The organism is Geodermatophilus sp. SYSU D00705, from assembly GCF_054050135.1.
This window is the reverse complement of record NZ_JBJGYT010000005.1, coordinates 111,831-212,825: the sequence shown is the minus strand read 5'-3', so window position 1 is coordinate 212,825 and position 100,995 is coordinate 111,831. Positions and strand designations below refer to the sequence as shown.

At 75.0% G+C, this 100,995-nt stretch carries 96 protein-coding genes, 4 tRNA genes and 1 pseudogene; 44 read left to right on the top strand and 57 right to left on the bottom strand.

Annotation, left to right across the window (positions count from 1 at the left end):
* Nucleotides 1-144 precede the first annotated feature (144 nt).
* From ACI78Q_RS06545 to murD, 10 genes are all read right to left on the bottom strand, one after another.
* A complete protein-coding gene (locus ACI78Q_RS06545; protein WP_456922511.1) occupies nt 145-912 on the bottom strand; it encodes a hypothetical protein in 768 nt (255 codons plus the stop codon).
* The gene (locus ACI78Q_RS06540) at nt 909-1,427 is read right to left on the bottom strand and encodes a helix-turn-helix domain-containing protein (protein ID WP_456922510.1); all 519 of its coding nucleotides are present in this window, start codon (nt 1,425-1,427) and stop codon (nt 909-911) included. The genes ACI78Q_RS06545 and ACI78Q_RS06540 overlap by 4 nt, the downstream gene beginning before the upstream one ends.
* Nucleotides 1,428-1,515: 88 nt before the next feature.
* Nucleotides 1,516-2,514, bottom strand: coding sequence for an asparaginase (locus ACI78Q_RS06535; RefSeq protein WP_456922509.1), 999 nt, complete (start codon nt 2,512-2,514; stop codon nt 1,516-1,518).
* Between the two features lie 68 nt (nt 2,515-2,582).
* A complete protein-coding gene (locus ACI78Q_RS06530) occupies nt 2,583-3,143 on the bottom strand; it encodes an RsiG family protein (protein ID WP_456922508.1) in 561 nt (186 codons plus the stop codon).
* Entirely contained in the window at nt 3,140-4,000 is an 861-nt protein-coding gene (locus ACI78Q_RS06525; protein ID WP_456922507.1) for a 3-keto-5-aminohexanoate cleavage protein, read from the bottom strand. Before ACI78Q_RS06525 ends, ACI78Q_RS06530 begins: the two co-directional genes overlap by 4 nt.
* Nucleotides 3,997-5,100, bottom strand: a complete 1,104-nt coding sequence (gene ygfZ, locus ACI78Q_RS06520) for a CAF17-like 4Fe-4S cluster assembly/insertion protein YgfZ (protein ID WP_456922506.1) — start codon at nt 5,098-5,100, stop codon at nt 3,997-3,999. The genes ACI78Q_RS06525 and ygfZ overlap by 4 nt, the downstream gene beginning before the upstream one ends.
* Nucleotides 5,097-5,564 carry a Fur family transcriptional regulator gene (locus ACI78Q_RS06515; RefSeq protein WP_456922505.1) on the bottom strand — a complete coding sequence of 156 codons (468 nt, stop codon included), beginning with the start codon at nt 5,562-5,564 and terminating at the stop codon, nt 5,097-5,099. The genes ygfZ and ACI78Q_RS06515 overlap by 4 nt, the downstream gene beginning before the upstream one ends.
* A 10-nt stretch (nt 5,565-5,574) precedes the next feature.
* Entirely contained in the window at nt 5,575-6,462 is an 888-nt protein-coding gene (locus ACI78Q_RS06510; RefSeq protein WP_456922504.1) for a glutamate cyclase domain-containing protein, read from the bottom strand.
* 29 nt (nt 6,463-6,491) lie between these two features.
* The gene (locus ACI78Q_RS06505) at nt 6,492-7,814 is read right to left on the bottom strand and encodes a hypothetical protein (RefSeq protein ID WP_456922503.1); all 1,323 of its coding nucleotides are present in this window, start codon (nt 7,812-7,814) and stop codon (nt 6,492-6,494) included.
* On the bottom strand, nt 7,807-9,141 hold the full coding sequence (gene murD / locus ACI78Q_RS06500) for a UDP-N-acetylmuramoyl-L-alanine--D-glutamate ligase (RefSeq protein WP_456922502.1): 1,335 nt from the start codon (nt 9,139-9,141) through the stop codon (nt 7,807-7,809). The genes ACI78Q_RS06505 and murD overlap by 8 nt, the downstream gene beginning before the upstream one ends.
* A 164-nt stretch (nt 9,142-9,305) precedes the next feature.
* Here murD and nhaA point away from each other — a divergent pair, with 164 nt between their 5' ends.
* Both nhaA and ACI78Q_RS06490 read left to right on the top strand, forming a co-directional pair.
* Entirely contained in the window at nt 9,306-10,685 is a 1,380-nt protein-coding gene (gene nhaA / locus ACI78Q_RS06495; RefSeq protein ID WP_456922501.1) for a Na+/H+ antiporter NhaA, read from the top strand.
* A 318-nt stretch (nt 10,686-11,003) separates the two neighbouring features.
* On the top strand, nt 11,004-11,735 hold the full coding sequence (locus ACI78Q_RS06490; protein ID WP_456922500.1) for a hypothetical protein: 732 nt from the start codon (nt 11,004-11,006) through the stop codon (nt 11,733-11,735).
* A gap of 9 nt (nt 11,736-11,744) precedes the next feature.
* Here the strand turns inward: ACI78Q_RS06490 and ACI78Q_RS06485 are convergent, their stop codons facing one another.
* The 3 genes from ACI78Q_RS06485 to ACI78Q_RS06475 form a co-directional block, all read right to left on the bottom strand.
* On the bottom strand, nt 11,745-13,478 hold the full coding sequence (locus ACI78Q_RS06485) for a DUF885 domain-containing protein (protein ID WP_456922499.1): 1,734 nt from the start codon (nt 13,476-13,478) through the stop codon (nt 11,745-11,747).
* On the bottom strand, nt 13,475-14,008 hold the full coding sequence (locus ACI78Q_RS06480) for an FABP family protein (RefSeq protein ID WP_456922498.1): 534 nt from the start codon (nt 14,006-14,008) through the stop codon (nt 13,475-13,477). Before ACI78Q_RS06480 ends, ACI78Q_RS06485 begins: the two co-directional genes overlap by 4 nt.
* 197 nt (nt 14,009-14,205) lie before the next feature.
* The gene (locus ACI78Q_RS06475; protein WP_456922497.1) at nt 14,206-15,135 is read right to left on the bottom strand and encodes an NAD-dependent epimerase/dehydratase family protein; all 930 of its coding nucleotides are present in this window, start codon (nt 15,133-15,135) and stop codon (nt 14,206-14,208) included.
* Nucleotides 15,136-15,262: 127 nt separating this feature from the next.
* Between ACI78Q_RS06475 and ACI78Q_RS06470 the strand changes: the two genes are divergently transcribed.
* Complete coding sequence (locus ACI78Q_RS06470; RefSeq protein WP_456922496.1) at nt 15,263-15,946, top strand: TetR/AcrR family transcriptional regulator; 684 nt, start codon at nt 15,263-15,265, stop codon at nt 15,944-15,946.
* Between the two features lie 122 nt (nt 15,947-16,068).
* Here the strand turns inward: ACI78Q_RS06470 and ACI78Q_RS06465 are convergent, their stop codons facing one another.
* The 7 genes and pseudogenes from ACI78Q_RS06465 to ACI78Q_RS06435 all read right to left on the bottom strand — a co-directional run.
* The gene (locus tag ACI78Q_RS06465; protein ID WP_456922495.1) at nt 16,069-16,362 is read right to left on the bottom strand and encodes a DUF1416 domain-containing protein; all 294 of its coding nucleotides are present in this window, start codon (nt 16,360-16,362) and stop codon (nt 16,069-16,071) included.
* A gap of 6 nt (nt 16,363-16,368) precedes the next feature.
* Nucleotides 16,369-17,196 (bottom strand): sulfurtransferase, encoded by an 828-nt coding sequence (locus tag ACI78Q_RS06460; RefSeq protein WP_456922494.1) that lies wholly within the window; start codon nt 17,194-17,196, stop codon nt 16,369-16,371.
* Between the two features lie 38 nt (nt 17,197-17,234).
* On the bottom strand, nt 17,235-17,681 hold the full coding sequence (locus tag ACI78Q_RS06455) for a DUF4395 domain-containing protein (RefSeq protein ID WP_456922493.1): 447 nt from the start codon (nt 17,679-17,681) through the stop codon (nt 17,235-17,237).
* A 150-nt stretch (nt 17,682-17,831) separates the two neighbouring features.
* Complete coding sequence (locus tag ACI78Q_RS06450) at nt 17,832-18,272, bottom strand: thioredoxin family protein (RefSeq protein ID WP_456922492.1); 441 nt, start codon at nt 18,270-18,272, stop codon at nt 17,832-17,834.
* A 65-nt stretch (nt 18,273-18,337) separates the two neighbouring features.
* Nucleotides 18,338-19,027, bottom strand: coding sequence for an LmeA family phospholipid-binding protein (locus tag ACI78Q_RS06445; protein WP_456922491.1), 690 nt, complete (start codon nt 19,025-19,027; stop codon nt 18,338-18,340).
* A 10-nt stretch (nt 19,028-19,037) separates the two neighbouring features.
* Nucleotides 19,038-19,859 (bottom strand): hypothetical protein, encoded by an 822-nt coding sequence (locus ACI78Q_RS06440; protein WP_456922490.1) that lies wholly within the window; start codon nt 19,857-19,859, stop codon nt 19,038-19,040.
* Nucleotides 19,856-20,083, bottom strand: a pseudogene (locus ACI78Q_RS06435) (alpha/beta hydrolase); the annotation flags it as partial. The gene ACI78Q_RS06440 and the pseudogene ACI78Q_RS06435, both read right to left, overlap by 4 nt.
* Before the next feature lie 252 nt (nt 20,084-20,335).
* Here ACI78Q_RS06435 and ACI78Q_RS06430 point away from each other — a divergent pair.
* From ACI78Q_RS06430 to ACI78Q_RS06395, 8 genes are all read left to right on the top strand, one after another.
* Nucleotides 20,336-21,067: a winged helix-turn-helix transcriptional regulator gene (locus ACI78Q_RS06430; protein ID WP_456922489.1), complete on the top strand. Its 732-nt coding sequence runs from the start codon at nt 20,336-20,338 to the stop codon at nt 21,065-21,067.
* Between the two features lie 7 nt (nt 21,068-21,074).
* On the top strand, nt 21,075-22,016 hold the full coding sequence (gene mshD / locus ACI78Q_RS06425) for a mycothiol synthase (RefSeq protein WP_456922513.1): 942 nt from the start codon (nt 21,075-21,077) through the stop codon (nt 22,014-22,016).
* Nucleotides 22,017-22,226: 210 nt separating this feature from the next.
* Nucleotides 22,227-23,339 carry a phosphate ABC transporter substrate-binding protein PstS gene (gene pstS, locus ACI78Q_RS06420; protein WP_456922488.1) on the top strand — a complete coding sequence of 371 codons (1,113 nt, stop codon included), beginning with the start codon at nt 22,227-22,229 and terminating at the stop codon, nt 23,337-23,339.
* 111 nt (nt 23,340-23,450) lie between these two features.
* A complete protein-coding gene (pstC, locus tag ACI78Q_RS06415; RefSeq protein ID WP_456922487.1) occupies nt 23,451-24,401 on the top strand; it encodes a phosphate ABC transporter permease subunit PstC in 951 nt (316 codons plus the stop codon).
* Nucleotides 24,401-25,480 (top strand): phosphate ABC transporter permease PstA, encoded by a 1,080-nt coding sequence (gene pstA, locus ACI78Q_RS06410; protein WP_456922486.1) that lies wholly within the window; start codon nt 24,401-24,403, stop codon nt 25,478-25,480. Before pstC ends, pstA begins: the two co-directional genes overlap by 1 nt.
* 25 nt (nt 25,481-25,505) lie before the next feature.
* The gene (gene pstB / locus ACI78Q_RS06405) at nt 25,506-26,285 is read left to right on the top strand and encodes a phosphate ABC transporter ATP-binding protein PstB (protein WP_456922485.1); all 780 of its coding nucleotides are present in this window, start codon (nt 25,506-25,508) and stop codon (nt 26,283-26,285) included.
* 138 nt (nt 26,286-26,423) lie between these two features.
* On the top strand, nt 26,424-26,873 hold the full coding sequence (locus ACI78Q_RS06400) for a helix-turn-helix transcriptional regulator (protein ID WP_456922484.1): 450 nt from the start codon (nt 26,424-26,426) through the stop codon (nt 26,871-26,873).
* Between the two features lie 5 nt (nt 26,874-26,878).
* A complete protein-coding gene (locus ACI78Q_RS06395) occupies nt 26,879-27,289 on the top strand; it encodes a VOC family protein (protein ID WP_456922483.1) in 411 nt (136 codons plus the stop codon).
* A 10-nt stretch (nt 27,290-27,299) separates the two neighbouring features.
* Here the strand turns inward: ACI78Q_RS06395 and ACI78Q_RS06390 are convergent, their stop codons facing one another.
* Nucleotides 27,300-29,330, bottom strand: a complete 2,031-nt coding sequence (locus ACI78Q_RS06390) for an LCP family protein (RefSeq protein WP_456922482.1) — start codon at nt 29,328-29,330, stop codon at nt 27,300-27,302.
* A gap of 279 nt (nt 29,331-29,609) precedes the next feature.
* Here ACI78Q_RS06390 and ACI78Q_RS06385 point away from each other — a divergent pair, with 279 nt between their 5' ends.
* Entirely contained in the window at nt 29,610-30,605 is a 996-nt protein-coding gene (locus tag ACI78Q_RS06385; RefSeq protein WP_456922481.1) for a hypothetical protein, read from the top strand.
* A gap of 10 nt (nt 30,606-30,615) precedes the next feature.
* Here ACI78Q_RS06385 and ACI78Q_RS06380 read toward each other — a convergent pair whose 3' ends face one another.
* Nucleotides 30,616-31,047, bottom strand: coding sequence for a DUF2795 domain-containing protein (locus ACI78Q_RS06380; RefSeq protein ID WP_456922480.1), 432 nt, complete (start codon nt 31,045-31,047; stop codon nt 30,616-30,618).
* Nucleotides 31,048-31,072: 25 nt separating this feature from the next.
* On the bottom strand, nt 31,073-31,282 hold the full coding sequence (locus ACI78Q_RS06375) for a DUF2945 domain-containing protein (RefSeq protein WP_456922479.1): 210 nt from the start codon (nt 31,280-31,282) through the stop codon (nt 31,073-31,075).
* Between the two features lie 280 nt (nt 31,283-31,562).
* Between ACI78Q_RS06375 and ACI78Q_RS06370 the strand changes: the two genes are divergently transcribed.
* The 7 genes from ACI78Q_RS06370 (at nt 31,563) to ACI78Q_RS06340 (ending at nt 38,685) form a co-directional block, all read left to right on the top strand.
* On the top strand, nt 31,563-32,339 hold the full coding sequence (locus ACI78Q_RS06370) for a siderophore-interacting protein (RefSeq protein ID WP_456922478.1): 777 nt from the start codon (nt 31,563-31,565) through the stop codon (nt 32,337-32,339).
* Nucleotides 32,340-32,437: 98 nt separating this feature from the next.
* On the top strand, nt 32,438-33,160 hold the full coding sequence (locus tag ACI78Q_RS06365) for a response regulator transcription factor (protein WP_456922477.1): 723 nt from the start codon (nt 32,438-32,440) through the stop codon (nt 33,158-33,160).
* Nucleotides 33,161-33,239: 79 nt separating this feature from the next.
* Nucleotides 33,240-34,841 carry a sensor histidine kinase gene (locus tag ACI78Q_RS06360; protein ID WP_456922476.1) on the top strand — a complete coding sequence of 534 codons (1,602 nt, stop codon included), beginning with the start codon at nt 33,240-33,242 and terminating at the stop codon, nt 34,839-34,841.
* A gap of 29 nt (nt 34,842-34,870) precedes the next feature.
* Nucleotides 34,871-35,584, top strand: a complete 714-nt coding sequence (locus ACI78Q_RS06355) for a PaaI family thioesterase (RefSeq protein WP_456922475.1) — start codon at nt 34,871-34,873, stop codon at nt 35,582-35,584.
* Entirely contained in the window at nt 35,581-36,315 is a 735-nt protein-coding gene (locus tag ACI78Q_RS06350; protein WP_456922474.1) for an inositol monophosphatase family protein, read from the top strand. Before ACI78Q_RS06355 ends, ACI78Q_RS06350 begins: the two co-directional genes overlap by 4 nt.
* 118 nt (nt 36,316-36,433) lie before the next feature.
* Nucleotides 36,434-37,342: a sulfate adenylyltransferase subunit CysD gene (gene cysD, locus ACI78Q_RS06345; protein WP_456922473.1), complete on the top strand. Its 909-nt coding sequence runs from the start codon at nt 36,434-36,436 to the stop codon at nt 37,340-37,342.
* Entirely contained in the window at nt 37,342-38,685 is a 1,344-nt protein-coding gene (locus ACI78Q_RS06340; protein ID WP_456922472.1) for a sulfate adenylyltransferase subunit 1, read from the top strand. The genes cysD and ACI78Q_RS06340 overlap by 1 nt, the downstream gene beginning before the upstream one ends.
* A gap of 112 nt (nt 38,686-38,797) precedes the next feature.
* Here the strand turns inward: ACI78Q_RS06340 and ACI78Q_RS06335 are convergent, their stop codons facing one another.
* The 5 genes from ACI78Q_RS06335 to ACI78Q_RS06315 form a co-directional block, all read right to left on the bottom strand.
* Complete coding sequence (locus ACI78Q_RS06335; RefSeq protein WP_456922471.1) at nt 38,798-39,628, bottom strand: FAD binding domain-containing protein; 831 nt, start codon at nt 39,626-39,628, stop codon at nt 38,798-38,800.
* Entirely contained in the window at nt 39,625-40,128 is a 504-nt protein-coding gene (locus tag ACI78Q_RS06330) for a (2Fe-2S)-binding protein (protein WP_456922470.1), read from the bottom strand. Before ACI78Q_RS06330 ends, ACI78Q_RS06335 begins: the two co-directional genes overlap by 4 nt.
* Nucleotides 40,128-42,410 (bottom strand): xanthine dehydrogenase family protein molybdopterin-binding subunit, encoded by a 2,283-nt coding sequence (locus tag ACI78Q_RS06325; protein WP_456922469.1) that lies wholly within the window; start codon nt 42,408-42,410, stop codon nt 40,128-40,130. The genes ACI78Q_RS06330 and ACI78Q_RS06325 overlap by 1 nt, the downstream gene beginning before the upstream one ends.
* 404 nt (nt 42,411-42,814) lie before the next feature.
* Nucleotides 42,815-44,119 carry a cytochrome P450 gene (locus tag ACI78Q_RS06320; protein WP_456922468.1) on the bottom strand — a complete coding sequence of 435 codons (1,305 nt, stop codon included), beginning with the start codon at nt 44,117-44,119 and terminating at the stop codon, nt 42,815-42,817.
* A 61-nt stretch (nt 44,120-44,180) separates the two neighbouring features.
* Nucleotides 44,181-44,345, bottom strand: coding sequence for a hypothetical protein (locus tag ACI78Q_RS06315; protein ID WP_456854016.1), 165 nt, complete (start codon nt 44,343-44,345; stop codon nt 44,181-44,183).
* A 178-nt stretch (nt 44,346-44,523) separates the two neighbouring features.
* Between ACI78Q_RS06315 and ACI78Q_RS06310 the strand changes: the two genes are divergently transcribed.
* Nucleotides 44,524-44,895, top strand: coding sequence for a hypothetical protein (locus ACI78Q_RS06310; RefSeq protein WP_456922467.1), 372 nt, complete (start codon nt 44,524-44,526; stop codon nt 44,893-44,895).
* Between the two features lie 122 nt (nt 44,896-45,017).
* On the opposite strand, the gene hrpA is transcribed toward ACI78Q_RS06310, so the two are convergent.
* Nucleotides 45,018-48,977: an ATP-dependent RNA helicase HrpA gene (gene hrpA, locus ACI78Q_RS06305; RefSeq protein WP_456922466.1), complete on the bottom strand. Its 3,960-nt coding sequence runs from the start codon at nt 48,975-48,977 to the stop codon at nt 45,018-45,020.
* A 226-nt stretch (nt 48,978-49,203) separates the two neighbouring features.
* Between hrpA and ACI78Q_RS06300 the strand changes: the two genes are divergently transcribed.
* Both ACI78Q_RS06300 and ACI78Q_RS06295 read left to right on the top strand, forming a co-directional pair.
* The gene (locus tag ACI78Q_RS06300; RefSeq protein ID WP_456922465.1) at nt 49,204-49,713 is read left to right on the top strand and encodes a MarR family winged helix-turn-helix transcriptional regulator; all 510 of its coding nucleotides are present in this window, start codon (nt 49,204-49,206) and stop codon (nt 49,711-49,713) included.
* Nucleotides 49,710-51,488, top strand: a complete 1,779-nt coding sequence (locus tag ACI78Q_RS06295) for an MDR family MFS transporter (protein WP_456922464.1) — start codon at nt 49,710-49,712, stop codon at nt 51,486-51,488. The genes ACI78Q_RS06300 and ACI78Q_RS06295 overlap by 4 nt, the downstream gene beginning before the upstream one ends.
* Nucleotides 51,489-51,579: 91 nt before the next feature.
* Here ACI78Q_RS06295 and ACI78Q_RS06290 read toward each other — a convergent pair whose 3' ends face one another.
* Nucleotides 51,580-53,700: a putative bifunctional diguanylate cyclase/phosphodiesterase gene (locus ACI78Q_RS06290; RefSeq protein WP_456922463.1), complete on the bottom strand. Its 2,121-nt coding sequence runs from the start codon at nt 53,698-53,700 to the stop codon at nt 51,580-51,582.
* A 154-nt stretch (nt 53,701-53,854) separates the two neighbouring features.
* Between ACI78Q_RS06290 and ACI78Q_RS06285 the strand changes: the two genes are divergently transcribed.
* On the top strand, nt 53,855-55,660 hold the full coding sequence (locus ACI78Q_RS06285) for an acyl-CoA dehydrogenase (RefSeq protein WP_456922462.1): 1,806 nt from the start codon (nt 53,855-53,857) through the stop codon (nt 55,658-55,660).
* 127 nt (nt 55,661-55,787) lie between these two features.
* Here the strand turns inward: ACI78Q_RS06285 and ACI78Q_RS06280 are convergent, their stop codons facing one another.
* Nucleotides 55,788-55,961 (bottom strand): hypothetical protein, encoded by a 174-nt coding sequence (locus ACI78Q_RS06280; protein WP_456922461.1) that lies wholly within the window; start codon nt 55,959-55,961, stop codon nt 55,788-55,790.
* Between the two features lie 275 nt (nt 55,962-56,236).
* Here ACI78Q_RS06280 and ACI78Q_RS06275 point away from each other — a divergent pair, with 275 nt between their 5' ends.
* Nucleotides 56,237-57,277: a YihY/virulence factor BrkB family protein gene (locus ACI78Q_RS06275; RefSeq protein ID WP_456922460.1), complete on the top strand. Its 1,041-nt coding sequence runs from the start codon at nt 56,237-56,239 to the stop codon at nt 57,275-57,277.
* Nucleotides 57,278-57,340: 63 nt separating this feature from the next.
* Here ACI78Q_RS06275 and ACI78Q_RS06270 read toward each other — a convergent pair whose 3' ends face one another.
* Together ACI78Q_RS06270 and ACI78Q_RS06265 are read right to left on the bottom strand one after the other, a co-directional pair.
* Nucleotides 57,341-58,048, bottom strand: coding sequence for a hemerythrin domain-containing protein (locus ACI78Q_RS06270; RefSeq protein ID WP_456922459.1), 708 nt, complete (start codon nt 58,046-58,048; stop codon nt 57,341-57,343).
* A gap of 73 nt (nt 58,049-58,121) precedes the next feature.
* A complete protein-coding gene (locus tag ACI78Q_RS06265; protein WP_456922458.1) occupies nt 58,122-59,027 on the bottom strand; it encodes an ABC transporter substrate-binding protein in 906 nt (301 codons plus the stop codon).
* Nucleotides 59,028-59,121: 94 nt separating this feature from the next.
* Between ACI78Q_RS06265 and ACI78Q_RS06260 the strand changes: the two genes are divergently transcribed.
* From ACI78Q_RS06260 to phaZ, 5 genes are all read left to right on the top strand, one after another.
* Nucleotides 59,122-60,816: a lipopolysaccharide kinase InaA family protein gene (locus ACI78Q_RS06260; protein WP_456922457.1), complete on the top strand. Its 1,695-nt coding sequence runs from the start codon at nt 59,122-59,124 to the stop codon at nt 60,814-60,816.
* Complete coding sequence (locus tag ACI78Q_RS06255) at nt 60,813-61,409, top strand: hypothetical protein (protein WP_456922456.1); 597 nt, start codon at nt 60,813-60,815, stop codon at nt 61,407-61,409. The genes ACI78Q_RS06260 and ACI78Q_RS06255 overlap by 4 nt, the downstream gene beginning before the upstream one ends.
* Nucleotides 61,406-62,467, top strand: coding sequence for a lysylphosphatidylglycerol synthase transmembrane domain-containing protein (locus tag ACI78Q_RS06250; RefSeq protein ID WP_456922455.1), 1,062 nt, complete (start codon nt 61,406-61,408; stop codon nt 62,465-62,467). The genes ACI78Q_RS06255 and ACI78Q_RS06250 overlap by 4 nt, the downstream gene beginning before the upstream one ends.
* Nucleotides 62,468-62,538: 71 nt before the next feature.
* Nucleotides 62,539-64,269 (top strand): PHA/PHB synthase family protein, encoded by a 1,731-nt coding sequence (locus ACI78Q_RS06245; protein WP_456922454.1) that lies wholly within the window; start codon nt 62,539-62,541, stop codon nt 64,267-64,269.
* Complete coding sequence (gene phaZ / locus ACI78Q_RS06240; protein ID WP_456922453.1) at nt 64,253-65,110, top strand: poly(3-hydroxyalkanoate) depolymerase; 858 nt, start codon at nt 64,253-64,255, stop codon at nt 65,108-65,110. The genes ACI78Q_RS06245 and phaZ overlap by 17 nt, the downstream gene beginning before the upstream one ends.
* A 58-nt stretch (nt 65,111-65,168) precedes the next feature.
* Here the strand turns inward: phaZ and ACI78Q_RS06235 are convergent, their stop codons facing one another.
* The 3 genes from ACI78Q_RS06235 to ACI78Q_RS06225 form a co-directional block, all read right to left on the bottom strand.
* On the bottom strand, nt 65,169-66,071 hold the full coding sequence (locus ACI78Q_RS06235) for a hypothetical protein (RefSeq protein WP_456922452.1): 903 nt from the start codon (nt 66,069-66,071) through the stop codon (nt 65,169-65,171).
* A 78-nt stretch (nt 66,072-66,149) separates the two neighbouring features.
* Complete coding sequence (locus tag ACI78Q_RS06230; RefSeq protein WP_456922451.1) at nt 66,150-66,389, bottom strand: hypothetical protein; 240 nt, start codon at nt 66,387-66,389, stop codon at nt 66,150-66,152.
* Between the two features lie 350 nt (nt 66,390-66,739).
* Nucleotides 66,740-68,305 (bottom strand): flagellin N-terminal helical domain-containing protein, encoded by a 1,566-nt coding sequence (locus ACI78Q_RS06225; protein WP_456922450.1) that lies wholly within the window; start codon nt 68,303-68,305, stop codon nt 66,740-66,742.
* Between the two features lie 143 nt (nt 68,306-68,448).
* On the opposite strand from ACI78Q_RS06225, the gene ACI78Q_RS06220 reads away from it, so the two are divergent.
* Nucleotides 68,449-69,084 (top strand): LysE family translocator, encoded by a 636-nt coding sequence (locus ACI78Q_RS06220; protein WP_456922449.1) that lies wholly within the window; start codon nt 68,449-68,451, stop codon nt 69,082-69,084.
* 81 nt (nt 69,085-69,165) lie between these two features.
* Nucleotides 69,166-69,879 (top strand): DUF4386 family protein, encoded by a 714-nt coding sequence (locus tag ACI78Q_RS06215; RefSeq protein ID WP_456922448.1) that lies wholly within the window; start codon nt 69,166-69,168, stop codon nt 69,877-69,879.
* A gap of 138 nt (nt 69,880-70,017) precedes the next feature.
* On the opposite strand, the gene ACI78Q_RS06210 is transcribed toward ACI78Q_RS06215, so the two are convergent.
* From ACI78Q_RS06210 to ACI78Q_RS06185, 6 genes are all read right to left on the bottom strand, one after another.
* Nucleotides 70,018-70,158 (bottom strand): hypothetical protein, encoded by a 141-nt coding sequence (locus ACI78Q_RS06210; RefSeq protein ID WP_456922447.1) that lies wholly within the window; start codon nt 70,156-70,158, stop codon nt 70,018-70,020.
* 228 nt (nt 70,159-70,386) lie between these two features.
* A tRNA-Lys gene (locus tag ACI78Q_RS06205) sits at nt 70,387-70,459 on the bottom strand.
* 134 nt (nt 70,460-70,593) lie between these two features.
* The gene (locus tag ACI78Q_RS06200; RefSeq protein ID WP_456922446.1) at nt 70,594-71,673 is read right to left on the bottom strand and encodes an anti-sigma factor RsbA family regulatory protein; all 1,080 of its coding nucleotides are present in this window, start codon (nt 71,671-71,673) and stop codon (nt 70,594-70,596) included.
* Entirely contained in the window at nt 71,670-72,491 is an 822-nt protein-coding gene (locus tag ACI78Q_RS06195) for an MEDS domain-containing protein (protein WP_456922445.1), read from the bottom strand. The genes ACI78Q_RS06200 and ACI78Q_RS06195 overlap by 4 nt, the downstream gene beginning before the upstream one ends.
* Before the next feature lie 572 nt (nt 72,492-73,063).
* Nucleotides 73,064-73,792, bottom strand: a complete 729-nt coding sequence (locus tag ACI78Q_RS06190) for a hypothetical protein (protein ID WP_456922444.1) — start codon at nt 73,790-73,792, stop codon at nt 73,064-73,066.
* Nucleotides 73,793-73,949: 157 nt separating this feature from the next.
* Nucleotides 73,950-74,825 (bottom strand): Rieske 2Fe-2S domain-containing protein, encoded by an 876-nt coding sequence (locus tag ACI78Q_RS06185; RefSeq protein ID WP_456922443.1) that lies wholly within the window; start codon nt 74,823-74,825, stop codon nt 73,950-73,952.
* A 221-nt stretch (nt 74,826-75,046) separates the two neighbouring features.
* Here ACI78Q_RS06185 and ACI78Q_RS06180 point away from each other — a divergent pair, with 221 nt between their 5' ends.
* Genes ACI78Q_RS06180 through ACI78Q_RS06170 form a run of 3 tightly spaced genes read left to right on the top strand, consistent with a single transcriptional unit; the run spans nt 75,047 to nt 77,401 of the window.
* The gene (locus ACI78Q_RS06180) at nt 75,047-75,526 is read left to right on the top strand and encodes a GtrA family protein (protein WP_456922442.1); all 480 of its coding nucleotides are present in this window, start codon (nt 75,047-75,049) and stop codon (nt 75,524-75,526) included.
* Between the two features lie 29 nt (nt 75,527-75,555).
* Complete coding sequence (locus ACI78Q_RS06175; protein ID WP_456922441.1) at nt 75,556-77,043, top strand: metallophosphoesterase; 1,488 nt, start codon at nt 75,556-75,558, stop codon at nt 77,041-77,043.
* 22 nt (nt 77,044-77,065) lie between these two features.
* Nucleotides 77,066-77,401 (top strand): hypothetical protein, encoded by a 336-nt coding sequence (locus tag ACI78Q_RS06170; protein ID WP_456922440.1) that lies wholly within the window; start codon nt 77,066-77,068, stop codon nt 77,399-77,401.
* Between the two features lie 64 nt (nt 77,402-77,465).
* On the opposite strand, the gene ACI78Q_RS06165 is transcribed toward ACI78Q_RS06170, so the two are convergent.
* Nucleotides 77,466-78,131: an AMIN-like domain-containing (lipo)protein gene (locus ACI78Q_RS06165; protein WP_456922439.1), complete on the bottom strand. Its 666-nt coding sequence runs from the start codon at nt 78,129-78,131 to the stop codon at nt 77,466-77,468.
* Between the two features lie 142 nt (nt 78,132-78,273).
* On the opposite strand from ACI78Q_RS06165, the gene ACI78Q_RS06160 reads away from it, so the two are divergent.
* From ACI78Q_RS06160 to ACI78Q_RS06145, 4 genes are all read left to right on the top strand, one after another.
* Nucleotides 78,274-78,346, top strand: a tRNA-Glu gene (locus tag ACI78Q_RS06160).
* 15 nt (nt 78,347-78,361) lie between these two features.
* Nucleotides 78,362-78,435 (top strand) — tRNA-Asp (locus ACI78Q_RS06155).
* 24 nt (nt 78,436-78,459) lie between these two features.
* A tRNA-Phe gene (locus tag ACI78Q_RS06150) sits at nt 78,460-78,533 on the top strand.
* A gap of 52 nt (nt 78,534-78,585) precedes the next feature.
* Nucleotides 78,586-79,074 carry an N-acetyltransferase family protein gene (locus ACI78Q_RS06145; protein WP_456922438.1) on the top strand — a complete coding sequence of 163 codons (489 nt, stop codon included), beginning with the start codon at nt 78,586-78,588 and terminating at the stop codon, nt 79,072-79,074.
* A 7-nt stretch (nt 79,075-79,081) separates the two neighbouring features.
* Here the strand turns inward: ACI78Q_RS06145 and ACI78Q_RS06140 are convergent, their stop codons facing one another.
* The 3 genes from ACI78Q_RS06140 to ACI78Q_RS06130 all read right to left on the bottom strand — a co-directional run bounded on the left by ACI78Q_RS06140 (nt 79,082) and on the right by ACI78Q_RS06130 (nt 82,742).
* Entirely contained in the window at nt 79,082-80,074 is a 993-nt protein-coding gene (locus ACI78Q_RS06140; RefSeq protein WP_456922437.1) for a glycosyltransferase, read from the bottom strand.
* 156 nt (nt 80,075-80,230) lie between these two features.
* On the bottom strand, nt 80,231-81,928 hold the full coding sequence (locus ACI78Q_RS06135; RefSeq protein WP_456922436.1) for an NAD(P)/FAD-dependent oxidoreductase: 1,698 nt from the start codon (nt 81,926-81,928) through the stop codon (nt 80,231-80,233).
* Entirely contained in the window at nt 81,921-82,742 is an 822-nt protein-coding gene (locus ACI78Q_RS06130; RefSeq protein ID WP_456922435.1) for a hypothetical protein, read from the bottom strand. Before ACI78Q_RS06130 ends, ACI78Q_RS06135 begins: the two co-directional genes overlap by 8 nt.
* Before the next feature lie 230 nt (nt 82,743-82,972).
* On the opposite strand from ACI78Q_RS06130, the gene ACI78Q_RS06125 reads away from it, so the two are divergent.
* Nucleotides 82,973-85,552 (top strand): ATP-binding protein, encoded by a 2,580-nt coding sequence (locus ACI78Q_RS06125; RefSeq protein WP_456922434.1) that lies wholly within the window; start codon nt 82,973-82,975, stop codon nt 85,550-85,552.
* Between the two features lie 7 nt (nt 85,553-85,559).
* On the opposite strand, the gene ACI78Q_RS06120 is transcribed toward ACI78Q_RS06125, so the two are convergent.
* A complete protein-coding gene (locus ACI78Q_RS06120) occupies nt 85,560-86,237 on the bottom strand; it encodes a phosphodiesterase (RefSeq protein WP_456922433.1) in 678 nt (225 codons plus the stop codon).
* A gap of 186 nt (nt 86,238-86,423) precedes the next feature.
* Between ACI78Q_RS06120 and ACI78Q_RS06115 the strand changes: the two genes are divergently transcribed.
* Entirely contained in the window at nt 86,424-86,630 is a 207-nt protein-coding gene (locus ACI78Q_RS06115; RefSeq protein ID WP_456922432.1) for a hypothetical protein, read from the top strand.
* Between the two features lie 155 nt (nt 86,631-86,785).
* Entirely contained in the window at nt 86,786-88,849 is a 2,064-nt protein-coding gene (locus ACI78Q_RS06110) for a transglycosylase domain-containing protein (protein ID WP_456922431.1), read from the top strand.
* A 3-nt stretch (nt 88,850-88,852) separates the two neighbouring features.
* On the opposite strand, the gene mftG is transcribed toward ACI78Q_RS06110, so the two are convergent.
* The 3 genes from mftG to ACI78Q_RS06095 are packed head-to-tail and all read right to left on the bottom strand — an operon-like array spanning nt 88,853 to nt 92,642.
* The gene (mftG, locus tag ACI78Q_RS06105; RefSeq protein ID WP_456922430.1) at nt 88,853-90,472 is read right to left on the bottom strand and encodes a mycofactocin dehydrogenase MftG; all 1,620 of its coding nucleotides are present in this window, start codon (nt 90,470-90,472) and stop codon (nt 88,853-88,855) included.
* On the bottom strand, nt 90,469-91,776 hold the full coding sequence (locus ACI78Q_RS06100) for a class I adenylate-forming enzyme family protein (RefSeq protein ID WP_456922429.1): 1,308 nt from the start codon (nt 91,774-91,776) through the stop codon (nt 90,469-90,471). The genes mftG and ACI78Q_RS06100 overlap by 4 nt, the downstream gene beginning before the upstream one ends.
* Nucleotides 91,773-92,642, bottom strand: coding sequence for an MBL fold metallo-hydrolase (locus ACI78Q_RS06095; RefSeq protein WP_456922428.1), 870 nt, complete (start codon nt 92,640-92,642; stop codon nt 91,773-91,775). Before ACI78Q_RS06095 ends, ACI78Q_RS06100 begins: the two co-directional genes overlap by 4 nt.
* Nucleotides 92,643-92,701: 59 nt before the next feature.
* Here ACI78Q_RS06095 and ACI78Q_RS06090 point away from each other — a divergent pair, with 59 nt between their 5' ends.
* Nucleotides 92,702-93,217 (top strand): hypothetical protein, encoded by a 516-nt coding sequence (locus ACI78Q_RS06090; protein WP_456922427.1) that lies wholly within the window; start codon nt 92,702-92,704, stop codon nt 93,215-93,217.
* 103 nt (nt 93,218-93,320) lie between these two features.
* Here ACI78Q_RS06090 and ACI78Q_RS06085 read toward each other — a convergent pair whose 3' ends face one another.
* From ACI78Q_RS06085 to ACI78Q_RS06070, 4 genes are all read right to left on the bottom strand, one after another.
* Nucleotides 93,321-94,682 (bottom strand): M23 family metallopeptidase, encoded by a 1,362-nt coding sequence (locus tag ACI78Q_RS06085; protein ID WP_456922426.1) that lies wholly within the window; start codon nt 94,680-94,682, stop codon nt 93,321-93,323.
* Between the two features lie 152 nt (nt 94,683-94,834).
* The gene (locus tag ACI78Q_RS06080) at nt 94,835-95,653 is read right to left on the bottom strand and encodes an ATP-binding cassette domain-containing protein (RefSeq protein ID WP_456922425.1); all 819 of its coding nucleotides are present in this window, start codon (nt 95,651-95,653) and stop codon (nt 94,835-94,837) included.
* Nucleotides 95,650-96,591 carry an ABC transporter permease gene (locus tag ACI78Q_RS06075; RefSeq protein WP_456922424.1) on the bottom strand — a complete coding sequence of 314 codons (942 nt, stop codon included), beginning with the start codon at nt 96,589-96,591 and terminating at the stop codon, nt 95,650-95,652. Before ACI78Q_RS06075 ends, ACI78Q_RS06080 begins: the two co-directional genes overlap by 4 nt.
* A 104-nt stretch (nt 96,592-96,695) precedes the next feature.
* Nucleotides 96,696-97,679, bottom strand: a complete 984-nt coding sequence (locus ACI78Q_RS06070) for a sugar ABC transporter substrate-binding protein (RefSeq protein WP_456922423.1) — start codon at nt 97,677-97,679, stop codon at nt 96,696-96,698.
* A 109-nt stretch (nt 97,680-97,788) separates the two neighbouring features.
* Between ACI78Q_RS06070 and ACI78Q_RS06065 the strand changes: the two genes are divergently transcribed.
* A complete protein-coding gene (locus ACI78Q_RS06065) occupies nt 97,789-98,889 on the top strand; it encodes a Glu/Leu/Phe/Val family dehydrogenase (protein WP_456922422.1) in 1,101 nt (366 codons plus the stop codon).
* 3 nt (nt 98,890-98,892) lie between these two features.
* Here ACI78Q_RS06065 and ACI78Q_RS06060 read toward each other — a convergent pair whose 3' ends face one another.
* From ACI78Q_RS06060 to ACI78Q_RS06050, 3 genes are all read right to left on the bottom strand, one after another.
* Entirely contained in the window at nt 98,893-99,129 is a 237-nt protein-coding gene (locus ACI78Q_RS06060) for a MerR family transcriptional regulator (protein WP_456922421.1), read from the bottom strand.
* Between the two features lie 61 nt (nt 99,130-99,190).
* Nucleotides 99,191-99,460 (bottom strand): hypothetical protein, encoded by a 270-nt coding sequence (locus ACI78Q_RS06055; protein WP_456922420.1) that lies wholly within the window; start codon nt 99,458-99,460, stop codon nt 99,191-99,193.
* A gap of 108 nt (nt 99,461-99,568) precedes the next feature.
* The gene (locus ACI78Q_RS06050; RefSeq protein WP_456922419.1) at nt 99,569-99,814 is read right to left on the bottom strand and encodes a hypothetical protein; all 246 of its coding nucleotides are present in this window, start codon (nt 99,812-99,814) and stop codon (nt 99,569-99,571) included.
* 148 nt (nt 99,815-99,962) lie between these two features.
* On the opposite strand from ACI78Q_RS06050, the gene ACI78Q_RS06045 reads away from it, so the two are divergent.
* Complete coding sequence (locus tag ACI78Q_RS06045; protein WP_456922418.1) at nt 99,963-100,754, top strand: hypothetical protein; 792 nt, start codon at nt 99,963-99,965, stop codon at nt 100,752-100,754.
* The last annotated feature ends 241 nt before the right edge of the window (nt 100,755-100,995 follow it).

Genomic DNA, 100,995 nt, shown 5'->3' with positions numbered 1-100,995 from the left:
CCGGGCCCCGACCCCGCCCCCCGCCCCCGCCCCCCCCCCCCCCCCCCCCCCCCCCCCCCCCCCCCCCCCCCCCCCCCCCCCCCCCCCCCCCCCCCCCCCCCCCCCCCCCCCCCCCCCCCCCCCCCTGGACGGTGGTGCGGTGTGTCAGGCGTCGCTCTTGGCCGGCACGGCGGTCGGGTCGGCCGGCTTGGCGGTGCGAGCGCGGGAGACCCGCGCGGAGGCCTTGGCCGGGGTGCTCTTGCGTGCGGCCGAGCTCTTCTTGGCCGGAGCCTTGGGGGCGTCGGCCTCGGCGATGGTGGCCTTGGCGCTGTCGGCGGCCTGCGCCGTCTTCTCCTCGGCGGCGTCGACGACCTTGGCGGTCTTCGCCGCGGCCTTCTGCGCCACGGAGGTGACCTCGTTGGAGGCCTCGGCGACGGTCTCGGCGGTCTCCTCGAGGACCTCCTCGAGGCGGTCCTCGACGGCGTCCACGGCCCGCTCGGCGCGGAAGACGACCTTGCGGAAGGCCGGCTGACGGCGCAGCTCCTCGACGACCTCGCCGCCGCGGACGGCGAGGGTCTCGAGGGTGGCGACGGTCTGGGTGCGGGCGGTGCTGACCAGGCCGGTCACCGTGGTCTTGACCGACTCCGGGCGGACGGCGGCGGCCACGTGCTGGGCCGAGGTGCGGGCGGACTGGGCGGCGCTGCGGGCGCGGCCGGCGGCCTCCTCGACGCGGGCGCGGGCCTCCTTGGCGGCCAGGTCGGCCTGGACTTGGGCCTCGCCGGGCAGGGCCTCGGCGCGCGAGCGCAGCGTGCCGACGACGGCGCGGGCGCGCTCGACGGCGAGGTCACCGGCCCCGACGGCGGCCAGCAGGACGGTCTTGTTCTGGACGGCGACGGTCTCGCCGACCTTCTTGAGGGTCTCGGCGGTGCTCATGCGGACTCCTTGGAGGAACTCGGGACGGGGGTGGGGCGCGGAGCTGTGGTCGGTGCAGCGGGTGCGGTCGCGGCGTGCTCGCGGACGTAGGTCTCGTAGAGCTCGAGCAGGACCGCCTTGTGCCGCTCGGAGAGCGACTCGTCGTTGCGGATCGCCGCCACGGTGTCGGGGTTGCCGGCCCGCCGGTCGAGGATCCCGGCCTGCTCGTAGAGCGTCTCGGCCGAGATCTGCAGGCCCTTGGCGATGGCCGCGAGGATCTCCGCCGACGGCTTGCGCAGGCCCCGCTCGACCTGGGACAGGTACGGGTTGCTCACCCCGGCGCTGCGGGCGAGCTCTCGCAGGGACACCCGCGCGGCGTTGCGCTGCTCCCGGATGTAGTCACCCACCTGCGAGCTGGTCGCCGAGACCTTGGACCGCTCGGCGGCCACCGTCTCCGCGACGCTGCCTGCGAGCTGGTCCACCTTCTCGCGGACGGTGGTCACCTGCTCGCGGACGAACTCGCCGGGCTTCTGCACGTCTCCGACGCTAACCGCGGGTGCTAGCTCCTGCAAGCGGTGGAGCTAGCACCCGGACGTGAGCCGCCTCACACCCCGGCGGTTCGGCTCAACCCTCCGAGACCGTGGCCGAGCGCACCTCACCGACCACGTCGTCCCCACCGGACACGGGCACCAGCGACCACGGGGCCAGCAGCTCCGCAGGGACGCCGAGCCGCCGCAGGCCCGCGCACAGGGCGGGGGTGCGGCCCCGCTCGCCGCCGTCGTCCAGCTTCAGCGCCACCGCTCCGCGCCCGGGCAGCGCGGCCACGTGCACGCCGTCCGCCCCGCCCTTGACCAGCAGGCCGTCGACGGCGCGCATGAGATCGGTGTCCTCCCGCCCGGTGCCCGCCACGAACCACGGGTGCGCCCGCATGGCGTCGGCCACGGCACGCTCGCGGCTGCCCGGCGACGCCTCGACCAGCGACGACACCCCCCGGGCCAGGCCGGTGAGGGGCAGCGCGTGCTGGGGCGCCCCGCACCCGTCGACCACGACCGCGGTCACCGGGGTCCCGGCGGCCGCGCCCAGCCGCGCCTCGATCGCCTGCTGCAGGGGGTGCTCGCGGTCGAGGTACCCCTCGGTCGGCCAGCCGGCCGCCACGCAGGCGGCGAGCATCGCCGCGTGCTTGCCGGAGCAGTTCATCGCCAGGCGTTCCGGCGCCCGCCCGCTCGCCAGCCATCCGGCGCGGGTGGGCTCGTGCTGCGGGAGCGCCGGCGGGCAGCCGAGGTCGTCGGGGCGCAGCCCGGCGGCGGCCAGCACCGCCGCGGCGAGCTCGCGGTGCGCGTCCTCCCCGGAGTGCGAGCCGGCGCCGATGGCGAGCTCCTCCTCCGACCTGGGCGCCCAGCCCGCGGCCAGCATCGCGGTGGCCTGCACCGGCTTGTTCGCCGAGCGCGGCAGGATCGGCCGGTCGACGTCCCCGGCCGCCCACAGCACCTCGCCGTCGGCGCCGACGACGACCGCCGCCCCGCGGTGCACCGACTCCAGGAACCCCGACCGCCACACCTCGACCAGCACCGGGTTCTCCGGCCAGACGGCCGGCGTCAGCGGCGCGGAGCCGGGCTGTGTCACGACCGGAGCGGCCCCCTCCCGGGTCCCGCATCCAGCGGAGCGAGAGGTGGGGAGGAGGGGGTCCTCCATCAGTGGCGGCCCTCGTCGGCCAGCAGCGCGGCGACGTCGGCCTCGCCGTTCTGGTAGCGCCGGCCGAGTTCCGCGGCCAGCCCGTCCATGACCTTCTGCACGCCACGGCGGCGCTCGGACAGCGAGCTCTCCGCGGCGGCCAGCGAGCGGGCGGCCTGCTCCAGGTCGCCGTCGCCGAGCTCCGGCACCGCCGACAGGTCGATGCCGCGGGTGAGGCCGTTGACCCAGGACTCGTACTCCTCCGGCGCGGCCGGCTGCACGGTCTGGTGCCGGCCCAGACCGTGCGCGGGGCCGCGGCCCTTCTCGGCGAGGATCTCCGGCAGCAGGTCGACCAGCGACCGGCCGTCGTGCTCGGCGCGGCGCTGCAGCTCCCGGCGCACGATGTCCAGCCGACCCTGCAGCAGCCGGCGGGTGTAGGAGAGGTTGACCTCCTCCTGCTCGGCCTGGCGGCGCAGCCTGCGGACGTCGGCCATCGGCCGCTGCACGGCGGCCTCCAGGAAGCCCGGGTCGAGCAGGGCGTCGACGGCGGCGCCGCCGGCGGGCGTGGGTTCGGGGGTCACGGGACAGCCTCCACGGTGGTGCGGGTGGGGGTGGGCGGGTCGATGGCGAGGAACGCGCGGGCGTCCCCCGTACTCATCGGCGGACGCTGGGCGATCCGGGCGAGCCCGGCCGCGCGCGCCACCAGCTGGGCGTTGTCGCGCACCGGCTCACCGGGCGCGTAGGTCAGGGTGTCCTCCATGCCGACCCGCAGGTGGCCCCCGGCCGAGAGCGCGGCCAGCATCACCGGCAGCGAGGTGCGGCCCACGCCGGTGGCGGCGAACGTCGCCCCCGGCGGCAGGTGCGGCAGGCAGGCCGCGAGCGCCTGCGTCGTCCCCGGCATCCCGCCGGGCACGCCCATGACCAGGTCGACGTGCACGTGCCCGCCGTGCGGCGGGCCGTACCGGTCCAGCAGCCGGGCCAGGGTGGCGAGGTGGCCGAGGTCGAAGACCTCGTACTCGGGCACGACGCCCTGCTGCTGCATGCGGGTGTGCAGCTCGACGATGAGGTCCCAGGGGTTGCTGAAGACGTCGCGGCCGAAGTTCACCGTGCCCAGCGACAGCGAGGCGGCGTCGGGCCCGGCGTCGAGGACGGCGAGGCGCGCGTCGAACGGGTCGGTCACCGCCCCGCCGGTGGACAGCTGCACCACCAGGTCGGTGGCCTCCCGGACGGCGGCGACCACCTCGCGGAGCCGGCCGAGGTCCAGCGTCGGCCGGGTCTCGGCGTCGCGGACGTGCAGGTGGACGACGGAGGCGCCGAGCGCCTGGCAGTCCCGCGCGGTGGCCACGACCTCCTCGACGGTCACCGGCAGCGCCGGGACGTCGGCCTTCGCCGACTCCGCCCCCGTCGGGGCGACCGTGATCAGCGTGCTCGGACTCACCGGCCGATCGTCGCAGACCGCACGGCTCGCACCCGGTCGCGGGCGGCGGCGCGAGTGTCGTCCAGCTCCGCCGGCGCGTCGTCGGGGTCGACGGCCGCCCGCGCGCCGCCCACGCTCAGCTCGGCGTCCGCCTTCACCGACTGCTTGACCAGCGCCAGGGCGACGACCCCGAGCTCGTGGTGCCGGACCACGGTGCCCACCCGGCCCACCTCGCGGGTGCCGCTCTGGACCGGCGTCCCCGGGGCGGGCAGCTCCTCGCTGAGCCCGTCGAGGTGCAGCAGCACCAGGCGCCGCGGCGGGCGGCCGAGGTTGTGCACCCGCGCCACGGTCTCCTGTCCGCGGTAGCAGCCCTTGTCCAGGTGGACGGCGCTGGTCAGCCAGCCCGTCTCGTTCGGGATCGTGCGGTGGTCGGTGTCGACACCGAACCGCGGGCGGCGCGCCTCGACCCGCAGCGCCTCGTAGGCGTCCAGCCCGGCGGGAGTCGCCCCGGCCGCGAGCAACGCGTCGGCCCGCGCGCCCAGCTCCGACCGCGGCACCAGCAGGTCGACGACGTCGGCGCCGTCCCCGACGGCGGGCATGCGGCGCACCCAGCCGCCGCCGTCGACGGGGAGGACGGCGTACGGGGCGGCCGGCACGGGCAGCCCGGCCGCGGCGAGCACCTCGGACCCCCGCGGGCCGACCAGCGACAGCAGCGCCCACTCGGCGGTGACCAGGGCCGGTTCCACGCGGAGCAGGAAGCGCATCCGGTCGAGGAAGGTGTGCAGCGCCGCACCCGACCCCGGCTCGACGTCGGCCCAGGTGGTGCCGGCGAGGTCGGCGAGGACGAGGTGGTGCTCGACGTGCCCGTTCGGCGAGAGCAGCAGCGCCTCGGCGCCGGTGCCGTCGGCCAGCCGGTCGAGGTGCTGGGTGGTGAGGCTGTGCAGCCAGGTCAGGCGGTCGGCGCCGGGCACGGCCAGGACGTCGCGGTCGCTGCGGTCGACGAGACCCGCGCCCTCGGCGAGTGCCCGCTGCTCACGCAGGGGGTCGCCGTAGTGGGCGGCGACCGACCCGTCCTCCACGGCGACGGCGCCGGGGCGCGAGAGGAGGGGTGAGGTGCTCATGAGGTCTCCGTTCCAGCGCGTGCACGACAGGTGCGGCACGTCCCCGACAGCGCGACGTGCCCCACGTCCAGCTGGAAACCCAGGTCGGCGGCCAGACGTTCCGCGGCCGTGTCGAGCAGCGCCGGGTCGGCCGAGGAGATCTCCCCGCAGCCCTGGCACACGACGTGCAGGTGCGGGTGCTCGGCAGCGTGGTAGACCGGCGCGCCCTTCCCGAGGTGGGTGTGCCAGACCAGGCCGAGCCGCTCGAGCAGCTCGAGGGCGCGGTACACCGTCGAGGTGTCGGGCGCGGCGCCGTCGGGGCCGGCCTCCTCGCGCAGCCGGGCGCTGATCGCCTCGGGGGTGGCGTGCTCGAGGGAGGCGACCGCGGCCAGCACCCGCTGGCGCTGGGTGGTCAGCCGGAGACCCCGCGCCCGCAGGCGCTCGGCGAGCGGGGCGGCGAGCTCCGTGCGGTGCGAGTCGGCCACGCCTGCGAGCCTAGGCCCGCGCGAGATCCCTGAGTTCGGCCAGCAGGTCGGCGTAGGCGGGCACCGGGATGCCGTCCACGGTCGCCCCCGCGACCCCGGTGACGCCGTCGATCGCGCCGGCCGCAGTGGCGGCGTCCAGCACGGCCCCGTCGACGGCGGGGTCCAGCAGCGCCCGCAGCGCCGCGCCGTGCCCGGGCACCAGGACGGCGAGCGCCGCCACGAGCGCCGAGCACCCCCAGTTCGACGTCCCGGCGGTCACCAGCGCGCCCACCGGCACCCGGCAGGCGATCCGCTCGCCCTGCGCGATCTCGGCGGCGACCACCGCGGCCGGCACGTTGCCCATGCCGATCTCGTTGCCGCCGTCGCCGACCGCGCCGGTGACCAGGCCCGGCAGGGCGAACGCCGCGTGCAGCGGCGCGGTGGACGCCGTGATGTCCACCGCCCGCATCGTCATGACCCGCCCCTCGGCGTTGGGTCCCAGCCGCTCCACCGCGACCAGGTGCGACGGCGCCAGCGCCTCGACGCGGGCGACGACGGCGGCCTCGTCGTCCGCCGGTGGGACGACGGTGAGCCGGCCGGCGCCCAGGACGTCCAGGCAGGCGGCGGTGACGTCGGCGCAGGGCTCGTCGGTGACCACGACGGGTTCGGCGCCGATCCGGGCCAGCGCCGCGGCCAGCACCGCGGTGCCGACCGGGCCGTCGGTCTCCGCCGCCGGCGCCGGCGCCCACGCGATGTGCACGCCGGTGACCAGCCCCACGCGGCTCCCGGCGGCCCCGGCCGCGGCCAGGCCCTCGGCGAGCCGGCCGAGCTGCCCGCGGACGGCGGCACCCAGGCCGGCGACGTCGCGGGCACCGGGGCGTAGCACGGCCCGCTCGATGGCGGCCAGGCGGTCGCTCACCTGTCCATTGCGTGACCTCGCGGGCTCGGTCACGTGACCGGCGGGCGGGCCTCCGCCAGCACCCGGCGCAGCGAGTCCAGGTACGCCGCCGGGACGGCGTGCGGCCCGTGCGGCTCGAGGAAGCCGGCGACCGTCGCGCCGGTGACCGCGGCGAAGGACGCCGCCTCCTCCCCCAGCGCCTGCACCACGGGGAACCCGCCCCAGGCCGTGCTGCCCGCGAGGTGCGCCATGGCCGCGGCGCTCTCGGCCCGCTCGCCCACGCAGTCGAACGGCTTCTCTGTGGCCCACAGGACGCGGAACCCGTCGACGAGGGTGAGGTCGGCCAGCGGGTTGCCGCCGAACATCGCGACCGCCTCGTCGGGGGTCAGGAAGACCGCGAAGCACAGGAAGGTGAACAGGCACTTGTCGCAGTGCAGGCACCAGCGCTGGGTCGCCTCGCCACCCATGTGCTTCTGCGTGTACGAGCGGTTGCAGCTGAGGATCTCGTCGCGCAGCCCGGGCAGCGCGGCGACCGCGGCGACCGTGGCCAGCTCCGACAGCTGCCGGGTGAGGCTGAAGTAGCCGACGCCCAGCTCCGCGGCTGCCGCGGCGAACAGCCGCTCGAACTCGTAGGACTTCGAGTACTGGTGGTTCACCCGGGCGCCGTCGATCTCGAGGGTCTCCTCGTCGGCGGAGCGCTCGTTGGCGAAGACGACCGGCCCGAAGTCGCACAGCACCGCGACCAGGGTGGAGATCGCCGAGTTGATCGCGGTCACCGGCACGTGGCCGTTGAGCCCACCGGCCGCCGTCCGCTCGGCCAGCAGCGGGTCCAGCCGCCGGCGGACGCCGATCAGCGGCACCCCGGCAGCGGCGGTGACGTCGCGCTGCGCGCCGGTCGGGTTGATCGCCAGCGCGGTCGCCGGGGAGACCACCACGAGCGCCAGCGCGGAGTCCTTGCCGCCGCCCACCGGGAGCAGCGCGCCCGCACCGGCGGCGTCCGCGGGCGGCGCGTCGGCCGGCCGCAGCTGGACGTCGAACTCCACCGCGTGCGGCACCGGCAGCCGGTTCACCGCGGCGAACTCGCCGAGGCCGTGCGTGTAGGCGGCCTCGGCGACGGCGAGCTGGGCGGCGGTCAGCGGCCGGGTCACCCGCACCCGGCCGGGCGCGCGCAGCTTGTAGTAGCTGGTGCCCATGACCAGGTGGACGAGGTCCAGCGCGGCGTCCAGCCGGGCCAGGTCGACCTCGGCCACCCGCTCGGTGTCCACGACCAGCCGCTCGGTGAACTCGTCCTCGCCCAGCCGGTAGGTGAACGCGGCCTCGCCGGTGGTGAGGTCCAGCGAGCGCTCCGCGACGACGAAGACGTCGTCAGACACGCTGGGCACCGGCGTCCCGGAGGATGTGCTCATAGGTCCGCGCCAACTCCTCGTAGTTGCGGTAGCGGTTGTAGCTGGGCGCGCCCGGCGACAGCAGCACCACGCCGCCGGCGGGCGTCGTCCGCACCGCCTCGGCGACGGCCTCGGCGAGGCCGGCCGTCTCGGTCACCGGAGGCGCCACTCCCTGGTCGGCGGCCGCGGCCCGGACGTCGGCGGCCAGCCGGGCGCCGGTGTCGGGCACGGTCACCACCCGCACCCCGCCGGCCCGGGCGACGACGGCGCGGGCCAGCTCGGTGTAGTCCAGGCCGCGGTCCTGGCCGCCGGCGACCAGCGTGACCGGCCGGTCGGCGAAGGCGTCGAGCGCGGCGAGCACCGACACGGGCGTGGTGCTCAGCGTGTCGTCGACGAACGTGACGCCGTCCAGCGTGGCGACCGGGGACAGCCGGTGCGGCAGCGCCCGGAAGCCGGCGACCGCGGCGCGCACGGCGTCCCCGGCGGGGTCGAGGTCCACGCCCATCCGGACGCAGGCGGCGAGCGCGACGTGCACGTTGGCGACGTTGTGCCCGCCCGGCAGGTGCTCGGGGCGGAAACCCTCCAGCTGCGCCGGGGGGACGACGTCGCCCGGGTCGACCAGCAGCGCCGGGTCCAGGTACCGCTCGGCGATCGGGCGTGGCTGGGCGCCGGCGACCACCGTCCCTGGCGCGCAGCCGGCGAAGACGTGCAGCTTGTCGCGGTAGTAGGCCTCCACCCCGCCGTGCCAGTCGAGGTGCTCGGGGGCCAGGGAGGTGATCGCGCCCCAGCCGGTGAAGTCGTCGACGGCCGCGGCCTGGTAGCTGGAGACCTCGACGACCAGCGACGTCCCCTCGCCGACCGCGCCGTCCAGGAGGACGTCGAGCAGCGGCGTGCCGATGTTGCCCGCGTGCACCGCCGGCCGGCCGGCCGCCTCCAGCACGGTCGCGGCCAGGGCGCTGGTGGTGCTCTTGCCCTTGGTGCCGGTGACGCAGAGGGTCGGCACCGCCCGGGCGCCGAACTCGGCCAGCGCCAGCCCGGTGCCCGAGGTGAGGGTGGTGCGGGCGGCCAGCGCCTGCGCGTCCTCGCGGTAGGGGCTGATGCCCGGCGAGCGGACGACGACGTCGCAGCGGGCCAGCGCGCCGACGTCCGTGCCCACCTCGGTTCCCGGCGGCAGCTGCGCCGGGTCCGGTGGGACCGCGTCGACGACGACGATCCCCGCCGCGCCGGCGCTCACGGCGGCCCGGACCGCGGCGCGCCCCTCACGCCCGTGCCCCCAGACCCCGATCCGCCGCCCGGCCAGTTCGGCGAGCCTCACCGGCGCCTGCGGGTGGGCACGGCCGGGCGGGGGGTCACGGCGTCCACTGTACGGAGGAGACGGCCTCCATCCGCTCCTGGTCGCGGGCCGGTAGGGTTCGGGGAAGGTGTGCCGGGAAGTCTGGTCGGCGGCGTCCGACCCGACCCCTCCCCCTGGAGCCACCCGTGACGACAACCACCCGCCTGTTCGGCCGCGGGTCCTGGACCGAGGCCAGCCGCATCGCGACGGTCCTCCGCCGCGAGACCGTGGGTGGCGCCCTGCTGCTCGCGGCCGCCGCTCTGGCCCTGGTGTGGGCCAACTCCCCGTGGGCGGAGAGCTACGAGACGCTGCGCGACACCCGGGTCGGCCCGGCCTCGCTGCACCTCGACCTCACCCTCGGCACCTGGGCCGCCGACGGTCTGCTCGCGATCTTCTTCTTCGTCGCCGGGCTGGAGCTCAAGCGCGAGTTCGTCGCCGGTGACCTGCGCGACCCGCGCCGGGCCGCCCTGCCGGTGGCCGCGGCCGTCGGGGGCATGGCGGTGCCGGCGCTGTTCTTCGTGCTGTTCAACCTGGGCCGGGACGACGGCGCGCTGCGCGGCTGGGCCATCCCGTCGGCGACCGACATCGCCTTCGCCCTGGCGGTGCTGGCGGTGATCAGCACCCACCTGCCGAGTGCGCTGCGGACCTTCCTGCTCACCCTCGCCGTGGTCGACGACCTGCTGGCCATCGTGGTGATCGCGATCTTCTACACCGACGACTTCTCGCTGGTGCCGCTGGCGCTCGCGCTGGTCCCCCTGGCGCTGTTCGGCCTGCTGGTGCAGAAGCGGATCCGCTCCTGGTGGCTGCTGCTGCCGCTGGCCGCGGTCACCTGGGTGCTGGTGCACGAGTCGGGTGTGCACGCCACCGTGGCCGGGGTGCTGCTGGCCTTCACCGTGCCGGTGGTGCGCAGCGCGGCCGCCGGCGGCCCGGACGCCGGTCCGGGGCTGGCGGAGCACTTCGAGCACCGGATCCGGCCGCTGTCGGCCGGCATCGCGGTCCCCGTCTTCGCCTTCTTCTCGGCCGGGGTGGCGCTCGGCGGGCTCTCCGGCCTGACCGCGTCGGTCACCGACAGCGTCGCCCTCGGGATCACCGTCGGTCTCGTGGCCGGGAAGGCGATCGGCATCACCGCCGCCACCTGGCTGGTCGCCCGCTTCACCCGCGCGGAGCTGGACGAGCACCTGGGCTGGCCGGACGTCGTGGGGCTCGCACTCCTCGGCGGTATCGGCTTCACCGTCTCGCTGCTGATCACCGAGCTGGCCTACGGCCTGGGCTCGCCGACCTACGAACACGCCAAGGTGGGCATCCTCACCGGCACGCTGCTCGCGGCCCTCCTCGCCGCCGTCCTGCTGCGGCTGCGCAACCGCCGCTACCGGCGCATGTACGAGGAGGAGCGGGTCGACCGGGACTCCGACGGCATCCCGGACGTCTACCAGGTCGCGACGGTCGACCAGGCCGCCGAGCACCGGGTCCGGCCGCCGGGTGCCACGCCACCGGGACGCACGATCGGCGGTTCAGCTGAGGGCTGAGAAACCGCGTTGCCGACCCCTCGGACGCGACGTACCGTCGAGGTACACGAGAGAGGAGGTGGTCCGTAACTTGCATGCTTATCGGACTCGTGAGGTGGCTGTCCGCTAGCCGCCGTCCAGATGGGCCGCCCGTTCAGACGACAGTCTGAGCGACGGCAGATCGCCCGTCCGTCGTACGGCGGCGAGCGAGAACCGGACAGTCACCCGACCCCCGGGCCGCCGACCGTTGTCCAGTCGGCCCGCGTGCTGCTCCCCTGCTCTGGCAGGGGCCGCGCCGCGGAGCAGCCCGGGGGTTGTCCGTTCTCCGGGGGGAGTCAGGTGACCTTCGCCGGCCGCCCGGTGCAGGAGGACGTCTCCCCAGGCGCCTGGATCGCCGAGGCGGTCCTCCCCTTCTCCGAGCACGTCGTCGGCGGGCTGGTGCCCCCGGTGTTCGCCGCCTACGCCCGCGTCTTCCACCCCGCGGCCCGCTACCACGGCCTGCGCGACGTCGACGTCTCCTGGACCGAGGTCGCCGCCGCCAACCGCACCGTGGCCCACCCCGCCATGGAGTGGGGCTCGATCACCGGCGCGATGGAGTTCTTCACCGAGGCCGACCAGTCCCCCCTGTGGGACGGCGCCCCCGCGATGGGTCACCTGCCGGTGGCCGTGGCCGGCCGGCTGGCCGACGTCCTCGCCCGGCACACGACCACGCCCGGGGACTGCTGGTTCGGCGTCTGGTCCGGGTTCGGCTCCATCGTCTCGGACCGGCCGACGCTGACCCTGCCCGGGCGCGAGCACTGGCTGCTGCGGGGGCCGATCGGGCTGGCCGCGGCCAACCTGGCGCCGGAGCCCTCCGAGCAGAGCGCGAACCTGTGGTGGCCGGCCGACCGCGCCTGGTTCGTCGCCACCGACATCGACCTGGTCACCACCTACGTCGGGGGCAGCCGGGCGTGCATCGACGAGGTCCTCGGCGCCGAGGGCATCGAGGTGGCCGAGGTGCCCCCCGGCCAGCGCGTCACCTGGGACGCCGACATCGTCAACCCGCTGCCGTTCGACGCCCCCGACGACTAGCGCGGCCCCTCAGAGGACGGCGAGCTCCGCGGCGAGGTCGTCGAGGCCCAGCGAGCCCTGCGACAGCGCCGCCATGTGCCAGGCCTTGCGGTCGAAGCCGTTCCCCGCCGCGCGCCGAGCCGCGGCCCGGCCCTCCAGCCAGGCGCGCTCCCCCAGCTTGTAGCTGATCGCCTGACCCGGCAGGCCCAGGTAGCGGACCAGCTCGCTGTCGAGGAACGCGGGGTTGGCCCCGCTGTGCTCACCGAAGAAGGCGCGGCCGAGCTCCGGGGTCCACGGCTGCCCGCGGTGCTCGGCGAGCACGCCCTCGGCGTCGTCGGGGACCGGCAGGCGCAGGTGCATGCCGATGTCGACGACGACCCGCATGGCGCGCAGCTGCTGGGCGTCCAGGTAACCGAGCCGGGTGCCGGGGTCGCGGAAGTAGCCGAGCTCGTCCATCAGCCGCTCGGCGTACAGCGCCCAGCCCTCGACGTTGGCCCCCACCGAGCCGAGTGAGGTCTGGTAGGTCGACAGCTGCCCGGAGACGTACGCCCACTGTGCCAGCTGCAGGTGGTGACCCGGGACGCCCTCGTGGTACCAGATCGAGGTGAGGTCCCACAGCGGGAAGCGTTCCCGGCCCAGCGTCGGCAGCCAGGTACGGCCCGGGCGGGAGAAGTCCTGCGCCGGCCGGGTGTAGTACGGGGCGGCGGCGCTGCCGGGCGGCGCGATCATCGCCTCCACCCGGCGCACCGGCTCGGCCAGGTCGAAGTGGACGCCGTCGAGGGCCTCGATCGCCTCGTCCATCATCGCCTGGAGCCGCTCGCGGATGGCGTCGACGCCGTCCACGGCCTCGCCGTGAGTCGACAGCCAGCTCATGACCTCCATCGGCGTGCCGCCCGGCACGATCTCCTGAGCGGCGGCGCGCTGCTCGGCGAGGATCCGCCGGTGCTCGGCCCATCCCCAGGCACAGGCCTCCTCCAGCCCGTTGCCGGCCCCGAGGTCCGAGCCGGTCCAGCGGCGGGCGTGCAGGGCGTAGCGGTCCCGGCCGACGGCGTCCGGCGTCCCCTCGACCTGCGGGGCGTAGGTGTCGCGCAGGAACTCGCGGATCTCGGCGACCGCCTCGTCGGCGGCCCGCGCCGACTTCTCCAGCTCCGCGCGCAGGGCGTCCGGGCCCCCGGCGGCGAAGCCGGCGTAGAAGGGCCCGGCCAGCCACTCGCCGAGCTGCCCGACGACCGTGGACACCTGCCGCGGCGCGACGAACAGCCCGCGGCGGGCGCCCTCCTCCAGCGACGCCCGGAAGCCGCGGTAGGCCTCCGGCACCCGGGCCATCCGCCGGGCGATCACCGCCCAGTCCTCCTCGGAGGACGACGGCATCAGCAGGAAGACCTGCCGGATCGAGTGCACCGGGCTGAACAGGTTGGACAGCGCGCGCAGCCCCTCACCGGCCTCGTGCAGGGCCAGCTCGGCGCCCAGCCGCTCGCGCAGCAGCCGGGCGCAACGCCGCTCGACGGGGTCGTCGGCCAGCGCGGGGTCGGCGGCGAGCACCCGGTCCAGCTCGGTGAGGGTGTCGCGGGCCAGCTGCGCCTCGGCCTCCAGCCCCGCGGGGCTCGGGTCGGGCAGCCGGTCGTCGCCGGGGCGGGTGCCCAGCGAGGTGGCGACGATCGGGTCCAGGTCGCAGACGGCGTCGACGTAGCGGTCGGCGACCTGGCGGGGGGTGGTGGGGCGGGTGGGCGACGGCGGGGTGCCGGGGCGCGCGGCGTCGGTCATCGGATCCGTTCCAGGCGGGCGGACATGGTGGGGCGCAGCGGCGAGTCGGTGCCGGCGCGGTCGACGGCGTACATGAGCGCGCCCTCGACGATGCCGTAGAGCCGGACGGCGCGGGCGACGTCGGGCGCGTCCGGCGTCCGGGCCACGACGTCGCTGGTGAGCTCCCAGCTGGTCGTCGTCCGCGCCCGCCCGACGTAGATCTCGACCAGGCCGTCGGGGCTGGCCACCAGCAGCTCGACGTCGTCCCCGCCGCGCGGGCGCCAGAAGCCGGACTCCCGGACGTCGGGGCCGACGATCTTCCCGTCGTCGGTGAGCCGCCAGGTGCGGGACTCGTAGGCGAGGAACGCACGGCCGTCGTGGCTGAACCGGATCCACTGGCCGAACCGGTGGTCGCCGCCGGCGCCGGCGGCCTGCCCCTCGCCGTGCCACTCGCCCAGCAGCGGCAGGACGCCGAGCAGCTGCTCGGAGACCTCCGGGCCGGTGCGGACGTCGGCGGTGTCCGGCACCGGGAGCTCGGTCGCGTCCGTCACCGTCGCGCCCCCTTCGGCCGGCGGGCGAGCCGGGCGGCGCCGTACCCGCAACCGAGCGCCGCGAGAGACGTCAGGGCGACGAGGACCCAGGCAGAGACCATGGCCCCCACCGTAGGGCCGGCTGGTGACGCGCTGGAACGGCCCCGTCCAGAGGCTCGCCGGGAGCCTGCGAGTGGCGAGGAGGACGGGGTCCTTCGTCACGCGGTCGTGGGCACCACCGCGGCCGTCGCGGCCACGACCTCGGACCAGGGCGTCGCCGTCAGGCCGAGGGTGGCGGTGGTCGCCGTGGCGTCGACGACGAACTCCTGGTCGAACTGGTGCCGGACGTCGACCACCTCGCGCATCGTCGGCGAGAGCACCCCGACGGCCCGCAGCACCGGCCAGGGGATGCCGCTGACCGGCACCGGGGGCACCCCCATCGCCGCGGCCAGGTCGCCGATCGCCTGCCGCTGCGAGCGGGGCGGCGGGCTGGGCACGTGCCACGCCCGGCCGAGCGCCCGCTCGTCGGTGCCGAGGGTGGCCAGCGTCGCCGCGACGTCGGGCAGGTACGCCCAGCTGCGGGGGACGTCGGGATCGCCGACCACCCAGGCCCGACGGCCGCGGCGCAGCGCGGGCAACTGGCGCACCAGGTGGGAGTGCGCGGCGGGCACCTGCGGTCCGACGAAGTCCGCGGCGCGCGCCTCAGCCATGCGGATCCGGCCCGCCTCGTGGGCGGCGAGCGCGTCCCGCCACATCGCCGTCCGGACGCGACCCTTGAGGTCGGTGGCGGCCAGCGGGCTGTCCGGGCTCATCGGGCCGCTCGGGCGGCCGTAGACGTAGAGGTTGGCCATGGTCACCAGCACCGCGCCGGTGCGCTCGGCCGCGTCGAGGAGAGCAGCCGCGACGGGCGGCCAGTCGGTGGCCCAGCGGGAGTAGGCGGGGTTGACCGCGTTGTAGAGCGCCTGCGCGCCCCGGGCCGCCTCGGCCAGCGCGCCGGCGTCGGCGGCGTCGACGGCCCGGTGCTCCACCGCGTCGGTCGACGTGCCGCCGCTGCGCGAGAGCACCCGCACCCGGTGGCCCCGGGCGGCCAGCAGCTCCGCCGTCGTCGTCCCCACCGCACCCTTGCCCACGATCACGTGCAGTGCCACGTCGCCTCCTCGCCGTTTCGAGAGCAGTGCTCTCACTCGCGGACGACGCTCGCACACCGTCTCGGCACACGTCAAGAGCGCTGCTCTCTGTTGCGTCCACCGCTCACGGCGCGCCACGATGGTCCCCATGCCGCCCACCGCCCGCGAGCGCGTCCGCGCCGAGCTGACCGCCGAGATCACCGACGCCGCGCGACGACAGCTGGCCGAGGTGGGCGCGGCGGCGCTGTCCCTGCGGGCGGTGGCCCGGGAGCTCGGCATGGCCTCCTCGGCGCTCTACCGGTACTTCCCCAGCCGCGACGACCTGCTGACCCGGCTGATCATCGACGGCTACGACGCGCTCGGCGCCGCCGCCGAGGCCGCCGACGACCCCGCCGCGGCGCCGCGCGAGCGCTGGCTGGCGGTCTGCCGCGCCGTCCGGGCGTGGGCCCGCGCCCATCCGCACGAGTACGCGTTGCTCTACGGCTCCCCGGTGCCCGGCTACGCGGCACCCCGCGACACGGTGCCGGCCGCCGCCCGGGTCGGTGTCGTCCTCGGCCGGGTCCTGGGCGACGCCGCCCGCGGCGGGGCACTGCCCCCGGCGGCCGGGGTCCCGCGGGACCCGTCGCTGCTCAGCGAGGGCACGGTGGAGGTGCTCGGCGGGGAGCACCCCGCCCTCGACGACGCCGTCCGGCTGCGCGCGCTGCTGGCCTGGAGCGGGCTCTTCGGCACGATCAGCTTCGAGCTGTTCGGGCACCTCGTCGGCTCGGTCGAGGACGCCGAGCGCTACTTCGACGTGGCGATGGGCGAGCTCGCCGGCCTGCTCGGCCTCTGACCTGCCGGTCACGCCGAGCCACGCGGCGGCGGTGCCACCCTGACCGATCGGCGCCGGTGTGCCGACACACGACAGCGCCCGCCCCGGCGGTTGCCGGGACGGGCGCTGTCGCGGGTGGGTCGTCAGCCGATGGCGACGGTGGTCTCGTTCAGGCCGACCTCGGCGGTGAGCACGCGCTCCCCCTTGCCGACCGGGGCGAGCGAGCGCAGCTTCCACTCGCCCGGCGCGGCGAAGAACCGGAACTCACCCTCGGGGCTGGTGACGACCTCGGCGGTGAACTCGTCGGTCTCGTCGAGCAGCCGCACGTAGGCGCCGGCCACGGGCGCGCCGTCGTGCCAGACCGAGCCCTGGATGACCGTCTGGGTGGTCAGGTCGATGCCGGCGAGGGCACCGCCCTGCTTCGGAGCTCCGCACATGTCAGCTCACTTCTCGATCGGGACGCCGACGAGCGAGCCGTACTCGACCCAGCTGCCGTCGTAGTTCTTGACGTCGGGCTTGCCGAGCAGCTCGCGCAGCACGAACCAGGTGTGGCTCGAGCGCTCGCCGATCCGGCAGTAGGCGATGGTGGCCTTGCTGTCGTCGTAGCCCTGCTCGTCGTAGAGCTTGGCCAGCTCCTCGTCGGACTTGAAGGTGCCGTCCTCGTTGGCCGCCTTGCTCCACGGGATGTTCTTCGCCGTGGGCACGTGGCCGCCCTTCTGCGCCTGCTCCTGCGGGAGGTGGGCCGGGGCGAGGATCTTGCCGGAGAACTCGTCGGGCGAGCGGACGTCGATGAGGTTCTTCGAGCCGATCGAGGCGACGACCTCGTCACGGAAGGCGCGGATCGACAGGTCGGGGTCCTTGGCCACGTACTGGGTGGCGGGGCGCTGCACGGCGTCCTTCGACAGCGGGCGGCCGTCGAGCTCCCACTTCTTGCGGCCGCCGTCGACCAGCTTGACCGACTCGTGGCCGTAGAGCTTGAAGTACCAGTACGCGTAGGCGGCGAACCAGTTGTTGTTGCCGCCGTAGAGCAGCACGGTGTCGTCGTTGCCGATGCCGCGCGAGGACAGCAGCGCCTCGAAGGCGCTCTTGTCGACGAAGTCGCGGCGCAGCGGGTCCTGGAGGTCCTTCTTCCAGTCGAGCTTGACCGCGCCCTCGATGTGGCCGCCGTCGTAGGCGGTGGTGTCCTCGTCGACCTCGACGAAGACGATGCCGGGGGCGCCGATGTTCTCCTGCGCCCACTCGGCGGAGACGAGCACGTCGTTGCGGCTCATGGGGGGTGTTCCTCCCTGTGGTCGGGTGTGGGGGTCGGTCAGGCGGTTCGCGCGGGACGGACCCGGCGGACGGTCAGGTAGAGCTCGCAGCCGAGGCAGAAGCCGGTGGCCGCGTTGAGCAGGGCCGCCACCAGCGCGAGACCGGTCGCGACGGCGCCGACCAGCGGCGCTCCGAGCAGGTACCCCGCCGCGCCCACGACGGCGAAGCCGAGCCCGACGAGCTGGGCGAAGCGCGGCGGCGCCTCGGGCTCCCGCTCGCGGACCGGGCCGAGCCGCGGGGCCACGAGGACACGGAACAGCACCCCGTAGGGCGCGTACCGCAGGCCGGCGAACGCACCGACGGCGAAGACGGCGGCCTGGACGGCCACCAACCAGCCGGAGGCGGTCAGCAGGGCGACCGCGAGGACGGCGCTGGTGACCCACGCGGCGAAGCGCGGGCCCCGGACGTCGACCTGGCGGTCGGCTCGGGGTGGGGCAAGGGGCATGGTGGACGGAGCTTCCGGACGGCGGTCAGGGCACGTCTGGACGAGGCGGGGCTCGCCCTCAGGCGCCCGGACACAGGCAGCTGCCGACGCGGCACAGGTCGACTGTGCGGCGCGAGGTCAGCAGGATGCCCACGGCGCGAGGGTAACCGATCACACGTTCCGCCCGTCCCGCGCACCGGCGGGTCCACCCACACGGGCGTCGACCAGCGCGGTCAGCTCCTCGGCCCGCGGGGCCCCGCTGCTGCGCCCGATCACGGCGCCGGAGCGGTCGAGGTAGAACAGCGTCGGGGTGCGGCGGACGTCGAGCTGACGGACGGCGTCCAGGTGGCTCTCGGCGTCCACCTCGACGTGGGCCAGGCCCGGCCGGGTCGCGCCCAGCTGCTGCAGCCGGGCCCGCGTGGCGCGGCACGGCCCGCAGAACGCCGTCGAGAACTGGACGACGGTCAGGTCGGCGTCCTGGGGGCGCACGCCCAGCCCCTCCAGGACGGCGGTCACCGTCGACGGCTCGCTGCCCGGGCTGCGCACGGCGCCGTCCCTCCTCCGCAGCCACCAGGCGGCGGCCGCCGTTGCCAGCAGGGCGACGGCCAGCACGGCTGCTCCTGTCGCACTCATCCCCCGCCCCAACCCGGCCGGACCCGTGCGGATTCCCCGCGCCCTCAGCCGCGCAGCACGGTGTCGGTCGCCTCGACGGCGACGTCCACGCCCTCCTCGCCGGGGGTCACCCCGGTCACGTGCAGCCCGAAGGGCAGCGCGGGGATCGGGTAGCGCAGGTCCAGCAGGTCCGCGGCCCGGTCGACGACGAAGCCCGGCACGTCCACCCCGGCGCCGGAGGCGTCGGACACCTCGACGACCACGGCGTCGCCGTCGAGGCTCACGGTGCCCACGGCGGTCAGCGGCACGGAGAGGCCGGCCACCTCCACGGTGCTCTCGACGCGCAGCCCGTCCCCGTCCCGGCTCAGGGTCGTGCCCGGGCCCAGCCGGGCGGACAGCAGGGCGTAGGACAGCGTGGCCGTCCCGTCGACGCGGTCGACCGGCACCTGCTCCACCGACCCGGACAGGACGTCGGACAGCGGCACCTCCACCCCGTGCAGCCGGACGTCGGCCCGCGTGCCCTCCGGCTGGCCGAGGTCGGCCGCGGTCAGGTCGATCCGGACGTCGTCGTACCGGCCGGCGATCGCCTGGGTGAGGAACGGGAAGCCCGCGATGTCGACCTCCGGCTGCCCGGCCAGCTGCCCGCGCTCGGCGATCGCCTGCCCCACGCGGTCCTCGGCGATGCCGACGCCGACCCGGTCGGCGAGGACGGCGAGCCCCACGAGGAGGAGCAGGACCACCAGCAGAGCGCGCACCGGCCGGCCCCTACAGCGCGTTCTGGAGGACGAGGGAGAAGGCGACCGGGGCGCACGCGGCGAACGGCAGGGCCGTCTGGACCAGCGGCACGGCCCACGCCGTCCGTGGCCCCTCGGCCACCAGGAAGCCGGCGGCCAGGCCCACCAGCGCGGTCACCCCCGCCAGCGCCAGCCCGAACAGCAGCACGGTGAGGACGTCGGCCAGCTGCGCACTGCCGTGCCGGGCCAGCGCGGCGCCGGCACCGGTGAGCACCGAGACGACCAGGCCGACGACGCCGCTGGGCACGCCGTCGGCCACCGCCGGACGCGGCAGCGCCAGGTCCACCAGGTGGCCCGCGACCAACGTGACGCCGACCACCAGCAGCGCCGTCGTCGCCGCCGCGGAGTCCGCGCCCTCGGGGCCCAGCAGCACCCACACCGCCAGGGCGGTCACCGCGCACTGCAGGAGGACGACCCCGGCCAGCGAGCCGACGACGTCCCGGCGGGGCGCCCGGCGCAGCATCTGGTGCAGCACCGCCGCGAGGAAGCCCAGGCCCGGGACGGCCAGCAGCGAACCCAGCTCGGGACGCTCCGGCAGCACCACGAGCAGGTCGGCGCCGGCGGCCGCGGCCAGGCCCAGCGCCGGGGCGCCGGCCCGGGCCGGGATGCCGGTGGCCGGCACCCAGGCCGCCACCAGCGCGACCTGCAGGACGGCGACGGCCGCCACCCGGCCGGGGCTCCCGGCGAACTGGCCGAGCAGCACCAGCAGCGCGGCCCCGGCGGCGGCCGCCCCGAGCGCGGGCAGGTGGTACCCGCGGGCCGGGATGCCGGTGCGCAGGGTGGCCGCTGTCACCCGTTGATCGTCTCAGACGCCCAGCGGCCGGTCCGCTCGACGAGCGGACCGGCCACGCCGCTCTCGGCGTGTCCGGGACCGGGGACGACCCACGCGGTGGCCGCCGGTCCGGCCGCCCGGGCCAGCGCGCGGGAGTGCTCGAGGGGGGAGTAGGCATCGCGGTCGCCGTGGACGAGCAGCAGCGGCGTGGGCGCGACCGGCCAGGCGGCTGGAGTCCGGCCGGTCGACGGAGTCGGTGAACCCGTGCGCCACGACGAACGTCAGCGGACGCGCCCCGGGCGGCGGTTGCGCCGGCAGGGTGGACGGGACGACGACACCGCGAGCCGGACGCCGTCCTCCGTGGTCACCGTCACTGGTCGCGGTTCGGTCACGGCGGACGGGATCGGCAACACGTCGGTTATCCTGCTGTCTCTCTCTCGACAGCGCCGTCGTGGGCCCCCGGACGTCCGCGTCCCCGCCTCCCCCGAGGAGACGACATGCGACTCGTGCTCATGACCGCAGCGCGGCAGGCCACGACCGAGGTACTGCCCGCCCTCGGGCTGCTGGGCCACCAGGTCCGCGTGGTCGCGCCCGAGCTCTCCAGCCTGCTCGACGGCGACGCCGGCGACGTCGTGCTGGTCGACGCCCGCCACGACCTCATCCAGGCCCGCACCCTCTGCGGGCTGCTGTCCTCCACCGGCGTCGCCTCCGCGCTGGTCGCGGTGCTCGCCGAGGGCGGCCTGGTCGCGCTGTCGGCCGACTGGGGCGTCGACGACGTGCTGCTCGACACCGCAGGCCCGGCCGAGGTCGACGCCCGGCTGAAGTGGGCCACCGCCCGTCGGATGGCCGCCGCCACCCCCGCCGACGGCGTCGACGGCGGCGTCACCCAGGCCGGCGAACTGGTCATCGACGAGCACAGCTACTCGGCCAAGCTGCGCGGCCGCCCGCTCGACCTGACCTACAAGGAGTTCGAGCTCCTCAAGTACCTGGCGCAGCACCCGGGCCGGGTGTTCTCCCGGGCCCAGCTGCTGCAGGAGATCTGGGGCTACGACTACTTCGGCGGCACCCGCACCGTCGACGTCCACGTGCGCCGGCTGCGGGCCAAGCTCGGCACCGAGCACGAGGCGCTGATCGGCACGGTCCGCAACGTGGGTTACAAGCTCGACCAGCAGGTCGCCGACGCGACGGCGGCCGCCGCCCGCGCCGAGGCCGACACCGAGCTGGTCTGAGGCCGCCCTGTCCGCTGCCCTCCGCGTCCGGGACGTCGGCCGCCTCGACGCGGCCGACGTCCCCGCGGTGCTCGCGCTGCTGCGCGCCGCGACGGCGGCCGACGGCGTCCGCCCGCTGTCGGAGGAGGCCGAGCTGCGGCTCCAGCACGGCGGCCCCGCCGGTGGCCGCGACGTGCTGGTCGCGACGGCGGACGGCGAGCTGGCCGGTTACGCGCGCTTCGAGGGCGGGGACGGCACCGGTGACGCCGAGGCGGAGCTGGTCGTCGCCCCCGACGTCCGCCGCCACGGGGTCGGCCGCCGGCTGCTGACCCGGCTGGAGGAGCTGGCCGGCGACCGCCCTCTGCGGGTGTGGGCGCACGGCGACCTCCCCGGCTCCGCGGAGCTGGCCGCCGGCCGCGGCTACACCCGCGCCCGGGTGCTGCTGAAGATGCGGCGGGACCTCGCCGGCGTCGACCCCGACCCGCGACCGGCCCTGCCCGGCGACGTCCGGGTGCAGCCGTTCCGGCCGGGCCGGGACGAGGACGCCTGGCTGCGGGTCAACGCGCGCGCCTTCGCCGGCCACCCCGAGCAGGGCAGCTGGACGCCGGAGGACCTGCGGCTGCGCGAGGCCGAGCCGTGGTTCGACCCCGAGGGCTTCTTCCTGGCCTGGCGCGGCGACCCGGACGACGGCGGCACGCTGCTCGGCTCGCACTGGACGAAGGTGCACCCGCCCGGTGACGAGGGTCCCGAGGCCGTCGGCGAGGTCTACGTGCTCGGCGTCGACCCCGACGCCCAGGGCCTCGGTCTGGGCCGCGCGCTCACCGACGTCGGCCTGGCCCACCTGCGGGGCCGCGGCCTGGGCGAGGTGCTCCTCTACGTCGAGGAGGACAACACCGCCGCGGTGACGCTCTACGAGCGCAGCGGCTTCGCCCGGCACGCCGTCGACGTCTCCTGGCGGCGGACCCACTAGTACCGGACGATCCCGTCCGCAAGCGGGCCGCGCGCGCGTTCACCTGCTCGACGTGACCTGGTTCTCACCCCGTCGGGAAACGCTCCGCGTGCGTTCACCGGTCGTTCACCGAGCGACCCGGATGCGTCCACTTCGGCTGCCTACCTTCGGGCCTCGTTGGTCCACCCTGCCTGGCATCGAGGTCCGGGCACCCGCTCGAAAGGCACTGACTTGAAGCTGCGCAGCAGCACGCGCGCCCTCACCCTGTCCACGGCGCTCGTCGCCACGCTGGCCCTGGCCGCGTGTGGCGCGGCCAACGAGGGGGACGCTTCCGGCAGCGGGGGCGGCGGCGAGGCCACCCAGGAGCTGAGCGGCGCCCTCGTCGGCGCCGGCGCCAGCAGCCAGCAGGCCGCCATGGAGGCCTGGCAGGCCGGCTTCCAGGGCGAGTACCCCGACGTGGACTTCAGCTACGACCCGGCGGGCTCCGGCGCCGGCCGCGAGCAGTTCATCGCCGGCACCACCGACTTCGCGGGCTCCGACGCCGCGCTGGACGAGGAGGAGCTGGCCTCCGCGCAGGAGCGCTGCGCCGGTGGCGAGATCTTCGAGCTGCCGAACTACATCTCGCCGATCGCGGTCATCTTCAACCTCGAGGGCGTCGACTCGCTGAACCTGTCGCCCGCGACCATCGCCAACATCTTCAACGGCTCGATCACCACCTGGAACGACCCGGCGATCGCGGCGGAGAACCCCGACGCCACGCTGCCGGACACCGCCATCACGCCGGTGCACCGCGGTGACGACTCGGGCACCACGGAGAACTTCACCGACTACCTGTTCCAGGCCGCCGGTGACGTGTGGACCTCCGAGCCCGACGGCGTCTGGCCGCTGCAGGGCGGCGAGGCCGCCAACGGCACCTCGGGTGTCGTCGGCGTCGTCGAGAGCACGGCCGGCGCCATCACCTACGCCGATGCCAGCCGCGCCGGCGACCTCGGCGTGGTCAGCGTCGCGGTCGGGGACGAGTTCGTCGCCCCGACGCCGGAGTCCGCTGCCGCCGTCGTCGAGAACTCCCCAGCCCTCGAGGGCCGCGGCGACCACGACTTCGCCATCGAGGTGAACCGGCAGACCGAGGGCTCGGGCGAGTACCCGGTCGTCCTGGTCAGCTACCACGTCGGCTGCATCCAGTACGACGACGAGGAGACGGCGAACAACGTCCGCGCCTTCATGGAGTACGTGATCAGCGAGGACGGGCAGCAGGCCGCCGCCGACAACGCCGGCAACGCCCCGATCTCGGACACGCTCCGCCAGCAGGCCCAGGGCGCCGTCGACGCCATCACCGCCGGCTGACCCCAGCCGAGCACCAGCGGTGGCCCGGGACGTCGGTTGACGCCCCGGGCCACCGTGCCGCCCGGACACGGGCCCCCGAGATCCCCACCTGATCGATCCCACGGAGCAGCGGTGACCGCCACGAAGGCACCATCCGAACCGACGTCGCAGCGGACCGTCCGCCGGCCGGGCGACCGTCTGTTCGCCGGCAGCGCCAAGGGCTCCGGCATCTTCATCCTCGTCGTCCTCGCGGGGGTGGCGGCGTTCCTCATCAGCGAGGCCGTCCCCGCCCTGACCGCCCCGGCGGAGGACATCCCCGGTGGGGAGGGGCTGGGCAGCTACGTCTGGCCGCTCGTCGTCGGCACGCTGCTGGGCGCGGTCCTCGCGCTGGTGATCGCCACGCCCCTCGCCGTCGCGATCGCCCTCTACACCACCTACTACGCCCCGCGGCGGATCGCGTCGGGCATGGGTTACGTCATCGACCTGCTGGCGGCCATCCCCAGCGTCGTCTACGGCTTCTGGGGTCTGGCCGTCCTGGCGCCCACCCTCGTGCCGTTCCACGAGTGGCTGGCCGACACCCTGGGCTTCATCCCGCTCTTCGCCGGGCCGGCCTCCACCAGCGGCCGCACGATGCTCACCGTCGGCTTCGTGCTCGCGGTGATGATCCTGCCGATCATCTCGGCCATCTCGCGCGAGGTCTTCAGCCAGGCGCCGGCGCTGCACCGCGAGGCGGCGCTGGCCCTGGGCGCGACGCGCTGGGAGATGATCCGGATGGCCGTCCTGCCCTACGGCAAGTCCGGGGTCATCGGCGGCGCGATGCTCGGGCTGGGCCGCGCGCTGGGCGAGACGATGGCGGTCGCGATCGTCCTGTCGGGCGGCGCGGGGGCCACGGCCAACCTGATCAGCAACTCCAACCCCTCGACGATCGCGTCGAACATCGCGCTGCGGTTCCCGGAGGCCACGGGCCTGGGCGTCAACACCCTCATCGCCAGCGGGCTGGTGCTGTTCGTGATCACGCTGGCGGTCAACATGATCGCCCGCTGGATCGTCAACCGTCGCGCCGACTTCTCCGGAGCCAACTGATGAGCACCGACACGCAGTCCGCGCCCGAGGTCTCCGCGCCGTCGCGCGGGCCGGTCCGCGTCGAGCGCCGCCTGCCCCGCCCCGCGCCGCTGGGGCTGTACCTGGTGGGCATCGGCCTGGGCGCCGCGCTCTCGGCCGCGACCGGCTTCGCCGTCACCTCCACCGTCATCTACGGCGTCATCCTGGGCACGCTGGCGGTCTACGTCGTGTCGCGGGCGGTCGAGGGCCGCCGCAAGGCCACCGACCGGCTGATGACGGCGCTGGTGACCACCGCCTTCGGCGTCGCGATGGTCCCGCTGGTCTCGCTGGTCTGGACGGTCCTCGACAAGGGCCTCGACCGCCTCGACGGCACGTTCTTCAGCAACTCGATGTTCCGGGTGGTCGGCGAGGGCGGCGGCGCGTACCACGCCATCCTCGGCACGTTGATCATCACGGTGCTCGCCACGATCATCTCGGTGCCGATCGGCCTCATGACGGCCATCTACCTGGTCGAGTACGGCTCCGGCCGCCTCAAGAAGGCCATCACCTTCTTCGTCGACGTCATGACCGGCATCCCGTCGATCGTCGCCGGCCTGTTCGCCTTCGCGCTGTTCACGCTGGTCTTCGGCAACGACGTGCGGCTCGGTGTCATGGGCGCCGTCGCCCTGTCGGTGCTGATGATCCCGGTCGTCGTCCGGTCGTCGGAGGAGGTGCTCAAGCTCGTCCCCAACGAGCTGCGGGAGGCCAGCTACGCCCTGGGCGTCCCGAAGTGGCGCACGGTCGTGAAGGTCGTCCTGCCGACTGCGATCGCCGGCCTCGGCACCGGCGTCACGCTGGCCGTGGCCCGCGTCGTCGGCGAGACCGCGCCGCTGCTGGTGACCGTCGGTCTCATCACCGGCACCAACCTCAACCCGTTCGACGGGCGCATGGCGACCCTGCCGGTGTTCGCGTACTTCCAGCTGACCCAGCCGGGTACGGACACGCAGGCGTTCCTCGACCGCGCCTGGACGGCGGCTCTCCTCCTCATCATCCTGGTCATGGCGCTCAACGTCGTCGCCCGCCTGATCACCCGCTTCGTCGCCCCCAAGACCGGTCGCTGACCGATCCCGTCAGGAGGACACGTACGTGGCCAAGCGCATCGAGGTCTCGGACCTGGACATCTACTACGGCAACTTCCTCGCCGTGCAGGACGTCAACGTCTCCATCGAACCGCGGAACATCACCGCGCTGATCGGTCCGTCGGGGTGCGGCAAGTCCACCTTCCTGCGGTCGCTCAACCGGATGCACGAGGTGATCCCGGGCGCGCGGGTGGAGGGCAAGGTCGTCATGGACGGCCAGGACCTCTACGGCGCCGACGTCGACCCGGTGAACGTGCGCCGGCAGATCGGGATGGTCTTCCAGCGGCCGAACCCGTTCCCGACCATGTCGATCTACGAGAACGTCATCGCCGGCAACCGGCTGAACAACAAGCGGATGAAGAAGTCCGAGGCCGACGACCTGGTGGAGAAGTCCCTGCGGGGCGCCAACCTGTGGAACGAGGTCAAGGACCGCCTCGACCGGCCCGGGTCGGGTCTGTCCGGCGGTCAGCAGCAGCGGCTGTGCATCGCCCGCGCGATCGCCGTCGAGCCCGACGTCCTGCTCATGGACGAGCCCTGTTCGGCCCTCGACCCGATCTCCACGCTGGCGATCGAGGACCTGATGACGGAGCTCAAGGAGCGCTTCACCATCGTCATCGTCACGCACAACATGCAGCAGGCCGCGCGGGTGAGCTCCTTCACCGGGTTCTTCAACCTCAACGGCGTCGGCCAGCCGGGGCGCCTGATCGAGTTCAACCCGACCGAGAAGATCTTCAGCAACCCCGACCAGAAGGCCACCGAGGACTACATCTCCGGCCGCTTCGGGTGACCTGAGGCCGCGGACGCGCTCAGCGCAGCAGGGGGTCGCCGCACCGCGGCGGCCCCCTGCTGCGCGTCCAGCCGGGAGCGCCGCCGATCCCGGCGAACAGGTCGACGGCCGTGCCGCGGTGTTGGCACCATCTCGGCCGTGACCAGTAGACCCGTGGAGGCGCAGCACCTGCGCGACCTCGCCCTGCTGCGCCGCGTCAAGGACCGGATCGACCGGGAGTACGCACAGCCGCTGGACGTCGAGGCGCTGGCCCGCGGCGTGCACGTGTCGGCCGGGCACCTCAGCCGCCAGTTCCGGCTCGCGTACGGGGAGTCGCCGTACGGCTATCTCATGACGCGGCGGATCGAGCGGGCGATGGCGCTGCTGCGGCGGGGCGACCTGAGCGTCACCGAGGTCTGCTTCACGGTCGGCTGCTCGTCGCTGGGCACCTTCAGCACCCGGTTCAGCGAGTTGGTCGGGATGCCGCCCAGCACCTACCGGCGGCTCGCGGCGCACACGACGGCCGGGATCCCGTCGTGCGTGGCCAAGCAGGTGACCAGACCGGTCAGGAATCGAGAAGCGCCGGTCAGCGCGCCGTCCCTAGCGTGATCGCCATGGACATCACCATCCACCACACCTTCCTCCCCCACGACGACCCGGACGCCTCGCTGGCGTTCTACCGCGACACCCTCGGCTTCGAGCTCCGCATGGACGTCGGGTACGGCGGGATGCGCTGGCTCACGATGGGCCCGGCCGACCAGCCCGACACCTCCGTCGTCCTGCACCCGCCTGCCGCCGACCCCGGCATCACCGACGACGAGCGCCGCACCATCGCCGAGATGATGGCCAAGGGCACCTACGCCTCCATCGTGCTGGCCACCAAGGACCTCGACGGCGTCTTCGAGCGCGTGCGGGCCAGCGGGGCCGAGGTCATGCAGGAGCCCACCGAGCAGCCCTACGGCGTCCGCGACTGCGCCTTCCGCGACCCCGCGGGGAACACGGTCCGCATCCAGGAGCTGGTCTGAGCCGTCCGGCTCAGCTGCAGCTGACGGGGGCCGTGCTCGAGGCGGGCTCGGTCGGCGGCGCGGGCGCGGCCTCCGGGGCCGGCGCCGCGGCGGCGGCCTCCGCCGGGGGCGCCGGAACGGGGACGACGGTCGAGTACCCCGGGCCGATCACCAGCTGGACTGCGTCGCCGATCGTGTCGCTGGCCTGCAGCACCGAGCCGGGGACGGCGGCGGCGACCGTGCGGGCCCGCTGCTCGGCGCCCGGCCCGTAGCGGACGACGGACTCGTTGACCGTCCCCGGCTCGTTGCCGACCGCGCCCACGCCGAAGCCCTGCCCGCGCAGCAGGTCGGCGACGGTGGCGGCCAGACCGCTGGTGCCGGTTCCGTTGAGGACGTCGACGGTGATCCCGCCGGGAGGGACGGTCAGCGCCTGCTCGGCCGGCGCGGGAGCGCGCTGCTCGGCCTGGGCCTCCGCCGTGGGCGGGGCCGCGGCGGCGTCGTCCGCCGCGGCCTGGGCGGTCAACTCCGGCGGCAGGCCGCCCTCGTCGATGACCGCGTCGAACAGGGACCGGGAGGCACCCGAGTCCAGCAGCACGTAGGCCTGCTCGGTGCCGGCCGGCACGTACCCGACCTGCGACACCGGCAGGCCGGTCCGCTGGACGGCGTCCCCGGTGAGGTCGCCCAGCGTGCCGGCCAGCGTGCGCAGGTCGCCGAGGTTGGTGTCCTCGTCGACGGTGAGCGCGCCGGAGGAGCGCATCAGGAACTGGGTGAGGGTCACGGGGTTGCCGAGGGCGCCCCACGACATCGCCGTCCGCAGGGTTGCGGTGAGCAGCAGCTGGGCGCGCTCGGCCACCGCCGCGCCCGTGACGTCGGAACCGGCGTCCCCCGGGGTGAGGAAGGCCGACGCCTGCTCGCCGGTCACCTGGCTGCCGCCGGCCGGGAGCGGCTGCGCGGAGGCGGCCACCGCCTCGGTCGGCTGGGGCAGGCACATGGCGACGCCGCCGAGGGCGTCGACCATGTCGGGCAGGCGGGTGAGGTCGACGCCGAGGTAGTGGTCGACCCGCAGCCCGGAGACCTGCTGCACGGCCCGGACCATGCAGGCCGGCCCGCCGTCGAGCAGCGAGGCGGCGAAGGCCTCCGTCGCGGGCTCCCGCAGCTCGCCGTCGGCTCCCACGCAGGCCGGGGTGTCGACCAGCGCGGTCGGCGGGACGCTGACCAGAGCCGCGCGCTCCTCGTCCGGCGAGACGTGGACGAGCAGCGTGGCGACCGCCGCGGGGCCTTCCGCGCCGGGCAGGCCGGTGCCGACCACGAGGTAGGTGGCCGCGCCATCCTGCAGCCGGGGGGCCAGCACCTCCGGACCCTGAGGGGCCAGTGCCTGGACCCGCTGGATGCTCTGGTCGACGTAGAAGTACAGCCCCAGGTGGTAGGCGACGACGACGCCGACCACGACCAGCAGGCCCAGGGCGGCACGGATCAGCCGCCGGCGTCCGGGGGTGCGGGCCGCGCGTCGCGCCGCGCGCCGGGCGCGGGGCCCGGGCGGGCCGAGGCGGGTCGCACCGGAGAGGGGGACGTCGCGTCCCGGGATCGGGGGCAGCGGCGCGATCGGCCGCGACGGGCGGTGGCCGGGCTGGTCGGCCAGCGGGGGGAACAGCGGGGTGGAGGGACGCCCCGGCAGCGGCGGTACCGGGGGGAGCCCGCTGCGCGCGGACCGGGCCGCGGGCGGCTCCTCGGAGGGAGCGGGAGGCACCGGCGGCGAGGTGGGGCGCGGCTCCGGCGGGGTCGTCCCGGCCGCGGAGGCGGCGGGGACGGGCGGGAAGCCGCGGCGGGGCGTCTCGTCGGCGGCGCGCTCGCGGGGCCGGGCCGGGGTGTCGTCGGCGCGGCGCTCCCGCGGCTCGGCACGGGCGTCGTCGCCGGGCACCGGTGGCAGGCCGCGCCGGTGGGCCGGCGCCTGCTCGCCGAGGGGCAGTGGGATCTCGCCGGTGCGGGCGGCCCGGCGGCGGCCGACCTCGCCGCCCTGACGGGCGATCAGCTGCTCGACGGTGATGGGCTCGCGGGCGGGCACGCCCGGCTCCGGGGACGACGGCTTGCGGCGGCCCCGGAACCGGCCGGGCGCGCGGCCGTCGCCCGCGTCGTCGCGCGTCCGCTTGTCCCCCACCGGCGTCGACTTCCCATCGTCGTACCCATGGCGCCGTGACCCGCGCCGCCTGCTCTCGCGTGGGCGCGGGTGACTGCGCACCGCGCGGTCGCGACCGCACCCCACGATACGGGCGGAACGGCTCGCACCCTGCCGACGCGCGGAGTCACCGAGCGTGACTCCTGGCGCAGCCGTAGCGTCGCCGAGGTGAAGCTGCCGTTCGTACCGGGGCCGTCGGACGTGATCTCCGCGGTGGAGGGGCTGCGCGACGGCGTCTCCGAGGCACTGGCGCTGGTCCCCCGGGTGGCAGCGGTGGTCGGTCGGGTGGAGTCGCTGCTGGACCGTGTCGACGCCGTGGTGGGTCGCGTCGAGGGCGCCGCCGGCCGCGGCGAGGCCCTGCTCGGCGCCGTGGGACAGACGCAGCGCAAGGCCGACGAGGCCATCGACGCGGCGGGCCGGACCCAGCAGAAGGCCGACGACGCGATCAGCGCCGTCGGACGAACCCAGCAGAAGGCCGACGAGGCCATCAGCGCCGTCGGGGAGACCCAGCGCAAGGCCGACGAGGCCATCAGCGCCGTCGGGGAGACCCAGCGCAAGGCCGACGACGCCATCAGCGCCGTCGGGGAGACCCAGCGCAAGGCCGACGACGCCATCAGCGCCGTCGGGGAGACCCAGCGCAAGGCCGACGACGCCATCAGCGCCGTCGGGGAGACCCAGCGCAAGGCCGACGAGGCCATCAGCGCCGTCGGACAGACCCAGCAGAAGGCCGATGACGCGATCGCGGCCGTCGGCGGGACGATCGCGCGGGCCGAGGGTGCGGTCGGCTCGGCGGAGAGCCTGTTGGGCCGGGTGGACCCGCTGGTCGACGTCTTCGAGGGCCCCCTGCTGGCGCTGGCGCCGGCGGTGCGCCGGCTGGCCGCGAGCGTCGACCCGGACGAGGTCGAGGCGGTGGTCACCTTCATCGACCGGCTGCCGCAGTTGATGACGCACCTGGACGAGGACGTGCTGCCGGTCGTGGCCTCGATGGGCAACGTCGCCGAGGACGTGCACGACCTGCTCGACACCATGCAGGACCTGCGGCACGTGGTGAAGGGCTTCCCCGGCTCGCGGTTGTTCCGGCGGCGGGGCGCGGAGGAGATCGCCGAGGACGAGGAGCGCGCCGCCGTGGACGGCGGTCAGGAGCCGGACCGCGCCGGCTCCTGACCGCCGCGGCTCAGGTCTCGGTCGGGTAGCCGAGCGCGCGGACGACGTCCCCGATGCGCTCGTAGGTCTCCCCCTCGGGCAGCCGGCGCAGCTCGTCGACGACGGCGTCGGGGGCGCGGTGGTCCAGTGCGGCCTCGACGAGGGCGGGGCCCTCGCTGGGGAAGTCGGCGCGGTCGAGCCAGCGGGCCAGCTCGGCCCGGCGGACGACGGCGTCGGCGTCCATGCCGACGGGGGTGCCGCCCACGAGCGTGCCGGTCGGGTCGGCCGTCAGGTCGGGGTCCCCCTCCGCGACCGGCTCGGCCTCGCGCCACTCCTCGGCGCGGGTCGCGCGCTCGGCCTTCAACATGCCCTGGACCTCGTGCTCGAGTTCCTCGTCGAGCCGCGGGTTGTGCTTGGTACTGCGCGCCGACACGCCGGCGAACTGGTCTCCGGTCTCGCTCACGATCGCGTCCCTCCTGGTCCGTTCGTCACTTCTCGTGCAGGGCGCCGGGCTTGTGCACCGCCGTCTTCCCGCTCTTGTCGCTCTCCACCTCGTACTGCGGTTCCTCCGGACTCGCCTTGACCTTCCGGCCGGAGGCCTCCGTCTCCTCGGTGATCTTTCGCGTGACGGTGCCCTCGGTCCGGCTGCCGTGGCTGCTCCACGTGACGTGGTCGCCCGTGCTGAACTCGTCTGCCATGTGCGGCCTCCAGGCCCTCCGACGCTGTCCCCCTGCCCCTGCCCCCGGGGCGGTGCCGACACACATCACCCGATCGGAACGCCGCATCACCCGTGCGGGCACTACCCAACGGTCTCAAGTCACGTAGCGTGGCCACAGACGGGAAGCGCTTCGACGTCGCCCCTGGTGGACGGCGACGCCGCGGCTACCCACGGTCACGTGGTCCCGTCCTCGATCGCCGGCCCGGTCGACTCCATTCCCCCGGGGTCGGCCGGGTCGGCCCGTTCTAGGCTCGGTGTCCGTGACCGCTCCTGACGCCACCCGCCCGGTCGACGTCCTCACCGTGGTCTCGGTCACCGACGTCACCCCCTCGATGCGCCGGGTGCTGCTGTCGGGCACCCCGGCCGCGGTGGCGGCCGCCGGCCCGACGATCTCGCTGCTGGTGCCCCGGGTCGGCGACCCGGCGCCGCGTTGGCCGGCGGTGGCCCGCGACGGCCGGATCGTGTGGCCGCAGGGGGCGCACGGGGTGCACCTGCGCAGCTACACCGCCCGCCGGCAGGACCCCGACCGCGGCGAGGTGGAGATCGACTTCGTCCTGCACGGGGACGGCCCCGCCGCCGCGTGGGCCGCCGCGGCGGTCCCGGGCACGCCGATCGCCGTCGCCGGGGGCGGGCCGCTGGGCGAGCGGGCCGCCGGCTGGCTGCTGCTGGCCGGCGACGAGACCGCCCTGCCGGCGATCACCCGGATCCTGGCCGCGGCCGCACCGGACACGCGCGGGGTGGCGCTGTTGGAGGTGGCCGACGCCGCCGAGCAGCAGCCGCTGCCCGCGCCGGACGGCGTCACGGTTCGCTGGCTGCACCGCGACGGCACCCTGCCGGGCGAGAGCCCGCTGCTCGCCGACGCGGTCGCGGGGCTCGACCGGCCCGACGGCGACGACGTCTTCGCGTGGGTGGCCGCCGAGTCGGCCGCCGTCCGCACCATCCGCGCCGACCTGCGCGGCCGCTGGGGCCTGGGGCGGGCCCAGCACCACGCCATCGGCTACTGGCGGCGCGGCCGCGCCATGTCGCCCACCGGCTGACGTCGTACAGACTTCTCACAGCCGGTGCCCAGGAGTGCTCCAGCGCGCGGCCGCACGCTGGGACCATGACGACGGCTGCACGTTCGACGGGAGGTGCTGTGAGCGGCACCGGCAGGAGCTCGGCACCGGAGGCGCGCCTCCTCGTGGTGGACGACGAGCCCAACATCCGGGAACTGCTCTCAGCCAGCCTGCGCTACGCCGGGTTTGAGGTGGCCACGGCCGCCGACGGTCAGCAGGCCCTGGCGATGGCGGCGAACTTCCGCCCCGACCTGCTCGTCCTCGACGTGATGATGCCGGGGCTGGACGGCTTCGGCGTCGTCCGCCGGCTGCGGGAGAGCGGGCGGCACACGCCGGTCCTGTTCCTCACCGCCCGCGACGCGGCGGAGGACAAGGTCTCCGGCCTCACCCTCGGTGGCGACGACTACGTCACCAAGCCGTTCAGCCTCGACGAGGTGCTGGCCCGCATCCGGGCGGTGCTGCGGCGCAGCAACGGTCCGCAGCGCCCTGCCGAGTCGCCGCGGCTCTCCTTCGCCGACATCGAGCTCGACGAGGAGTCGCACGAGGTGGTCAAGGCCGGCCAGCTGGTCAGCCTCTCGCCGACGGAGTTCAAGTTGCTGCGCTACCTGATGGCCAACGCGGGGCGGGTGCTGTCGAAGGCGCAGATCCTGGACCACGTGTGGAACTACGACTTCAACGGCGAGGCGAACGTCGTCGAGTCCTACATCTCCTATCTGCGGCGCAAGGTCGACACCACCGAGCCGCGCCTGCTGCACACCATCCGCGGCGTCGGGTACACGCTGCGGCTCCCCCGCGGTTCGTGAGCGGACAGGGGCGCGAGCATCGCAGCGAGCGCCAGCGAGCGAGGAGCGGAACGCCCCGCGGCAGCGAACCAGTGACGACGTGAACGGCCCCTCCCCGGCTCCCCCGCGGGACCCGAGCGGTCCGCCCCCGGTCCGGGGAGGCAGCGGCCCGCGCGTCCCGCTGCGGATCACGCTGGTCGCCCTCCTGGTCGCCCTGGTGGCGGTCGGCCTGGCGGCCACCGGCTTCGCCGCCACCTCCCTGCTGCGCGGGTACCTGATCGACCAGCAGGACAGTGCCCTGCGCGCCGCGGTGCACCAGGGCGAGCGCAGCCGGCAGATCTTCGAGGCCTGTCTCGGCGGCCAGTACGGCGCGATGCCGGGCTCGGCCTACTACGGCTGCCAGGCCCCGGACTCCGACGAGGTCGTCGACCTGCAGGGCCCGCCCGACCTCGCCGACGCCCCCGTGCTGGACGGCGACCTCGACGAGTACGGGCCGGCCAGCCGGCCGTTCACCGCCTCCTCCGCCGACGGCCGGACCGACTGGCGGGTGCTGACCGGCGACCTGCCCGGCGGCTACACCCTCGTGATCGGCACCGACCTGGAGGGCGACAAGGCCGCCATCGCCCGGCTGGTCCGGATCGAGGTCGTCGTCGGGCTCATCGTGCTGGTGCTGCTCGGGGCCGCCGGGTACCTCGTCGTCCGCAACAGCCTGCGGCCGCTGACCGAGGTGGAGCGCACGGCACGGGCGATCGCCGCCGGCGACCTGTCCCAGCGGGTGCCCGAGGGCGACCAGCGCACCGAGGTCGGCCGGCTGACCACCGCCCTCAACGGCATGCTCGGCCGCATCGAGAGCGCCTTCCGCGCCCAGCAGTCCTCCGAGGAGCAGGCCCGCGCCTCCGAGAGCCGGATGCGCCGCTTCGTCGCCGACGCCAGTCACGAGCTGCGCACCCCGCTGACCTCCATCCGCGGCTTCGCCGAGCTCTACCGGCAGGGCGCGGTCCGCGACCCGGAGGAGACCGGCCGGCTCATGCAGCGGATCGAGTCCGAGGGCGCCCGCATGGGGGTCCTCGTCGAGGACCTGCTGCAGCTGGCGCGGCTGGACCAGCAGCGCCCGCTGACGATCACCCCCGTCGACCTGGGCGAGCTGGCCGGTGACGCCGTCCACGACGCCCGGGCCGTCCAGCCGGACCGGCCGATCACCCTGCACCTGGACGAGTCGCTCAGCGAGCTCCCGGTGGTCCTGGGCGACGAGGCGCGGCTGCGCCAGGTCGTGGGCAACCTGGTGACCAACGCCCTGGTGCACACGCCGGCCACGACCCCGGTCACCGTCGGCATCTCCGACGAGCCGGCCGTCGGGAACGTCCCCGGCGACGCGGAGGACGGCGGGGTCGTCGTCCTGCGGGTCGCCGACGAGGGTCCGGGGATGGCCCCGGAGGACGCCGACCGCGTCTTCGAGCGCTTCTACCGCGCTGACCCGTCGCGCAACCGCGCCCAGGGCGGCACCGGGCTGGGCCTGGCGATCGTCTCCGCCCTGGTCACCGCGCACGGCGGGACGGTGCACCTGGACACCGCGCCGGGCCGCGGGGCGGTGTTCACCGTCCGGCTGCCCCGCTCGGGGCCGGCCGTCGCCAACGGGGCCGGCGCCCCGGCGGCGGACGACGTCGCCGGCGGCCCGGCCGCGGACGACGGGGCGGGGGCCTGAACCGCGAGCACGGCGGTTACGGTCCGACCGTGGACTCCGACGACGGCGCGCGCCCGTACGACCCGGACCTGATGGCCGCGGTGGGCGAGCTCGGCAGTGCCCTGCGGGAGCTGGTCGACGCCTCGGTGCGCACCACCGTCCCCGCCGCCGAGCTGCGCGCCGCCGCGGCCGAGGCCCGGGCGGCCACCGCCCGGCTGACCGCGGCCCGGCGCCCCCCGACGCAGCTGCCGGCGCTGGACGACCCGCTGGTGTTCCGCCGCGTCTACAACCCGGTGAGCGGCGTCGGCAGCGCGATCGCCTCGCCGCTGTCGATCCGGCCGACCGAGGACGGCGTCGTCGCGGAGGCGACCCTCGGCATGGCGTACGAGGGCCCACCCGGGTACGTGCACGGCGGGGTGAGCAGCCTGCTCATGGACCAGCTGCTCGGCTCGGCCGCGATCGCCGCGGGCCTGTGGGGCATGACGGTCCGCCTGGAGGTGGACTACCGGGGCCCCGTGCCGCTGTCCACGCCGCTGCTGCTGCGCGCCCGCGTCACCGAGGCGGCCGGCCGCAAGTGCGTCGTCAACGGCACCATCGCGACGGCCGAGACCCCCGACCACGTCCTCGTGGCGGCGCACGGGGTGTTCGTCATGCCGCGGGAGGAGCGGCACGCGGCCTACTTCGGGGCCATCACCGACGCCTCGGGCCGGCACGCCCCACCCGGCCGGCCCACCGACGCGACGGCCCTGGCGGACCGGTCGTGACCGACGTCGAGGTCGCCGCGGAGGCCGCCGGCGCCGCCGCCGCCGCGCTGCTGCAGCTGCGCGCCGACGGGCAGCGGACCGGCCGCGCGCTCGGGGACGCCGGCGACGCTGCGGCACAGGCGGCGATCAGCGGTCTGCTGGCCGCCCGCCGTCCGGACGACGCCGTGTTCAGCGAGGAGGCGGTCGACGACCCGGCCCGGCTGACCGCGGACCGGGTGTGGATCGTCGACCCGCTCGACGGCACCCGCGAGTACGGCGAGGACCGGCCGGACTGGGCGGTGCACGTGGCGCTGTGGGCCGGTGGCGACCTGACCGCTGCCGCGGTGGCCCTGCCCGCGCTCGGGGAGGTGCTCGTGACCGACCCACCGGCCGTCGTCCCGGCGTCCGGTGGGGGGCGGCTGCGCATCGCGGTGAGCCGCACCCGACCGCCCGCTGCCGCCGGCGCCGCCGCGGCCGCGCTCGACGCGGAGCTCGTGCCCATGGGCTCGGCCGGCTACAAGGTCACCGCCGTCGTCCGCGGGGAGGTCGACGCCTACGTGCACGCCGGTGGGATGTACCAGTGGGACTCCGCCGCCCCGGTCGCCGTCGCGCTCGCCGCCGGGCTGACCGCCGTCCGGATCGACGGGTCGCCGCTGCGCTACAACGGGGCCGACCCGTCGCTGCCGGACCTGGTGGTCTGCCGTCCGGAGGTGGCCGGCCGGCTGCTGGACGCCGTCGCCACGGCGGGGTGAGTCCGGGGTCACTGCCGCAGCGGCGCGGGCATGGCGGAGACTGGACGGGAATCTCCCCCGGACCGGTGCGGTTGGTGCTGGTTCGAGCCCCGTCCCCTGACCCCCGGAGCACTGGCACGTGAGCACACCCGACTACCGGCTCTCCCAGCTGGAGACGCTGGAGGCCGAGTCCATCCACGTGATCCGTGAGGTGGCCGCCGAGCTGGAACGTCCCGTGCTGCTCTTCTCGGGCGGCAAGGACTCGATCGTGATGCTGGAGCTGGCGCGCAAGGCGTTCGCACCGGCCCGCATCCCGTTCCCCGTCATGCACGTGGACACCGGGCTGAACTTCCCCGACGTCCTGGAGTTCCGCGACAAGCGGGTCGCCGAGCTCGGCGTCCAGCTGATCGTGGCCTCGGTGCCCGACGCGATCGCCAAGGGCCTGGTGAAGGAGGAGCCCAACGGCTCCCGCAACCGCATCCAGACCCCGGTGCTGCTCGACGCGGTCGAGGAGCACGGTTTCACCGCGCTGTTCGGCGGGGCCCGCCGCGACGAGGACAAGGCGCGGGCCAAGGAGCGGGTGTTCTCCTTCCGCGACGAGTTCGGCCAGTGGGACCCGAAGAACCAGCGCCCCGAGCTGTGGGACCTCTACAACGGCCGCATCCACCTGGGCGAGTCGATCCGGGTGTTCCCGCTGTCGAACTGGACCGAGCTCGACATCTGGCAGTACATCGCCCGCGAGGACATCGCGATCCCGCCGCTGTACCTGGCCCAGGAGCGCGAGGTCGTCGAGCGGCAGGGGATGCTCTACGCCGTCAACGAGTTCATCCGCCCCCGGGACGACGAGCAGGCGTTCACCGCGACGGTCCGCTACCGCACCGTGGGCGACGCGAACCTCACCGCCGCCGTCCGGTCGGAGGCGACCACGGTCGAGGAGGTCATCGCCGAGATCGCGGTGACCCGGATGACCGAGCGGGGCGCGACCCGCGGCGACGACAAGGTCAGCGACGCCGCCATGGAGGACCGGAAGAAGGAGGGCTACTTCTGATGGCCTCGGACACCAGCAGCACCGTCCCGCTCGACGCCGACGGCGCCGTCGACCTGCACTCCGCGGTCGCCGAGCACGCCGTCGAGTTGGCCACCGCGCGCAAGGACATCCTGCGCATCGCCACCGCCGGGTCGGTGGACGACGGCAAGAGCACGCTCATCGGCCGCCTGCTGTTCGACAGCAAGGCGATCTTCGAGGACCAGTACGAGGCGGTCGCCCGCGCCAGCAAGGGCGACTTCGTCGACCTGGCGCTGCTCACCGACGGCCTGCGGGCCGAGCGCGAGCAGGGCATCACGATCGACGTCGCCTACCGCTACTTCGCCACCCCGCGCCGCACGTTCATCCTGGCCGACACCCCCGGGCACGTGCAGTACACGCGCAACATGGTCACCGGCGCCTCCACCGCCGACCTCGCGATCGTGCTGGTCGACGCCCGCAAGGGCATGGTCGAGCAGAGCCGCCGGCACGCGTTCCTCGCCTCGCTGCTGCGGGTGCCGCACCTGGTGGTCGCGGTCAACAAGATGGACCTCGTCGACTGGTCGGAGGAGGTCTTCGACGGCATCGCCGACGAGTTCAGCGCGTTCGCGGCCAAGCTGAGCGTGCCCGACCTGACGGTCATCCCGATCTCCGCGCTGCACGGCGACAACGTGGTCAAGCACTCCCCCGACACCCCGTGGTACGAGGGGCCGACGCTCATCCACCACCTCGAGCACGTGCACGTGGCCAGCGACCGCAACCTCACCGACGCCCGGTTCCCGGTGCAGTACGTGATCCGCCCGCAGTCCGACGCCTTCCACGACTACCGGGGTTACGCCGGCACGGTGGCCAGCGGCGTCCTGCGCCCGGGCGACGAGGTGCAGGTGCTGCCCAGCGGCCTGACGACGACGATCGCCGGCATCGACGGCCCCCGCGGCCCGGTGGACGAGGCGTTCCCGCCGATGTCGGTCACCGTGCGGCTCGCCGACGACCTCGACGTCTCCCGCGGCGACCTGCTCTGCCGACCGGAGAACGCGCCGACCGCCACCCAGGACCTCGACGCGCTGGTCTGCTGGATGGCCGACGAGCCGCTGCGCCCGCGCCAGCGGATCGCGGTCAAGCACACGACCCGCACCGTGCGGGCGATGGTCAAGGACCTCGCCTACCGGCTGGACGTGAACACGCTGCACCGCGACCTCGAGGCGACCGAGCTGGGCCTCAACGACATCGGCCGGGTGCGGATGCGGGCCACCCAGCCGCTGTTCGTCGACGACTACACCCGCAACCGGGCGACCGGCCGGTTCATCCTGGTCGACGAGGCGACCAACGCCACCGTGGGCGCCGGGATGCTCACCCCCGCCGGCTGAACCACCGCAGGACGCACCGAGGCCCGGTTCCCCACCAGGGGACCGGGCCTCGTGCGTGTGCGCGCCCCGGCCCGGTTCCCGGTGCGGGAACCGGGCCGGGGCGCACTCCGCCTCAGGCGGCTGCCGACGCTCCCCCGGCCGCCTTCTCCAGCGCCCGACGGGTGAGCAGCCGCGCGAGGTGGCGGCGGTACTCCTGGTCGGCGTGCATGTCGGCGCCCGGGCTGGTGCCCTCGTCGGCGAGCGCCGCGGCCTCGGCGATCGACGCGCCGCGGGCCAGCGCCTCCTCGGTCGCCGTGGCCCGCACGACCGTGCCGGCCATGTTCGCCAGCGCCACCCGGCCGTCGACCGCCGCTGCGGCGACGATCGGCCAGTCGTTGGCCCGCCGGGTGAACTTCTCGTAGGCCCAGCCGGCCGAGCCGGTGCGCGGCACCCGGATCTCGACGATCAGCTCGTCGGGCGACAGCGCGGTCTCGAAGAAGCCCAGCCAGAACTCGGTCAGCGGGATGCTCCGCCGGCCGTTCGGGCCCTGGACGACGGCGGTGCCCCCGAGCGCGAGCAGCGCCGTCGGCAGGTCCGAGGCGGGGTCGCTGTGCGCCACGGTGCCGCCGATGGTGCCCCGGTGCCGGACCTGCGGGTCGCCGACCTGGCTGGCGGTGTAGGGCAGGATCGGCACCTCGGCCCGGGCGAGGTCGTCCTTCTCCAGCTCGTGGTGCCGCGTGCCCGCGCCGATGGCGACCTCGTCACCGTCGACGCGGACGTAGGACAGGCCGGGGATCCGGCTGATGTCGACGACCACCTCGGGCATGGCCAGCCGCAGCTTCATGATCGGCAGCAGCGAGTGCCCGCCGGCCATGACCTTCGCGTCGTCCCCGTGCTCGACGAGGGCGGCGATCGCCTCGTCCACCGAGCCGGGGCGGACGTACTCGAAGGAGCCGGGGATCATCGGGCGACCTCCTGCGACTGCGGCACCTGACCGGCCGCCGGGCCGGCCTTGGCGGCGGACTGCACCGCCCGGACGATGTTGTGGTAGCCGGTGCAGCGGCAGAGGTTGCCCTCCAGCCCCTCCCGGACCTCGCGGTCGCTGGGGTCGGGGTTGTCGGCCAGGACGCCGATGGCGGCCATGACCATGCCGGGGGTGCAGAACCCGCACTGCAGCCCGTGCTCCTCGCGGAACGCCTTCTGCATCGGGTGCAGCTCGCCGTCGGGACCGGCCAGGCCCTCCAGCGTCGTCACCTGCGAGCCGTCGGCCTGGGCGGCGAGCACGGTGCACGACTTCACGGTCAGGCCGTCGACGACGACGGTGCACGCGCCGCACGAGGTGGTGTCGCAGCCGATGTTCGTGGCCTTGAGCCCGCACACCTCCCGCAGGTAGTGCGCCAGCAGCAGGCGGGGCTCCACCTCGTCGGTGCGCTGCTGACCGTTGACGGTCAGGGAGACCTTCATCAGTTCGTGCCCTCCTGCTGAGCCTGCTGGATGGCCCGCCACACCTTCATGGGGGTGGTGGGCATGTCGATGTGCCGGACGCCGAGGTGCGCGACGGCGTCGATGACGGCGTTGTGGACGGCGGGGGTGGAGCCGATGGTGCCCGCCTCGCCGATGCCCTTCGCGCCGAGGGGGTTCATCGGCGTGGGCGTGGCCATGTCGACCAGCTCGAAGCTCGGCAGCTCGGTGGCCGAGACGAACGGGTAGTCGGCCAGGGTCGAGGTCTGCGGGTTGCCGTCGGCGTCGTAGAGGACCTCCTCCAGCAGCGCCTGCGCCACACCCTGGGCGAAGCCGCCGTGGCGCTGCCCCTCGGCGAGGAGCGGGTTCACGATGATCCCGGCGTCGTCGACGGCCACCAGCCGCTGCAGCTCGGCCTTGCCGGACTCGGTGTCGACCTCCACGACCGCGACGTGCGCCCCGAAGGGGAACGTCGGGGCCGCGGCCTCGAACCGGGTCTGCACGACCAGCGGCTCCTTCTCCGCGAGCTGGGCGAAGGTGAGCCCGGAGCCCGGGGTGCCGCGGACGCTCAGCCCGGCCGAGGTGAGGTCCACCTCGAGGTCGCCCGGGTCGGCCTCCAGCTGCTCGGCGGCCCGCTGCCGGGCCAGCTCGATCAGCTCGGTGGCCGCCTGGTGCACCGCGGCGCCGCCCTGCTGGAGGCTGCGGGAGCCCATGGTGCCGCCGCCGCGCGGGATCCGGTCGGTGTCGCCGTGCAGGACGGTGATCTTCTCGACCGGGATGCCGAGCTGGTCGCTGGCCAGCATCGCCCAGGCTGTGGCGTGGCCCTGACCGTGCGGCGAGGTGCCGGTGAGCACGGTCGCCGTCCCGTCGGCGTGGACCTCGAGCTCGGCGGACTCCGCCGCGCCGAGGCCGGTGTCGGCGCCGGTGATCTCCACGTAGGTGGACAGGCCGATGCCCAGCTGCTTCACGTCGCCGGACTCGCGGCGGCGGGCCTGCTCGGCGCGCAGCTCCTGGTAGCCGGCCGCCTGGAGCGCCTTGTCCAGCGCCTCGACGTACTCGCCGGAGTCGTAGGTGGCCCCCGAGGGGGTCGTGTGCGGCTCGTGGAAGGAGGGGACGAGGTTCTTCCGGCGCACCTCGGCCGGGTCCATCCCGATCTCCGCGGCGAACATGTCGATCGCCCGCTCGACCGCGGCGGTGGCCTCGGGGCGGCCGGCCCCGCGGTAGGCGCCGATCGAGGTGGCGTTGTTGACCAGCGCCCGCGCGGAGGCGTGCACCTTGGGGAAGGCGTAGGTGGCCGCGGCCATCAGCATCGTGAGGGTCGGCAGGATGATGCCGACCCGCGGGTAGGCGCCGGCCTCCTGGTCGACGTGGATGGCGTAGGCCTCGACGGTGCCGTCGCGGCGGCCGCCGATGGTGACCACCTGGTCCTGGCCGCGGCCGTGCAGCATGCCGAGCAGGTTCTCGGAGCGGTTCTCGGTCCAGCGGACCGGCCGGCCGGCCCTGCGCGCCAGCCAGGCGACGAACGCGTACTCGGGGTCGGCGCCGATCTTCGCGCCGAACCCACCGCCGACGTCGGGGGTGATCAGATGGACGTTCGCCGGGTCCTCGCCGAGCCAGCCGGCGATCTCGCCCTTGGCCTGCTGGGCGCCCTGGTTGGTGCACCAGATGGTGACCCGGCCTTCCTCGCCCCAGGCCGCGGCGGCGGCGCGGGTCTCCAGCGGGACGGGCGCCACGCGCTGGTTCTTGACCGCCTGCCGGACGACCACCTCGCAGCCGGAGAAGAAGTCCTCCGGGGGCGGGCCGCCGAAGACGGCCGCCACGTTGGTGCCGGCCTCCTCGAACAGCAGCACCTCGTCCTTGGCGGCGTCGGCGGTGGAGACGACGGCCGGCAGCGGGTCGATGTCGACGGAGACGAGCTCCGCGGCGTCCTCGCCCTGGTAGCGGTCCTCGGTGAGGACGACGGCGATGATGTCGCCCACGAACCGGACCTTGTCGGTGGCCAGCCACGGCCGCTGCATGGCGGGCGGGACCATCGGCAGGCCGGCGGGCAGCGGGGCGAGGTCCGCGCAGTCCTCGGCCGTGTACACGGCGACGACCCCGGGCGCCTCGCGGGCGGCAGAGGCGTCGACCGAGAGCACGCGGCCGTGGGCGACCTGCGAGCGGACGAAGGTTGCGTGCAGCGCACCGGTGAGCCGGTCGTCGACCAGGTCGTCGGTGTAGGTCGCACCACGCGTGAGGAACAGCGGGTCCTCCGTGCGGACCACGCGGGTACCGAGGATGCTCATGCGCTCACTTTCCGTCGGGCGAGAGACCGCGGTCACTATCGCCGCCCGGACCCCGTCGCGCCAACCCCCTCCCGTCCTGCGGAATGACCGGCGCCGCTCCGCGCGGCGTCCCCGCTGTGGTGAGCTGACCAGGATGGACGCCGGGAGGACGGCGCGGTCCCGCGGAGCCACGCTGCTCCTCGTGGCCGCGGTCGTCGCCGTGGCCCTCGACCAGCGGCCCGCCGTGGTCGGCGTCGCGCCGTGCTGGGCGACCCGAGGGCGGAGACCGGGCCGGGCTCGGCGACGGCCGGAGGGCGACGTCCCGGGCCGCACCCCAGCCGGCCCAGGTCATCGGCGCGAGCACGACGAGCAGCAGCGCCACGGGCCGGGTCCAGCCACCGGGGTGGAGGAGCGGCCGCCCGAGGTCAGCGCAGCGTCACCGGCAGGTGCTCGAAGCCGCGCAGGGTCTGCAGGTCCCGGCGGACGGGGCGACCGGCCACCCGGAGGCGGGGGAAGCGCTCGGTGAGGGCCTGCAGCGCGACGGCATCCTCCAGCCGCGCCAGGCCCGCGCCGACGCAGTAGTGGATGCCGGCGGAGAAGGCGAGGTGCTCGCGGGCGTCGGGCCGGGTCACGTCGAACCGGCCGGGGTCGGTGAACACCTCCGGGTCGCGGTTGGCCGCCCCCAGCAGGACGACGACCCGGGTGCCCGCCCGCAGGTCCGTACCGGCGACCGTGGTGTCCTCGCGGACCATCCGGCCGGTGATCTGCACGGGGCTGTCGTGGCGGAGCACCTCCTCCACCGCGTCCGGCCAGCACGACGGGTCGGCGCGCAGGGCGTCCCACTGCTCCCGGTGGGCGTCGAGGAGGACGACGGCGTTGCCCAGCAGGTTGACCGTCGTCTCGAAGCCGGCGCCGAGCAGCAGCATCACGGTGGCGTGCAGCTCGCGGTCGGTGAGCGCGCCCTCGTCCGCGGCCGCGACGAGCCGGCTGACGAGGTCGTCGCCCGGCTCGCGACGCAGCCGCGCGAAGTGCCCGGCCAGGAACGCGTGCAGGTCCCGCAGGGACCGGTCGGCGGCGACGAAGCGGCGGAACGGCAGGCCGGGGTCGAGGGTGGCCGCCGCGCCCGCGCCCCAGTGCAGGAAGTCCGCCTGCCGGTCGGGGGGCACCCCGAGCAGGTCGCAGATGACCAGCACGGGCAGCGGGGCGGCGTAGGCGGCGACCAGGTCGACGGTCTCGCCGCGGGCGGCCGGGCCCTCCAGGCGGTCGAGCAGGTCGTCGGCGATCCGCCGCACCAGGGGCTCGGCGTCCGCCGTCGCGCGCGGGGTGAACGAGCGGCTCACCAGCCGGCGGTAGCGGGTGTGGTCGGGCGGGTCGACCACCAGCATCGAGGGGGGCTCGGCGACGCCGGTGGCGGCCGGGTCGTCGCCGAAGGCGAGGGCCCAGCGCACCGTGCGGGGCGTGGCCGCCCAGTCGAACCCGACGCCGAAGCGGTCCGAGCGGAGCAGCACCGACGCCGCGGCGTGCGAGGTGGTCACCGGCCCGAGCGCGCTGGGCACCCACGGGCCGCGGGCGCGCAGCTGCTCGTAGAGCGCGTACGGCTCGGCCCGCAGCGCGGGGTCGCGCAGCAGCCGGGCCAGGAGGTCACCCCGGCGGACGGCACGGGTCAGGTAGGCCGCGGGCATCCCGTGCCGCACGGCCCAGCGGGCGACCGTCCGGGCCGGTCCGGGCACGGCGGACGGACGCGCCCGCCGCACCCGGGGCCCGGCGGGGGAGCTCACCCCCGCCGTCCGCTCAGCTGTTGGGGTCCGGCGCCGAGGACGGGTCGCCGTCCCAGTCCTTGCCCGCCACGTCGGCGTGCTCGGAGGCGCTGTCGGTCTGCTCGGCGACGGTGCGGACCATCTCCTCGTCGGACAGGCCCTCGCCGGCGCTCTCGGTGCGGCCGGTCGGCTCGCTCATCGCATCTCCTCCTGGCTCGGTCGGTGCCCTGGGGGCTCCCCGCCAGGCACCGAGGACAAACCCTGCCCGCCGTCGGCGTCGGCGTCACGGGACTTGCGTGCAACCCGCGTTCCGGTCCCGTAGTGTGCAATCCGGTTGTTGTCGATTCATCGCCGTTGCGGCGGTGGGGGGAGGCGTCGTGGACGTCGAGCAGGAGACCGCGGAGACACCCGACGTCGCCGCCGACGCGCTGGCCGACCTGCTCACCGTGCTGGACACCTGCCTCACCGAGCTGACCGACGCCCGTGAGCGGGCCGGTCGACTGCTCGAGGAACGACGCTCCGGCCGGGCGTGGCTGGACATCGTCACCACCGAGCGGCGGCCCCTCGTGGTGGAGCAGCTCAGCAGCGTGATGGCGTCCCTGGCCACCGCCGGCGGCGCCTGGCGGCGGGAGCAGGCGCACGCGCTGCAGTCCGAGCAGGTCAGCATCAACCGGATCGCCGCCCTCTTCGGCGTCACCCGGCAGCGCATCTCCGCCCTGCTGCGCGACCGCGCCGCCGCCCAGACCTGACGCCGCGGGACGCCGAAGGGGCGACCGGCGGGCAGGACTAGTCCTCCGCCCGTCGATCACGGGGTTGGTGCGGCCAGGGCCGCACCGACCCCGTGATCAACGCGGGACGGGGACGGACGTCTTCACGCGGTCAGCGCGTCGATCGCCTTGTAGACCCGCTGCTCGGAGATCGCCCGCGGCGTCCCGATGGTCTGCGCGAACAGACCGACCCGGAGCTCCTCGACCATCCAACGCACCCGCGTCACCGGGTCGTCCGGCGCCCCGGTGGCCGGCACCTGCGTGCGCAGCTGCTCGTACTCCGCGGTGACCGCGGCGACCTGCGCCGTCCACAGCTCGTCGCGGACGGCGTTGGCCGGCAGCTTCTCCAGCCGGTACGCCATCCCCCGCAGGTAGCGGACGACGTCGGGCAGCCGGCGGCGGCCGGTCGCGGCGACGAAGCCGCGGTGCAGCAGCCCACCCATCTGCCGGCGCAGGTCGGCGATCGCCGCCTCGGGCACCCGCCGTCCGGGGGCCGCGCCGATCGCCACCGCGACCTCGCGGGCCTGGGTGAGCACCGCCTCGACCTTGCCGACCGTGTCGGTGGTCAGGGGCAGCAGCTGGGCCCGGGCGGTCTCGACCAGGGCGGCGAAGGCGGCCTCGTCCCGCGGCGGGCCGCCGGCGGCCGCGACGAGCTCGTCGGCGGCCGCGTCCACGCAGTCGTCGACCAGCGCGGGGATCTCGCCGTCCGGGTTGAACTGCAGCGCCAGCCGCGTGCGCGGGGACAGCGACTTCACCACCTGCCGTGCCGGGGAACCCGCGACCAGCACCAGCAGCCGCCGTGCGCCGCGCCAGGTCAGCCGCGTCGCCTCCACCTCGGTGGCGACCACCCGGACGCCCACCGTGGCGCCCTCGTCGACCAGCGCCGGGAAAGCGGTGACCACGTGCCCGCCGCGGCGGACCTCGACGGTGCGGGGCAGGGTGCCGAACGACCACGAGGTCAGCCCGGTGCGCTCGACGTCCGACGCCGCCGCGGCCAGGCTCGCCCGGCTCTGCGGCGCCACCTCGCGGCGCAGTGCCTGCAGGTCCTTGCCGGTGGCCAGGGGCCGGTGCCGGTCGTCGACGACGCGGAACGTGGCCCGCAGGTGGTCGGGCACCTGGTCGGGCGCCCAGGCGTCCGGCGGCACGGTGATCGCCGCCGACCGGCGCAGCTCGCGCTCCAGCGCCGGCAGCAGCGGCTCGGTCGGGGCGATGTGCGGCAGCACCTCCCGCACCCGGTCGGGGATGGGCACCAGGGCGCGGCGGAACTGCTTGGGCAGGGTCCGCAGCAGCGCGGTGACCAGCTCCTCCCGCAGCCCCGGGACGGTGAAGGCCAGCGACTCCCCCGACGTCCGCTCGGCGACGGCGTCGAGCACGGCCAGGGGGACGTCGACGGTGACGCCGTCCTGCGGGGTGCCCGGCGCGAACGCGTAGGACAGGGGCAGGGTCAGGCCCTGCGACAGCGGCACCTCGTCGGGGAAGTCCTCGGCCCGCACCTGCCCGGCCGCCGCGGCGTTGGTGAGCATCTCCGGGGTGAAGGTGAGCAGGTCGGGGGTCTCCCGCCGGGCGGTCTTCCACCACTTGTCGAAGTGCCGGGTGGAGACGACGTCGGCGGGGATGCGGGCGTCGTAGAGCTCGAACAGCGTCTCGTCGTCCACCCGGATGTCGCGGCGCCGCGCCCGCTCCTCCAGCTCGGCGACCCGCTTCATGGCCTTCTGGTTCTCCGGCCAGAACCGGTGGTGCGTCGTCCACTCGCCCTGCACCAGCGCGTGCCGGATGAACAGCTCGCGGGAGACCACCGGGTCGATCGACCCGTACTGCACGCGCCGGCCGACGACCAGCGGGATGCCGTAGAGGGTCACCCGCTCGGTGGCGACCACCGAGCCACGCTTGGCGTCCCAGCGCGGCTCGGAGTACTGCCGCTTCACCAGGTGGTCGGCCAGCCGCTCGACGACCTCGGGGTCGATGCGGGCGACGGTGCGGGCGAACAGCCGGCTGGTCTCGACCAGCTCGGCGGCGACCACCCAGCGCGGCGGCTTCTTCGCCAGCGGCGTGCCGGGCGCGATCACGAACCGGGCGTTGCGGGCGCCGAGGTACTCCCGGCCCCCGCGCCGCCGGTCGCCGTCCTTGCGTCTGGCGTCCTCCACCTGGACCCCGACGTGCGAGAGCAGGCCGGACAGCAGCGCGGTGGAGATGCCGCGCTCGTCTGGTTCGGGCGCGAGCTCGCCGACGGACATGCCGAGGCGGCGGGCCGTGCTGCGCAGCTGGCCGTAGAGGTCCTGCCACTCGCGGATGCGCAGGTAGTGCAGGAACTCACGCTTGATCGTGCGCCGGAACTGGCTGCCCGACAGCGCCTCCTGCTGCTCGCCGAGGTACCGCCACAGGTTGAGCAGCGCCAGGAAGTCGGAGTTCTCGTCGGCGAACCGCGCGTGCATCTGGTCGGCGGCCTGCTGGTGCTCGGTGGGCCGCTCGCGGGGGTCCTGGATGGTCAGGCCGGCGGCGATGACGAGGACCTCCTCGAGCACGCCGCGCCGGTCGGCCTCGACCACCATGCGCGCCATCCGCGGGTCCAGCGGCAGCGCGGCCAGGGCGCGCCCGGTCGGGGTGAGCTTCCCGCGCTCGTCGAGGGCGCCGAGCTCCTCGAGCAGTGCCAGGCCGTCGGCGACCGCGCGGCGGTCCGGCGGGTCGATGAACGGGAAGTCGGCGACGTCCCCGAGCTCCATGGCGGCCATCTGCAGGAGCACGGAGGCGAGGCTGGTGCGCAGGATCTCCGGGTCGGTGTACTCCGGCCGGCTCTCGAAGTCCTCCTCCGTGTAGAGCCGGATGGCGATGCCCTCGGAGGTGCGTCCGCAGCGCCCCGACCGCTGCCGCGCCGAGGCCTGGCTGATCGGCTCGATCGGCAGTCGCTGCACCTTCAGCCGCGAGCTGTACCGCGAGATGCGCGCCACGCCGGTGTCGACGACGTAGCGGATGCCGGGCACCGTCAGCGAGGTCTCGGCGACGTTGGTGGCCAGCACGATCCGCCGGCCGGTGTGCGGCGCGAAGACCCGGTGCTGGTCGGCGGCCGACAGGCGCGAGTAGAGGGGCACGACCTCGGCGGCCGGGAAGCGCTCGGTGAGGACGTCGGCGGTGTCGCGGATCTCGCGCTCGCCGGCGAGGAACACCAGCACGTCGCCCGGCCCCTCGGCCACCAGCTCGTCGACGGCGTCGGCGATCGCGCTGACCTGGTCGCGGTCGGGGTCGGCGGCGGGGTCCCCCTCGGGGGCGTCGGGGTCGACCACCGGCCGGTAGCGGACCTCCACCGGGTAGGTGCGCCCGCTCACCTCGACCACCGGCACCTCGGCGCCGTCCGCACCGAAGTGCTTCGCGATCCGCTCGACGTCGATGGTCGCGGAGGTGATGACGAGCTTGAGGTCGGGCCGCTGCGGCAGCAGCCGGGCGAGGTAGCCGAGCAGGAAGTCGATGTTGAGGCTGCGCTCGTGCGCCTCGTCGATGATCAGCGTGTCGTACTGGCGCAGCAGCCGGTCGCGGCCGATCTCGGCGAGCAGGACGCCGTCGGTCATGACCTTGACCAGCGTCGTGTCGCCGACCTGGTCGGTGAAGCGCACCTTCCAGCCGACGACGTCGCCCAGCGGGCGGTCCAGCTCCTCGGCGATCCGCTCGGCGACGGTGCGCGCGGCGATCCGGCGGGGCTGGGTGTGGCCGATCCGCCCGCGGACGCCGCGGCCCAGCTCGAGGGCGATCTTGGGCAGCTGCGTGGTCTTGCCCGACCCGGTCTCACCCGCGACGACGACCACCTGCGAGTCCCGCAGCGCCGCGGCGATGTCGTCGCGGCGGGCGCTGACCGGCAGCTCGGCGGGGTAGCCCACCGGCGGGACGGCGGCCCGGCGGCGGGCGATCCGCTCCTCGGCGGCGGCGACGTCGGCGGCGATGGCCGCCCGCTGGCGGGCGCGGGCGCCGGCGTCCCGGGTGCGCCGGGTGCCGTCGAGCCGCCGGCCCAGGCGGTGCTCGTCCTCGAGGGTGAGGCCGGCCAGCCGCGTCCGCAGGTCGTCGGGCGGGGTGGCCACGGGTCCTCCTCGGGATGGGGTGCATCGCGACCCGGCGCGACGGTCGGGCGCAGACGGACGACCGCGCGGGTGGCGCGCCGGTCGGCGGGTTCCCGTCCAGGATCCCACCGCACCGCGGCCCTCGGACGTGGCCCGTCTCACTTACGTGCACGGCGCAACTGTTTGCTTGCCTCGAACAACCGGTTGTAGCGTGCATGTGTTCCGTCGTCCTGCCCCGGAGATCCCCGTGCCCCCCACCTCCACCGAGCCCACCGCGGCCGCCGACCGCGCGGCCGGGGTCCGCACCCTCGGCGAGCAGCTGCCGCGGTTCATGCGCCTGGTCCACGCGCTGAAGAGCGCGCAGGCCGGCGAGGGTCGCGACCGCGCCGCGCTCGTGCTCCTGTTCCCGCTCGTCCGGATCGGCCCGCTGCGCCAAGGCGCGCTCGCCGACCTCGTGCACGCCGACCCGTCGACCGTCAGCCGGCACGTGGCCACCCTCATCGAGCAGGGCCTGGTGCGGCGGGTCGCCGACGAGACCGACGGCCGGGCCAGCCGGCTGGTCGTCACCGACGCCGGGCAGGCCGCGCTGGAGCAGATGCGCAGCGAGCGCGAGGCCGTCCTCGCCCGCATCACCGCCGACTGGTCCGCCGCCGACCTCACCACGTTCACCACGCTCTTCGGCCGCCTGCTGGACGACGTCGCCTCGTCCCTGCCCGCCGAGTCCCCGACCGCGCCGTCCCCGAGAGAGAAGTCATGACCCACAGCACCCGAGCCGGCGCGTCCGGGCGGAGCAGCGCCCGCGCGGCCTCCGCCGCCCCGGACTCCGACGGCGTCTTCAGCCACCGGCAGATCGTCACGATCCTGGTCGGGCTGATGGTCGCCATGTTCCTGGCCGCCCTCGACCAGACCGTCGTCTCCACCGCCATCCGCACCATCGCCGACGACCTGCAGGGTTACGACCTGCAGGCGTGGGCCACCACGGCCTTCCTCATCACCTCGACGATCGCCACGCCGCTGTACGGGAAGCTCTCCGACATCTACGGACGGCGGCCGTTCTACCTGTTCGCCATCGCGGTCTTCGTCGTGGGCTCGGTGCTGTGCGGCATCGCGAGCTCGATGTACGAGCTGGCCGCGTTCCGGGCCCTGCAGGGCGTCGGCGCCGGCGGCCTGATGTCGCTGGCGCTGGCGATCATCGGCGACATCGTGCCGCCCCGGGAGCGCTCCCGGTACCAGGGCTACTTCATGGCCGTCTTCGGCACCTCCAGCGTGCTCGGCCCGGTCATCGGGGGCTTCTTCGCCGGCCAGACCTCGCTGCTGGGCCTCACCGGCTGGCGCTGGATCTTCTTCATCAACGTGCCGCTGGGCCTGCTCGCCTTCGCCGCGGTCTACCGCGTCCTGCACCTGCCGCACGAGCGCCGCGACCACCGCATCGACTGGCCGGGTGCGCTCGCGCTGATCACCTTCCTCGTCCCGCTGCTGATCGTGGCCGAGCAGGGCCGCCTCTGGGGCTGGGACTCCGGCCGGTCGCTCGTCTGCTACGTGATCGGGGCCGTCGGCTTCCTGCTGTTCGTCCTGGCCGAGCGGGCCTACGGCGACGAGGCGCTGCTCCCCCTGCGGCTGTTCCGCAACCGCAGCTTCACCGTCAGCGGCATCGGCAGCATCGTGATGGGCGCCGGCATGTTCGGCGGGCTGCTGCTGCTCCCGCAGTACCTGCAGATCGTGCACGGCTCCAGCGCGACGGTCGCCGGCCTGCAGATGATCCCGCTGGTCGCCGGGATCATGGTCGGCGCGATGAGCTCCGGCATCGCGATCGGCAAGACCGGCAAGTACAAGGTCTTCCCGCTGGTCGGCATCGCCCTGATGACCGTCGCCCTGGTGGCCATGTCGTTCGTCGTGGACGCCGACACCTCGGTGTGGGCGCTGGTGCCCTTGATGGTCCTCATGGGCCTGGGCCTCGGGTTCAACTTCCAGCCGGTCATCCTGGCCGTGCAGAACGCCGTCTCGCCGCGGGAGATGGGCGTGGCCACCTCGTCGGTCACGTTCTTCCGCCAGATGGGCGGCACGATCGGCACCGCCGCGTTCCTGTCGGTGCTGTTCACCCGGCTGCCCACGGAGATCAGCGACGCCCTGGCCGCCTCGACCGACCCGCGGGTGGCCCAGGCGCTGCAGAGCGGCCAGCTCCAGGGCGGCGGGGACCTGTCGGACACCTCCTTCATCCAGGAGCTGCCGTCCCACCTCGCGCTGCCGTTCAAGACCGGCTTCTCGAACACCATCGACCTGGTGTTCCTGATCGCCGCCTGCGTCGTGGCTCTCGGGTTCTTCGTGTTCCTGTTCCTGCCGCAGCTGGCGCTGTCGAACAAGTCCGGCATCCAGGCCCGGCAGGCCGCCGAGCAGACCGCGGGCGACCCGGTCGCCGACGACGAGCTCGAGCAGGCCGTTCAGGCGGTCGGCGCCGCGGCTCCGACGTCCACCGCGCCGCCGGCCGGCCGCCCGGGGAACGCCGGCACCACCGGCGGCCGCCACCGCGGCTGACCGCGTCCGCTCGACCGAGGCCCTCCCCGCACCCGCGGGGAGGGGCCTCGTCGCGTTCGGCGGCTGGATCGCGCCGGGCGGCCGCCTCGCGTCAGGGGGCCTGGTCCGGTGGGGGCAGCACCTGCCGCCCGGTGCGCCGCAGCCCGTCGGCCAACAGGGCGCCCAGCCGCTCGGCCGGCAGCGGCGGGGACAGGGCGAAGCCCTGGGCGTACGTGCAGCCCACCCGCCGGGCGCGGGCCACCTGCTCGGCGGTCTCGACGCCCTCCGCCAGGACCTGCAGCCCCAGCGCTGAGCCCAGCGCGGACACCGCGCCGAGGATCGCCACGGGAGCCGTGGCGCGGTCCCCCGGTGGGCCCGAGACGAGGGTGCGGTCGACCTTGAGCACGTCGACCGGCAGCGTGGCCAGGGCCGACAGCGAGCTGTAGCCGGTCCCGAAGTCGTCGATCGCGATGCGAACCTCGTGCTCGCGCAGGACCGCGAACTGTGCGGCCGCCTGCTCCGGATCCCCGGCGAGACTCGTCTCGGTCAGCTCGACGACCAGCCGACCCGGGTCGAGGCCGCTGTCGGCGAGCGCGCCCAGCACGTCTTCGACCAGCGTCCCGGACGCCAGGTGGACGGCACTGATGTTGACCGCGACCGTCAGGTCCAGCCCCTCCCGCGACCAGGCGCCGGCCTGGGCGCCGACAACCTGCAGCAGCCACCGGGTGACCGGCACGATCAGCCCGTTTTCCTCCGCGACCGGGATGAACTGCGCCGGCGAGACCGGCCCGCGCCGGGGGTGGTCCCACCTCAGGAGCGCCTCGCAGCCGGTGACCTCCCCGCTGGCCAGGTGCACCACCGGCTGCCAGTGCACCTCGAACTCGCCGTTCGCGGCGGCGTCCCGCAGCCGGCTGGCGATCTGCCAGCGGTCCTCGAGCTCGCTGCGCAGGGCCGGGGTGAAGACCACGTACCGGTGCGGACCGCCGGCCTTGGCGGCGTACATCGCGGCGTCGGCGTCCCGGAGGAGGTCCTCCGGGCCGGCATGCGCGGCGTCGGATGCGGCGATGCCGATGCTGACGGTCAGCGGCAGCCGGGTGCCGGCGAGTTCGAAGGGCTCGTCGAAGACGCCGTGGAACCGCCGGGCCAGGGCCTCCCCGCCGGCGGCGTCGCAGTCGCGGGCGACCACGACGAACTCGTCGCCCCCCAGCCGGCCGACGACGTCGGTCGGGCGCGTGCGGTGCGCGAGGCGGGAGGCCAGCTCGCGCAGCAGCAGGTCCCCCGCGGAGTGTCCGAGTGAGTCGTTGACGTGCTTGAAGCCGTCGACGTCCATGTACAGGACGGTGACCCGCCCGCTGTCGTCCTCGGCCAGCGCGTCGGTGATGACCTCGTGCAGCGCCGCCCGGTTGGGCAGGGCGGTGAGGTGGTCGTGGCGGGCCTGCCAGGCTGCGCGCTGCTCGGCGGTCACCCGGTCGGTGATGTCGCTGTGCGTGACGACGACGCGCGGCCCGTCGTCCACCGGGAAGGCCTGCATGTGCCACCAGCGGGGTTCGCCGCCCCGCCCGGCGGCCACCGGCCAGGCGTAGTCGAGGGAGAACGACGGCGCCCGCCCCTCGAACACCGCCTCCAGGCCCTCGACGGCGGTGCGGGCGTCCCGGACGCCGGCGGCCGCCGCGGCGCGGCAGGCCTCGAGGTAGTTCGCACCGCCGCTGGCGAACGGGCGGCCGTCGACCGCGGCGCCGGCAGCCCACGCCGCGTTGGTCGTCAGGATCGTGCCGTCGGCGTCGAGGATCGCGGTCCGGGCGGGCAGCGCGTTGAGCACCGCGCGGATGAGCGAGGACTCCGCCGCCCGCTCCTCGTCGAGCGTGCGTCGCTCGTGCACGTCGCGGAAGAAGACCACCACGTCATCGCCGGTCGGGTAGGCCCGGACCTGGAACCACCGGTCCAGCGGACCGTAGAAGAACTCCACCAACTGGGGCTGCCGCTGCCCGCGGGCGTCGCGGTAGGCGTCCCGCAGAGGGGACGTGAGCGCTTCAGGGAACGCCTCCCAGACCGTGCGGCCGACCAGATCGCCGGCCGATCTCTCCAGCAGTCGCTCGGCCGCGGCGTTGAGCCAGGTGAAACGGTCCTGGGGGTCCAGGAAGTAGACCGCCTCACCGATCGACGCCAGCGCCTCGACCGCCCGCCGCCGCCACGAGGTCCCGCGCTGCCGGGGCGAGCCCTCCGAGCTCGCCATCGGCGCTCCCCGCACGGTCCGGCGGGCGACGACCCCCGCGCTCGGGACGATACGACCTGGATTCCCCGGCCGCACGACCGGCGATGCGAAACGACCGCCCCGGCCCGCGGCCTACTGTGGCGGCGGCTCCCGCTCCCCGCTCCTGGAGGCACCCGTGCGCCCGTCGCTGATCCTGTCCCGCCGCGACCTGGAGTTCCTCCTCCACGAGTGGCTGGGCGTCGAGGAGCTGGTGAAGCGTCCCCGCCACGCCGACCACTCGCGGGAGACCTTCGACGCGGTGCTGGACCTGGCCGAGCAGATCGCCACCGAGCACTTCGCCCCGCACAACCGCGCCGCCGACGAGCACGAGCCGCGCATGGTCGACGGCAGGGTCGAGATGGTGCCCGAGGTCGGCCGGGCGCTGCGGGTGTTCGCCGACGCCGGGCTGGTCGCCGGCACGTTCGACGAGGAGCTCGGCGGCATGCAGCTGCCGCACACCGTCTCCCAGGCCGCCATGGCGTGGTTCCAGGCGGCCAACGTCGGCACCTCGGCCTATCCGTTCCTCACCATGGCCAACGCCCGGCTGCTGGTCGCGCACGGCAGCCGCGAGCAGCTCGACACCTACGTGCGGCCGATGCTCGAGGGCCGCTGGTTCGGCACGATGGCGCTGTCGGAGCCGCAGGCCGGCTCGTCCCTGGCCGACATCACCACCCGCGCCGAGCGGCAGGACGACGGCACGTACCGGCTGACCGGCAACAAGATGTGGATCTCCGCCGGCGACCACGAGCTGAGCGAGAACATCGTCCACCTGGTGCTGGCCAAGGTGCCCGGCGGCCCACGCGGCGTGAAGGGCATCTCGCTGTTCGTCGTGCCCAAGCACCTGGTGGCCGACGACGGCTCACTGGGCGAGCGCAACGACGTCGTCCTCGCCGGGCTCAACCACAAGATGGGCTACCGGGGGACGACGAACACGCTGCTCAACTTCGGGGAAGGCGTGCACACCCCGGGCGGGCGGGCCGGCGCGGTGGGGTACCTCGTCGGCGAGGAGCACCGGGGCCTGACCTACATGTTCCACATGATGAACGAGGCGCGGGTCGGCGTCGGGGCGGGCGCGGCGGCGCTCGGCTACACCGGCTACCTGCACGCCCTCGCCTACGCCCGCACCCGCACCCAGGGCCGCCCGCCGACCGACCGGGGCGGGCCGGGAGGCGGCATGGCCCCGCCGGTGCCGATCGTGGCGCACACCGACGTCCGCCGGATGCTGCTGGCCGCGAAGTCCTACGCGGAGGGAGGCCTGGCGCTGGCGCTGTACTGCGCGCGGCTGGTCGACGAGGAGCAGACCGGCGCGACGCCGGAGGACCGCGCGCGGGCGCACCTGCTGCTGGAGGTGCTGACGCCGATCGCGAAGTCGTGGCCGTCGCAGTGGGGACCGGTCGCCGACGACCTCGCCATCCAGGTGCACGGCGGCTACGGCTACACCCGCGACTACCCGGTCGAGCAGTTCTACCGCGACAACCGGCTCAACCCCATCCACGAGGGCACGGCCGGGATCCAGGGGCTGGACCTGCTCGGCCGCAAGGTCGTGATGCAGGGGGGCGCGGGGCTCGCGCTGCTCGGGGAGACGATCGGGGCGACGACGGCCCGCGCGGCCGGCACGGAGTGGGCGGGGTTCGCCTCGGACCTCGATGCCGCCGTGGCCCGGCTGGGTTCGGTGACCGCGACGCTGTGGGGCGCGGGGGACCCGGCGGTGACCCTGGCCAACGCCACCGTCTACCTCGAGGCGGCGGGCCACGTCGTCGTGGCGTGGCTGTGGCTGGAACAGGCGCTGGCCACCCGGGAGGAGACCAGCGACTTCCACCAGGGCAAGCGGGCGGCGGCGCGCTGGTTCCACCGGTACGAGCTGCCGAAGGTCGCCGTCCAGCTCGACCTCCTGGAGTCGCTGGACCGCACCGTCCTCGACACCCCGGAGGCCTGGCTCTGACGCGCCCGCGCCCCGCGACTCCGGAACGGAGCGCGGGGCGCGCGGGTCACCATGTGACGTGCTGGAACGGCCGCCCTCCAGGGGCCCACGCCGAGCCTGCGAGGCGTGGGGGGAGGGAGGTCCTCCCTCAGGCGGCGCGGGCGGCACCCACCGGCTCGGCCGCCGCGGCACGGCTGGTGGAGCGCGCGCCGGCGGCGCGCTGCTCCCGCTCGTACCGCGCCGTGGACGAGGTGCCCATGACGATCACGAGTGCGGTCAGGACCAGGAACCCGATCAGGGTCACGGCCGGCCACAGCACCATCTGTACATCCCCCATGTGTTCTCTCGGCTCTGCCGCGGGGCGGGCCCCGCAGCACGTCGTCGGGCTCTTCCTTCCCCCGTCGACCGCCGTCTCAATCGTCACGGCGTGAGGTCTTGCTGACACTCCGGCGCGGACCCACCCCCATCGAGGGACGCCGCACACGGCCGCCGAGCAGGTCACAGGGTGGTCGCGACACACCGCGGGCGGGCATGGAACGGGACCGTCCGGGGAACCGGGAGCGCTGACGAGCAACCACTCCACCGGAGGACGAACCCATGGCCCGCTCCACCGGATCCCGCGGCGAGACCGCCGCGAAGGACACCCGGTTCTCCGGCAACGTCGCCGGTGATCCCGCGCCCGACGACCCCAAGGTCAACGACACCCGCTTCGACAGCAAGCCCCACGGCGCCGACACGAAGCCCACCACCGTCGGCACGCTGAAGCGCACTCTCAAGGAGTTCAGCGAGGACAACCTCACCGACTGGGCGGCGGCGCTGACCTACTACGGCGTCCTGGCGCTGTTCCCCGCGCTGATCGCCCTGCTGTCGATCGTGGGCCTGCTGACCAACCCGGAGCAGCTGACCACCGCCCTGACCGCGGTCGTGCCCCAGCAGGCGGCCAGCACGCTCAACCCGGTCATCCAGCAGATCGCCGGCAACACCGGCGCGGCCGGGTTCGGCCTGATCCTGGGTCTGGCCGGCGCCGTGTGGTCCGCCTCCGGCTACGTCGGCGCGTTCACCCGCGCGGCGAACGTGGTCTACGAGACCCCCGAGGGCCGCAAGGTCTGGAAGCTCAAGCCGCTGCAGCTGCTGGTCACGCTGATCGGCATCCTGTTCGCCGCGGTGATCGTGGCGCTGCTCGTGCTCAGCGGCCCGGTCGTCGACGCGATCGCCCAGGCCATCGGCGTGGGCGAGACGGGGCTGACCATCTGGAACGTCGTCAAGTGGCCGGTGATCGTCGTCCTGCTCGCGCTGATGATCGCCGTCCTCTACTACTCGACGCCCAACGTGCGGCTGCGCGGGTTCAAGTTCGTCAGCCCCGGCGCCGTCGTGGCGATCGTCGTCTGGGCCGTCGCCTCCGCGCTGTTCGCCTTCTACGTCGCCAACTTCGGCAGCTACAACAAGACCTACGGGGCGCTGGCCGGTGTCATCGTCTTCCTCATCTGGTTCTGGCTGACCAACGTGGCGCTGCTGTTCGGCATCGAGCTCGACGCCGAGATCGAGCGGACCAAGGAGCTCAAGAGCGGCGTGCCCGAGGCGCACAAGGAGATCCAGCTCGACGCCCGCGCCGAGCCGAAGCCCCGCCAGACCAACTGAGGGCGGGTACCGACACACGGCTGTGGCCCCCTCCCGTCGCGGGAGGGGGCCACTGCCGTGTGTTCAGCGGGACGTCGGCGGGCGGTCCCCGCTGCGGGCCATGGGCACCCGCTCCACCAGGCCGGCGAGCCCGGCCAGCCCGCGGCTGACCGCCTCCCCGGCCGGCGCGAACCGCTCCGGCACCCGGCGCACGACGGCGTCGACGACGTCCCGGCTGCGGTCGAGCACCGACAGCGGCAGGGCCGACAGCGCGTTGCCCGGCGGCCTGCGGGAGACCGTGGGGTGCGCGCGGGTCGGCGAGATGCGCCGGGTGAACTCCCACTGCCTGCCCAGCCGCCGCAGCTGGTGGGGGTCGAGCTTCTCCTGGAGGCGGGGCAGCAGGAGGTCCTCCTCGTCACGGACGTCCTCGCGGAGCACCGCCACCAGCCGGGCCACCGTCACGGCGCGGCGGGGGTCGTCGTGGCCCATCGTCTCCAGCTCGGTCACCAGCTCGTTGACCTCCTGGTGCTCCTCCTCCACCCGCAGGGTGAGCGCGTCGCCGTCGGGGAGCACCCGGCGCAGGACCGGCCACAGCACGGTCTCCTCGGCGAACGCGTGGGCGAACACCAGGCGGTCGACACGGGTGAGCACCTCCTCCTGCGCCCGGCCGGTGGTGCCCTCCAGCTCCTGCAGCAGCCGGTCGAGCTCGACGTGGTCGCGGCGCTGGCGGGTCAGGACGCTGCCCGGGCCGCCGAGCTCCTCCACCGTCTGGTCGGCAATCGATCTGGCCACGGCTGGTTCCTCCGGGATCGTGCGGGGTCGGTGACGCCTCTACCTGCCCCCACCGGCCCGGCGGCATGCACGCTCAGCGGCCGGCCCACCACAGGGCGGCGGCCTCGGCGGGGGTCTTCCCGTCGAGGACGACCAGCCGGTTGAGCCGCACCAGGTCGGCGCGGTCCAGCCGGGCGCTCACGGCGTCCAGCGCCGTCGTCAGGTCCTCCCCGACACGGTCGACCACCGCGGTCCGCACGATCGGCACCACGTTCTCGTGCGGCTGCAGGCCGCGGTCGTCCTCGAGCAGGACCAGCGAGGTGCCGGCCAGGCGCGCGTCGGTCGTCTCCAGCATGCCGACGTCGATCGCCCCGGCCAGCAGCGCCTCCGCCGTCGCCGACCGGCTCGGCATGGGACGCACCTGGCCGAACTCCAGGCCGTAGACCTCGCGCAGGCCCGGCAGGCAGTAGCGCCGCTCCGGACACTCCGGCGGGCCGCCGAACACCAGCCCCGGGGCGAGCGGCAGCAGGTCGGAGATCCGGGCGAGGCCGTGCTCCTCGGCGAGGGCGGCCGGGACGACGAAGCCGTTCTGGTCCTCGGCGTCGGCAGCGGCCAGCACCGTGGCCCCGCGCTGCCCCATGACGCGGGCCAGCGCCGCCCGCAGGTGCTCGGGCGCGCGCGGCACCCCCGGGCCGCCCGGGTCGACGAACTCCAGCGCGGTGCCCAGGTAGTCGACGACGACGTCGACCACGCCCTGCTCCAGCGCCGGCAGCACCACCTCGCGGGTGCCGGTGCCGTGCTGCACCGACACGGACAGCCCGGCGCGGCGGACCGCCTCGGCGTAGACCTCGGCGAGGATCTGGTTCTCGGTGAAGTCGTAGGAGGCGAAGCGGACCGTCTCCTCCGCCGCCGGCGTCGGGGTGTTCGGCGCGGACCCGCACGCGGTCAGCAGCGCGAGCAGGAGGACGACGACCGCGGGGACCGCTCGGCGACACCGCATCGGGGGCTCCTCCCGCTGACGCGGGGCCACGCTAGCGGCGGACGGCGACGAACCCAATGGACCTCGGGCCCGGCGGGGAGCAGCATCGGGCGGCATGGCGTCGCCTCCCCGCGCCGTCCCGGAGGCCGACCCGGTGCAGCGCCCCGGCCCGCCGGGGATCCAGCGTGTCCGGCGGCGCCGCCGTCCCTCCGGTGAGCCGCCGCCGCTGCCCCGCCACCTCAACGCCTCCGGCCGCTGGTGGCTGGGCCTGTCGGCCGCGGTGTTCGTCGGGTGGTCGGTCGTGCTGCTCACCGACAGCGTGCCGCTGGTCGACCTCGTGGACACGCGGATCCTGCAGGCGATCGCGACGCTGCGCTCCCCCGGGCTCACCGACGTCGTCGAGGCCGCCGGAGTGCTCGCCACCCCGCCGGTGGTGCACGCGCTGTGGCTGACCAACCTGGCCGTGCTGCTGGTGTTCCGCCGCTGGCACCACCTGTTCACCTGGGTCGGCGTGGCCCTCGTCGTGGTGGACCTCGGCTCCCTGGCCACGCTGCTGCTCCGGCGTCCCCGGCCGTTCGAGGTCGAACTGCTCGGCACGTGGTCGGGCTACGCGATGCCCTCGCTGCCGGTGACGGTGCTCGCCGCCTTCCTGGTGAGCACCGTCTACGCGCTCGTGCCGGCCGGCCGGTACCGCACGATCGGCAAGTGGGTGGTGGTCGGCCTGCTCGCCGTCACCGTCGCCTCCCGGCTGTACCTCGCGCAGGACCATCCCAGCGGCATCGTGGCCGGGGTGGTGCTCGGCGTGGCCACGCCGCTGGCCGCGTTCCGCCTGATGACGCCGAACGACGTCCACCCGGTGCGGTACCGCCGCGGCCGCCCGGCGCACCTCGACGTCACCGGCGCGCGCGGCGAGGCGATCGTCCGGGCCCTGCAGGACCAGCTGGGCCTGCTGGCCACCGACGTGCAGCCGTTCCACCTGGAGGGCTCCGGGGGATCCACCCCGCTGCGGATCACCGTCAAGGCCGAGGACGGCGAGAGTTTCGTGTTCGGCAAGCTCTACGCCGCCACCCACGTCCGGTCCGACCGGTGGTTCAAGCTGGTGCGCACGCTGCTCTACGGCGGGCTGGAGGACGAGAAGCCCTTCCACAGCGTGCGCCGGCTGGTCCAGTACGAGGACTACGTGCTGCGGCTGTTCACCGACGCCGGGCTGCCCGTCCCGCAGCCGATGGGGATCGTGGAGATCACCCCCGAGCGCGAGTACCTGCTGGTGACGGAGTTCCTGCTCGGCGCGCAGGAGATCGGGGACGCCGAGGTCGACGAGGCGGTCATCGACCAGGGGCTGGCCGTGGTCCGGCGGATGTGGGACATCGGCGTGGCGCACCGCGACGTGAAGCCGGCCAACGTGCTGGTGCGCGAGGGCACGCTCTTCCTGATCGACTCGGCCTTCGCCGAGGTGCGGCCGAGCCCGTGGCGGCAGGCGGTGGACCTCGCGAACATGATGCTGGTCCTGGCGCTGCGCACCGACGCCGAGCGGGTGCACGCCCGGGCCCGGGTCCGCTTCTCCGACGAGGAGATCGCCGAGGCCTTCGCCGCCACCCGCGGGCTGACCATGCCCACCCAGCTGCGCCGCTGCCTGCGTGCCGACAGCCGGGACCTGCACGCCCACTTCCTCCGGCTGCTGCCCTACCGGCTGCCCCCGGTGGTGATGCAGCGGTGGACCTGGCGGCGGGCGGAGCTGTCCCTGCTGGCCCTGGTCGGGCTGCTGCTCGCCGCCCTGGTCGCCGTCGGTCTGCTGGACTCGCCGCTGTGAGCCGGGCCCGGCCGGCGGCGGCGGTGGCCGCCGCGCTCGCGCTGTCGCTGGGCGGGTGCGTGGCCCCGGTCAGCAGCTCCTTCGGCGCCGCTCCCGCCTGCTCGATCGGGGACGACGCCAAGGCGGCCAACGGCGTGCTGCTCATGGCCCAGGCCGTGCCGACGGCGTCCCGGGTGCCCTGCGTCCAGGGCCTGCCGCTCGGCTGGCACTTCGCCGGGCTGGACGCCCGCGACGGCGCGGCGAGCTTCTGGCTGGACTCCGACCGCGACGGGGCGCGGGCCATCGAGGTGCGGCTGACCGCGGAGTGCGACACCGACGGCGCGACGGAGATCCCCAGCGACCGCGACGGCATGCGGCGGCTGGAGCGGGTCACCGCCGTCACCCCGCAGTACCGCGGCTCACGCTTCTACCTGTTCACCGGCGGGTGCCTGACGCTGGTCTTCACCCTGTCCGGCGACAACCGGGGCGAGCCGCTGGCGCTGGCCACCCAGGCCATCGGCGTCCTGCGCCGCGCCCAGCTCGACGCCCAGGTGCGGGCGGAGACCGGCGGACGGCTGGGTCTGGACCCGCCCGCGGCCGGGGACCCGCCGTGAGCCGGCCCCCCTGGCGACGCGCGCTGGCGCCGGTCCTCTCCCTGGCCCTGGCCGCCGCCGTCCTGACCTGGTTCCTGCCGCAGTTCACCAGCATGTCCGCGGTGTGGGCGTCGGTGCGCGACATGAGCGGGGCCGAGATCGCGCTGCTGGCGGCGGCCACCGTCTGGAACCTGCTCACCTACCAGTTCGTCGTCGTCGCGAGCATGCCCGGGCTGACCCTGCGGCAGGCGACGGTCGCCACCCTCTCGACGACCGCGGTGGCCAACACCGTGGTCGCCGGCGGCGCGATCGCGATGGGCCTGACCTACGCGATGAACTCCTCGTGGGGCTTCTCCCGCTCCCGGACGTCGGTGTCGCTGCTGGTGTCGGGGCTGTGGAACAACTTCGCCAAGCTGGCGCTGCCGGTGCTCGCGCTCAGCCTGCTGGCGCTGGGCGGGCAGCCGAGCTCGGGCCGGGTGCTGGCGGGGGCGGCCGGGCTGGCCGGCCTGGTCGTCGCCGTCGTCCTGCTGGGGCTGCTGCTGCGCAGCCGGGAGGGTGCTGCCCGGATCGGCACCGGCGCCGGGCGGGTGGCCTCCGCGGTGCTGCGGCCCTTCGGCCGCCCGCCCGTGCAGGGATGGGACGCCGCGACGACCAAGTTCCGCGACCGGACGGCGCTGCTGCTGCGGGCCCGCTGGCACTGGCTCACCGCGGCGACCCTGCTCAGCCACCTCTCGCTGTTCCTCGTGCTGCTGATCGCCCTGCGCGCCGTGGGGGTCGACGCCGCGCAAGTCTCCGTGGTGGAGGCGCTGGCGGTGTTCGCCTTCGCCCGGCTGCTCACCGCGATCCCGTTCACCCCCGGCGGGCTCGGCGTGGTCGAGGTGGCGCTGATCGCCGGCCTGGCCGCGGCGGGCGGGGACCGGTCGCTGGTGGCCGCCGCCGTCCTGGTCTACCGGGTGCTGACCTACGTGCTGCCGATCCCGCTGGGGCTGGGCACCTACCTGTTCTGGCGGCACAACCGGTCGTGGCGACGCCCGCCCAACACCGCGCCGCGGACCGCGCTGGTCCCCGAGACCGTCTGACGAGCGAGCAGTCTCCTGGCGTGGTTGAGTGGCTGCGGTCACACTGCAGCCCCTGAGCCGAGGAGCCGGCCATGACCGATGCCGCCAGCGCGCGACCGCCCGAGGACCGCACCACCGACGGGCCGGACCAGGACCCCGGAGAAGCCGCGATCGGCCTGGACATGGTGCTGGTCGACAGCGCCCGCGGTCCGCTGCGCCGGATGATCCCCCCAGCCCGCACGTCGCTGCGCCTCGGCCGGGCGCTGGCCGGGCAGCCGCGGTCCGTCGCCCGCCGCGCCGGCGGCCTGGCCAAGGACCTCGGCAAGGTCGTCGTCGGCACCTCCGACATCGCGCCCTCGCCCAAGGACAAGCGCTTCGCCGACCCGGCGTGGCAGGGCAACGGGCTCATGCGCCGGGCGATGCAGGCACACATCGTCGCCGCCCGCACCGCCATGGGCCTGCTGGAGGACGCCGACCTCGACTGGCGGGACGACGAGCGCCTCCGCTTCACCTTGACCAACGTGGTCGACGCCCTCGCCCCCAGCAACACCCCGCTGAACCCGCTGCTGTGGAAGGCGGTCATCGACACCGGCGGCCGCAGCGCGGTGAGCGGGCTGCGCCGGATGGTCAACGACCTGCTGTCCCCGCCCCGCGTACCGACGATGGTGGAGGAGGACGCGTTCACCGTCGGCGAGGACCTCGCGGTCACGCCCGGCGCGGTGGTGCTGCGCACCCCGGTGTTCGAGCTCATCCAGTACCGGCCCACCACCGAGACGGTGCGCGAGGTGCCACTGGTGATCGTCCCGCCGACGATCAACAAGTACTACATCACCGACCTCGCCCCGAACCGCAGCATCGTCGAGCACTACGTCGCCTCGGGCCAGCAGGTCTTCATGATGTCGTGGCGCAACCCCGACGAGCGGCACGCCGACTGGGGCCTGGACACCTACGGCCAGGCCGTCCTCGACGCGATGGAGGCCGCCGAGAAGATCACCGGCAGCGACCGGACGGCCCTGCAGGGCTTCTGCTCCGGCGGCATCATCCTGGCGATGGTGCTGGCCCACCTGGCCGCGACCGGCGCCCAGCACCGCGTGGCCGCCTCCAGCTACGCCGTCGCCGTCCTCGACTGGTCCCGGGCGGGCACGATCGGCGCCCTCATGGACGAGGAGGGGGCGCGGGAGGCGACGGAGAAGTCGCGGAAGAAGGGCTACCTGGACGGCGCCTCGCTGGCCGAGGTCTTCGCCTGGATGCGGCCCAACGACCTGGTCTGGAACTACTGGGTCAACAACTACCTGCAGGGCAACCCGCCGCCGGCCTTCGACATCCTCTACTGGAACTCCGACACCACCCGCATGAGCGCGGCGCTGCACCGGGACTTCATCGACGTCGCCCTCGGCAACAAGCTCGCCCAGCCGGGGGCCGCGACGATGCTGGGCTCGCCGGTGGACCTGTCCAAGGTCGAGGTCGACGCCTACGTCACCGCCGGCATCGCCGACCACATCTGCCCGTGGCAGTCCTGCTACCGGACGACGCAGCTGCTCGGTGGGCGCAGCCGGTTCATCCTCTCCACCAGCGGCCACATCGCCTCGCTGGTCAACCCGCCGACCAACCCGAAGGCCTCCTTCCAGGTCGCCCCCGAGACCCCCGCCGACGCCGAGCGGTGGCTGGAGCTGGCGGAGAAGCAGAAGGGGTCCTGGTGGCCGGACTTCACGGCCTGGCTGGCCGAGCGGACCGGCGACGAGGTCCCCGCACCGACGTCGCTGGGCACCGACGAGCTGCCGCCGCTCGCGGAGGCGCCGGGCACGTATGTCTTCGACAAGTAACACCCCGGGCGCGTCTCGTCCGGGCGGCTTCCGCCCGGGCGAGACCGTCCGGAACCTCACCGTCGCGGGGCGCACCCTCCGGGTGTCGGTCCGCGCCGGGCACGACCCCTCCGTGCCACCCCTGCTGCTGCTGAACGGGATCGGCGCGAGCCTGGAGGTCCTCCAGCCCTTCGTCGACGTCCTCGACCCGCGGCGGACCGTCATCCGCTTCGACGTCCCGGGCGTGGGCGGCTCCCCGCGGCCGGTGGTGCCCTACGTGCTGGCCACCTTCAGCCCCGTGGTGGTGGCCCTGCTCAACCGCCTGGGCCACACCGACCCGGTCGACGTCCTGGGGTTGTCCTGGGGCGGCGGGCTGGCCCAGCACTTCGCCGTCCAGCACCGGCGCCGCGTGCGGCGGCTGGTGCTCGCCGCCACCGGCACCGGCACGCTCATGGTGCCCGGGCACCCGCGGGTGCTGGCCCGGATGCTCACCCCGCGCCGGCACCGGGACCCCGCCTACACCCGCGCGGTGGCCGGCACGATCTACGGCGGCACCGTCCGCGACGACCCCGCCATGGCCGCACGGGTGCTGCACGCGGCCAGCCGGCTGGGCCCGCGGCGCGGCTACTACTACCAGCTGGCCGCCAGCGCCGGCTGGAGCAGCCTGCCGTTCCTACGGCTGATCCGGCAGCCCACGCTCGTGGTCGCGGGGGACGACGACCCGATCGTGCCGGTGGTCAACGCGCGGATCATGGCGCGGCTGATCCCCGACGCGACGCTGCACGTCTACCGCGGCGGCCACCTGGCGCTGATCACCGAGGCCCGCGAGCTCGCGCCGGTGGTGGAGCGCTTCCTGGACTGACCCGCGGCCGCGGTGGCCGGCTCCCGGCGGCTGCCGGCCGCCGGGAGCCGATCGTCGGTCAGGGGGTCAGCGCGGACCGGTCGACGGCGGTCACCAGGTGGCAGCCGGTCGACCCGAACGGCGTGACCTGGAACCCCATCTCCGCGAGGACGCCGGCGATCGCGGCGTTCATCGTCCGCTGCACCGCCGCGTCCGCCTCGGCGCCGCGGACCTGCTGCAGGCTCATCCGGTCGTGCTGCCGCCAGCTGACCAGGACGCCCCGGCGGCCCGGGTCGGGCGTCAGGCAGACGCCGCCGGCCGCACCGCTGCCCGCCGGGCCGCGGTCCGCGCAGTCGTGCAGCGGCAGGCCGGCCTCGACGACGGCCGCGGCCACCTCCACCAGGAGCGTGGTCAGGGCGTCGGTGTCCGACAGCAGGTCGTCCCAGTCCTCGGGCAGCCGGTCCATCTGGGTGCTGAGCTGGGCCAGCCAGGCGCGCTCCTGCGGCGACTGCCGGCGCACGACCGCGCCGTCGGCGCGGGGGACGCCGTAGACCGCCCGCACGGACTCCGCCAGCCCGCCGGACAGTGCGGCCCAGTCCGCCTCGATCCGGTCCGGGAACGGGCCGGCCAGGATGCGCGCGCCGGGCTCGTCCGCGGACTCGTCGACCAGCCACCAGCCCGACGGGCGGTCGATGCCCTTCCCCGCGGGGTGGGTGGACCCGACCCGTTCGCGGCGCCGCTGCCGGACCGGCGTCGCGGCGGTGCGTCCCGTGCTGCCGGCCGAGCTCGCGGCCGGCCGCGCGGCGGCACGGTCGCCGCCGGTCGCCTGCGCCGCACCGCCGGCGACCGGAGCCGGCTGCGCCTGCTTCTGCACCCGGTTCCGCTCGAACTCGTAGCGCGCGGTGGACCTCGTCCCCAGCGCGATGACCAGCCCCGCCAGCGCGAGGAAGCCCAGCACGGTCACTGCCGGCCACACGAACATCACGCCACCTCTCTGCACTGTGCGGGGGTCGCCGGACGGGCGGCGGACCGGGTCGTCATCGATCGGGAGGGAGAGCGCTCACCAGGCACGCCAGGCTCCCTGCGGTCCGGCGCCCCAGTTGGCCGCGCGCTGCACCCAGTCCTCCAGCTGCGCGCGCAGGGCGGCGCGGCGCGCGCCGCGCACGTGCGGCACGTGCACCCGCGGCCCGGCGGGCGGCTCGGACACGAGCATGTCCATCAGCAGGGTCAGCCCGTCGTCGGCCGGGGACTGATCCCCGGCGGTCGGGAAATGGGGAACGAGAACAGCGGGCGCGCTCACGCAGGGTCTCCTCGGTACGTCCTGTCCGCGGCTGGGGAAGTGCCGTGGACAGGCGGAATACTGCGCCCTACGCGGCCCTGACCTGGCGCTTCGACCGGGCCCGGGGAGGCCCCGTCACTGAATCGTTGCCCAGGCCAGGGCCGGCGGACGGTGACCCACCGTTGTGACCGGTGCCATGTCGACTTCCCTCCCGGCCGGGAGCGTGCGCGGGCGGTCACCGGCCCGTGGTCACTCCGCGGCGCCTGGGACACCCCGGCATGTCGCGCGGGGACGTGTGCGGGCACGCCGACGACCGGCCGGGCCGGAGGGGCCGGGCCGGCCGCAGGCGCCGGGCCGGTCGGAGGAGCGGGTCAGCCGAGCAGGGCGAGGACGCCGCGCGCGGACTGGTTCGCCTGCGCCAGCATCGCGGCGCCGGCCTGGGAGAGGACCTGCGCGCGGGTCAGCCGCACGGTCTCCGCGGCCGTGTCGGTGTCCCGGATCCGCGCCAGCGACGCCGTCGTGTTCTCCATCGACACACCCAGGTGGGCGACGACGTGCTCCAACCGGTTCTGCACGGCGCCCAGGCGCGTCCGCAGCGTGGACACCGCCGTGATGGCCGTGTCGATCGCGGCGATCGGCGGCGGGGGCTGGCGGTGGACGGGGGTGGCGGCGAGCAGTTCCGCCCCGGTCGCGTCGTCGGCGGGCACGGGGCCGCGGAAGACGACGGCGACACCGGAGTCCACGTACCCGTACTCCCCGGCGCTGGTGAGCCGGGTCGCCTCGAACGCGTCGGGGCGGGTGGTGATGCCGGCGGCCAGCGCTGCGGCGTTCAGCTGGGCCAGCGCCTCGTCGCCGTCCACGGTGCCGTCGCCGTCGGTGTCGGCGTACCCCACGGCGCTGAGGTCGAGGGTCCGGCCGCCCGCCGAGACGCTGCCCCGGAGCGCCGGGATGCCGGCAGCGGTGCCGGGGAAGGCAACGAGGCCCGCCGTGGCGGGGTCGCCCGTGCGTGCCTCGACGACCACCACGTCGCGGCCGGGCGCCCCGCTGAACGCAGGAGTGGCCGCGGCCAGTTCCCCGGTCGTCGCGTCGTCGGCGGGGACCGGGCCGCGGAAGACCAGGTCGTCGCCGTCGTCCAGGAACGGGTCGGGACGGTGGGTGATGCCGGCGGCCTGCGCCGCGGCGTTGAGCTGGTCCACCGCCTCGCGGTCGCGGACCACGCCGTCGCCGTCGATGTCGGACAGCGCGTCGAGGTCGACGGTGCTGCCGCCGAGGGTGACGGTCCCGCTGAGCCCGCTGACGCCGCCGGGCCGGGCGGTGGCCCCCACGAAGACCAGCAGGCCGGCCCGCGGCTCGTCGCTCCGGCCCCGGGCCGCGACGGTGGTCACGGCCTGGCCGCCGAGCACGGTGACGTCCACCCCGGCGAGGCCGAGCGCGGCGGTGTCCAGGGCGGTGCCGATGACGACGTCGATGGTGTCGCGGGAGTCGGCGCCCACCTGGAAGGTGCGGGCGTAGGTGCCGTCGAGCAGCGGGATCCCGTTGAAGGCGGTGACGTCGGCGATGCGGGTGAGCTCGGCCTCGAGCTGGGCGATCTCCGCCTGGACGGCGACGGTCACGTCGCGGCCGGCCGCACCGGTGTTGGCCGCTCCCACCGCCAGGTCGCGCATGCGCTGCAGGATCGCCGTGCTGCTGCCCAGCGCCGCCTCGGCGGTCTGGAGGACGTCGACCGCGTCCCGCGCGTTGCGCCGGCCCTGCGTCATCCCGCGGAGCTGCCAGCGCAACTGCTCGGAGACCGCCAGGCCGGCGGCGTCGTCGGCGGCCCGGTTGATCCGGTAGCCGGAGGACAGCCGCTCGAGCGATGTGCGCACCGCGGCGCCGGCGGCCGCGATGTGCCGGGAGGCGGTCATCGCCGTGGTGCCGGTGGCGACGCCGAGCCCCACAGCACCCCCTCGACCGGACTGCACCTCTCCCGCGGACAACGGCTGGTCGGAGGCGGTTGTCAACCCGAACACCGGAACGCGATCGATCGGGCACGCCCGCCCGGCTAGCCTCGGTCGGTGCTCTCTGCCGCCGGTGTCCGCCGGTGACCGCCTCGGGAGCCGTGCTCGGCTTCGGTGTCGTCGCGCTGCTGCTGACGATCACCCCCGGCCTCGACACCGCGCTCGTCCTGCGCGCCGCGATCACCCGGGGCCGAGGGGACGCGTTCGCGACGGCGCTGGGCGTCATCGGCGGCGTGGTCACCTGGGGCGTGGCGGCCGCGGTCGGGGTGTCGGCCCTCGTGACCGCCTCCACCGTCGCCTACGACGTCCTCCGCCTCGCCGGTGCGGCGTACATGCTGTGGCTCGGCGGGCGCATCCTCTGGCGCCTCCTCCGCCGGCACGGGGAGTTCCCGGACGGCGCCGGACCGGCCGGAGCCGTGGGGGCCTGGCGGTCGGCCCGCGCCGGCCTGCTGACCAACCTGCTCAACCCGAAGGTGGGTGCCTTCTACGTCGCGGCGCTCCCGCAGTTCCTCCCACCCGGCAGCTCGGCGCTCGGCATGGGCCTGCTGCTCGCGGCCGTGCACGCGGCGCTCAGCCTGGTCTGGTCCACCCTCCTGATCACCGGTGCCCGGGCGATGCGGCGCTGGCTGCAGCGCCCGCGGGTCAGCCGCAGCGTGGAGGGCGCCACCGGGATCGCCCTGATCGGCTTCGGTCTCCGGCTGGCCGTGCCCAGCCGCTGACCGGACGCGGCGGAGGGCCCTCGGCGATGCGTCCCGCCGCTACGCTCGTCCGGTCACCGCCGTCCGGCGGGAAGGACTGTCATGACGTCGGCAACCGGCACCCCGGCGCCCCCTCGGCTCCTGCGGGAGAGCGGCGCGCTCCTCCTCGGCGGATTCGTCTTCGCCACGGCCGTGACGGTGCTGTTCCATCCCGGCGGGGACGAGGACGTCCACGAGGTGATCTTCGCGAAGTACGCCGCGAGCGCCTCCTGGGAGTGGGTCCACCTCGCCCAGTTCATCGGGGTGCTCGCCGCCCTCGCCGGGTTGATCGTCCTGCACCTGGTGCTGAGGTCGCAGGCGCCCCGGCTGGCGGTGTTCGCCGCCGGGCTGACCGTGGCCACGGCCGCGGTCTGGGCGGTCCTGCAGGCCGTGGACGGGATCACCCTCAAGCAGGCCGTCGACGCGTGGGTCGCCGCCGACGATCCCGACCGCGCCGTCCGCTTCGCCGACGCGGAGGTCGTGCGGTGGACCGAGTGGGGCGCGCAGAGCTACTTCCGCCTCTTGCTGGGGGCGGCCCTCGTCCTGTCCGGGGCGGCGGTCCTCGCCACGCGCGTGCTGCCCGGCTGGCTGGGCTGGACGGCCGTCCTCGCCGGCCTCCTGTCGGTGGTCGTCGGGGTCGACGTGAGCTACAGCGGCCTCGACAGCGGGCTCCAGCGGATCGCCGTGCCGGCGTTCCAGGTCCTCGTGCTGGTGTTCGCGGTCGGCGTCGTCACGACCGCCGCCCGCGGGCGGTGGACGGCGACACCGCAGACCTAGGTCGAGGCAGGCACGTCCCCGCCGGTGTGAGCGAACGCCTCTCCGGACGACCCGGCACCAGCACGACAGAGCCCCGGCTCGCCACCTCGCGTGGCGGGTCGGGGATCGACCCGCGCCGTGCCCGACACGATCGGGACCTCAGTCCGCCGCCACGCTCGCGGCCTCGTCGTCGTCCACCGCCGGGACGTCGCCCCAGAGGCGGGCCGCGGTGAACAGCACGCCGACGATCAGCACCACTGCCACCCCCGCCAGGGCCAGCCACACCTGCAGCAGGTCCATCACCACGGTCGTCCCCCTCGGCTCTCGGTCCCGGAACGGGATGATCGCGTGCCGCCGCGGCCAGGGGCAGGTCGGTGGGGACGGGCACCACTCGACAGGGGGACGACGACCCCGTGGCATCACACCGGCCCACCCGGCATGACGCACGGATGAGCCCCGCTCCGCCGGCGCCGTGACGGGGCACAGGCGGGACAGCGACCCGAGCCACGAAGACCCAGGCCCGAGCGGTGGGCCCCGTGGGGATCGAACCCACAACCCGCGGATTAAAAGTCCGCTGCTCTGCCAGTTGAGCTAGAGGCCCGGTGGGTGCAGAGAACCCTCCAGACGACCCACGAGACAAGCGTGAGACAGCTGCAGCGCCTGCGGCCCGCTGCGAGGCTACCGCCGTCGCCGGGTGCCACCACGAGCAGCGCACGGCCCGGCGTACAGCGCAGCCTAGTGGAGCCGCCCCCCGAACCGACGGGCCAACTCCCGTGCGTCGGCGCGGGCCCGGTCTGCCCGGGCGGCAGGGGTGTCGACGGGCGCCGCCTCCGATGACGGCGTGGGAGCCGTGTCCGATCCGGGCAGGCGGGTGGCCAGGTGGACGGCAAATCCGGCCCCGGTCCGGAACGTCTCCAGCGTGTCGCAGGCCTCCCGGACGAGCCACAGCCCCGCCCCAGCAGGTGGGAAGCCGCGGCCCGGCGGGGTGTAGCCGGCCAGAGGGTCGTCGAACCCGTCCCCGCAGTCCGTGACCGTGCACTCGAGCCGGGTTGGCGTCGCCCACAGCCGGACGGCGACCGGCGGGCGACCGTGCCGCAAGGCGTTGAGGAGCACCTCGGCGACCGCCGCGGCGAAACGGCTGCGCAACTGCCCCGGCTCGCCCGAGCCGTCCAGGGCGGCGCGCACCCGCGCGCGCAGCTCCGGCATCCGGGTGACATCGGTCAGGTCTGTCAGCTGGAGCGTGGGTGGAGTGTCTTCCGCTCGACCTGCCAGGGGGGCCGGGGTCCGGCGCAGGACGATCGCGGGGTCCAGGTAGCGGAGATTGGGCACGGGGCCCGCGGGGGTCATCAGCGCGGGATGGGTCTCCTCGATGCCTCCGCGGATCGCGTCGGACAGTTCGCGACGGTCGTAGGCGCACACGATCGACAGCGGCAGCGGTCCCAGTGCGACGTTGAGGATTGCCTCGCAGCGGTGCCACTCGTGCCATCCGTCGCCGGACTGATCGACCGGGACCTCAGCGAACAGCCACACTCCGGGAGCCCCGGCCGCGACCTGGCGGCGGACCACCCGGCGGAACGTGGCGATCGCGTGCGCGGTCCGGGTGTAGATCCCCTCCCGAGGCAGGACGAGGACGCGGTCGTCGTGGCCGAGGGCCTCGGCCAGCAGGGCGCTGTTCTCGTTCCGGCAGGCGAGCACGGCCGTCTCACCGACGGCCAGCCCGTCGGCCAGGAACGGCACGGCCGCGGACACCAGCTCCTCGGCGGTGCGGTAGAGCAGCGCGGCGTGCAGGTCGGCTGGTCCGGTGGTGGAGGTCATCGCTCGCCCCCCACCAGGTGCATGCCGGGCAGCTCGTCGACCTCCAGCATGCGCATCGTGAGCTCGACCGGCGGCTGCGGGGCGACGAGCAGGACGTGGCCACCCGACGACCGGAAGCGACGGGTTGCGTCGTCGAGCCGCCAGCACGAGCCGGCGTCGACGTAGCTGACCTCGCCCAGGTCCACCCACAGCACCCGCGACCGATGACGGCTCGCGGCGCTCAGCACCGAGGTGAAGACGTCGGTGTTGGTGGCGTCGACCTCTCCGTGCAGGGCCAGCCCGTCCAGGTCCCGACTGGTGGAGAAGGTCGACTGGTGCACGCCGGACAGATGCGTGGCGACTGCGTCGTCCAGCCACGTGCCGGTGGTGGCCGCCTCGGCGTACTGGCACATCGCGCTCATCGGCAGCTCGCCGACGAGCGCGTCGAGCCGTTGCTCAACGCCGTGGACCGCACTGGGTGACAGGACGCTCAGCGCCGCCCGCACCTCCGCCGAGATGCGCACCGACGGGAACCCCTCGGCGAGCGCGCGCTCCACGACCACACGCTGGCCCTCCGGTGGATAGAACTCCTCCGGTGGCAGCACCACGAGCTGCCCGTCGCGGACGGCGGCGGCAACGTCCACACCCCACGCCTCCAGCACCGGGACCAGCGCGTCCTCCGGCATGAGCGGGAGCTCGGTGTAGATGATCTTCTCGCCCAGCTCCAGCCCACGACGGACCCAGGCGGTCAGACCGGCCAACCGCTCGCCCTCGGTCCGGTGCAGCAGCAGGACATGCCCGTCCCACCCCGCGCCCGGAGCCTCCCGGACATCGCCCACAGGCCAACGCTACGCGCAGAGCACGCCGCTCAGGACGAGGACGAAAGACACCGACGACCGCTCGGAGGGGTGCCGTTCCGGAAGTGGTGCCGTTGCACTCCAGCGGGATCGGGCACCCGTCCGACAACCCGACGATCACGATGCGTCGGCGAGGCGAAGCAGCAGGTCAAGAGAGTTCTCTGCATCCCACCAGAGGTCCGGCGGGCCGAGTGTCCCATCCTCCCCACGGGCGCTCAGAGGACGTCGAGCAGCAGCAGCACGAGCAGGGTCAGCGCTGCCGAGAGGACCAGCGAACCGAGGCAGCCGAGCCGGCTGGAGAAGAACAGGAACACGGGACACGCCCTACCCCAGCGAGACCCGTACGACTCGGAAGGTCACCGTCCGTGTCGTTCATCACGCCGGCTCACCCGGTCGGGGGATGCTCCGGCCCGGTCGCGGTCACTTAGCGTCACATCTGCCCGAACGGCCGAGCGGTACGGACCCCGCCGCCGGCCGGGCCGGTCGCCCGCGAGCGACCCCAGGCCCCGGCCCGGCCGTCCCGTTCCCCCCGAGACGGCCGGGCCGGACTCCACTCAGCCGCAGACGCCGTCCACCAGCGCCCAGAGCAGCTGCTGCTGGGCCTCGTCGACCGGCAGCGGGACCGGCACCGCCTCGCCGTCCCCCACCACCACCTGCAGCGGGAACAGGAACGGCTGCTTGGTCTCGGCGAGCACGTGCGGCTCGCAGGTCGCCACGGTGAGCGTGATCGCGCCCGACGCCTCGTCCTGCCCGGCACCCAGTTCCAGCGGCAGCCCGGCGAGGGCCACGTCGACGAGGACGCTGCCACGGACGTCGGTGACGGCGACCGCGCGGTCGTCGTCCCCACGCCGGGTCAGGACGACGCTGCCCGTGGCCATCTCGCCGTCCACCGTGAGGCCGGTGAGCGCGACCCCGGCCACGGCGACCACCCCGGCCACGGCGCACTCCTCGCGGTGGACGACGGACAGGTCGTCACCGGCCAGCGGCACGCGCACCTCCTCGACCGTCCCACCGGCCCGGGTCAGCGTGAGCCGGGCCGCGACGGGGTCCGGTCCGGCCGCGCAGTCCGGTTCGCCGTAGGGGGTGGGCAGGTCGATCACCCGGCCGGGCGCGAACTCTGCGGTCAGCGAGGTGGGCGGCAGGGCTGCGAACCCCGGCGAGTCGAGCGCCACGGCGGTGACGGTGAACGGCTCGGTGCCGCTGTCGGTCACGCGCACCTGCACCCGGCCGCCCACGACGACGTCCGTGCGCAGGCGCACCACCTCGGCCTCGATCCCGGGCACGGCCGGCACCACGGCCGACGTCGGAGCGGCCGAAGAAGGCGACACCCCGTCAGCCGAGGACCCGCACGCCGCGCAGAGCAGGGCGACCACCCCGACGGCCGCGCGCCTCATGGCGCCGCAGCGTAGGACCGCGCGACCGCCCGCGGGCGCCGGCCGGCTACCGCTGGTGGCCGGGGAGGCGGGCCATGACGCGGCCGGCCTCCATCCGGATCTCCAGCTTCTCCTGCGGGTTGGCGGCCGGGCCGCGTCGCGGTTCACCGTTGTCGAGGTCGAACGCCGACCCGTGCCAGGGGCACACCAGGCACTCGTGCCCGCGGACCTCCTCGACCGAGCCGTCGTAGAGCGGGCCGGACAGGTGCGAGCAGGCCCCGATGAACGCGTCCACGCGCGCCCCCCTGCGGACGGCGACCAGCGGCACCTCCACACCCGTGCCCGACCCCGTGCGCAGCGCCGGCCGCCCCTCGGGCAGGTCGTCGAGCGGACCCAGGTCGATCCAGTCGGTGGACAGCGCCCGGGCCGCGGTCGCGGCGTGCGAGGCCCCGGAGGACTGCGCGTAGGACATGTGGCCGCCGATCGCCGCCGACCCGGTCGCGATGCCCAGCCCCGCGTAGGACAGCACCCGGCCCAGCGCGCCCCGGCCCCGGCGGCGCGCCACCAGGGACCCGACGTAGAGACCGAGCGCCGCGGTGTTGGCCAGCGCGTGCAGCGCTCCGAGCCGGCGCACCCCCGAGCCCTGCTCCGACCAGTCGGCCGCACCGGACAGCGCCGCCGGGACGGCGGCGGCGACGCCCGTGCCGATGAGGACCGTGGCCGCCGGGCGCAGCGGCGGGACGGCGTCGAGCAGGCCGGCCGACACCCAACTGCCGACCGGGACCTGGACGAGCACCGGGTGCAGGGGATGCCCCAGCCAGGTGCCGTGGAGGGCGTCCTTGAGCACGTCCGGCAGGCCCTGCACGGCCTTGCGGGCGGGTTCGATCGCCTTGTCGAAGGTCGCGACGTCTGCGACCCGGTCGAGGATCCCCATCAGGCTCATGGGTTCCCCCCTACCCGCGCGGCCCCGCCCCGATGCCGCCGACCCGACGGGGACGGCGTGTGGCCGGGTCGGCACGGGGTGCATCTGCCACTCGTTCACCGTCATCCCCGTGAGTGAGGACACAGCGGGATCGTCACAGGTCAGGGGAATAACAGCTGGCGTACAGCCGATTGCCTGGTGGAACCTGCACAACAGAGCCTGTGCCTGCCGAGAGGATGCTCGTGACCTGCCCGTCGTTGCGCTCCCGCCACCCCGCGGTCGGCAACGTGGTCGGCAGCGTCAGCGAGCGGGTCCGCGCGGAGGACACCCTCGGCCAGTTCGTGCGGTTCGTGCTGGTCGGCGGCGCGACGACGCTGGTCTACGCCGCCCTGTTCGTGGCCCTCGAGCGGCTCGGCTACCTGCCGGCCCACCTGATCGCCACCGCCGCCTCCACCGTGCTCGCCAACGAGCTCCACCGCCGGCTCACCTTCCGGGCCGACGAGCGGGTGCACTGGTTCACCGCCCAGTGGGAGGCCGGCGGGATCACCGTCATCGGCCTGTTCGCCACCAGCGCGGCGCTCGGCGTCCTCGACTCCACCGTCGGCTCGGTCAGCGTCTACGTGCAGGTCGCCTGCGTCGTGACCGTGACGGCCCTGATCGGCCTGATGCGCTTCATCGCGCTGCGCTGGATCTTCCGCACGCCCGCCACCGACGCCGCCTGACCCCCGGGTCGCTCACTAGCCTGGAGCGGGTGACCGAGCCGAGCGCCTCCCGCCCCTCGCGCGGCTCCGTGCTCCTGCGCCGCACCGGCCGCTGGGCCCTGCGGCTGGCCGTCGTCCTCGCCGGCGCCTTCCTCGGGATCCTCGTCCTCGGCCGGGTCGACGCCGCGATCGGGCCGTTCGACGCGACGGTCGCCTTCCGGCCACTGGGTGGCGGCGCGGACCTCGACGTCCCCCCGCTCGGCGCGCTGCAGGTCGACGCCTACGACGGTCCGCTGCGGCTGGAGATCCAGCTCAGCCGGGTCGACGAGATCCGCGCCCAGGCGCTGGCCACGAACCCGGTGCTGCTGGACGGCGTGGTCGACCGGGTCAGCGCCGACCTGCAGGACGCCGTCGTGCGGGTGACCGTGCTGACCGCGATCGCGGCGGTCCTCGGCGCGGCCGTGGCCGCGCTGCTGCTGCTGCGCCGGCGCCGCGAGGTCTTCCTCGCCCTCGGTCTGTCCACCGCGCTGGTGGCGGGGACCGGCGGCCTGGCCGCGGCGACGTGGCGCCCGGAGGCGCTGCTGCAGCCCCGGTACACCGGCTTGCTGGTCAACGCCAACAGCCTCATCGGCAGCGCGCAGGACATCGTGGCCCGCTTCGACGCCTACCGCGCGTCGCTGGAGGACCTCGTCACCAACGTGAGCACGCTGTACTCGACGCTGTCCGCACTGCCCGCTCCCGGCGGCGCTGACGGCACCGTCGCCCTGCTGCACGTCTCCGACCTGCACCTCAACCCGGCCGGGTTCGACCTGGTGCGGCAGGTGGTGACCCAGTTCGACGTCGACGGAGTCCTCGACACCGGGGACATCACCGACTGGGGCAGTGAACCGGAGAACCAGCTGATCGCCGGCATCGGAACCCTGGACGTGCCCTACGTCTTCATCCGCGGCAACCACGACTCGGCCGTGACCGCCGGGCTGGTGGCCGCCCAGCCCAACGCCACGGTCCTGGACGACTCGGCGCTCACCGTCGCGGGCATCGAGGTCGTCGGGACGCCGGACCCGCGGTTCACCCCCGACCAGGACGCCGCCCCGGCCTCCGAGTCGCTGGAGGAGAGCGGGGAGGGCCTCGCGGAGTTCGTTGAGACGCTGCCGACGCCGCCGGCCGTCGCGATGGTCCACGACCCGAAGCAGGCCACGCCGCTGGACGGCGTCGTCCCCCTGGTGCTGGCCGGGCACACGCACGAGCGGGAGGTCTCCGAGCTCGACCAGGGGACCCTGCTCATGGTGGAGGGCTCGACCGGCGGCGCCGGGCTGCGCGGTCTCCAGGGCGAGTACCCCGAGCCGTTGACCTGCACGGTGCTGTACCTGGACCCGGCCACCGGTGCGCTGACCGCCTACGACGACATCACGCTGGGCGGGCTCGGGGAGACCGAGGTGACCATCGAGCGGGTCGTCGTCCCGCCGCCGGGCGAGGACGGGACCGGGACCGACGGCGGCCCGGGTGGTCCCGCGTCGCCCGCCTCCCCGACCGGGTGAGCGACGCGCCTACGCTCGCGGCATGCCCTCGACGACGTCGACCCGCGCCCCCCGCCTGGCCGCCGCCCTCGCCGGCGGGCTGCTCCTGCTGCCGCTGTCGGCCTGCTCGTTCACCTCGGACAACCTCTCCTGCAGCACCAGCTCGTGCTCGGTGACGCTGAGCGGCGACGGCTCGCAGGTGGACGTCCTGGGGACGTCGCTGGCCTTCGGCGGCGTCCAGGACGGGCGCGCCGAGCTCCGCGTGGGGAACGCGAGCGTCTCCTGCGCCGAGGGCGAGACCGTGAGCGCCGGCCCGCTGACCCTGGAGTGCACGTCCGTGCAGGACGACTCCGTGGAGGTCACCGCCTCGCTCGGTTGACCATCGAACCGATGGTCGACGGCCGGGGACGACGCCGGTCCAGCGGGCGCCCCCGGACCGGCGGTCAGCTCTGGTCGGCGACCTCGACCACCACGCGCGTGGGCTGCTCGAGTGCGTAGACGCGGAACGGCACCTCGGCCCGCGTGCCGACGAAGGCCACCGACGTGCCCTCGAACGTCGCGTCCCAGACGACCTCCGTCACCGTCCGCGTGCCGTTGCCGGGCAGCGGGTCAGGACCCGCCCACTCCTCGATCCCCGTGTCGTAGGGGTAGCCGACACCGGTGAGCGTGACCTGCAGGACCGCCTCACCGGCCACCTGCAGCGCGTCGCCGCGGCCCTGGGAAGCGGGCTGGTCGACGTAACGGACGTCCCAGCCGGGGGTCCCGGTCCCGCCCACCTCGAGGACCACACGGTCGAAGCCCTCCTGTCGGCCGGTCCGGATCTCGGTCACGGTGACGCGGGAGTCGGCCGACGCCTCGGCGGTGTCCGGCCGCGTGTCGGCCACGAAGGCGGCGCCCTCGACACCCGCACCGGTGGTCGCACCGCCCTCCTCGCCCGCGTCGTTCCCCGCCGACGTCGCGTCGCTGCCCGAGGTCGGCGTCGCCGGTGCGGACGCGGTCGACGCGGAGGAGGCGGCCGGCTCCGGGTCGCCGCTGCCACAGCCGACGAGGAGCGTGACGGCGACCAGGGCCGCGGGGCAGGCGAGGGCAGCAGTGCGACGGCGGATCACCCGCTCATGGTGTCAGCGGCGGCGCTGCCCGGCGGGGACCGTGCGGACGTGTCGGGGGGGCGCGGTCCACCCCGCTCGGGTACCCCCTGTCGGAGTCCCCACAGAGAGCATGTATCGTTCTGCCTGCCCCCGGCGAACACGAGCCCCCATCGTCTAGCGGTCCAGGACGCCGCCCTTTCAAGGCGGTAGCACGGGTTCGAACCCCGTTGGGGGCACAGCACCACCAGCAAGGCCCTGTAGCGCAGTTGGTTAGCGCGCCGCCCTGTCACGGCGGAGGTCGCGGGTTCGAGTCCCGTCAGGGTCGCTCTCCGGTGTTCCACACCGGAAGGGGCAGGTAGCTCAGTCGGTACGAGCGCTCGCCTGAAAAGCGAGAGGTCGGCGGTTCGACCCCGCCCCTGCCCACACACACCTCCCCCGCACCGTCCGGCCCTCCGGGGCCCCGCAGACTGTCGCGGTGAGCACCCTCCCCACCACGCTCCGCGCGGGCGACACCCGCTTCGGCCTGCGTCGCGCCGTCGCCGAGGACCTCCCGGCGATCGTGACACTCCTCACCGACGACCCCCTCGGCCGCCACCGGGAGGGAGCCGACCTCGAGCCCTACCGCCGCGCCTTCGCCGCCGTCGACGCCGACCCCGCGCACCTGCTGCTCGTCGTCACACAGGAGCCGGCCTGCGCCGTCGTCGGCACCCTGCAGCTGACCGTGCTCCCAGGGCTCTCCCGCGGGGGCGCCACGCGGCTGCAGGTCGAGGGGGTCCGGGTGCGGGCCGACCACCGCGGCTCGGGCCTGGGGACGGCGGTGCTCGAGTGGGCCCTCGCGGAGGGCCGCCGCCGGGGTTGCGCGCTGGTCCAGCTCACCACGGACACCAGCCGCCCGGACGCGCTGCGCTTCTACGAGCGGCTGGGCTTCGCCGCCTCCCACGTGGGCCTCAAGCGGGCCCTGTAGGAACCGTTCAGGCGCCGGCCCGGTCGGCCACGACCTGCGCGTAGACCTGCGCGTGCACCGCCCGGACGGCGGCGCGCTGCTCCTCCCGCCAGGCGCGGTCGGCCGGGCGCGGCGCCGGCCGGGTCAGGGCGGCGGCGACCGCGGCGTCCAGCGACACCGGGTCGAACCCGCGCTCCTCGTCGTTGCCGTAGGTGACGACGTCGGACCACTGGTCGGCGAACCAGCCGCAACTGGGGGCGACCACGCGGGTGCCGACGTCCCGGCAGATCTCCAGGTCCGTCGAGTGCGTGCCGCAGCTCTCCGGCAGGACGGCGACGTGCAGCTCCTGCAGCTGTTCGGCCCAGCCGTCGGCCTTGCGCGGCAGGAACTCCAGGGTGTCACCGGCCGCGGGCACCGGAGGCGGCTCGACGCCGTCGTCCAGGAGGACCCGGAGCCGTCCGCCACCGTTCACCGCACCCGACAGCGCGGCCCGCACCAGGCCGGCCGGGTCGGGCACCGCGGGCCCGGGGGCGCACAGGGCCAGGCCGACGAGGCCGCGTTCGGCACCCAGCTCGGGCACCGGGGTCGCGACCGACGGGTGCGCGACGACGATCGCCGTCCGCCCGAAGCGCTCGGCGATCTCGTCGGCCGCGCCGGGGGTGAGGGTGAGCACCACCTCCGCGGTGGCCAGCAGCGCGCCCAGGTGGGCGTCGTGCCGCCGCGGCGAGGCCTGGACGGGGTCGCGCAGCTGGTGCACGGTGGTGACGAGCGGCACGCCGGTGCGGCGCAGGGTCTCCGTCCAGCTCACCATCTCGTCCTCGGGCAGGTGACCGTAGCCGGAGTGCACGTGGACGACGTCGACCTCAGCGGCGTGCGCGGCGAGGTAGGCGGGGTCCAGCCACGGGCTCGGCGCGTGCGCCGGGCCCACCCGGACGACGCCCGAGGGCAGGACGGCGTCGACGTAGGGATCGCCGTGGGGGATGGTCACCACACGGGTCCCCAGGTCGTCGGCAGCGCTCACGCGGTCGTTCTCCTCCTGCCGCGCACTGCGACGGCAGGTGGCGGTGCTCCTCGACGGGATGTGGCCGGACGGGCTTACCCATGATCCGGACGGCGAACCTGTGACATCACCCTCGGTGCGCGCGACCACCCGAAGGAGTCACCCTGCGGGCCCGGCTCAGCGCGGCGCCGCCACCCGCGCGGCCGCCAGGTGAGCGTGCACCAGCGTGATCGCCAGCGCCCCCTCCCCCACGGCCGAGGCGACCCGCTTCACCGAGGTCGACCGCACGTCCCCCGCGGCGAAGACCCCCGGCGTGCTCGTCTCCAGCAGCGCGGGCGGCCGTTCCAGCGGCCAGGCGGGGACGGCGTCGGCCGAGGCCAGCGCGGGCCCGGTCAGCACGAACCCCCACCGGTCGCGGGCCAGCGTGCCGGCCAGCCAGTCGGTGGGTGGTTCGCTGCCGATGAGCAGGAACAGCACACCGGTCTCCTCGGTCTCCCGGCCGCTGTCGAGGTCGCGCACCACGAAGGACTCCAGGAAGTCCGAGCCGCGCCCGTCGACCACCTGCACCCGCGTGCGCACCTCCACGTTGGGCAGCGCGTCCAGCTCGCGGACCAGGTAGTCCGACATCGTGTCGGCCAGGCCCTCGCGGCGCACGAGCATCGTCACCCGCTCGGCGTAGCGGGCCAGGTGCACCGCGGCCTGGCCCGCTGAGTTGCCGCCCCCGACGACGGAGACGTGCCGCCCCCGCATCGCCGGGGCCTCGCTCACCGCCGCCCCGTAGAAGACGCCGCGGCCGACCAGCGCCTCCAGCGACGGGACGCCGATCCGCCGCCAGCGCGCGCCCACGGCCAGGACGACGGTCCGCCCGCGCACCGTCGTCCCGTCGCTGAGGGCGACGGAGTGCAGGCCGTCCTCGGTGTGCAGGCCCGTCGCGTAGCGCATGAAGTGGAACGTGCTGCCGAAGGCCCAGGCCTGCTGGTAGGAGCTGAAGGCCAGCCGGTTGCCGCTGATGCCGGTCGGGAAGCCCGGGTAGTTGCGGATCAGCGAGCTGGTGCCCGCCTGCCCGCCCACCGCCTCGGACTCCAGCACGAGCGTCGCCAGGCCCTCGGAGGCGCCGTAGACGCTCGCTCCCAGCCCCGCGGGGCCGGCGCCCACCACGACCACGTCGTGCACCGTCGCCGGGTCCAGCGGCTCGAACAGGCCGAACGCCTCGGCCAGCTCCAGGTCGCTGGGGTCCTGCAGCACGGTGTGCTCGGGGTGGAAGCGCAGCACGAGCACCGGCAGCCGCGGCTCGTCCAGCCCGAGGCCGGCCAGCAGCGCCCGCCCCTCCGGCGACCCGGCCTCGTAGAAGCCGAGCGGGATGCGGTTGCGGGTCATCTGGTCGCGCAGGTGCTGGGACCGCGGCGCCCAGCGGTCGCCCACCATCCGGACCGCCTCGAAGCCGCCGCCCTGCCGGGCCGACCACTCCTCGATGATCTCGCTGATGGCCCGGTGGAACTCCGCGTCGGCCTGCTCCTCCGGGGCGTAGACCCAGCGGTCGAGCTGACCGAGGGCCAGCGCCTCGAAGATGGGCCGCGCGGTCTCCCACGCCCCCCAGCGGATCAGCGCGACGGCCAGCGCGCCCGGGTGGTCGGTGTGCAGCGCCCGCAGGATCGCCAGGCCGTCGGGGTCGGCCGCGCCCAGCCCGCCGAGGAGGGCGGTCACCGGCGGGTTCCCCCAGCCGGCCAGCGCGGCCGGGACCTCCGAGGGCCGGATGCAGGCGATCACCACGTAGTCGCCCCCGTAGCGCCGCTTGAGCTCGCGGACGGTCTCCAGCCGCGGCGTCTCGTCCCGGCACACGACGACCAGCGCGCCCCGGGGGTGGCCGTCAACCACGCCGCGCCCCGGGCTCGACCGCGGCCAGCCGCCAGCCGGCCGCCCCCGTGCCGACCACGGCGGCCACCATGACGGCGAACACCCACGCGGCGGGGTCCGACCACGCCACGGTGCCGGAGTACCGGGCCACCGCGACGGCGACCAGGACGCCGAAGACGGTGTAGGCGATCGCCGCCGTCCGCAGCCGCTGCAGGTCCCCGGCGACCGCCGCCAGCGCCGTCGCCACGCCGAACGCGAGCAGCCAGGCCCCGACGACGCGCGCGGTGAACGGGGTCAGGCGCCACGGCCACAGCCCGGTGGCCGTCGCCGGGGCCACGGACAGCGCCGCGCCGACGACCAGCAGGACGCCGGACTCGACGGCGAGGGCGGCGCGCAGCACGCCGGGCACCGGGTGGCGGGGTGGGGGGTCGAGCCCGGGTGCCCGCTCCTGCCACCAGATCAGCGCGACCATGCCCACCGGGACGACGACGTAGACGGCCAGCCAGAACCAGGCCGCGACCTTCGGCAGCAGCGGCAGCCCGCCGAAGTCGTCGTCGAAGTGCATCCGGTTCACGTGCACGAGCGTGGCCACGAGGGTCAGGACGACGAAGACCAGGATCGTCAGCAGCGGCACCCGCGTGCGCGCCCAGACGCCGTCCCGCAGCGACAGGACGACCAGCACGCAGCCCGCGGCGTACCCCGCGCCGAGGAACGCCGCGGTGAGCGGCGGCTGGATGGTCCACGCGAAGGTCTCGTCGGTCTGCCCGGAGAGCACGAACAGCGCGCCCACGGCCAGCGCGGTGAGCACCGCGAAGACCACGAGCAGGACGCGCATCGCGGGCAGCAGCCGACGGACCGGGACCGCCGGAGACTCGGGGCGCGTGGCAGTCGAGTCCACTCGGCCTCCCGTGGGCATCGGCCCCCGTGTTCCGCTCTCGGACGGGGGCATCACACCACCGCTCCCGGACGCTGTCACGGCATTTCCGCCCGTTCCCCGCGTCCCTAGACTCGCGGGGACAGCGCCGACCCCCCGGCGCCGCCGTCGGCGCCCGCCGGGAGGTGTCCGTGGCCGGAAGGGAACCGGCGACCGACGACGCCCCGGCGCCGATCGCCACCCCCGACCAGCGGCTGCGGGTCTTCGTCTCCTCGACGATGGAGGAACTGGCCGTTGAACGGCGGGCCGTGCGCGCGGCGGTGACGCGGATGCGGCTGACCCCCGTGCTGTTCGAGCTGGGCGCGCGGCCGCATCCCCCGCGCGACCTGTACCGCGCGTACCTCTCGCAGAGCGACGTCTTCGTCGGCATCTACGGGGAGCGCTACGGGTGGGTCGCGCCCGGGATGGACGTCTCCGGGCTGGAGGACGAGTACGACCTGTCGCGGTCCAAGCCGCGGCTGCTCTACGTCCGCCGCGGAGCTCCGCGCCGCGAGCCCCGGCTGGCCGAGCTCATCACCCGCATCCAGGCCGAGAGCGGTGCCTCCACCACGCCCTACGACGACCCCGAGCAGCTGGCCGAGCTCGTCGCCGACGACCTGGCGGTGCTGCTCACCGAGCGGTTCGCCGCACCCCGCCCGCGGCCGCCGGGCCTGTCCGCCGGGTGGCTGCCCACCCCGCCCACGCCGATGGTGGACCGGTCGGCCGAGCTGGAGCTGGTGACCGGCCTGCTCGCGGACCCCGCGGTGCGCCTGGTGACCCTCACCGGCCCGGGCGGCACCGGCAAGACCCGCCTCGCGCTGGCCGCCGCCGAGCGGGTCGTGCCGGACCGGGACGCCGTCTGGTGGATCGACCTCGCGCCGCTGCGCGACCCGGGCGAGGTGCCGGTGGCGGTCGCCGCCGCGCTGGGCGTCACCGCCGAGGGCCGCCGTCCCCTGATCGACCTGGTCGCCGAGCGGCTGGCGGGGCTGCGCGCCCTGCTGGTGGTGGACAACGCCGAACAGGTGCTGGACGCCGCCCCCGCGGCCGCGCCGCTGCTGGCCCGCTGCCCTGGCACGCAGCTGCTCGTGACCAGCCGGGCGGTCCTCGGCCTGCGCGGCGAGCACGACGTCCCGCTCGGCCCGCTCGCCGTTCCCCTGGCCGCCGAGGACCGGCCCGAGCGGGTGCGGGACGCGCCGGCCGTGGCGCTGTTCGCCGCCCGCGCCCAGCGCGCCGACCCGTCCTTCGCCGTCACCGACGCGACCGCCGCGACCGTCGCCGAGGTGGTCCGCCGGCTCGACGGGCTGCCGCTGGCGGTCGAGCTGGCCGCCGCCCGCGTGCGGACCCTCCCCCCGGCCGCGCTGCTGCGCCGGCTGGACCGCGCCCTCGACCTGCGCGGACCCGACGTCGACGCGCCGGACAGGCACCGCACCCTGCGGCAGACGATCGCCTGGAGCCACGACCTGCTCACCGAGCCGGAGCGCGCCCTGCTCGCCCGGCTGTCGATCTGCGCCGGCGGCTTCACGCTCGACACCGCCGAGGCGATCGGCGCGGCCGACGACGACCTCGACGTCCTCGAGGGGCTGTCCTCGCTGGTGGGCCACAGCCTGGTCAGCCCCGCCGACGCCGGCGCCGCCGAGCCGCGGTTCCGGATGCTGGGCCTGGTGCGCGCCTTCGCCGCCGAGCGGCTGCGCGAGCGCGGCGAGGAGGAGGACACCCGGAGCCGGCTGGCCGCCCACCTCGCGGAGTTCGCCCGGGAGGCGGGCGCGGGGCTGTCCGGCCCGGAGCACCGGCTGTGGCTGGCCCGGCTGGAGGCCGAGGCGGCCGACCTGCAGGCCGCCCTGCGCTGGGCGGTGGACGGCGACCGCGCCGAGCTGGCCGTCCGGCTGACCGCGCCGCTGGCCCGGTGGTGGTGGGCGCGGGGGCTGCTCGTGGACATGGCGGAGCTCGCCGAGCGCACCGCGGCCCTGCCCTCGGCCGCGCACCTGGCCCGGGGGCCGGCCGGCCGGCTGCTCTGGGCGCGGGCGGCCACCCGGATCGCGCTCGGCCGCGTCCCGGAGGCCCGGCCGCTGATGGAGCGCCTGGTCGCCGACGCCCGGGCGCACGGCGACGCCTGGCTGCTCGGCCACGGGCTCAACGGCCTGGCGATGACCCTCCCGCCGGGCGACCCGGAGCTGGCCTCCACCCTGGACGCGGCGGGGGCGGCGCTGCGGGACAGCGGCGACAGCTGGTCGGTGGCCCTCGTGCAGCTGTTCCGGGGCGCGGTCGCCGTCCTCGCGGGGGACGTCGCGGAGGCGGCGCGGCTGCACCGGGAGGCCCTGGAGGGGGCCCGCGCGGTCGGGGACGACCACCTCGCGGCCTGGCTCGCCGACCAGCTCGCCCTCGACGCGCTCATGGCCGGGGACCTGCCCGCCGCGCGGGCCTCCCTCGGCGAGGCCGCGACCCTGCACCGGCGGGACCACGACCTGGAGGGGCTCGCCTACTGCCTGGACGGCCTGGCCGGGCTCGCGCTGGCCCGCGGGGACGCGCCCCTGGCCGCCCGGCTCATCGGCGCCGCCGCGGCCACGCGCGCCCGCACCGGCATCGCCGTCTGGCCGCCCATGCAGCCGCTCGGTCGGCGGCTGGACGACGCCGTGACCGCCGCCCTCGGCCCCGAGGAGGACCGCCGGCAGCGGGCCGCGGGAGCGCTGCTGGACCCGTGGGCCGCGCTGGACGAGGGCCTCGCCGCCGGCTGAGCGGGGTTCAGTCGCGTGCCGCCCGCGCGGCGGCGTAGGCCGGGCCGCGGAAGCGGGCCATCGGGCCGTCGGGCACCAGCCCCGGCGGCGGGTTCCGGACGGCGTCGAAGCGCAGGTCGGGGTCGCGCCCGGCCACCGGGCCCAGCAGGCGCAGCCGGCCGAACGCGTGCCACGGGCCGAGGCCCCGGGAGACGGCGAGGGTGAACACCGGCCGGCCGACGGCGATCGCGGCGGCCAGCGGCTCCGGCTCGCTCGGCAGGGACGCCGGGGACTCCGGCCAGGCCGCGAGGTGCAGGGTCCCCGCGTCGGACCGGTACCCCATGATCGAGGAGTAGCTGGTCGCGGCGTCCCGCCGGAACGCCGGCACGAAGCGGGTCAGCCGGCCCCGCCCCGTGCTGGACAGCAGCAGGTCGACCGGTGGGTCGCCGGGCACGCGCACCGCGAGGCCCAGCAGGTCCGGCAGCGCGGCGGGCAGCCCCGCCCCCCGGGACAGCCGCGCCAGCACCGGCCGGCTGCCCGGCCCGGCCAGCCAGGACACCGCGTCGGCCTCCGGGCCGCCGGTGCGCTCGAGGACGGCGTCGACGACGATCCCGCGCGGGTGCATCGGCTTGCCGGAGCGCAGGTGGGCCAGCGCGGCCAGGGGGACGGCGACGGCGCGTCCGGCGGTCCGGGGCAGGTCGGGCACGGGGTCCTCCTGTCGACGACGTCCACAGCCCATACCCCGCCGGACGAGGACCGGTGCACCTGCAGTGGTCGACCAGTGACGGGTGTGACGAACGGGTCGCGGTCCGGCAGATCCTGTGCAACCGCCGATCGACGTCGGTCGGTATTCGCCCTGTGGTCGGAGCGGTCCGGCACATACGTTCAGGACATGTTCACGACGCTCCTGGTGATCGGCGGGGTCCTCGTCGGACTGGTCGCCCTGCTCGCGCTCATCGTCAACCTGAGCGCCCGTCCGGCCACCCGGGGATCCGCGCAGTCCGCCGGGAGCCCGGGGTGGGTCGCCGCCACCGGCCGCAGCCACCCCGACGCGTGGTCCGAGCCGGTGCCGACCTCGGAGATCCCGGCCGCGCGCTGAACACACCCTGACCCGGCGTCCCGGCGGCTGCGGACAGCGCGCCGCCGGGACGCTCCGGCCGTTCCGGATCGACTGTTCCGGAACGTCCCCGTGCGCGATGATCGGACTGCGTCGACAGGCTCACTCCGGGTGGCTCGGCGCCGGCGAGGTCGAGCATGGTCGGTTCGCACACCGCTCAGGCGGCACGGGGGCGTCCCCACCGCCGGCTGCGGGCCGCCGGGCTGCTGCTCCTCGCACTCCCGCTGGCCGGCACGCTCGTCGCGGCCCTGCTGACCCCCTGGATCGTCGGCCCCGGCGTGCTCGCCAGCAGCTCGGCGTCCCTGCTGGCACCGCTGCCCGTGGAGCTGACCGACGACACCCCGGCGGGCAACACCGTCGTCCTCGCCGCCGACGGGTCGGTGGTCACGTACTTCTACCGGAACAACCGGACCCCCGTGGCCGCCGACCGGATCGCCGACGTCATGGAGCAGGCGCTGGTCGACATCGAGGACTCGCGCTTCTACGAGCACAACGGCCTCGACGTCGAGGGGACGATGCGCGCCCTGGTCCGCAACGCCACCGCGGGATCGGTGCAGGAGGGCGGGTCGACCATCACCCAGCAGCTGGTCAAGCAGACCCTGCTGCAGACCGCCGTCACCCCCGAGGACCGGCAGGCGGCCACCGAGCAGACGCTGGGCCGCAAGCTGCGCGAGGCGCGGCTGGCCCTCGCCCTGGAGGAGACCTATCCCAAGGAGGAGATCCTCACCCGTTACCTGAACATCGTGTACTTCGGCGAGGGCGCCTACGGCGTGCAGGCCGCGGCTCAGGCCTACTTCGGGGTGGACGCCGCCGACCTGACCCTCCCGCAGGCGGCCATGCTGGCCGGGCTGGTGCAGAACCCGACGAGCGACAGCCCCCTGGCCGACCCCGAGCGGGGCCGTGAGCGGCGCGACCAGGTGCTCGAGCGGATGCACGAGCTCGGGCACATCACCGACCAGGAGCTGGCCGACGTCTCGGCGACGCCCGTGGAGACCGCGCCCGCCCCGGCGCCGCCCAACGGCTGCGTCAGCGCGTTCCTCGGGGGCTTCTTCTGCGACTACCTCCAGCGCCACCTCACCGAGATCCTCGACATCTCCCAGGAACGGCTGGAGGACGGCGGGCTGACCATCCGCACCACCCTGCGGCCGGACGTCCAGCGGTCCGGGGACGCCGCGGTGCTGGCCAGCCTGCCGATGGGCGACCCGCTCGCCGCGATCTTCACCGCCGTCGAGCCGGGCACCGGCCACGTGCAGGCCATGAGCATCAACCGGGTCTTCGGCTACGACGCCGCCGACCCGGCGCAGGAGTCGGTGAACCTCAACCTGGTCGCCAGCCAGGGCGCCGGCTCCACCTACAAGGTGTTCGTCGCCGCCGCGGCCCTCGACCGCGGGATCCCGCCGTCCCACGTCATCACGGCCCCGAGCCCCTACGTGTCGAGCGTCTACCGCAACGGCACGGCGCCCTACACCGTGGAGAACGTCGGTGACATGCCGCCGACCCTCAGCATGACCGAGGCGCTGATCCGCTCCTCCAACACCTACTTCGTGGCCCTCGAGGACCAGCTGGGCAGCGTGGAGGGGCCGGTGCGGATGGCCCAGCGGATGGGCCTGTTCTCGCTCGACCCGGTGGCCGACGAGGTCATCGCGGAGAACCGCGGCTCGTTCACCCTCGGCGCCGAGGCGACCAGCCCGCTGGCGCTGGCCAGCGCCTACTCGACGCTCGGCGCGAACGGCACCCGGTGCGTGCCCACGCCGGTCACCGAGATCCTGGACCGGAACGGCCAGCCGTTGACCAGGGACGACGGGACGCCGGTGCCCACCGGCGACGACTGCACCCCCGAGGCCGTGCCGCCGGCGGTCGCGACGACGCTGAACCAGATCCTGGTCGGCGACACCGCGCTGCCCATCGGCACCGGCACCCGCGCCGCCGTCCCCGACCACCAGGTCGCGGGCAAGACCGGCACCAGCCAGGACCGCTTCTCGGTGGCCTTCGTCGGCTACACCCCGCGCTACGCGGCCAGCGTGATGGTCCTCAACCCCAAGCAGAACCAGGACGTCGGCGGCTTCGGCGGCGGCCGGGGTGCCCAGGTGTGGCACGACGCCATGCGGCCGATCCTCACCGCCGGCCCGCCGGTCCCCTTCCCGCCGCCGGGCATCCCCGTCGAACCGCCACCACCACCGCCACCGCCCCCGCCTGCCTGAGGGTCACGACGCCGTCATCAGCTCGGCGGCCCGCTCGCCGATCATGACCGCGGTCGCCGCCGGGCCCCGCGAGGTCACCCGCGGCATGACCGAGGTGTCGACCACCCGCAGCCCCTCGACCCCCCGCACCCGCAGGTGCTGGTCGACCACCGCGCCGGGGTCGCCGTCCGGTCCCATGCGCGCCGTCCCGGCCAGGTGGACGGCGGTGGCCAGGTGCCGGCCGATCCAGCGGTCCAGCTCGCGGTCGTCGGCCAGGACGTCGTCGGGCAGGCCGGTCCGCTCGGCCACCAGCGGGGCCAGGGACGGCGCCCGCAGCAGCTCGGCCGCCAGCCGGACCACCTCCCGCATCCGCCGGCGGTCGGAGGCCTCGGTCAGGTAGCGGTACTCCAGGCGCGGCTGCACGCGCGGGTCGGTGGAGGTCAGGCTCAGCCGGCCACGGCTGTCCTCGGCCTGCAGCGCCACCCCGACGAACAGGTCGTCGCGGCGCCGCGCGGTGTCGACCAGCCGGTGCAGCGAGGCCCCGCGCAGGGCCCGCAGGGTGGCGGCCGGGCGGCGCAGCGCGCCGGCGACCCCCGCGGACGAGCGGCTGACCATCACCCGGCTGAACGGCTTGAGCCACGGCATGACCTCGAGGTCGCCGGGGGTGGTGCCGCCGTCGGAGGTGGTGTGGAGGACCCCGTGCAGCGGGTGGAGGTCCCGCGGCATCGGCAGCCGGCGGGCCGGCCGGTAGGTCACGTAGAGGTCGGGGTGGTCGGTGAACCGGGCCCCGACGCCGGGCACGTCGGCCACCACGTGCAGGCCCAGCGCGCGCAGGTCGTCGGCCGGGCCGATGCCCGACAGCAGGAGCAGGTGCGGCGAGCCGACCGCGCCCGCGCTGAGCACCACCTCGCCGGCCCGCACGACGCCCTCGGCGGTCTCCACCCCCACGGCCCGGCCACCCTCGACGACGACCCGCCGCACGTGCACGCCGCCCCGCACGGTCAGCCCCGGGTGCCCCCGCCGCGGGGAGAGGTAGGCCATCGCGGTGTTGGTCCGCACCCCGTCGGCCACGTTCAGCGGCACCGGCCCGTACCCGGGCGCGCCGTCGGCGTTCTTGTCCGGCTCGGCCGGGAACCCCAGCTCCGCCGCCGCGGCGGCGAAGGCGTCGGCGAGGGGGTGCCCGGCCCGCGGACGCCGGACCGGCACCGGACCCGCGCTGCCGTGCCCCGGCCGGTCGCCGTACTCCCGGTCGGCCTCCAGGCGGACGAAGGCCGGCAGCACCCGGTCGGCCGACCACAGGTCGTTGCCCTCGCCCGCCCAGCCGTCGAAGTCGGCGCGGGTGCCGCGGATGAAGTAGCCGCCGTTGATCGCACTCGAGCCGCCCACCACCCGGCCGCGCGGCACCGGGAAGGTGACCTCCTCGGTGAGCACCCCCGTGTGGTCCCAGTTCGCGGGGTGCCCGGGCACGGCGGCGCCCATCGTGGCCGCGTCGCGCAGCACCGTCGGGAAGTCCGCGGGCCGGGCGTGGTCGGCGCCGGCCTCCAGCACCAGGACGCGGCGGCCGGCGTCGGCCAGGCGGGCCGCCAGCGGTGCGCCCGACGTCCCGGCGCCCACGACGACGACGTCCCACTCGGGTGGCGTCACAGCCCCAGGACCCGCGGCAGGTCCAGCCTGCGCACCTTGCCCGTCGAGGTGCGGGGCAGCTCGGCGACCGGGTGCAGGCTCTTGGGCCGCTTGGCGGGGCTCAGCCGCTCCCGCACCCAGGCGGCCAGCTCGGCGGGCTCCGCGGTGCCGACGTAGGCGGCGACCACCCGCTGGCCCCACTGCTCGTCGGGCACGCCCACGACCGCGCACTCCACGACCCCGGGATGGGCGTCGAGCACCGCCTCCACCTCCGCGGGGTAGACGTTGACCCCGCCGGAGATCACCAGGTCCTCGCGGCGGCCGTCGAGCCACACGACACCGTCGTCGTCCACCCGGCCGAGGTCGCCGACGGTCACCCGGTCGCCCCGCCAGGCCGCCGCCGTCTTCTCCGGCGCGCGCCAGTACTCGAACCGGGCCCACCGCGGCACCGCGCACCACAGCTGCCCGCGCTCGTCGGTCTCCAGCCGTCGTCCCGGCCGGGCGCGGCCCACGCTCCCGGGGCGGGCCAGCCAGTCGCCGGGCGAGCAGACGGTGAACTGCGCCTCCGTGGAGCCGTAGAACTCCCACACGCTGCCCTCGGGCAGGGCCGCCAGCACCGCCCGCTTGAGCGGCTCGGGGCAGGGCGCGCCGGCGTGCACGAGACGGCGGAAGGAGGACCAGTCGACGTCGTCGCGGGCGACCAGGCGCTGCAGGTGCGTGGGCACGCAGAAGGCCGTGGTGGGCCGCAGCGTGGAGATCGCCGCCGCCGCGCGGGCCGCGTCGAACGGGCCCAGCAGCAGCACCTCCCCACCGGCGAGCAGGGTGTGCACCGCGAAGCGCAGCGGCGCCGAGTGGTGCAGCGGGGAGAGCACCAGGTGCCGGTCAGCGGGGCCGAAGCCCCACAGGTCGATCTCCTCCGCGGCCAGCGCGCGGGCGTCGTCCTCGGCCAGCACGCCGGACCACACGCCCTTGCGCCGGCCGGTCGTGCCCGACGTGTAGTGCATCGGCCGGGCCAGCGGGACGTCGGCCAGCTCGGCCTCCGCCGTCCCGGCGAGCAGCCGCTCCGGCTCGCCGCCGACGTCCAGCCGCGGATCGGCGTCGGCGGCCAGCCCGGCCCGCTCGGCGGCCGGCAGGGCGGGGTCGAGCACGACCGGGACCACCCCGGTGCGCAGCGCGCCGAGGACGACGGCGAGCAGCGCGGGGGAGGAGGACGCCGACACCAGCAGCCGGTCGCCCGGGACCAGGCCCTCGGCCCGCAGCGCGGCCGCGGCGCGCCGCTGGTCGCGCTCGGCGTCCGCGGCCCGGACCACGGCGGCGCCGGTCACGCCGTCCGCACCGGCCCGTCGAGCCGGCCCTCGACCCGGCCCTCGGCGAGCAGCTTGACCAGGGTCGCCCGGGTCGATTGGGCGGCGGCCGGCCACACGATCCGGGGGACCTCCGCGTACACGGTCGCGACGAGCTCGTCGACGGTCCGCGGCCCGTCGGCCAGCGCGGCGAGCAGCTGCTCCTCCCGCATCGCGCGGTGCGCCAGGTAGAAGTCCAGGACCGCGCCCGGGTCCTCGGTGAGCTCCGGGCCGTGCCCGCAGTACAGCGCGCTCGGGCCCAGATCGTGCACCCGGCGCAGCGACTCCAGGTAGGCCAGCACGTCGCCCTCCGGGTGGGTGACCACCGAGGTGCCGCGGCCGAGCACGTGGTCGCCCACGAGCACCGCCCCGGACTCCAGCCGGAACGCCAGGTGGTCGGCGGTGTGCCCCGGCGTGGGGACGACGTCCAGCGGCGTGCCGGCCAGCGTCAGCCGCTCCCCCGGCGCCAGCACCCGGCCGCCCGGGCCCGCGACGCGCGGGTCGGCCGCGGCCACCGGGACGCCGAACCGGGCGCCCCACGGCAGCGCGGCCTCGGCGTGGTCGCCGTGGTGGTGGGTGACGAGCACGGCGACGCAGCGGGCGCCCCGGTCGCCCAGGGCCGCCTCGACGGCCGCGAGGTGCGCCGGGTCGTCCGGGCCCGGGTCGACGAGGACGGCCTGGCCGGTGCCCGGGGCGCCCACCACGTAGGTGTTGGTGCCGTCGAGGGTCATCGGCGAGGGGTTGGGCGCCAGCACGCGGGTCACCAGGGGCTCCAGGACCGCCGTGCGCGGCAGCTCGCCGGGCGCCGGGAGGTCCCAGCTGGTGCGCGGGTCGGCCGGGGTGTGCACGACCGGCACCGTAGCCCGCGGGTCGCACGGCGGGCGCGCACAGCGGTTAGCGTTCGGCCATGCGAGTGCCCGCCTCCCTCGTCCGATCGGCCGTCACCGCGGCCGCGGCCGCCGTCCTGCTCACCGCATGCGGCGGGTCCGGGGACGACGAGCCGGCCGCCTCGCCGAGCACCTCGTCGTCGTCCGCCGCCACCACCAGCGAGCCGGCGCAGACCCCGGCCCCCGACCCGGCGGCCGCGGAGTTCTGCTCCCAGGTGACGACGGCCTTCGCCACCTTCAGCAGCCTGCAGACGGCCACCCCGGCGGAGCTGGCCGGCAACCTGCCGCAGATCGTGGGCGCGCTGGAGCAGGTGGAGCCGCCCGCCGAGATCGCCGGTGACTGGGAGGCGTTCGTCGGCAGCCTGCGGCAGCTCGGCGCCACCGCGGCGACGCTGGACCTCAGCACCCCCGAGGGGCAGCAGCAGCTCGCGCAGGCCGAGCAGCAGCTCACCCAGGACCTCGGCCCCGCGCAGACCAACCTGCTCGGCTACATCTCCACCAACTGCGGGCTCGGCGGCGCCGCCCCGACGAGTTGAGGAAGGCCCCTGCCCCCCACCGTGGAAGGACCCCGTCCTCCTCACCCCTCGCAGGCTCGGGGTGAGCCTCGGGACGGGGCCGCGAGCCCCTGCAGAGGGCCGTTCAGCAGCCGCTGATGCTCACGCCGCGGGCACGCATCCACGGCACCGGGTCGACCTGGCTGCCGTACATGGCCCCGCTCGGGTGCACCTCGAAGTGCAGGTGCGGCCCGGTCGACTGCCCGCGGTTGCCGACCTCGGCGATCTGCTCGCCGGCCACCACCCGCTCGCCGGCCCGGACGAAGTACCGGTTGACGTGGCCGTAGACGGTGATCGCGCCGTCGTCGCCGCGGACGTAGACCGCGTAGCCGAAGCCGGTCGCGGTGCCGGCGCGCTGCACGACACCGGAGTGGGCCGCGTAGATCGGGGTGCCGATCGGGGCGGCGATGTCGACGCCGCCGTGCAGGGCGCCCCAGCGCCAGCCGAAGCAGCTGGAGGTGCGGCCGGAGGTGGGCTTCACGTACGGGCCGGAGCCACCCGAGCCCCCTGACGGCGCGGCCGCCCCGCCACTGGTGGAGGCGGCGGACCGGGCCGCGGCGGCCGCGGCGGCGGCCTCCTCGGCGGCACGGCGGGCGGCCGCGGCGGCCGCGGCCTCCTCGGCGGCCTTCTGCTGCTGCCACTGCTGGTAGGCGTCGCGGGCGCCCTGCAGCTCGAGGAGCTTGATCTGGGCGGCCTGCAGCTGCTGGTCGTAGTCGGCCTTCTGCGCGGCGACCTGGTCGTAGGCGGCCCGCTGGGCGGCCAGCTGGCCGTCGGCGGCGGCCTTGGCCTCCTCCGCCGCGGCCTCCGCGGCGGCCATCTGGTCGCGGGCCGAGCGGGCGGCGGAGTCGGCGTTGGCCTGCTGGACACGGGCGATCTCGAGCTGGCCGAGGACGTCGATCTGGTTGTCGGAGACGTAGTCGATCATCGCGGCCCGCTGGACCAGCTCGGCCGGCCCCTCGGCGTCCAGCAGCACCGCGGCGGTGGACAGCGTGCTGCCGTTCATGTAGCTGTCGCGGGAGAAGCCGGCGATGCGGGAGGTGGCCGCGGTGACGGCGTCGGCCGCGACCTGCAGCTCGGCCGCCGTCCGCTCGGCGGCCTCCTGCGCCTGGGCGAGGGCCTCCTCGGCGGCCAGGTAGGCGGCGCCGGCGGCCTCGGCCTGGACGGCGTAGCGCTCCAGCTGCCCCTCCGCCTCGGCGACGAGGGCGGCGATCCGGCCCACCTCGGCGGCGGCGGCGTCCTGGGCCGACTGCGCCTGGCCGATCTCGGTGTCGGTCGGGTTGGGCGGCGGCGCCGGGACGGCACCGGCGGGGGCGGCGGTGCCGACCAGGACCACTCCGGTCACGGCGCCGGCGAGCAGGGCCCGCACGGCACCGGCACGCGTCCACGAGCGGGACGCCGCGACCCCGGAGGGGACGGACGCGCGCCGGCGGGGACGGCTGTGCAGCATGACGCTCCCTGGGGAAGAGGGGGGCGGGGGGGCCGACGCAGCGTGGCACCGTCACACCTGGTGACAAAGCCAACACGCGGCACAGTCGTCACACCGTGCTCGCGGAGCGCCTGCTCCCCTCCTGTCCCTCTTGTTCTCGTCACCCCGGGGGCTCACCTTGAGGGCTGACCGGCCTCTTTCTCGGACGGCGGCCGCTCCAGCTCGGTCGTCAGCTCCGCGAGCTCGGCTCCGCCGGCCATCAGCCGGGTGATCTCCTCGACGCTGACCTCGCCCTTCGCGAAGTCCCCGAGGCTTCGACCGCGGCCCAGCAGCAGGAAGCGGTCCCCCACCGGGTGGGCGTGGTGCGGGTTGTGGGTGATGAAGACCACCCCGACCCCGCGGTCGCGCGCCCGGGCGATGTAGCGCAGCACCATGCCGGCCTGCTTCACCCCGAGCGCCGAGGTCGGCTCGTCGAGGATGAGCACCCGCGCGCCGAAGTGGACGGCGCGGGCGATCGCCACCGACTGCCGCTCGCCCCCGGAGAGGGTGCCCACCGGCTGGTCGGGGTCCCGGATGTCGACGCCCATCGCCCGCAGCTCACGGCGCGTGACCTCCTTGGCGTGGGCGGAGTCGAACCGCAGGAAGGGCCCGCGCCCGCGGGTCGGCTCGGCCCCGAGGAAGAAGTTCCGCCAGATGGCCAACAGCGGGATCATCGCGAGGTCCTGGTGGACCGTGGCGATCCCGGCGTCCAGGGCCTCCCGCGGGGCGGAGAACGACACCGGCTGCCCGTCGAGCAGCACCTCCCCGCGGTCCGGGCGGTGCACCCCCGCGAGGATCTTGATGAGCGTGGACTTGCCCGCCCCGTTGTCACCCAGCACGCAGGTGACCTCGCCGGCCCGCACGGTGGTGCTCACGCCGTCCAGGGCGATCACCGAGCCGAAGTCCTTGCCGACGTCACGCAGCTCCAGCAGGGGCACCTCGATGCCGCTCACCGGCGCGCCGCCTCGGCGTAGCGGCGGACCAGCCGGTTGGTCAGGACGGCGAGCAGCAGCATGGCCCCGAGGAAGAAGTAGAACCAGTCGGCGTCCCAGCGCAGGTAGACGATGCCCAGCTGGGTCATGCCGAACACCAGCGCCCCCAGCGAGGCGCCGATCGCGGAGCCGAACCCGCCGGTGAGCAGGCACCCGCCGATGACCGCGGCGACGATGTAGATCAGCTCCTGGCCGATGCCGGCGTTGGCCTGCACCGAGGTCAGCCGGATCGCCAGGGTCGTGCCGACGAACCAGGCCGCGGCGGCCGTCGTCATGAACAGCGTGACGGTGGTGCGCCGGGTCGGGACGCCGACGTTGCGGGCCGCGACCTCGTCCCCGCCGGTGGCGAAGACCCAGTTGCCGAACGGCGTCTTCAGCAGCACCCAGGTCGCCAGGGCGGTGACCAGCACCCACCACAGGACCGCCACCCGGAACTCGACCCCGGCCACCTGCATCCGGGAGGCGAACACCCACTCCGCGCTGCCGTAGCCCGGCGCTGCGGCGATCCCGCCGGCGGTGACCGTGCCGGTGAAGAACTTGGTCAGCCCCAGGTTCAGGCCCTGCAGCATCAGGAACGAGCCCAGCGTGATGATGAAGCTGGGCAGCCCGGTGCGGGTCACCAGCCAGCCGTTGAGGAAGCCGACCCCCAGCGCGAGCACCAGCGCGACGGCGATCGCGACCCAGACGTCCTGCCCGAACTCCGTCGCGACGATGCCGACCGTCAGCGCCGTCGTCCCGGTCATCACGCCGGCGGAGAGGTCGAAGTGCCCGCCGATCATGAGCAGCGCGACCGCGACGGCCATGATCCCGAGCGTGGACGCCGGGTCCAGCCAGTTCGCCACGCCACCGAGCGAGCGGAACACCGGCGACTGCAGCGCGAAGAACGCGAAGACCACCACCGCGCCGATGAGGGCGCCGAGCTCGGGCTTGACCAGCAGCCGCCGCAGGGGGCCGACGGCGGCGATGCGCTCGTCGGCCTGCGGGGCGGCCTCGGCGGCGGCGCTCAGCGGGTGCCGGCCGAGGCGAGGCCGGCGATGTCGTGGACGTTCCCGGCGTCGACGATGCCGGGGCCGGTGAGCACCGGGTGCCCGCCGCCGACGGTGTTCAGGTTCTGCACGTAGAGCTTGAGCATCACGATCGGCAGGTAGCCCTGCTCGTACTGCTGCTGGTCGACGGCGAAGGAGATGTCCCCCGCCTGGATGCCGCTGATGACGTCCTGGTTGAGGTCGAAGGTGGCGATCGCGGCGTCGGAGCCCGCATCGGACACCGCCGCGACGGCCACCGCGGCGACCGCGGAGTTCAGCGTGAGGACGCCGTCGATGCTCGGGTCGCCCTGCAGCTGCGAGGTGATCGTCGACTGCGCGCCCTGCAGGTCGTTGATGTCGACCTGCAGCGGGGTGAGCTGCCGGCCGAGGCCCTCCGCCGCGCCGGCGCAGCGCTGCTCGTGGCCGATGTTGCCCGGCTCGTGGACGACGCACAGCACGTTCTGCGCACCGTCGGCGGCCAGCCGCTCCCCGGCGCCGCGCCCCGCGATCTCCTCGTCCTGGCCGACGTGCCCGACGGCGCCGAACTCCACCGAGCGCTCCCCGCCGGAGTTGATCGTCACGACCGGGATCCCGGCCGCGACCGCGGCCTCGACGGCGTCCTGCAGCGCGTCCGGGTTGGCCATCGAGACGACGAGGCCGTCGACGTCCTGGTTGACCGCCGCGTCGACCAGCTGCGACTGGCGCTGCGCGTCGCCGTCGCTCTGGTAGTCCACGGAGATGCCGAGGTCCTCCCCCGCGGCCTCGGCGCCGTTCTGCACGACGTCCCAGAACGCGTCACCGGCCGAGCCGTGCGTGACGACGGCGAAGGTGAGGTCCCCACCGGCGTCGAGACCACCCCCGCCGCTCCCGCCGCCGCCCCCACTGCCGCCCTCGGTCGTGCAGGCGGCGAGCAGCAGCGGCGCCGCGACCGCCAGTGCGAGCAGTCGGCTCGGTGCAGCCATGGAGCGGTCGTCCTCCGAGGGGGTCGCTGGGGGTGTCCGATCCCCGATCATGCCCGCCCGCCTGCGCGGGCCCGCCGGAGCCCCCGCCCCCGCGTTCTACCCTCGCCGCGTGGACGTTCTCGGCTCCGGTCACGAACAGGTCGTCTTCTGCTCCGACCCGGGGTCCGGGCTCCGCGCGGTGATCGCCATCTACTCCACGGCGCTGGGTCCGGCGCTGGGCGGCACGCGGTTCTACCCGTACCCCAGCGAGGAGGCCGCGGTCGCCGACGCGCTGGCCCTGTCGAAGGCCATGGCCTACAAGAACAGCCTGGCCGGGCTGGACCTCGGCGGTGGCAAGGCGGTCATCATCGGCGACCCGGCCACCGACAAGACCGAGGCGCTGCTGCGTGCCTACGGCCGGTTCGTCGAGTCCCTGGGCGGCCGCTACCTGACCGCTTGCGACGTCGGCACCTACAACGCCGACCTCGACGTCGTCGCCCGGGAGACCCGGTTCGCGCACGGCCGCTCCGAGGCCAACGGCGGCTGCGGCGACTCCTCGGTGCTCACCGCCTACGGCGTCTTCCAGGGCATGCGGGCCGCCGCGCAGCACCGCTGGGGCAAGCCCTCCCTCGCCGGGCGCACGGTCGCCGTGGCCGGCGTCGGCAAGGTGGGCAGCTGGCTGGTCGACCGCCTCGTGGAGGACGGCGCCGACGTGGTGGTCACCGACGTCGACGCCGGCGCGGTGGAGCGGGTACTGGCCCGCCACCCCGCCGTCGACGCGGTGGCCGACACCGCGACGCTGGTGCGCACGCCGTCGGACGTCTACGCCCCCTGCGCCCTCGGCGGGGCCCTGGACGACGAGACGGTCGCGGAGCTGGAGGCCGAGATCGTCTGCGGCGGGGCCAACAACCAGCTCGCCCACGACGGCACCGCCGAGCAGCTCATGCGCCGCGGCATCCTGTACGCGCCGGACTACCTCGTCAACGCCGGCGGGGTGATCCAGGTGGAGGACGAGCGGCACGGGTTGCCGGGGGTACTGCCACTAATGGCAGGCGCACAGGCCGGCTTCTCGTTCGAGCGCGCCAAGCTCCGGGCGGCTGGCATCTTCGACACCACTCTGCGGGTCTTGCAGGCCGCCGACGATGCCGAGGTGTCGCCTGCGGTCATGGCCGACCGGATGGCCGAGGAACGGATGGCCAGCGTCGGAAGGCTGGCGACAATCCGGAACTAGTGGTCAGGCCGCGTCGAGCACGTCCAGCAGGGACGGCGGGCCACCGGCGGCGCTGGGGGTCCTGGCGGCGCGCCTGGCCATGAGCGCGGCCAGCTCGGCCATGTCGTAGAGCGCGTGGCCAGACCGGGACCACCTCGGGGTCAGCCCGTAGCGGTGCCGCCACACCCGCAGGGTCGCGGGCTTCACCCCGGCATAGGCGGCGGCCTCGGCGGCCATGAGCAGGGTGGGCGTCGTGGTCACGATGCCCAGGGTCGGGGCTCGGGGCTCTGGAGGCCGGCACGGTGGCCCCGTGTCGGGGGCGCTACCCCTGACGCTGCCGGATGTGCTCGGCGCCCACCCACCCCAGGTACTCGGCCCAGAAGCCGGGCGCGTACTCGCGTAGGGCCAGCACCAGCCCGCGCAGGCCGTCGTCGGCACCGTTGGGGTTGCGGGCCCAGCCGTACAGCTCGCCCGCCCACTCCTGGCCGTCTAGGTGTAGCCAGGCGACCACCGGCACGGGCGGGTCGCGCAGCTCGTCGGCCTTGTCCAGCTCCTCGTCCAAACGCTCGCGCGTCGCGCCCTGGGTCAGCACGCTCGGCCTTCGCCGACGGCGCGGCAGGAGGGGGCGCCGGCCACGATCACCACGTCCCGGCCCCACCAGTGGGCGCTGAGGTCGCCATCGAGATCTGACGGGTGGAGGTCAGAGCTGCCCGTGCTGGCGCATGTGGTCCAGGCGCAACTGGTCGGCCATCATCGCCGACACCAGACCGACCCGGCTGGGCCCGCACTGGGAGCACTGGACGACGTACCGGTCGCCGACGGTGGCCACGTCGATCGCCGCCGCCCGCAGGGCCTGCTTGCGCTCCTGGTTCCGGCCATGGTCGATGACGCCGTAGACGAAGGCACAGCCGAGCACCAGCAGGATCATCAGTTCGAACGGGCCCATGATCACTCCGCCTCTCCGCGCGGGTCTGCGAGTGGGCAGCGGGCGAGTGCCCGCCCTCCACCTGCCCGCCTCGTATCGGCAGCCTCGGCCGCTTGGTGAAGTCGGGCGAGGTCGAGGGCCCTGCCCATTCGTCTGTCAGGCTGCCGGGATGCTGACCTGGCTTCCCGACATCTCGGCCTGGACCCCGGAGGACTGGTCCGCCTTCGGGACGAACATCACCGCAGTCATCGCGGTCTTGGCCGGCATCGTCGCCTGGCGCCAACTTAGGGAGGCTCGACGGCTACGTACCGAACAGGCGCAGCCCTACGTCGTCTGTTACGCGGAGGTCGCACCCGGCCATGACACGGCCGTCGACATCGTGATCCGGAACTTCGGCACAACGCTGGCGCGCGGCATCACCGTCACGGTGACACCGCCGATCCTCCGCAGCGGTCGCCCAGGAGAGGAACCCGAAGAGGTCCACCTGCCCGCGCGCCTGCCGGCACTTGTGCCAGGGCAAGCGTGGCGGACCCTGTGGGATCTCGCGCCACGCCGCGCTAAGTCTTCGCGCCCGATTTCCGGGCTCCACGAGGTCATCGTGTCTTACAGCGACAGCCATGGGAAGGCGCTGCCGCCGACGCCGTCGGTACTGGACTGGGAGGACTTCGGCCAGCGCACCATGTTGGTAACTCACGGCGTACATGAAGCCGCTACTGCGCTACGGGACCTCAGCCGGACGGTAGCCGGGTTCAAGTATCGATCAAGCGGCGGCTTATCCGTCCATATGCACGACGCGGACGAGGCTGAACGACAGGAGCGGGAAGACTTCGAGCGGTTCAGGCAAGAAGTCGAGCAGGATCGCTTGGAGAAGGCCACCGAGCAGCCAGGGCATGAACTCCCGGAGCCGCCGTCGACCGAGGGTCCTCGGACGTCAGACCGAGTGGATCCATCGTCGGCATAGGCGGCTTAAGCCACGGCGATGTCGAGCAACGGCGAGATCCGTCCCATGTACCTAGTTGCCTGACGTTGACGTGGTGTTCAGTGCATTCAGTGCTCGACCGCTGTAGAAGTGCACGATTGGTCGACGAGAGGCGCACCGGTGTTGCAGGTGCCAGCGCCCGGCGATCCACGACTCGCCAGTGCAGGCGCCAGCAAGCGGCGGCGGAGAGCCCGGAAGATGTCTCGGGCACCTGCCATGGTGC

What these genes read in the sequence shown, in the direction of transcription:
- ACI78Q_RS06275 (WP_456922460.1), top strand. Translation starts at nt 56,237, where the DNA reads ATGGCCCGCTCCACCGGATCCCGCGGCGAGACCGCCGCGAAGGACACC.
- ACI78Q_RS06545 (WP_456922511.1), bottom strand. Translation starts at nt 912, where the DNA reads ATGAGCACCGCCGAGACCCTCAAGAAGGTCGGCGAGACCGTCGCCGTC.
- ACI78Q_RS06395 (WP_456922483.1), top strand. Translation starts at nt 26,879, where the DNA reads ATGGACATCACCATCCACCACACCTTCCTCCCCCACGACGACCCGGAC.
- ACI78Q_RS06330 (WP_456922470.1), bottom strand. Translation starts at nt 40,128, where the DNA reads ATGAAGGTCTCCCTGACCGTCAACGGTCAGCAGCGCACCGACGAGGTG.
- ACI78Q_RS06200 (WP_456922446.1), bottom strand. Translation starts at nt 71,673, where the DNA reads ATGACCTCCACCACCGGACCAGCCGACCTGCACGCCGCGCTGCTCTAC.
- pstA (WP_456922486.1), top strand. Translation starts at nt 24,401, where the DNA reads ATGAGCACCGACACGCAGTCCGCGCCCGAGGTCTCCGCGCCGTCGCGC.
- ACI78Q_RS06170 (WP_456922440.1), top strand. Translation starts at nt 77,066, where the DNA reads ATGCCCTCGACGACGTCGACCCGCGCCCCCCGCCTGGCCGCCGCCCTC.
- ACI78Q_RS06290 (WP_456922463.1), bottom strand. Translation starts at nt 53,700, where the DNA reads ATGGCGAGCTCGGAGGGCTCGCCCCGGCAGCGCGGGACCTCGTGGCGG.
- ACI78Q_RS06280 (WP_456922461.1), bottom strand. Translation starts at nt 55,961, where the DNA reads ATGGTGCTGTGGCCGGCCGTGACCCTGATCGGGTTCCTGGTCCTGACC.
- ACI78Q_RS06265 (WP_456922458.1), bottom strand. Translation starts at nt 59,027, where the DNA reads ATGCGGTGTCGCCGAGCGGTCCCCGCGGTCGTCGTCCTCCTGCTCGCG.
- ACI78Q_RS06430 (WP_456922489.1), top strand. Translation starts at nt 20,336, where the DNA reads ATGCGACTCGTGCTCATGACCGCAGCGCGGCAGGCCACGACCGAGGTA.
- ACI78Q_RS06235 (WP_456922452.1), bottom strand. Translation starts at nt 66,071, where the DNA reads ATGTTCGTGTGGCCGGCAGTGACCGTGCTGGGCTTCCTCGCGCTGGCG.
- ACI78Q_RS06340 (WP_456922472.1), top strand. Translation starts at nt 37,342, where the DNA reads ATGGCCTCGGACACCAGCAGCACCGTCCCGCTCGACGCCGACGGCGCC.
- ACI78Q_RS06110 (WP_456922431.1), top strand. Translation starts at nt 86,786, where the DNA reads ATGGTCGGTTCGCACACCGCTCAGGCGGCACGGGGGCGTCCCCACCGC.
- ACI78Q_RS06085 (WP_456922426.1), bottom strand. Translation starts at nt 94,682, where the DNA reads ATGCTGCACAGCCGTCCCCGCCGGCGCGCGTCCGTCCCCTCCGGGGTC.
- ACI78Q_RS06375 (WP_456922479.1), bottom strand. Translation starts at nt 31,282, where the DNA reads ATGGCAGACGAGTTCAGCACGGGCGACCACGTCACGTGGAGCAGCCAC.
- ACI78Q_RS06050 (WP_456922419.1), bottom strand. Translation starts at nt 99,814, where the DNA reads ATGGGCCCGTTCGAACTGATGATCCTGCTGGTGCTCGGCTGTGCCTTC.
- ACI78Q_RS06325 (WP_456922469.1), bottom strand. Translation starts at nt 42,410, where the DNA reads ATGAGCATCCTCGGTACCCGCGTGGTCCGCACGGAGGACCCGCTGTTC.
- ACI78Q_RS06045 (WP_456922418.1), top strand. Translation starts at nt 99,963, where the DNA reads ATGCTGACCTGGCTTCCCGACATCTCGGCCTGGACCCCGGAGGACTGG.
- ACI78Q_RS06185 (WP_456922443.1), bottom strand. Translation starts at nt 74,825, where the DNA reads ATGAGCCTGATGGGGATCCTCGACCGGGTCGCAGACGTCGCGACCTTC.
- ACI78Q_RS06470 (WP_456922496.1), top strand. Translation starts at nt 15,263, where the DNA reads ATGCCGCCCACCGCCCGCGAGCGCGTCCGCGCCGAGCTGACCGCCGAG.
- ACI78Q_RS06215 (WP_456922448.1), top strand. Translation starts at nt 69,166, where the DNA reads ATGACGTCGGCAACCGGCACCCCGGCGCCCCCTCGGCTCCTGCGGGAG.
- ACI78Q_RS06260 (WP_456922457.1), top strand. Translation starts at nt 59,122, where the DNA reads ATGGCGTCGCCTCCCCGCGCCGTCCCGGAGGCCGACCCGGTGCAGCGC.
- ACI78Q_RS06115 (WP_456922432.1), top strand. Translation starts at nt 86,424, where the DNA reads ATGTTCACGACGCTCCTGGTGATCGGCGGGGTCCTCGTCGGACTGGTC.
- ACI78Q_RS06335 (WP_456922471.1), bottom strand. Translation starts at nt 39,628, where the DNA reads ATGATCCCCGGCTCCTTCGAGTACGTCCGCCCCGGCTCGGTGGACGAG.
- ACI78Q_RS06460 (WP_456922494.1), bottom strand. Translation starts at nt 17,196, where the DNA reads ATGAGCCGCAACGACGTGCTCGTCTCCGCCGAGTGGGCGCAGGAGAAC.
- ACI78Q_RS06130 (WP_456922435.1), bottom strand. Translation starts at nt 82,742, where the DNA reads ATGCGCGTCCTGCTCGTGGTCTTCGCGGTGCTCACCGCGCTGGCCGTG.
- ACI78Q_RS06455 (WP_456922493.1), bottom strand. Translation starts at nt 17,681, where the DNA reads ATGCCCCTTGCCCCACCCCGAGCCGACCGCCAGGTCGACGTCCGGGGC.
- ygfZ (WP_456922506.1), bottom strand. Translation starts at nt 5,100, where the DNA reads ATGAGCACCTCACCCCTCCTCTCGCGCCCCGGCGCCGTCGCCGTGGAG.
- ACI78Q_RS06465 (WP_456922495.1), bottom strand. Translation starts at nt 16,362, where the DNA reads ATGTGCGGAGCTCCGAAGCAGGGCGGTGCCCTCGCCGGCATCGACCTG.
- ACI78Q_RS06485 (WP_456922499.1), bottom strand. Translation starts at nt 13,478, where the DNA reads ATGACCGACGCCGCGCGCCCCGGCACCCCGCCGTCGCCCACCCGCCCC.
- ACI78Q_RS06245 (WP_456922454.1), top strand. Translation starts at nt 62,539, where the DNA reads ATGACCGATGCCGCCAGCGCGCGACCGCCCGAGGACCGCACCACCGAC.
- phaZ (WP_456922453.1), top strand. Translation starts at nt 64,253, where the DNA reads ATGTCTTCGACAAGTAACACCCCGGGCGCGTCTCGTCCGGGCGGCTTC.
- ACI78Q_RS06070 (WP_456922423.1), bottom strand. Translation starts at nt 97,679, where the DNA reads ATGGCTGCACCGAGCCGACTGCTCGCACTGGCGGTCGCGGCGCCGCTG.
- ACI78Q_RS06090 (WP_456922427.1), top strand. Translation starts at nt 92,702, where the DNA reads ATGCGAGTGCCCGCCTCCCTCGTCCGATCGGCCGTCACCGCGGCCGCG.
- ACI78Q_RS06315 (WP_456854016.1), bottom strand. Translation starts at nt 44,345, where the DNA reads ATGAGCGAGCCGACCGGCCGCACCGAGAGCGCCGGCGAGGGCCTGTCC.
- ACI78Q_RS06295 (WP_456922464.1), top strand. Translation starts at nt 49,710, where the DNA reads ATGACCCACAGCACCCGAGCCGGCGCGTCCGGGCGGAGCAGCGCCCGC.
- ACI78Q_RS06210 (WP_456922447.1), bottom strand. Translation starts at nt 70,158, where the DNA reads ATGGACCTGCTGCAGGTGTGGCTGGCCCTGGCGGGGGTGGCAGTGGTG.